The sequence below is a fragment of the Phyllobacterium myrsinacearum genome (genome assembly GCF_002980555.1).
In the GTDB taxonomy this organism is placed as follows: Bacteria; Pseudomonadota; Alphaproteobacteria; order Rhizobiales; family Rhizobiaceae; genus Phyllobacterium; species Phyllobacterium myrsinacearum.
Genome location: NZ_PVBT01000004.1, coordinates 113977 through 228590 on the forward strand (window position 1 = coordinate 113977; position 114614 = coordinate 228590).

Consider the following 114614-nt stretch of genomic DNA (forward strand, 5'->3'; position numbering starts at 1 on the left):
GTCAACCATGATGGTAGCACCTCACAAAGCTACCGTCCCCCAGAATGGATGGACCCGGTACCGTATCGCGGCAGATTGGCGTGGCGCGTGTACAGCGTGGCTCAAAACGGCAGCCGGTGGGGAAAGCGGCAATCGATGGCACAATTCCCTCGATTTCCTGCAAAGGTTTGCGCTCATCCAGCGTGCGCTGACCCAAGACCGGCAATGACGCAAGCAGGCCATGGGTGTAAGGATGAGCCGGATGGCGGAAGAGATCGGCGACCGCCCTTTCTTCAACGAGATGACCCGCATACATGATGCCAACACGCCGGCACATCTTGGCAATCACGCCCAGATCGTGACTGATCATCAGGACGGATGTGCCGCGTTGATCGCAGAGTTCCTGCATCAATTTGAGAATTTCCGCCTGAACGGTGACGTCGAGCGCCGTCGTGGGCTCGTCGGCAATCAACAGGTCGGGATGGCAGGCCAATGCAATTGCAATCATCACGCGCTGGCGCATGCCGCCTGACATCTGGTGCGGATAATTTTTGACGCGCTTGTCCGGAGCCGGCACTTGAACCTGCGCCAGTGCGGCGATCGCCTTGCGCTCTGCCTCGTGCCAGGTCGATCCCTGGTGCAAGACGAACATTTCAGCGATCTGGCGTCCGACCGTTGCCAGCGGATTGAGGGCCGTCATAGGCTCTTGAAAAATCATGGAGATTCGATTGCCGCGCAGCCTACGCAGCTCGCTGCCGTTCATCTTCAGCAGGTTCTGGCCCTTGAACAGGATTTCGCCCTGTCCAACCGAAAGCGGCCGGTTGAGGAGACCTATCAACGACAAGGCGGTTATGCTCTTGCCGCATCCGCTTTCACCGACCAGACCGAACGTTTCGCCGGCGCCGATCGAAAAAGAAACATTTTCAACGACATTCAGCCGTTCTTGTCCTGAACGCATATCAATATGCAGGTTTTTGATCTCAAGCAAAGGGGGAGCGCTCATGCCTTGCGTGTCCTCATATGCGGATCGAGGTAATCGCGCAGCCCATCTCCAAACAGGTTGAGGCCGAGCACGGTCAGAAATATCGCGATTCCGGGGAATATGGCTGCCCACGGTGCAACGGCGATCAGTTCTCGCGCGTCTGTCAACATGCTGCCCCAACTGGGGAAGGGTGGTCTGATGCCGAGTCCCAGATAGGAAAGTGCTGCTTCAGCAAGAATGGCATCACCCATGCCGAGTGTCCCGATCACGAGAATGGGGCCGATCATGTTGGGCAGGATCTGTGTGAACATGATGCGGATATCGCCATAGCCAAGCGTCTTGGCGGCTTGCACATAGCCTTGGCTCTTCAAGGATAGCGCGGATGAGCGTGCAATCCGGCAGGTCCAGGACCAGTTGGTCAGTCCCAGTGCGATCAGCAAACTGCCGAGGCCAGGACCGAGAATCGCCATGATCGCCAGGGCGAAAATCAGTGACGGGATCGACAGCATCACGTTGGTGAGCCCGCTGACGAATTCATCCCATCTGCCGCCGAAATAGCCGGCCGAGATACCAAACAACAGGCCTATACAGCTGTTTATCAGCTGCGAAACGATACCGACCGTCAGGGATATGCGGGATCCGTAAAGAACCCTGCTGAACACATCCCGGCCCTGGGAGTCGGTTCCGAACCAGAAATCGGCACTGGGAGGCAGTTCCGCGTTCATCAAATTGGCATCAAGGATCGGATCGTGATGAACGAACAACGGCGCAAACACGCCCAGCGTCAGGATGATCAGGCAAATGGCGCCGCCAAAGAGGAGATTGAACCGCAGTCGCATATTCGTCACCCGTGGCTGATACGCGGGTCAATGACCGCATAGAGAACATCGACAACCGTATTGATGATCAAGAACCACAATACGATCATGAGGATGGCACCCTGCACCACCGGTATGTCCCGCATGGAAACGCTGTCAACGAGAAGGGAGCCGAGGCCCGGCCATGAGAAAAGTTTCTCGATCACCACGGCCTGTCCCATCAAGGAGCCGAATTGCAGTCCGACCGTGGTGATGATCAAGACCAGCGCGTTGCGCATCAGGTGCCATGTGACCAGACGGTAGGCATTCATGCCTTTCGAGCGGGCGGTGCGAATGAAGTCCGCACTCATCACGTCGAGAACCGCTGCCCGTGTCGTCCGGGCAAGCAGTGCCAGGGGCGCAACGCTGAGTGTAACGGCGGGCAGGATCAGATTGCGTATTCCGCCATCGCCATAGCCGAAACTCGGCAACCAGCCCAATGTGAGCGCGAAGACGTACATGGCCAGCAGCCCCAGCCAGAATTGGGGCAGCGACAGGCCCGAGACGGCCGCGATCATCGTGGTTGTATCCAGCAGGCTGCCGGGCTTGAGCGCCGCGACGAAGCCAAGCGGCACACCAATGAGTATGGCGATCACCATGGCAGCGATGGCCAGTTTCATGGTTGGCCATGCCCGCTCCAGCAGCATGTGGGTGACGGGTTGGCGCGTGCGGAAAGACTGCCCGAGATCGAGTTGCGCGAGATTGATGATGTAGCTACCGAACCGTTGGTAGACGGGTTTGTCCAGCCCGAATTCCTTGTTCATCTGTTCGACGACTTTCGGATCATTACGGCCCTTGCCATCAGCGATCAGGCTCGATGTGAAGCTGCCCGGTATCACGCTGAAAATCACAAAGATCAACAATGAAACCGCCAGAATCGTCGGTATCATCTGCAGAACTCGCCGAATGATGAATCGAAGCAACGGATCCAGTTCCTTTCGTTCGAATGGCTGTCGCGTATCCCTTGTCCGGTGCGATGCCCTCAATACACCTCTCACCGCTTGAGGCTGGAAGATAGGGGTATGTGCACGGCGTCTTGTGCGAGAAATGAAAGGGTGGCCCGCCATCGCTGCATTGATGGCGGGCAGAGCAGTGTCGCTTCAGCGGCCGGACGGGACGCCTTCGTCTACCCAGAGTTGTTCATAGGACTGAATGGCAAGCTCCGCCGAATTTGGCTGCAAACCATGCAGCCATGGCTGATAGGCCATGACCGCCTTGTTGTAGTTGAAGAACCAAACCGGAGCCTCGTCCTGCAGCAGATTATTCGCCTGTCGCAAAAGATCATTCTTCTGCTCTTCAGTCGGTGCACTCAGCGCCGCCTCGTACAATTTGTCGAAGTCCTTGTTATTGAACTTGTAATAATTGCAGGCAGACTGCGAGGTCTTTGAATAGAAGCACTGCATCGCCGTCATTGGATCGGGGCCGCTTTCCAGGGACCACATGAAGGACTGGAAATCACCGGCTGGTACCACCTCCGACAGAACAGCCGCTTCAACCGGCTTGGCTTTGACCTTGATACCCACTTTGTCGAGCATCGGAATAATCGCTTCGACAATGGTCAATCCCCAGCTCTCGTTCTGGGTAGCGGTCAGTTCAAACTCAAATCCATCGGGATAGCCGGCCTCCTTCAACAGCGCCTTGGCTTTCTCGGGATCATAAGGATAGGGTTTGGCCGCTTTATCGAAGGCGGGCGAAGAGAGCGGCAACCAGCTCACGGCACGATAGGCCTTGTCCTTGCCGAGGCGCTTGATGATCAGATCCGAATCGATCGCATAGTTGATGGCCTGGCGAACCCGCTTATCCTGAAACGGCTTGAAATCCGTATTGAAGCCGACGAGACGGGTATAGACCTCGGCCACTTCCAGGATATTCTTCGACAGCTCCGGATCATTCTTATAGGCGACATATTGCGCCGGCCCAAGCACGGAGACATCGACCTCCTTGTTGCGGAAAGCAACATCACGCGCTGAGGCTTCACCCATGATCATGATGTTGATCTTATCGGCATGGGGCTTGTCAGCTCCGTAGAACTTGTCCCATTTTTCAACGGTCAGACGTGACCCTGGGACATATTCTGCGAATTTATAAGGTCCAAGACCGATCGGATGGCTCTTGAAACTGTCCTTGTCGGCTTCACCCGACGGATAGATCACCGTGCTCGGCTGCATGAGCTGGAATGCCGGATTGACGGGTTCGTTGAAGGTGATCTCCAGCGTGAAATCATCGATCTTCTTCAAGCCGGCAATATCCTTTGCCTTGCCGTCGGAATAGTCGCTTGCGCCCTTGATTGCACTGATATAGCGCGCGCCCGTATAGGCCTTGCCGGGGGTCATGATACGCTTGTAGCTGTCGATGATGTCATCGGCAGTCATCTTCTTGTCGTTGTGGAAGTATGCGTCCTGACGCAGCTTGTACGTGTAAGTCAGGCGATCAGGTGAAGCGCTGACCTCGGTTGCCAGATCGAGTACCGGCTTGTTGGCGTTGCCATCCCAGGCATAAAGCCGCCTATGAATGGCCTTGGTGACAAACTCGTCCTGCGTTGCCGGGCTTGCCTGATTGTCAAGCGTGCCAAAGCTTGAACCATAGGGAGCAACGAAATTAATCGTGCCGCCTTTGCGTGGTTCTTCCGCGGATGCCGACATCGCCACACCGGCAAGCAGCATGGCGGCAAGAGTTGATTGAAGCGCGAACCGTTTGTACATTCAGTGTTTCCCCCTGTTATGATTATGCACGGTATTGGCAGGCTTTAATCTCGTGTGAAGACGACTTTCCCGCCTCTCAAGGTCATGTTGCACTGGGTTTCATGCAGGATTTCCTCCGGTGTCGCAGTCAACAGATTGCGTGAGAAAACCGCGATATCGGCAACCTGTCCGGGCACCAGGCGACCCTTGACGTGTTCCTGCTTCTGAGAGAAAGCCCCATACTCGGTATAGACGCGTAGCGCCTCTTCGATGGAAACGGATTGGGCGGCATCCATCACCGTCCCTTTCCAGGTTTTGCGCGTCAGCATCGTGTAGAGATTTGGAAACGGATTGGGATGACAGACAGGGCTGTCGCTGCCCGTGGCAGGCTTGAAACCGAGATCGGCCCACGTCTTCAACGGATAGCTGGAGCGGCTGCGTTCATCGCCCAGAACCGAAATATAGGCATCACCGAAATCATAGATGAAGACCTGCTGGGGGCAGGGATAGATACCGGCATTCTGCATGCGATCATGCTGTGCAGGCGTTGAAAACCCGCAATGCTCGATCCGGTGGCGGCGGTTTGGATCAGGTGTTGCAGCGAGGGCCTTTTCGTAAGCCGTAATCAGCTGTTCTATGGCCTGATCGCCGATGGCATGGCAGGCCAGCTGATAGCCTTTGTTGTGGGTATCCGTGACAAGGTCCTGCAGCTCGGCATCCGGCAGCATCTGAATGCCGGTATTGTTATCGTCCCCGAGATAGGGTCTGGACATCCAGGCCGTGCGCCCGCCCGCCGAACCGTCGAGGAAAATCTTGACGGCGCCAATCGTCAGCATGTCATCGCCGACCCCCGAGACAAGCCCTGCGCGATAACAGTCTGGCACAATCGATTTGCCCGGATCACCCAGCAGCACCAGCCAGCTGCGGACCGGAAGCCGGTCATCGCGCCGGGCAATCTGATAGGCACGAATTTCATTAAAACCGGCGAGGTGACCCACCGCAGCATCCATGACCGACGTGATGCCATAAGAGAGCAGCATTTCGCCGGCTGTTTCGATCGCTTCGATCAATTGGTTTTCATCGGGATCCGGAATGGCGGCGCGCAGAACGTCCTGGGCATTTTCAGCGACCATGCCGGTCAGAACGCCATTTTTCTGTTCGATCAGGCCTCCCGACGGAGCGGCATAGGCTTCATCGACGCCCGCCTTGGCGAAAGCTACGGAATTGAAGATTGAAACATGACCGCAGGCCCGTGTCAGCATGACCGGATGATCGGGTGCGGCCTGATCCAGCTCTGCTTTCAAGGGATGGCGGCCCGTGTCCAGTTTGGTCTGGTCATAACCACGCGCCAGAATCCATTCGCCCTTTGGAAGACTCGCGGCTTTGGCGCGGATTGCCTCAAGAAGAGCGTCGAGTGTTGGAAGATTAGCCGGCGTCGCATCTATCCATTGGAGCGTCAGACCGGTAGAAATCAAATGCAGGTGTGCATCGTTGAAGCCCGGCGTCGCGAATGCTCCGTCGAGATCGATAAGCTTCGTATGCGCGCCCTGCAGTTTGAGTATCTCAGCAGATGAGCCTGTTGCAAGAATCTTGCCTTGCCATATGGCCAGCGCCTCAACGACGCCGTCTTCGTATCCGCACCAGATGTTACCATTGTGCAAAATGCTGTCTGCAGCGACCAGTATTGGTGGAGTCATGAAGCACGTTCCCGTCATGCTTGTGTTTTTTTAAAGACTTCCATCATCTCAAGTGGATTGCAAGCTACGGAAACCACATTATTTTTCATCGAATTGATATGCTGGCTGTTGATTTGCAAACAGATCGACGACGTGGGTGTCGATCTGCCGAAATGCCTTTTCGCCATGCAACAAAGTAAGAGATGATTGTTGTGAGTGGAGTGATTGGTTTCCCGTGTTAGATGAGCATAACGTGTTGTGGGGTAATACTGCAGTTGTGCTTCCCCAATTCAATTGTAGAGGTGTCGTATGAAAGATCTGCGTGGTCACGTCCTGATTTTGACCGGGCCTCCGGGTTCTGGAAAGAGCACGGCCGCGGCATCCCTGGTTGCGTCGTCAGGCATTCCGGCTGTGCATCTGCACTCAGATGACTTCTGGCACTATATAAAGAGCGGCTTCATCGAACCTTATCTGCCAACGGCACATAGGCAGAATACAACAGTTGTGGATGTCCTGGCCGGTGCAGCCGAAAGATATGCCAAGGGAAATTATTTTGTGGTGGTGGATGGTATTATAGGACCATGGTTTCTTGATCCATTCCGTTCGCTCTCAATACCGCTCCACTACATCGTTCTGCGGCCGGTCCTGAGCGACGCCATCGAAAGATGCCAACAGCGGGGCGGCGATACACTCACGGATCCCGGCCCTATCAGCGCATTGCACCAGCAGTTTTCGGCGCTGAACGGACTGGAGCAACATGTCATTGAAACAGCAGGGCAGAGCCGTGCCGATACGTTGGAAGCCGTCCACGCTGCCTTGGTCAAGGGCAACTTCCGTTTACAAGGGGCCGATCAATAGTTCCGGTCGGGTCACATGGATGCGGCCCCAATGCCTCCTTTGTCTATTCGGTCACCGCTATTACTGAAACACAATCTCCTGGATTGACCAGGCCAGGGAAATGACGGGCAGCAAGGATGCCCGAATGTCCGGCTTTGATCTCCGCTGGTGCTGTACCAGTGCGCCCCATGGGGTAAATGCGGGCGATAACCTGACCCGCAGCGACCGGATCGCCCAGATCGGCCATCGTTTCGATCAGGCCGGCATCTTCGGCAAACGAGAAACAGTCCGCCGAGGGCATGTCGATCCAGCGTGTTTCATGCAGATCGACGTCCCCGCTCAAAATACCCGTATGCCGCAGAAAATTGCGAACCCCGCGTTTGGCGATACGGATCGTTTCCGCTCGGGCAGTGCCGCCTCCGCCAAGCTCGGTAGTAACGAAGGTCTTGCCCAGTTCTTCCACTGTCGTGTCGTACATGCCGACAGCATCGATTTCCAGCATCCGCATCGACCAGGGCGCCGAAAACGCGCGGACGGCGTCAAACCCGCGCGCTTCCTGAGCCTTGTCAGGCAGAACATGGGCAGCGGCGAACGGCAGGAAATCAAGTGTCTTGCCGCCCGAATGGAAATCCAGAACCACATCGGCACGCGGCAACAGTTCGCGGGTGAAATAGTCGGCGATTTTCTGCGTCACCGTCCCATCGGGGCGGCCGGGGAAACTGCGGTTCATGTTGCCCTTGTCGACGGGGGATGTGCGCGTCCCGGCGCGAAAGGCCGGATAGTTCATCGCCGGGACGATGATCACCGTGCCGTTGACATCCTTCGGATCAAGCGTGCGTGCCAGATCGGAGAGGGCAATGGGTCCTTCATACTCATCGCCGTGGTTCCCGCCGGTCAAAAGCGCTGTCGGGCCATTGCCGTTGCGGATGACCGCAACGGGGATCATGACCGAACCCCACGCGGACTCGTCCCGGCTGTAGGGCAGGCGCAGGAAGCCGTGCTGTACGCCATCCCTGTCGAAATCGACGGTCGGCGTGATCGGGGATGGCGGAAGAGGATTGGCTGATGTCATGGCTGTCAATTCTTCACAAAAAGCTGCCGGGGCACGTTGGCGAGGCATTCGACGCCGGTGCCGGTGATCAGGATGCTTTCCGTGATCTCTAGTCCCATAGTTTCAAGCCAGAGACCGGTCATGAAATGGAATGTCATGCCGGGCTCGAGCACGGTCTTGTCTCCGGGGCGCAGGCTCATGGTCCGCTCGCCCCAATCCGGCGGGTAGGAGATTCCGATGGGGTAACCGGTGCGGTTGTCTTTGACGATGCCGTATTTCTTCAGCACGCCGAAAAAGGCATTGGCGATGTCTTCACAGGTATTGCCGGGTCTGGCTGCGGCAAGCCCCGCCTCCATTCCCTCAAGCGTCGCCTTTTCTGCATCGAGAAATGCCTGGGTTGGTTTGCCGAGGAAAACCGTACGGGATAAGGGCACGTGGTACCGGTTGAAGCATCCGGCGATTTCGAAGAAGGTGCCTTCGCCGCTTTTCATGGGCTGGTCGTCCCAGGTCAGATGGGGCGCGGACGCATCGGCACCGGATGGAAGCAGCGGTACGATGGCCGGATAGTCGCCGCCGAATGCATCGGTGCCGCGAATACCGGCGTCATAAATCTCTGCGACCAGATCGCATTTGCGCATGCCAACCTCGACCTTGTCGACAATACGCTGGTGCATGCGTTCGACGATGCGTGCGGCGTTGCGCATATAGTCGAGCTCAGTCGGGCTCTTGATGGCGCGCTGCCAGTTGACGAGCGCAGTTGCGTCGATGAAGCGGGCATTGGGCAAATGCTTTTGCAAGGAAGCGAAGGCTGCTGCGGAGAACCAATAATTGTCCATTTCGACACCGATGGTTTTTCTGCCCCATCCGCGCTCTTCCAGAAGTTTTGACAGAAAATCCATCGGATGACGCTCGGTGGATTGAACGTAGTGATCGGGATAGCCAACAATATTGTCGTGCCCGAGATAGGCGGTGCGCTTGGCGCCGTTGGCATCCTGTCCCCGGCCGTACCAGATGGGCTCGCCTTCGGGCGGAACGATCACCGCCTGATGCACGTAGAATGACCAGCCGTCATAGCCCGTCAGCCAGGCCATATTGGAGGGGTCGCTGCAGATGAGCAGGTCGATGCCCTTTTTCTCCATTGCCTTGCGGGTTTTTGCCAGCCGCTGCGCAAACTCGTCACGGCTGAACTTCAGGTTGGGCTCGCTCATTCTGGTTTCCTCACTTTCGGGTATCAACTTTCAAACGCCGTGCCTGCACCGGCTCTTTGAGCGCGGTCACGGGCAAGCGTGGCAATGGCTGTGTCCTGGACGCCGGTTCCGGTCAGGTCGGCCACGGTGATGGCATGGTCCGATTGCCGGCCGGTGCTGGAGCCTGCAATGATGGCGCCGAGTTCCGGAAAGGCCTGGTTCTCGGAAATGAGGCCTGCGGCAATGGCATGATGCAGTTCGCCGAGCCGCCGCGTCTGTTTCAGGCTGTCGGCCACATAAAGATCGGCAAACCGGATAATGGCCGGATCAATTTCGTTTTTGTGTTCGGCGTCGGATCCCATTGCAGTCACGTGCTGGCCGGGTTCCAGCCATTCCGCCCGAAGCAATGGCTTCTCGGATGGCGTTGTCGTGACGATGATATGGCTCCCTGCGACGGCCTTTGACGGATCGCTTTCGGCCGATACCGGAATGCCAAGCTCGGTCTGCACCTGTGCTGCCATTGCTGCGGCTTTTTGCCGGTCGCGTGCCCACAGGCGCGCTTCCCCAATGGGGCGAACGAGTGTCAGTGCCTTGAGCTGCAGTTGTGCCTGAACACCTGCACCAAAGATCGTCGCTATGCTTGCATCTTCGCGGGCGAGATATTTCGCTGCCACAGCTCCGGCAGCAGCCGTGCGGACATCCGTCAGATAGCCGTTGTCGAGCAGCAGGGCTTCGACCAGTCCCGTCTTGCTGGAGAACAGCACCATCATGCCGTTAACGCTGGGAAGGCCGATCCCGGGATTGTTGAAAAAGCCGGGACTGATCTTGATCGCAAAGGCGTCGATACCAGGCACATAGGCGGTTTTAACGTCCACCTCGCCGCGATGTTCCGGGATGTCGAGCCGCAGGATCGGCGGCATGGCAACGGCCTTTGTTGCAAGGGCTTCAAAGGCAGCTTCGACGCATGCAACCGCATCCAGATCAAGGGAAACGATGCGGCGCAGATCGGCTTCGGTGAGAATGGTCATGCGCGGCATGGCACGGTCTCTCCTGGGTGATATCCGGCAACGATGCGGCGGTGCTGCTCCATGTCGATGTTGCGACCGGACAGCAGGGCAACCACGGGTCCCTGCAACCTGATCTTGCCCGCCAGAAGGGCACCGATGCCAACTGCGGCAGCGCCTTCGATGATTTCCCGCTCGTGTGCATAGGCGTGTGCGATGCCCGCAGCGATTTCTTCTTCGGAGAGCAGCACAATCTCATCGACGAGCTCGCGCACCATGCCGAAGGTCACACGATTGTTGAGGCCGATGCCGCCGCCGAGTGAATCCGCCAGGCTTTGCTGCTCCACAACGCTCACGGGATGACCGGCCGTCAGGCTGGCGGCCATTGCCGCGCCGTTCTGCATGGAAATGCCGATGATCCTGGTCCTTGGCTTCAAGCCTTTGATTGCTGCGGCAATTCCGGCTATCAGTCCGCCGCCGGAAAGCGGGACGAGAACGGTTTCAACGTCCGGTACGTCCTCGATGATCTCAAGTCCGATCGTTCCCTGGCCGGCGACGATGGCCGCGCTGTCAAATGGCGGAATCATGGCAAGACCATCCTGTGCAACGATCTTGTCGACTTCCTCCTGGGCATCATCCTGCGATGCGCCGACAATGCGGATTTCTGCACCGAGCTTGCGGATCTCATCGACCTTGTTACCAGGCACGAGATTTGACATGCAGATGATGGAACGCATTGCTTGCAGACCGGCGGCATAGGCGAGAGCGCGGCCGTGATTGCCGGTCGACGCGGTGACGACGCCGCGCCGCCTTTCGTCTGGGGACAATCGGTTCAACGCGTTGAGGACACCGCGCAGCTTGAATGCCCCGGTGATCTGCCTATGTTCCAATTTGAGATGGACCACCAGCCCCATCCGTTCGCTCAGGCTTACCGATGGAACCGTCGGTGTGCGCAGGATGTGAGGGGCAATCACCGGTCGTGCTGCCTCGATCTCGGTCAGGGTGACGAACGTTCCAGCCATGCTGATTTACCAGGCAGCCATGGGACGGGTCATTAACTGCCCCATTTCCGGTCGCGGCTGGTTTTCACCGCACAGGCGCAATGTTGCCCATGCGGTGGCGAGATTGCTCGTAACGACAGGCTTGCCGGTTGCCGCTTCAATCTGCGGTACGGCAATGGCGGCGCGCAATGCAGTGCAGGATATGAACAGAGCGTCGCAATCGGGCGCCATTGCTTCGGTTGCTGCAGCCACAAGCGATGCTTGTGTCACCCGTGCCATTTCCCGGTCGTCTTCAAGGCCGAAACAGGTGAAGCGTGCGATATCAAAACCTTTGGTCTGGAAGTAAGCCAGCATCGGCATACTGGTCTCGACGGTATAGGGCGTCAGCACACTGATACGCCGGGCGCCGAAGGCATTGAGGCCCCGAACGGCGGCGAGCGGCGGTGTGATGACCGGTACGCCCGGTTTGGCGGTTTTGATCGCGGCCTCAACCGCATCGTCGCCGATAACCACTGATGCGGAAGTGCAGGAATAGCAGATCGCATCGAGATTTTCGTCGGGCAGGATCAAGCCGGCACCAACCGTTAGTCCGGGCTGCATGCGGCGCAGGTTTTCCGGCGTTGTCGGATTGGCATAGGGAATGCGCGCCGTGTAGAGCCCGATTTTCGGGCTGGCGACCATGCGTTGAAAGTCCGGTTCGGTCGTATGGTCCGTTGCGAGGATCACCAAGCCAACGCGCTTGGCGATGGGCCGGTCATCGAAGCCAAGCGGCGTCATCGTCTGGGTGACTTTGATCGGAATGCCCATTTTATCTCTCCTCGATCCGCCCGTAGCGGCGCTCGAGCCAGCGAAGGGCAATGACCGACACAAGGCTGATCACCAGGAAGAATGCCCCCACCAGCGTGATCGGCTCAATGTAACGGTAGTTGTAGTTGGCTATGCTGCGCGCCTGGTTCATCAGCTCGAGCACGGTGATGGCGGAGAGCAGCGGTGTTTCCTTGAACATGGCGATGAAATAGTTGGCCAGCGCCGGGATCATTGGCGGCAAGGCTTGCGGAAGAATAATCCGGGTCCAGGTCTGGAATGCGGACAAATTACAGGCACGGGCGGCTTCCCATTGGCCACGCGCCACATTGTCGATGCCGCCGCGATAGACCTCTGCCGTATAGGTGCCGTAGTGCAGGCCAAGGCCGATTACACCGGCCACCAGTGGCGAGAGGGTAATCCCCGCATCGGGCAGGACATAGAAGATGAAATAGAGCTGCACGAGCAATGGCGTGCCGCGAATGAAGTCGGCAAGAAAACCAACGGGTTTCGAGACAAAGACATTTTTCGAGCGGCGCAGGATGGCCAGACCGAGGCCGATGAGAGCCGCAAGGACCGATCCCAGAAGGGTCGCCAGAATGGTAATCTTCACGCCCTCGACGAGGGTCGGAAGAATTTCAACGACAAAGGCCCAATCCCATTCCATCCTACGACCTCACACCGTCAAGGCCGCGTGTCAGATAGCGCTCCAGGCCACGGATCGAGGCGGAGATGACCGACGACATAAGGAAATAGAGAACGAGAATGGTCAGGAACGGGATCAATGTGCTGCCTGTCTGGGCGCGCACGACCTGTGCCTGGAATGTCATGTCCGAAAGCGAGATCAGCGACACCACGGCCGAGGCTTTCAACAGCTCGATCGCATTGTTGCCAAAGGTTGGCAGCATCAGCACGAAAGCCTGTGGCAGGATGATATGGCGCAAGCTTTGCCAGCGATTGAAGTTCAGTGCGATGCAGGCCTCATATTGTTCGCGGCCGATAGACTTGATCGCACCGCGCACGACCTCGGCGCCATAGGCGCCCACATTGAGGCCGAGCGCGAGAACACCCGCCTGCAAGGGTGTCAGCGAAAAGCCAAGCAGCGGCAAGACGAAATACGCCCAGAAGAGCTGAACGAAAATGGATGTGCCGCGAAAGAATTCGATGTACGCCGTGGCCAATGCGCGCGCCGGCCAGAAGCGCGATATCCGGCCGAGACCGGCGATAAAGGCCATGATCAGCGCAAGCAGTGACCCCATCAGGGTCAGCTTGATGGTGACCAGCGCCCCTTCCAGAATCAGCTGTAAGTATCCGGCCCACTGGCCCATTGGTCATGCTCTCGTTCGTGACGGAAATTGCGGGTGGTTACTCCGGCACCAGTGCCGGAGTAACGGAGACGGAATGGCCGTCAGCCGGCGCAGAGCTTGTCGCGCGTGGTTGACATGGCGGCCTTGGCGGAGAAGCCGTAGGGTTCGACAATTTTGGCAAATTCGCCCGATGTCTTCATCTCGGCGAGGACTTTGTCGAACTCGTCGCGCAGGGCAGTCTGGTCTTTGCGGAAGGCAGCGCCATCGCAATAGACCGGCGCGTTGACGACCGGGGCAAAGACTTCGACGTTCGGATCATTGGCCTTCTTGACCAGATCGTTGATCGAAAGAACCGGCAGGGAATAGACATCGATGCGCCCGTCCTGCAGCATCTTGATGCCACTCTGGCCATCTGGGACGACGATCACGCGGTCACGCGGCACACCGGCTTCCAGCGCTAGCCGCTCTTCCGTGCCGCCGCCGGGCGCACCTATGGTTGCTTTCGCATCAACGGCGATATCCTTGTAGCTCTTGAATCCCTTTGGGTTGCCCTTCTTGACCAGAAAAGCCTCGGCATCGCACAGGATCGGTTCGGAATAGGCAACGGCCTTGCAGCGCTCCGGTTTCATGAACAGCCCCGCCGTCACCACGTCATGACGTCCTGCTTGGAGGCCCGGGATCATGGCGCCGTATTCCGAAATGGAGGCGACCACATCGGCAACGCCGAGCTTCTTGAACACGGCCCTGGCGACATCAGGACCCGCGCCGGACACGGTGCCGTCCGGCTTGACCGCAGTGAAGGGTGGTTCATTGGCGATGGCAATACGCGCAAAGCCCTGTGCTTTCAGCTTGTCGAGTGCTTCGTCAGCCTTTGCAGGCAGGGAGAGCGCCAGGGCGGAGAGTGCGATCGCTCCGATTGACGCAGTTATGGCATTAAAGTTCAACATGTTCCCAACTCCTCAGTTTTCTTGTGTTTTTAGGTGTGCATGTACCGCGCCGGTCAAACCCTGTGACCGGCGGCGATGATCTTTTTCAGGAATGCCTGCGTGCGTTCCTGCTTGGGATGGCGGAATATCTCGTCAGGCTTGCCGTCCTCGACGATCCTGCCCCTGTCAAAGAACAGGACCCGATCGGCAAATTCGTGGGCAAAACCCATCTCGTGGGTGACGAGCAGCATGGTCATGTCCGTTTCCTCGGACAGGCGCCACAGGACGTTTAGCACTTCCTCGACCAGCTCAGGATCGAGTGCCGATGTCACTTCATCAAACAGCATGATCTTGGGCTGCAGCGCCAAGGCGCGGGCGATGGCGACACGCTGTTTCTGCCCGCCGGACAGCTGCGAAGGCATGGATTTGGCCTTGCTGGCAAGCCCGACCATCTCAAGCAATTGCATGGCCTGCTCTTCGGCTTGTTTGCGCGGCGCATTTTTCGTCAGCATTGGTGCCAGCGTCACGTTATCGAGAACACATTTGTGCGGAAACAGGTTGAACAGCTGGAACACCATGCCAATCTTTGCACGCATCTTGTGCAGATGGTTTTCGTCAGCCGGTTGCAGACTGCCATTCTTCTGCATCCGGTAGAGATTTTCACCCGCAACGCGAATATCGCCGCTATCAATGCCCTCCAGAGTCATGAGAATACGCAGGATCGTGGTCTTGCCGGAGCCGGACGGGCCTATGAGTGCGAGCTTCTCACCGGGCGCGACGTTGAACGACAGCTGATCCAGAACCTTGAACGCGCCAAAACTCTTGCTGATACCGTCAATCTCGATGATCGGCGGTTGGCCCGTCATTCCTGCTTCTGCTTCGTTGATTGGCGGCATGCGTCTCTCCCTCTGGTTGAGACCGGCTATGCCTAAACGATGAGAGACTTATCAAATCATGTCAATTATAAAAATTAAATCATGACAATATAAGTTTCATTGCCATGAAATTGGGCGCTTCGGCTAAATGGCGAGCAGCAGATGTTCGGGATCACCCTGCAGTAGATTCCCGACGACAGCGAGACCGCGCAGCAATTCCACCTCGGTCGTTGAGCCTAGGGATATGCGCACGGCAGGGGTCCAGTCCTCCTGGGAAATGCGGAATGATGCGCCAGGCGCAATGGCGACATTCTGCAGGCGTGCCTGAGCCACGAATGTCTCTTCCGTCCGCCCGTCGGTCAGCGGCAGCCAGATGTGCAGGCTTTGCGGATGCGAGCGGAAGGGGATGCCCGATAGCACCTGCGATGCGATCTCGTGCCTGCGCCGCAAAGCATCGCGCTGCCATTCCACCAGTTGCATGGCCGTGCCGTCCTCGACCCAATGCGTGGCAATCTCAGCGACCATCGGCGTTGCCATCCAGTTGGAAACGAGGTGCCGGTTGGCAACGGCAGCGACGTAACGATCAGGCGCTGCGAGATAGCCGATACGCAAACCCGGTACGACCGTCTTGGTGAAACTGGTGAAATAGAGCGTCCGCTCGGGAGCCAGCGCGGCAATCGGCGGCGGGCGGTCCTGAACCAGGGGCCCAAGTATGTCGCTTTCAACGATGGCAATATCGCGCTTGCGGGCTACTTCCACAATCTGTGCGCGGCGGACGGATCCCATCACCGTCGCGCATGGATTGATTGCTGCCGGCTGCACAAACAAGGCGCGAATGCTGGATTCCCTGCACGCCGCATCCAATGCTTCGGGGATAATGCCCTGATCATCGATGGCGATCCCCTTCAGCGTCAATCCGAGATAGGAAGCGAGCGGCACCAGGGTATGGTGGCCGGTGGCCTCGGTCGCAATCGTCGAACCGACAGGCGCAACACTCATGATTGCAACCGTCATCGCAGCGGTCGCGCCGTTGGTGATGCTGACATTCGATGCAGGAACATCAAGTCCGCACTCCCGCAGCCATTTGACAGCGGTGGTGCGGTGGCGCGGAAAAACCACGTTCGGACGGAACGACAGAGCCGAACTTGCGGGCAGGGTTTCGGACAGCCAGCCAAGCGCCTTCTTCAAACGCTCATGATGCATTTTCTCGCAGACGGGCTTGAGAATCGACAGGTCGATCACTTCACCGAGCCGTTCGGGCAGATAGGGTTGATCGATTTCGCGCCGCTGCGCCTTGACGAAACTACCGCGCCCGGTTTCGCCCGAAAGCATCCCGCGGCGAATGAGTTCCTCATAGGCGCGGCTGACCGTCTGCACGGACAGGTGCAGATCCTCCGCCATCTTTCGATGGGTCGGCAGGCGGGCGCCTGCTTCCAGCGTGCCGTCACCGATGGCGCGCGCAATCTGGTCAGCCAAGGAGAGATAGGCAGGGCGGGTGAGTGAACTGATATCGGGTCGCCATAATGTCATGATTTCAGATTGATTGAAATCAGGTCAATTGACAATCAGAAAAACACAAGGCCATGATCAATCCACTCTTTGATCGGAAACAGTAATGGGTGCCCCAAGGCTTGACGCAATCGATATCCGTATTCTTGACGCCATCCAGAGGGATGGCCGGATCACCAAACTTGCCCTTGCCGAGCGGGCGGGCATCTCGCCGACGCCATGCTGGACCAGGCTTCGCCGGCTGGAAAAGGCAGGTATCATCACAGGTTATCACGCGCGCCTTGCCCTCAAACTGGTTGCGCCGGTTGCCAGTATTCTGGTGGAAGTCACCCTTGCATCGCACAGGCAGACGGATTTCGAACGGTTTGAGCGGGCGATCAAGCTTTTGCCTGAGGTCACCTCGTGCTGGTCGGTTGGCGGCGGTGTCGATTACATTCTGAAAATTGTCGCCCGGGACATCGATGCCTATCAGCGGCTGATCGATGATCTGTTGCAGCGCGAACTCGGTATCGACCGGTATTTTTCCTACATCATCACCAAGACGGTCAAAGAGGAAACGGCTTTGCCTGTGCATGACCTGATCCAGCCGGAAGGCTGACACTGCGGTCCATCTCTCCAAATCAGAGGGGTAAATCAGACAATCTCTCTCTGCTGGCGGCGCATTACAGTCACTCTCTCCTGACGGGATCGGCGAGCATCGCTGGATATTCTCAGGGAGAGCCCGATGTCTGCCCATTTCGCACGACCCGAACGCCACGATGGACTTGACCGCCTGCAGGACCGCAGGATGTTGCGCGATCTTGCCTATATTGATGGCCATTGGAGCTCAGCCAAAAGCGGGCAGACATTCGAGGTGCGTGACCCGGCATCGGAAATGCCGGTAGCATGGGTCGCCGCTCTCGGTCTGGAGGAAACGTCTCTTGCCATCGATGCGGCATCGCGCGCATTCCGTTCATGGCGTGCGTTGCTGCCGCAACAGCGTGCTGCTGTTTTACGCAAATGGCACGACCTCATTCTGGCGGCAAAGGAAGATCTCGCGCTGATCATGACGCTCGAGCAGGGCAAACCGCTGGATGAGTCGCGCGGCGAGATCGAATACGCCGCATCCTTCATCGAGTTCTATGCGGAGGAGGGGAAGCGGTTGAACGCCGAAGGCGTGACCAGCCACCTGCCCGGTGCGCAGATGATGGTCAGCCGCGAAGCGATTGGCGTCGTTGGTATCGTCACTCCGTGGAATTTTCCCTCTGCCATGCTCACCCGCAAGGCAGCTGCGGCTCTTGCGGCCGGTTGCCCCGTTGTCGCGCATCCCTCATCCGAAACGCCGCTGTCAGCCCTTGCCCTGGCGGAATTGGCGGAGCGGGCCGGGGTGCCAGCGGGCGTTTTCAATATCATCACCGGCAAGGCAGCGCCTATCGTCGAGGCGCTTTGTGCCGATCCGCGCGTGCGGGCCTTGAGTTTCACGGGCTCGACCGAGGTTGGGCGCCTGATTGCAGCACAGTGCGCACCGACGATGAAGAATCTCGTCATGGAACTGGGCGGACATGCGCCCCTGATCATCTTTGCCGACAGCGACATAGATCGCGCCGTGGACATTGCGATCGGTGCAAAATTCGCCACGTCAGGTCAGGATTGTCTCGCAGCCAACCGCATCTACGTCGAACGGCCGGTCCACGATGTTTTCGTCGCTGCCTTCGCCCGGAAAATTGCGGCGCTGAAAGTGGCATCCGGTCTGACAAGTGGGGCGGAAATCGGCCCGTTGATGCACGAAAGGGCCGTGCAGAAGGTCGAAGAGCAGGTGCAGGATGCACTCGATCGCGGTGCCAAATGCGTCGCCGGCGGCAGGCGTCATGAAGCAGGGCCGCTTTTCTTTCAACCGACCCTGCTGACCGATGTCCCCGACACCGCGCTGATCATGCGTGAGGAAACATTCGGGCCAGTGGCCGCCGTGACCGTGTTTGACGACGAAGATGAGGTCATCCGCCGTGCCAATGATACGGAATACGGTCTTGTGGCCTATGTCGTTACCCGCGATGGCCAGCGCATGCTGCGTCTGGGCCGGGCACTCGAATATGGCATGGTTGCAATCAACCGGGTGAAAATCACCGGTGCGCCGATCCCCTTTGGCGGCGTGAAGCAATCCGGTCTCGGACGGGAAGGATCGCGCCACGGCATCGAAGCCTTCACGGAACTCAAATATCTCTGCCTCGAAGCAAGTTGAGGTAAAAAGCAGGAGCAATAGACATGTTGGACCGTTCGAACGAGCTGAACGCCTGGGACCGCGACCACTTTTTTCATCCCTCCACCCATATGGGCACCCATGCGCGGGGCGAAAGCCCGACGCGCGTGATAAAGGGCGGCGAAGGCGTGCACATTTTTGATGTGAACGGCAAGAAGAGCCTTGATGCCTTCGCCGGGCTCTACTGCGTCAATGTCGGCTATGGGCGGCAGGAAATAGCAGATGCGATTGCGCAGCAGGCCAAGGAGCTTGCCTATTATCACGCCTATGTCGGGCATGGCACCGAAGTCTCAATCAAGCTGGCCAAGATGATCATCGACCGGGCGCCGGAAGGGATGAGCCGGGTTTATTTCGGTCTTTCAGGGTCCGATGCCAACGAGACCAACATCAAGCTGATCTGGTACTACAACAATGTGCTTGGACGGCCGGACAAGAAGAAGATCATTTCCCGCTGGCGCGGCTATCATGGCTCAGGCGTGATGACGGGAAGCCTGACGGGTCTCGACCTCTTTCACAATGCCTTCGACCTGCCCCGAGCACCGATCCTGCATACGGAAGCACCTTATTATTTCCGCCGGGACGACCGTTCGATGAGCGAAGAGCAGTTCTCCCAGCATTGCGCCGACAAACTGGAGGAGATGATCCTTGCGGAAGGGCCGGAGACCGTAGCGGCATTCATCGGCGAACCGATCCTTGGCACCGGAGGCATCGTGCCGCCACCTGCCCGGTACTGGGAGAAAATACAGGCCGTTCTCAACAAATATGATGTGCTTCTGGTCGCCGATGAGGTTGTAACCGGCTTTGGCCGTCTGGGCACCATGTTCGGTTCCGATCATTATAGCATCAAGCCTGATCTGATCACGATCGCCAAGGGCCTGACTTCGGCCTACGCGCCGCTCTCCGGAGTTGTCGTTGGCGACAAGGTCTGGCAGGTTCTGGTGCAGGGCTCAGACAAACTCGGATCACTCGGTCATGGCTGGACCTATTCGGCGCATCCCATCTGCGCTGCCGCCGGTGTTGCCAATCTGGAGCTGATCGACAAGCTCGATCTCGTGACCAATGCGCGGGAGACCGGAGCCTATTTCCGCAACGCCCTTACCGAAGCACTGGGGCATCATCCCATCGTCGGCGAGGTGCGTGGTGACGGCATGCTGGCCGCCGTTGAATTCGTCAAAGACCGGGACGACAGGGTGTTCTTTGACGCGCCCCAGAAGGTCGGCCCGCAAATTGCGGCAGCACTGGCGGAACGCGGTGTGATCGGACGGGCCATGCCGCAGGGCGATATCCTCGGATTTGCCCCTCCATTGTGTCTCACGCGGGACGAGGCCGATACTGTCGTCAAGGCGGCGGTTGCGGCCGTCGATGCCGTTGCAAAAACGCTCTGAGGTCCAGGATGACGGATATGGTTTCCCGAACAATGTCAGCCGTGTTACTGACCGGGCACGGTGATCTCGACAAGTTGGTGTACCGGACCGATGTTCCGGTGGCGCAACCGGCGGCAGGCGAGGTTCTGATCGAAATCTCCGCCTGCGGCATGAACAATACGGATGTATGGGTGCGCCAGGGCGCCTATGGCACCGAGAATGATGCGAATGCGGTTTCCACGTGGCGGCGGCAGGAGCCGACACTGACCTTCCCGCGCATTCAAGGCACGGATATTGTCGGCCATATCGTTGCGGTTGGAAGCGGTGTTACCTCCAGCCGAACCGGCGAACGGGTCATGGTGGATTTTTCGATCTACAACCGCGAAGACGACAGTCTTGCCGACATCGATTATATCGGTCATGGCCGTGACGGCGGATACGCGGAGTATGTGGCTGTGCCTGCGGAAAACGCCCATGTGGTCAACACTGATATGACCGATGTCGAACTGGCGACCTTTTGCTGTGCCTATCTGACCGGTGAGCAGATGCTTGAACGAGCCGGATTGAAATCCGGCGAACGGGTGCTGGTTACGGGTGCTTCGGGCGGCGTTGGCTCTGGTATCGTTCAATTGGCACGGGCACGCGGGGCCATTCCCTATGCGGTGGTCGGTGCCGGCAAGGAGCAGGCGCTGCTCGATATCGGTGCCGAGGCTGTGATCACCCGCGGTGATGGGGATCTCGTCATGGCAGTGGAGCGCGCACTGAACGGCAGGCCTGTCGATGTGGTCGCCGATCTCGTTGGCGGACCTCTGTTCAACGATCTCCTGCGGATATTGCGGCCGGAAGGCCGCTATACGACAGCCGGAGCCATCGCTGGACCTGTGGTACAACTCGACCTTCGGACCATGTATCTGAAACAGCTGCAGCTGCACGGATCGTCGCAGGGCACGCGCGCCGATTTCCGGCGTATTGTCCGTTATATCGAGGACGGCAAGATCAAACCGCTTGTCGGCGGCGTCTATCCGCTCTCGGAATTCCACCGGGCGCAGAGTGACTTCATGGCAAAGGCCTTTGTCGGTAAGCTCGTCGTCGTACCCGATGCGAAATATGAGCTGATCTGAGGATTGTTCGCAAACCTCCCTGAAGGCTACGAGGATAAGATGATGATAAGGTTATGAGGATTCTCAACGACCGAAATGGCACATCAGACCGGCGAGACTTCAGTCGTCACGGCATTGCAGCTGCGCGGTCACCGGGCCATCCACGGTGATCGTTGTCTGACTTGGCCGGTTTTCCCATCCGGGCGATCGCCCGGCAAAACAATTTCGTTCATCCTTGTCGGAATCTCCCTATCTTGGTCGTCCTTGCAGTATCAACCGCTTTAATCTCGGAGGTGCATCATGGAAAACGTCCAATCGGCCTGGCAGACGACTGCCATTCTCATTGCCCGCATTATCTTTGCCGCCGTCTTTCTGATGGCTGTCTCGTTCAAATTCATGGGTATGGGCGCGACCGCAGGTTACATCGCTGCCGCTGGCTTCCCGTTCCCGCTGTTTCTGGCCTGGTGCGCAGCGATCCTCGAAGTGCTGCTGGTCATTGCCTTTCTGACCGGCGTCTTTTTCACACCGGCGGCAGTGGTCGCGGCCGTTTATGTCATCTTCCTCGGATTTTCGTTCCACGGTCCTTCGCACTGGGCCGGCAACCAGGACGAATTCGGTTTCTTCGTTGACCATTTTACCTTTGTAGCTGGTTTGTTGTTTGCGGCCGTCCATGGACCGGGAAGCGTGCTTGCCCTCAAGGCGGGCTGGACGGGAAGGGCCTGAACTCAGCCTCCCATAGGAGGAAATACGGTGGGGCGAGTGGCATAATCCGCACTTTCGCCCGAGGGGAATGCTTTGATGCTGGCTCAGTATCTTACGGGCAGAGGATAACGGCTTTTCATGATAAGGGTCCCACCAGGGCCCTACGGCGATTTTGAATGGTCCGCGATCACCGCGGGGTTTTCGCAATGGCAATCGTCAATCCCGATTTGTACTGAGTTGCCGCCGACTGGAGTCTTACACAATGCCCATTTTGTTTTTGCTGCCGATAGCTGCATTGATTTGCGTTTGGGCGGCAATAGTCTGTAGCAGAAGCCTAAGGTACCCCTTCCTTATTGTGGGCATGGTCACAATCGCTCTCTGGCTGTGGTATCTTTTCGCTTTGGTCCAACTGGACCTGCCGGCCTGAAATTTCCTGAAATAGCAGGCTTGCCGAATTCAAGGGTAAGGCGGCTCTTCCTGCTTCTGAATCATCCCTATTGAACGCCCGTGACATCTTAGTATACAGTGTATATTCGTGACGGAAAGAGCGTCGATGAGTGTAAAACAACGTATCCTTGACTGTGCACTGAATGAACTGGCCCGTGCCGGGGCGCAGGGGTTTAGTTTGCGAGCCGTCGCGGTTGCCGCCGGCATCACCCCGATGGCCATCTATCGCTATTTTGGCAACCGGGAAGAACTTCTGTTTGCAGCAGGCGAAGCGGCTTTCGCAACATGGCTGCGACGTGTCGAAGCCATCAGGGAGCAAGGCGCGCTGGATTGGCTGCGACGAGTGGGACAGGCCTATATCGAGTTTGCGCTTGATGAACCAGCTCACTTCGATGCCTGCTTTGTCATACGGACCCGCGTGGAAAGGCTCTACCCCAAGGACTTTGAAGCAGGACTATCGCCGGTTATCGCAATGGTGACAGAGCGCATCGCCATTGCGCAGGCGGGAAGCCGATTGAGGGCGGGTAACCCCCTGGAGTTCGCGCTCTTCTATTGGGCAGAATTGCATGGGCTCGCTTTGTTGCACCGCTCGGGGCGTTTTGCCATGGAACGCCCCGCCTTTTTGGCTCTCACAAACCGGTCTGTTGATCGCATGCTCAACGATGCGGCGGCGGGCGAGGAAACACCGGCACGCTCATCATGATCAGAAAAGACCATCCATATCTTGGCATTGTCGCAGCCGCGACAACAGGATTGCTGTTTTGGGCTTCGCGCGATACGGGACCGTCTGGCCCTCTCGTGCTGATAGCGCCCATTCCATGGCTGGCTTACGCTTTGACAGCAGAGCGTGTGGTGTGGATCGCTGTCTTGTCCTTTTTGGCGGGTACACTTGGCCGGCTTGGATTGATCCTGACTTATATCACCGTGATTCCGCCGGCTGTGCTCATTCTTTGGATAATCTTCCTGCCGCTTTGGTTTATGGGCACCGTGCTGCTGACACGCTGGCTCTACCGCTCCGCTTCGCTCTGGATGGCTCTGCTGGCTTATCCGGTATTCTCCACGGCAAGCGAGTTCCTGTTCAATCTTGTCTCGCCTCACGGCAGCTTCGGATCGCTCGGTTATGCCTTGATTGATCTTCCCATCCTTGTACAGGCTGCGAGCGTCGGGGGTATTGCCGCCCTAACCTTCATGGGCTCGCTTGTGCCAATGGCCGGAACCTTATTCATCATCTCTCCGCATTCCCGCGGACATACGGCACTCCTTGCCGGGGCACCATTGATTGTCGTCTTGATATTTGGCGCAGTGCGGATGGAACATGGCTATGACCGGCAAGTGGCTGTCTCTTTGATCGCCGTTGACGCATTGCAGGATGACGACGTCAGAGACGAACCAACGGCCCTGCGGAATGCGAAGGCCTATGCGGACATGATCGATACCTCCGCCGGTACGCGCCCCGATATTATCGTCCTTCCCGAGAAAAGCCTGATCCGCAAACCCGGCTGGAGTGACACAGGCACCCTGATACGGAGCGCGGCAGAACAGTATGGCATCTCCGTCGTCGCAGGTTTCAATGAGACCCTGGCGGATGGACATCATACCAATACCGCTGAGTTCTATCAGCCAATGCAGCAAAACGGGCGCTACCTCAAGCGCAGGCTGATACCGGGTCTTGAGAGCGAGTTCGTATCTGGAACGGAGAACCTCATCATCGGGAGCACCGGCATCGCAATCTGCAAGGACATGGATTTTGCCGCTGCTATTCGGGATTATGGCCGGCGCGGCGTTCAATTGATGCTGGTTCCGGCATGGGATTTTAGGGCCGATGCGCGATTGCACGCCCGCATGGCAGTCGTGCGCGGTGTAGAAAATGGCTTTGCGGTTGTACGCGCAGCGGCCAATGGCTTGCTCACCGTCAGCGATGCATATGGCGAGATAATAGCAGAGAAAGCCACTGCTAAAGACGAGGCGGTGGTCTTGTCCGCCAAGGTTGGATTGCGGGACGGTACAACGCTCTATGCGCTGTTCGGTGATGTCTTTGGCTGGCTTACGGTTGTCGGCAGTGTGCTTTTGATCATCCGTGGATTTAGATCGATGCGAACAGCCTGACGCACACCTGAAAATATTGCGGAACCGAACCTCATGTCTTCATCCAGCTTCGCCAAGCATGCCGATGCGCGAATGCGGGGACGCAAAGAGTGGTATTCTCATTTTGAAGTTCGGGTCGCGAAAGTCGAGCGGGCGTACAACCTGACAACCTCGCAAGAGCCGCAACGGGACCCCAAGGGATAGTCACTATGCTATGCGCCGCAGAGAGGTACCGGTTGCGGTGCGACGGTGGATTGAGGCAACTGCCTCAATCCACACAGGCCAAACCGTGCATGGACAATGCCTACGGACGGGCTCGTTCGCTGCTCGCCTGTTTGGTGCCGATAGCCTCTTCACACAGAGCCACATGTTTGGCCAGCGCATCGATTGGCAGGAACGCACTGACCGTGCAAATATCGCGCTTTTGAAATTTTGGCATGCGCTGAAGTTCCTTCAGCCGTTCAAGAAGTGCAACCCGGTTCATATTCGTCTCCTTCATCCACTGGTTTGACGTTTGCCCTGACCCCTTGGCATGTATTCACTAAGCAGCCCGAACTCCGGCTTTCAATGGAATCTCGATGTCAACCTCCAGCATCGAAACCTGATCATCACTGTTCATTGTCACGCGAACTTTTTCGCGATCGATTTGTATGTGCCGCGTGACAACAGCCAGAATTTCTTCCCTTAACACAAGGACCAGATCGGAATGCCCCTGCGATGCGCGCTCATGGGCGAGCAAGATTTGCAGACGCTCACGCGCCTTGGGCGCTGAGGCTTGCTTGTTGAAGAAACGGAAAATACTCATGCTGCCCTCCGCCGGAATATTTTGCCCAACAAACCGCGCTTTTCACTGGGAATGGTAACAGGGATCGTTTCGCCGGCAAGGCGCCGCGCGGCATCCATATAGGCCAAAGCCGGTGCGCTATCCTTGTCAGCCAGGGTTACCGGCGAACCGATGTTGGATGCGCGCAAGACATCCTGGCTTTCAGGAATGATACCAAGCAGCGGAATGGATAGAATTTCGAGAACGTCTTCCACCTTCAACATATCGCCTCGTTCCGCCCGGTTTGCATCGTAGCGGGTTAAGAGGAGATGTTTCTCCATTCTCTCGCCGCGTTCGGCTTTGAGCGTCTTTGAGTCGAGAAGGCCAATGATCCGGTCAGAATCCCGAACCGAGGAGACTTCCGGGTTCGTGACCACGACTGCAATGTCGGCGTGGCGCATCGCGAGTGTCGCACCGCGTTCAATGCCGGCCGGACTGTCGCAAATGATCCAATCAAACGATTTCTTTAAATCTTCGATGACCTTCTCGACACCCTCTGCCGTGAGGTTGTCCTTGTCGCGGGTTTGGGATGCGGGCAGCAGGAAGAGCGTATCGAGCCGCTTGTCGCGAATGAGGGCCTGCGGCAGTTTGGCATCGCCCTGGATAACATTCACCAGATCAAAGACCACGCGACGCTCCGCGCCCATGACCAGATCAAGGTTCCGCAAGCCCACATCGAAATCGATGACGACCGTCCTCTCGTTGCGCTGCGCGAGTGCCGCGCCAAGCGCGGCGGTTGACGTTGTTTTACCAACACCTCCCTTGCCCGAGGTCACTACGATCACTTTTCCCATGTTTTTCCTACCTTCCGCGAGCCCTGATTCAACCAAATGCCTCTGCCAGTATGGTGTCTCCCTCGAGCCACAACTGCACAGCTTTCCCTTTCAGCCGCGGTTCCAAGTCCTCGGCTGTCTTGTAGAGGCCGTCTATGGCCAACAGTTCCGCTTCAAGCTTGCGGCAAAAAATGCGCGCCGTGGCGTTACCGGCCGATCCGGCCATGGCCCGGCCCCGCAGCGTGCCATAGACATGGATAGAACCGCCGGCGACGACTTCAGCGCCCGATGCAACCGATCCGATGATTGTCACATCACCCTCGGGGAAAATCACAGACTGTCCCGATCGCACAGGCTCTTTGATGATGATCGACGGCATCACGCGTAGCGGAGCAGCGCCGGAAGCATTTACAGAGGTTGCGGAAGGCTGGGCATTTCCGCTACGCGGTTCAATGGCTGTTTTTGCTGCCGGCGCTTGGAAATCGGTTGCTGATTTCCCACCCCTCATTGCGGGTGGCATGCCGGGCGCAAGCAGCGACGGGCGTGCGCCTTCGATGCCCATGATCGATACCCCGCGCCTGGCAAGCTCTTCGATCAAAAGCGTCAGCTGCGCACGGTCGGTCTGCAGATTCTCAATGTCGAGAACGATCGGCTTGCCGAGGAAAAAGCCTGCAGAACGCGATGCGAGGTCGTCCAATTGGACCAGCCAACGATCGATTGGTGCTTCGGGCGAAAGCACGAGGGCTAGAAACGAGCGGCCTTTAAGGCGAATTGGCTGAGAATCTGTTAGCACTTTGTTCATCTAGGTTAATTTTTCGTTCCGCGGGTATAGGCGGCTAATGGTTAACAGAAAGTTAATTTTGGCTGGTTTAACGGCACTGAAAATCGCGTGAGCAAAAAGCGTGGACACCCCGATGCGGGTTCACCGCAGTCGGCTGAGATCCACCGGACGATTGTTGATGATCGCTTCCATCGAAAAGAAGCCGGTGACCGTTGCAAGGTCGAAATTCGTGATCAATTTCTGGTAGAACGCATCGTAGCCGGACATGCCTTTTGTCACGACCTTGATCAGATAGTCCCATTCTCCGCCGATCCGATAGAAATCAATCACCTCCGGCAACCGCTCAACATGGGCACGGAAACCCTCACTCCACTCTTTGGAATGGTGGCGGGTGCGGATCATCACGAAGACGGTCAGGTCGAGCCCCAGTGCCTCGAGATCGATAACACTGTGCGATCCACATATCAGGCCGAGAGAGTGGAGGCGCTGCAGCCGCCGCCAGCAGGCATTTTGAGACAGGCCGACCTTTTCCGCCAGATCGCGCTGCGAGCGGTTCGCGTCAATCTGCATGGCGGTCAAAATTTTCATATCAAATACATCAATTTTTTTCAGATCATCGATCATTTGACACGTCTTTTGGAAAAAATGGCAGAAAATAAGTGAGTTTTTGAACGTGTAGCAGATTACAATCTGTGTCAATATCCAAGTCGAGGAGAATGATCATGGATGCCATTCGCCCAGCGATAGGACGGAGCGAAACGCCTCTTTCCAAGTTCCGCCAGAGTCTGAAAAACGTCGGCGTGACGGGTGCTCTGCGCGACGGGCTCGTCGGGGCGAACGCGAAAATCATCGGGCCTTATGGGGAAAGAGACCTGGTTTACGCCGACTATGTCGCATCCGGCCGCGCACTCCACCAGATCGAGCGCTTCATCCTGGAGGAGGTGCTCCCCTATTACGCCAACAGCCACACGGAAGCCTCCTATTGCGGTGGCTTCATGACCCGGATGCGGCGGGAAGCGCGCGCACTGATTGGTGAGTTCTGCGGAGCCAACGAAGGGCACGCCGTGATCTTCACCGGATCCGGCGCAACGGCGGGGATCAACCGTCTCGTCAAGCTGTTCGGCGTTGCTGAAGCCGCTGCGGCGGGCAAGCGCGCCCGGATCATTATCGGTCCCTACGAGCATCACTCCAACATTCTGCCCTGGCGGGAAAGCGGGGCTGAGATCGTTGAAATCGCCGAGCATCCATCCGGTGGGCCTGACCTGTCGCTTCTCCAGGCGGCGCTCCTCGACGGATCGCCGGATCTGACGATATGCACACTGTCTGCGGCATCGAACATCACGGGCATTACCAGCGATGTTGCGACGATCACCGCGATGGTGAAGGCGGCCGGTGCAAAGATGGTCTGGGATTATGCGGGCGCGGGTCCCTATGTGCCGATTGCCATGTCGCCCGCGCCGCATGCAGAGATCGACGCCATTGTTGTATCGCCGCACAAGTTCATCGGCGGTCCTGGTGCCAGCGGAATATTGATCCTTCGCCGCGACGCACTTTCGACGGAAAAGCCGTCTTGGCCGGGGGGCGGGACGGTGAAATTTGTGTCGCCGCGCACGCATGATTACAGCGATAGTCTTGAGGCCCGCGAGGAAGCAGGCACGCCGAATGTGATTGGCGACATACGGGCCGCGCTGGCATTCATCGTCAAGGATGCGATCGGGCTTGATGCGATGGTCACGCGCAACCGCGAGCTTGTACAGCGTGCATTGCGCGCCTGGGAAGGCATACCGCAACTGGAGCTCCTCGGCCTGTGCGAGCCAGATCGCCTGCCGATTTTTTCGTTCCGGGTGAAAAACGGAAAGGGCAGCTATGTCCACCAGCAGTTGATCACGCGCATGCTGAGCGACCGGTTTGGCATCCAGGCTCGCGGCGGTTGCGCCTGTGCCGGACCTTACGTGCACCGGCTGCTGTCGATCGATGATCAGGAGTCCGAGGAGATAAGACAAGCCATTCTTTCCGGTGAGGAAATCAGGAAACCCGGGTTCATCCGGCTGAATTTCAGCGTTCTGCTGCCGGATGACAAGGTACAGTTCATTCTCGACGCGGTGGCGCAGATTGCAGCCGATGCACCGGCCTTCGAGGCCGACTATGACGTCGATCCGAGCCGGGCAATATTCTTTCCACGAGTCGCAGCCAAGGAAGGTATCGCCTATGCAGAGGCCTGACGTCACTGGATTCCACGATGTGCGCACAGGCAGCATCCAATATGTCGTTGCATGCCCGAATACGCGCAACTGCGCAATCATCGATCCGGTGCTCGATTTTGACGAGAAGTCTGGCTCGACGGCAACGACAAACGCCGACAATATTCTCGATTATATCCATAGCCGCGATCTGAAGCTCGCGTGGATTCTGGATACCCATCCGCATGCGGATCATTTTTCGGCTGCACACTATCTTAAGTCACGCACGGGTGCGCCGACAGCGATCGGCGAGCATGTGAAGCAGGTGCAGCAGATCTGGCAACAGATCTATAACTGCCCGGATCTTGCCTGCGACGGTTCGCAATGGGATCGCCTGTTTTCCGATGGCGAGGCGTTCCGCATTGGCGAGCTGGAGGCGCGCGTGATGCACGCGCCAGGCCACACATTGGCATCGATCAGCTATGTCATTGGCGATGCAGCCTTCATTCACGACACGCTTTTTATGCCCGACAGCGGCTCGGCCCGCGCAGATTTTCCAGGCGGCAGTGCAGCCAAGCTATGGCAATCGATCCAGGCCATTCTGAGCTTGCCCGGCCACACCCGCCTCTTCACCGGGCATGATTATATGCCAGGAGGGCGCCCGGCGCAGTGGGAGAGTTCGATAGCGGAGCAGAAGGAGAGAAATCCGCATGTTGCCGGTCTGTCAGAGAAGGATTTCGTCTTGCTTCGAGAGGCCCGCGACAGGACGTTGCCAATGCCGAAGCTCATTTTGCATGCGCTGCAGGTCAATATCCGCGCAGGGGAACTGCCCCGGATTGAGGAAAATGGGCGGCGTTATCTGAAGATCCCGCTTGACGCGCTGCCAGGATCGACCTGGGGTTCGTGACACATTGCATAGCTCTGTCCAGCGGTTGCGGCGAGCGTATCCCTGATGGCTTCAAAGGCCGCGTTTGCCGACGCGCTGTCGAAAGCGTCATAAATGTTGCACGCCGCCCATTACTCATATAAAACACTGTAATTACAGAATTTTATGATTGATTTTTTATTTTTTTCACGGACCGCGCCGGTGCCATTTGATGCCGTCGCCCATTTTTTAAAGGTATTCATATGCAAGACAAATTCGATTTCCCGCGCGTATTCACAGCAAAAAAAGATATGGATCGACGGCAGTTCATGGAGTGCGCCTTGGTTGCGGGCGCAGGCATGCTGCTTGGCCGATCAGCTTACGCAGGCGCAGCGAATATTGGTGCACCAATCAGGGGAGGGCTTCTGAAGGCAGGGATGCAAGGCGGCCAATCGACCGATAGCCTTGATCCAGCTCTAAACTCGTCGCAGGTGCCCTTTCTGTTCTGCAAGCAGTGGGGGGAGTTTCTTGTAAGGCTGACACCGGAGGGTGGTCTTGAAAATCGGATCGCCGAAGAAATCAATCCATCCAGTGACGGGAAGACCTGGACCATCAAAGTCCGCCGTGACATTGAATTTCATAATGGAAAAACCGTTTCCGCCGGCGATGTGGCCGCTACGCTTGAGCGCCATGCCAGTGCAGGCTCTAAATCGGGAGCGTTTGGTATTCTCAAGAATATCACCGGAATCAAGGCGGCAGGCGATGATGTCATCATCTCGTTGGCGGTGTCCGACGCCGATTTCCCTTATCTGATGGCTGACTATCATCTTGTCATTCAGCCCAATGGCGGAAAGGACAATCCCGCTGAGGGCATTTCTGCAGGCCCCTACAAGATCGCGGTCAATCAGCCGGGCGTGCGGCACGGCGGCGAACGTTTTGCCAATTACTGGCGCGCCGGCAAGGCTGCGCATGCCGACCAGATCGAAATCATAGTCATCAACGACGCAACGGCAAGGCTGGCAGCGTTGCAAAGCGGCCAGGTGCATATAGTCAATCGCGTCGAGCCAAAAGTGGTCGATCTGATCAAGCGGGTACCAACCATAAAGATTGAGAACGTGTCCGGCCGGGGTTTTTATCCATTCAACATGTTTTGCGATACCGCGCCATTCGGCAACAACGATTTGCGAATGGCGCTCAAGCTGGCGATGGACCGCGAAGATTTGCTTCACAAGGTTCTGAGAGGCTATGGTTCGGTGGGAAATGATTTTCCAATCAATGAAGCCTATCCGTTGTTTTCCGAGGATATCGAACAGCGCCGGTTTGATCCGGATATGGCGGCATCCCACTATAAAAAATCCGGCCACTCCGGCCCCATCGTTTTAAGGACGTCGGACGTTGCATTTCCCGGTGCCGTTGATGCGGCGCAGTTGTATCAGCAAAGTTGCGCCAAGGCGGGTATCAAGATCGAAATCAAACGCGAGCCGGGCGATGGCTACTGGTCCGAGGTCTGGAACAAGCAGCCGTTTTCATTGTCATATTGGGGTGGCCGTCCGACACAGGACCAGATGTATTCTACTGGATATATATCGAGTGCGGATTGGAATGATACCCGGTTCAAGAACGAGGCTTTCGACAAGATGACACTCGCTGCCCGCGCCGAGCTTGACGAAGGCAAGCGCAAGCAAATTTACCGGGATATGGCGGTGTTGATCCGTAACGAAGGCGGGTTGATTGTGCCATTCTTCAATCAGATTATCGACGCCACGTCAGTCAAGGTGGGGGGATTTGTCAAAAGCAGGCAAGGAGAATTGATGGACGGATACGCGCTGAGTGAATGCTGGCTTGCGGCCTGAGGGAGACATAATGACAGTCAGGTCGAAACTCCTGCTCATCGTTCTCGATGGGGTACCCTACGAGAACTGGCGATCTCTTTTCGGCAATCTGGAGGGCTGGGTGCAGTCGGGCGAGGCGCGTGTATGGACCATGCGCTCCGTGCTGCCATCCACCTCAGCCAGTTGTTATGCCTCTATTCATACCGGCGTTCCGCCCCAGGTGCACGGCATACTCTCCAACGATATCAGGTTCAGGGTTTCCCAACCGGATATTTTCTCCGAAGTCTCGAAAGCGGGCGGGATAACCGCTGCCGTTACTCACTCCTTCTGGTCGGAATTTTTCCAGCGGCATCCGTTCGATCCGGTCAGGGATATCGAGTGTGACAATGCGGAAGGGCCAATCCATCATGGGCGCTTTCATTCCATGTCAGGCTATAATTCAGCCAATCAGATGACGCCGAGCGACGATGACCTGTTTGCAACGCTGACAATGCTGATCGAGCGTTATTCGGTGGACTATGGAATCCTGCATACCTGTACGCTGGATTCGATGGGGCATCGTTTCGGGCATGAAACACCGGAAATGGATCATGCCGCCTATTTGCTGGACGCGCAACTGGCGGCCTATCTTCCGCGCTGGCGAGCAGCCGGATACGAAGTGATCGTAACGGCGGATCACGGGCAGACCTTGCGCGGCCATCACGGGGGGAGAGACCGTCGGATGCAGGAGTTTGCCCTGTACTATTTCGGCGATGCAGAAGGGTCTGGGACCGATACGGTCCTTGACCAACTGCAGCTTGCCCCCACGATATTGGACCGGTTGGGCGTTTCTATCCCTGCGACCATGCAAGCCACACCATTCCTGTTCCCGATAGCTGAATAATTCAGATTTCAATTGATCGACACGCCGATTCAGTGCGCCAGCCTGCCCGATTCCCACCTGCATGTTCTAGAAGACATTTGAGAATGTATCTTGGCCGCCCAGTTCAACGCTCGAAAGCCAATCCTCGTTGTCTGGTAGCTGTTCGGCGGCAACAGGAAATGGAAATCGGAAAACCAGCATGACAACCACGGTATCCCTTGCTGAACCGTCGGGATCTTGAGTTTGAAGCCGGTTTATTTATCCCAACATATGATGAAAGGAGCGACGATCATATTCTGATAAAAAATTTCATACCGTTATTTGTACTCTTCTTGTTCTTTCATGGTTAAATGAAAAGGCGAAGTAAATGAATATTTTCAAGATATCAGTTTTTATTTTAACAGCCTCCACGATGTGTCTTAGCGGAACAGCGAGCGTCTGGTCCAAAGAAATGGGTTTGGCTGCATGCCGCAGACGCAACTGTCGCCCGCTATCAAACTGCCCGATCTGACGTCTGCAGGCACCAGCATGCCCGCGCCCCTCAACGAACCTAGTCCCGGCACAGCAACAGAGGAACAACCCTATTCATTCCAGCATTTCATGCTGGACCAGGCGCAGTCTCTCGTTGATACCGGCTTGCAAGATGCGGGTTACACCTATCTGAACGTCGATGAGTGGAATGGGAGGGAAAAACCTACTCAGAGGGTAAGATCGTTGCAGCTGCGTGTAACAGCGAAATAAAGGCTGAAATATCAAACAGAACGGATGCCAATAGCCCTTTCATTTACAGCAACGGTTATGGAAGTAATGTCACCAACTTTATGTGGGCCATGCCCTTAAGTGGTGAGCCGTCACCACAATAAATCTGTGCTGGGCGATTGGAGGTTTGTACCATTCCGTTTCAATGTCACGCAAATGGGATGCGGTGCAAACCTTCTGCCAATCAATAATGGCGGCGGTGTTCTGCCGGCTTTCACATGAGCCAGGCATTTTCAAAGCTCAAAGCCGCCATTTTTGACGCGTCTACCATCCATTCATGTGTGCGATGGTATCTGATGTGCAATCTCAGCCTGCGCCATCGGAAGGAAATGTTGGCAGAGCGTCCGCATGAGTTCGGTTCGCGCCATCTGCCGCATGGCAAACTGGTTACTCGTTACGATAATCGACACCTCATGCGGAAGCGCTTGAGGGTACGTGGAAGCGACGCGTGATGTTGATATTGGCGAGGAACGTTTCGTCATGGCTTATGACAAGCAGCGCTCCGTCATAAGCTCGTAGGCCCGCTTCGACGATTTCAATGGACTCGATATCGAGATGGTTGGTCGGTTCGTCAAGGATGAGCAGGGAAGGTGTCTTTGGCCCGCCCAATGTGCAGGCGAGACCAGCACGGAGCACCCGCCCGCCGCTCAAACTGGCCACGGCCTGCAATGCCGCATCGGCTCGAAACATGAAGCGTGCAAGCGCTGCCCGGCAGGAATTCTCGTCTGTGCCAGGGTTGAGGCGGCGGAAATTGTCGCGGATCGACAACGCAGGATCCAGGACGCTGACTTTCTGGTCAAGCATGGCAAAGTCGGTCATGACCCTGACTGTGCCGGAGATCGGTGGCAGTGTGCCGGAAACGAGCGCCAGAAACGTCGTCTTGCCGGAGCCATTCGGCCCGGTCACGGCGATGCGCTCCGGCCCGATGATCGCAAATGATAGGTCGCTCAGGACCAGCGGGCCCGATTCATAACCAACCCTCACGGCGTCGATCTGCAATACTGGTTTATCCGGTGCGAGGCCTGTCGGTGCGAGCTGTACAGAGAATGGCTGAAGGACTTCAATGCGTTTGCGCGCGGCCGCAGCGGCTTCCAATGCTTGCGTGCTTCGGCTTTCCACCAAACGGGCATTTCCGCCGCTCGTATTCTCGCTGCGGTTCTTCTTTTTCCCAAGAAGAATGCGCGGTGTGTCGCCTTTGGCCCGTTTCTTCCGGCCGGCACTATCCTTGCGGGCCTTCCGCTCGATCATGATCTGCGCGTCGCGGGCAATTTCGGCAATCCGCCTATCTGCCTGTGCAAGGTCACGCTGCGCCGTCTCAAGTTCACCAGCCTTGCATGCGCGATAGCAACTCCAATTGCCGCCATATCGTTTGGCGCCCAGTGAAGTCAACTCGACAATGGCGTCCATTGTTTCAAGCAACTCGCGGTCATGGCTGATTACGATTGCTCCGGTTCGCCATTTGGCGAGAAGATCGAGAACGGCACGGCGTCCCTCCCGGTCGAGATTGTTGGTCGGCTCATCCAGCAGGAGGAAATCCGGCTGGGCAAAGATCAGTGCCGCAAGACCGGCCCGCGTGCGCTGTCCGCCTGACAGAGTTGCAAGACGGGTGTCGGGTGCAGAATCCAATCCAGCGAGGTCAAGGGCCAACGTCATACGGGCTTTGAGTGTCCAATCGGCCCGGACAAGGTCGGCGGCGGTTGCCTGCCCCATCTCCGCGCGCCGGAGAATATCGAGAGCCTCGGCCACTCCGAACACGCCCGCAATTGTTTCGGTTTGGTTCACCGCAACCGTTTGACGCAGGATACCCAAAGTGCCGGTGACTGTGACCTTGCCCGATTGAGGATGCAAAGTGCTGTCGATGAGGTGCAGCAGCGAAGTTTTACCGATGCCATTGCGGCCGACAAGCCCGGTCCGTTCTGGCCCGAAATTGAGATCAAGGTTTGAAAACAGGCGGCGGCCGTCAGGCGTGGACCAGGTTATATTGGACAGTGCGATTGAAGCAGGCATGGATACGGATTTTCCCGGTGGCAAGGCTGGTGAGCTTTGTCGTCGGGTGAAAATCCATGGCTGTGCACATCCTGTGAAATTTATATACCGGCAAACTTAAGGTCAAAGTGAAGGCCGTTCAAGACCTGAATCTCACGGAACGGCGGCAGTGAATGCCAAAAGAAAGCGGGCAGGCCTTGTTCAAGGGATCGGCCGGGACGATGATCTTCCGGCCTTGATCATGGCGATCAAGGCACGCAGGCCCACCGAGACGTGGCGATGGCCAGGGTAGTAAAGGCACAGGCCAGGAAAGGGCGGACACCAATCCTCCAGGACCCGTTCAAGGCGACCATCGCGCAATGCATCCGTGACGAGGTGGTCAGGCACGAAGGCAATGCCGATACCATCAATCGCAGCATCGACCATCAGTGGCTGGTCAGTCAGGGTGAGGGGGCCCGCGACGTTAATCTTTTCGACGCTGCCGTGGCGCTCAAATTCCCAATTGTAGATCGCGCCGCTCTCAAAGCGGAAACGAATACAGTCATGGCTGTGAAGATCCTGTGGGGACGCCGGACGGCCACGGGCCGCGAGGTATGCCGGCGAGGCGACTGCCGCAAAGCGTACGCTATCAATGAGAGGAACGGCCACCATGTCCTGCGGTACGGCCTCCGCCAGCCGGATGCCGGCATCGAATCCCTCCGCGACGATGTTGCTAAGCCGTCCATCGCTGACGATTTCAAGGTGAATTTGGGGATAGGTGCGCAGGAAGCGCGCGAGAATGGGCCGCAGGATCATACGGATCGCGCCTTCGCTGGCGTTGATTCGCACGGTTCCGCTGGGAACTTGGCGCAGATCATCGACTTCTCGCATGGCTTCTTCAATGGCAGACACTGCCGGTCGCAGCTTTGCCGCGAGCCGTTCCCCCGCCTCGGTCAAGGAGACGCTGCGGGTCGTGCGATTGAACAGGCGTATGCCCAGACGCTGCTCAAGGGCCTTCACCGAATGACTGACCGCTGATGGCGTGATGTCGAGCTCGGTGGCGGCTCCACGAAAACTGCGGCGGGTTGCAATCGCCAGGAACACGGTGAAGGCGAAGAGATCGCCTCCCTTTAATTGATGAGCATTCTTCATTTGGGTATCAAACATTGATGGAATTGTTTTGATAATGGGTGTTCCATAAATTGACCGGAATAACAATCCAAAGGAATGCAGATGCCCCAAAAGATACTGATTACAGGCGCCAGCTCCGGTTTCGGTCGCGGTGCGGCAATTGAACTGGCGCGCCTTGGCCACGAGGTGGTTGCCACTGCCGAAACCTGGCCGCAGGTTCGCAGCCTGCGTGCTGACGCAGCCGAGGCGGGCGTCACCCTCGACGTGATCAAGCTGAACCTGCTCGACAGCATCGACATTGCCCACGCGGGCACGTTCGACCCCGACGTTCTCGTACTCAATGCCGGCGTCATGGAGGGTGGATCCATCGCCGACATCCCCATGCAGCGCGTGCGCGAGTCGTTCGACATCAATGTGTTCGGGCACCTGCAGCTGGTCCAGCTCATTGTGCCGAAGATGGTGGCCCGAAAGTCCGGGAAGATCGTCTGGACCTCGTCAATGGGCGGCATCCTGGTGGTCCCGTTCCTCGGCGCATACTGCGCAACCAAGCACGCGATCGAGGCGATTGCCGGGTCGATGAAGGCCGAGCTCGCGCCGTATGGTGTCAAGGTTGCCACCGTCAACCCAGGCGTCTTCGGCACCGGCTTCAACGACACCGGCGCGGAAAGTTACGTCCAGTGGTACGACGCCGATACGGCGGTCGTGCCGATGCCTGATTTCAGCGGAAGCCTGGCCGGACAGGCCGACCCGCAGGAGATGATCGACGCAATGGTGGAGATCATCCCTGCCGACAAGCATCTGTACCGCACAATGCGCCCGCGCGCGACGATTGATGCGGCCAAGCAGTGGCAGGAGACGGAGTGGACACAAGATGCCTGATCTGGCACTCGACCACGCGCATCGGATTGTGGCGCGCGGGCGCGCTGCTGCGACGGAAGCCGGGCTGAACGCGGTCTTTGCAATCCTTGATTCTGGCGCACACCTTGTCGCTTTCTCGCGCATGGATGGTGCATGGTTGGCATCGAACGAGCTGGCGATCGCCAAGGCCCGCACCTCTGTGATGTTCCAGGCACCAAGCGAGGCGTTGAATGCCCCGCTGCAGGTGGGCGAGCCGGTCCCGCATTTCGATCACATCCATGCGGGTGGGCTGCTATTGATGGGCGGAGGCCTCCCGCTGTTCGGCGAGGATGGTGTGCTGATCGGCGCGATCGGGGTGTCCGGTGGAACCCCTGAACAGGATGCGGCACTCGCGCGGGCGGCCGCCGCTTGACACTGCCGTTCAAGGGCGGAAGTGACCGCCCTTGAACATTGAGAACGCATCATGCTGGTCCTGATGCCGGAACCGGCCTTGGCGCAAGTTCAGGACCTCAGCCCATTGCGATTGGCATCGCAAATCCGGCAAAGCGCACTCTACGGAGGCGGTGCTCCAAAAAAATCTTTTGTGTCGCGATCCGTTTTCACGCTTCGGGTCGTCCTTGGTGTGTACGAAACAGAAGGAGACATGCCATGTCCGACCAATCCGTTATTTTGATCAATCTGCTGAAGGTCAAACCCGGCAAGCAGGATGCGTTGATCGCGCTTTTGAAGCAAAACACCGATGCAGTGATCCGCACGCTTCCTGGCTGGAAGACAACGCGCCTGATCGCGGCAAAGGACGGAGCCAGCGTTGTTATCTACTCCGAGTGGGAAAACCCGGCAGCCGTCGAGGCAATGCGCAGCGATCCGCGCATGACAGCCTATTTTCCGGAGATTATCGAGCTGGCGAGCTTGGACTCGGTCATGGGCTCGGCGGTGCTGAGCGAAAGCCGGTGAGGTAGACACAAGTGAGTTCGCGCCACACAGGCTGCCAAAGGAAAGTGGAAGACAGATCCTTTCCCAACCGGCTAATCTGCCGAAAACGTCTCGCCGCTGCCGGTGTGCAATCTATGGTGGGGTAGAGCGTGTAAGCGCAGGAAGTCTCGGCACATGAATACCGGCGAATTCGAGGATCGACTGAATACACTGCGGCCACGGCTTCACCGCTACTGTGCACGCATGACCGGTTCGAGCGTGGACGGCGAAGATGTACTGCAAGATACCCTGATCAAGGCCCTGCGCGCACATGCGGAGGGTACGATCGTCGAAAACCTCGAGGCCTGGTTGCTCCGTATCGCCCATAATGCGAGTCTGGATTTTCTGCGCCGGCGTTCCCGCAGCAATGTGGTTCCGCTTACCGACGATCTGGAAGCCGCGGCGATGCCTGAAACGGACATCGTCGCCGTTGGCTTTCAGACGTTTCTGCAGCTGCCCGAACTTCAGCGCTGCGCCGTGATCCTCAAGGATGTCCTTGGCCACTCGGTTGAAGAGATCGCGGCGATTGCCGGCAGTACGCCGGCCGCGGCCAAATCGGCGCTTCAGCGGGGGCGCACCGCATTGCGGCAGCTCGCGCAGGCGCCCGAAGATACCCGGCTGCCGCTGATGTCCGATGCGGACAGGCGGAAGATGACCGCTTATGTCCATCTGTTTCGCAGCGGCGATTTCGACGCAATCCGCGCTATGCTCGCCGATGACGTGAGGCTCGATCTGGTAAACCGCCTGCAATGGAAAGGGCGTGACAAGATCGGCCTTTATTTCACGCGCTATGCGGAAGAGACGAAATGGCGGTTCGTCTTTGGCGCGGTTGAAGGACAGCCCGCCATGCTTGTCTTCGACGGGACCGGCCCGATGGACAGACCTGCACATTTTGTGCTGATCGGTTGGTCGGATAGCCGGATCATGGAGATCAGGGATTTCCTGTTCGCTCCCTATGTGCTCGAAGGTATAAACTGGGTGCGGTTGGGCTAAAAGCTTATCGTCGAGTTCCAAACCCACACGGGCTGGCTACCAGCGATCCGGCCATTTGCTGCATGATCTCGTATCGGCGGGTTTACTTCAGGCTGCCCAGAAATAGCGAACGATGTGAAAGAATATGGGGGCCGCGAAAATCAGGCTGTCCGCCCGGTCAAGCATGCCGCCGTGCCCCTCGATCATTTGTCCCCAATCCTTGACGCCGCGGTCGCGCTTGATCGCCGAAGCAACGAGCCCGCCGAAGAATCCCATAATGCAGGCAAGTCCCGCCATGAGCCCGGCTTGCAGGACGGTGAACGGGGTCAACCAGGCCAGCGATGCGCCGAGCAATGATGCGCTGGCAATGCCGCCGATCAGACCCTCCCAGGTTTTGGAGGGGGAGATTTTCGGTGCAACCTTGTGTTTGCCGAAAAGCTTACCGAACACATATTGCAGCACATCGCTGCCCTGAACGGTTACGATCAGGAATGCGATCAAAAGCAATCCCTTGCCCTGAAAGCCGGGGATGGAAAGCGTGAGCAGGGCTGGAACGTGACTGATGCAGTAAACCGACAGCATGATTCCCCATTGCTGTTCGCTCACGCGTTCGAGAAAGCGCTCCGTGTCGCCCGAGATTGCAGTCAAGGCAGGCATGGCGAGGAAACAGTAGACGGGCACAAAGATGGAATAGAGCCCGTACCACTCAATCCAGAGAAGATAATACTGGATGGGAATGATGATGAGGAACATGCCGATGAGAATAAAGTGATCGCCACGCCGCGTATGGGTGAGTGTCACATATTCGCGCAGCGAGGCAAAAGAGACAAAGGCGAACAGTAAAATCACGCCAGTTTTGCCGAAGAGAAAAGCGATGGAAATGCTACCGATCATGATCCACCATGCCTTGATGCGCGCGTTGAGATTGACGAGCGTTGAAGGCAAGACCTCCGTCATGCGCCGGCTTTTCCAGCTAAGCATGGTTGCAATGGCGCTGGCGAGTGTCAGTACACCGAGCAGACCGAGAAAGAGCCAGACCGTTTCAGCCATGATTGAGCGCCTTCCGATGTTCCGGCGAAAGTTCGAGCAGAGATTGGCGCGCCCTTTGAAGAAAATCTTTCCGGTCTTCATTCGGCTCAAGTGCGACCGGTGTGCCGAAAACAACGCGGCACAGGAGAGGGACAGGCAGGAAGGTGCCTTTCGGCAAGACGCGTGACATATTTTCGATCCAGCAGGGAATAAGTTCCACGTCCGGGCGCGCCAGGGCGAGATTATAGAGACCGGAGCGGAAGCGCAGCAGTGGTTCCTCGGTCATGTTGCGCGTGCCTTCGGGAAAGACAATGAGTGAGCTTCCTTCCTGCAATGCATCGAGCATGACGACCATTGGATCCTCCGAACGCTCGACCCAATTGCGGTCAACCAGCACGGTGTTCAGCAAGTCCTTGGCGAGAATGTGCCGCAATTTATTCCGTTTCCAGTAATCGGCCCCGGCAACAGCACGTGTGCGCTGTCGCTCGCGTGGCGGCAGGCTGGAGGAAAGCAGAATGAAATCGCCATGACTGCAATGGTTCGCAAAGAAAATGCGTTGCCGGTCCGAAGGCGCGCACCCTTGCCAGATCGGGCGCACGCCGGTAATGCCGCGAGCCAATCCGGCAAGCACCATAGCGGAAATTCGCCTCAACGTGGTTCTTGTATTCATCTGCGCCCCCACAACCCATAGGTTGTAATTACAGCGAATAGAACAAGTAAAACTGCAAAAGCAAGATGCAGTTTCAACAAGAGGCGGCTTGTTGTAGCCATGACGCCATGGCCGCTACCTTGGCATGCAAATGGCGGGCGAATGCAGAGGCGCATTTACTCATGGTTGTTTCGTCTATTGAGCAAAAAGCACCATGTCTTCCGTCAAATGAATGCGCCTGCCGCCAGCTTCAATGACCCGGATTGCGTCAGCTGCGGTTTTGACATCGCCAAACTGCAAAAGCCAAACGGCAATTGCCGCCGCACTGCGCTGGAAACCCAGTGCGCAACAGACGAGAACTGGGCCTTTGCTCCGGGCAAGTTCGATGGCGTCGGCCGCATTGTGCAATTCATCGTGTTGAGGCGAAACGAGATCAAGCGTCGGGAATGACCGCCATTCAATCGTCATACCGGAAGGCTTTGCCAGTTCGGCGGTCAGGTCAATGACGGTCTTGAACTTCGGCAATTCAGATATCCGCGGCAGCCGGCCCAGATACACGTTCTTGCCAATCGCAACAGAGGGCGGGAGGTGGCGTGTCCAGATCCGGCTGTTAAGAATGGCACCAAGGCGGTAAGGGGCCAGCAGCCATGTACTGGCGAGGGAAAGCGTGCCGTCCATGCATTTTTGAAAGATGGCGGGTCCTGCACCGAAATAACCGATGGATACGATCCCGAGGGCCAGCGCCGGCCACAGGAAAAACAGGAATGCCGCCGAGGCCGGCGTTCCGATGATCGTTGCAAGCAGGAAGATCGTACCGGCCACCGCATAACAGGCGCCAATGCGCCGGGCCCTGCGATCCCCGGTCAAGCGGAATGCGGCCACGGGTGAGGGATTGTGTGCCGGGAAGAGCCAGAGAGCAAAAAGACCCAAAAGCAGGCCGGTGGGGATATCGATAAAATGATGCTGGTAGGTCGTGAGAACGGAAATACCGATCAATGCGCACCAGAGATGCCAGATCCAAAGAACAATACCCGACAGGCGAACGCGCCAATGCGTCCAGATAATCGCAAGGAGAGCGATATGAAGCGAGGGCGCCTGGTTGAAGGGCTTGTCAAAGCCACCCAACATATCGAACAGGAAGCCTGATGCGCCGCTGGTTGGCGGCTTGTGGAAGACGACGGTCAGGGGAAACGCGATGAAGCAGGTAACCGCGATGGTCTGTGCTGTCAGGTAACGCGTCGCCAGGCGATCGACCTCAGCAGTCGTATCGTTAAAGAACAAAGAAAGTCCGTAGAACAGGTTGATCGACCAATAGGGAAAAATGGTCCAGGCAATGAACGGAATGGCGTGTTCCCAGGCAAAGGTGATATTGGGAACGTTCTCCCGCTGCGAGGCAAGCCAGTTGGCTGTCCCATAGGTCGCGTAGAACAATGGTGCGAGGCAGACGAGCCAGATCAGCGCGCGCTTTGCAACGGCGCCATTCAAGCGCCATTGTCCAATCGGGGTGACGGTGTGTTCGGTCATGTCCGCTCAGCGATGGAAACCGTGAATATGCCCCACTCGTCGACAAGCTGGTCGATCTTCTTGAAACCTGCCGCTGCAACCAGCTGATCCATTTCAGCCTGTGTCCGGCGGCGCATAATCCACGCTTCGCCGCCACGATGCGAGGTGAGCGCACGTGCAATCATTTCCAGTTGCGGATGCCACGGCTGGTTTGTGTAGATCAGCAAGCTGCCGGATTGCATCGACGTTGCAAGGCCGTCAAGCGAGCGCTTGATAAGCGCGTTGTCGGGAAAGAGCTCGTAAAGACCGGATACAATCGCCAGATCAGGCGCAGGCTGGATTGCAGTCAGTTGTTCGGCATCGAAAGCATCCGCCTGATGAAAGCTCGCCATATCCTGGATGCCTCTCTCGGCGATGGATTTGCGTCCGGCATCGACATTGATCGGCGCATAGTCCTGCAGCCGGACGCTTGCCGGTTTGACGTCGGCTTTGGCAATCGCGTCGAGGATATAACGGCCATGGCCGGCAGCGATATCGAGAATATGCGTGGTGCGGCCGGCGTCCCGCAATCTTGCCAGAGCGAAGCCGATAAGCTCTTGCAGATGCAGCTTGCGCTGACGGATGCCGCGCCAGCCGATCGCATTGAGGAACTGCTTGTCGATGAGCCTGCCTCCCGGTCCCATTCCTCTCGGTTCGTTCTCATAGACGTAGTCGAGGGTGGAGCCAGAATCGAAACCGGTCTCGACGCCCGTTTTCAGCCCCTTTGAGAACAATGCACTGAAGCGGATGGACGAGCGGTAGATTGCCCAATAGAGACCTTTCAAGGAAAGCAGGTCGTGCGGGGATGACAGCCTGTCCTGTTCATCGCGGGTAAAGCCGGTTTGATGGGCGTTCGTCACGTCCAGCGGCGCCGGTTCTGCGTCGAAGCATGCGAGAATGAACCGGCGTGCATGCGCCACGGCAATGGCGCGCTCCTTCTCGCCAAGAGTGTCGTGGTAAAATCCCTTGAGCACGTGACGTTCTTTGAGGGGGTGGGCCAGATTTTCATAGAAACGATGCTGAGGCTCGTGCCGGACAACCCAGTCGCTTCCGGAGATGAGCAGCTGTGTCGGCACGATGATCGCACGGGCGTCATCAACCACCCGTTCAGCGTTTGTATAAAGATCGAGCAGTATATTCGATGCAATGGCCCGCGTGACCAGCGGGTCATTGTCGAACGACGCGATGCGCGCGGGATCATGGGTCAGAAACTTGGCTTTGACATAGGAATTGACAAAGAATTGTCCTTTCAATTTCTGCCAGAGCCAGATGCCTTCACGAGCGAACGGAACATAGAGTTTCACGCTGAATGCGGGAGAAGCAAGCACAAGTGCCCGGATACGGGGCGCGTAGTCATGGACCCAGGTCGCCGCGAGCACGGCACCAACCGACTGGGCGACAACAGCGATGTCCTCGATGGCAAAACCGCCGGTTTCACATATGTGCTTTACGAAACTGTCGAGATCGCGCACCGAGGTTGCAAAGGATGGAGAGTAGCCGCGTTCGCCCGGTGAACGGCCATGGCCTCGGGCATCCCAGGCATAGAAGGTGAAATCACCAAGGCCAAGTTCCTCGACCAGATGTGCAACGCGGCCACCATGTTCATGACCGCGATGCAGAAGAACAATTGCACCCTTCGGCTTTCCCGATCTTGCCGGCCATTGCCGATAGAAAAGTTCGGTCCCGTCATTTGTCGCAAAGGTGTCTTCCCGTGCTGCACCGGATGCCGCAGGATTGGAGGATGGGTCTGTCGACATAGGCTTGCTCCGGAAGCAGGATTGATTTTCAGGAATTGGCGCGGTGCAGGCCCGCACGAATACGGTTGAAGGCGGTGACAATGGATAGGACGGCCATGAGAGGGAAAACCCAGCTGAACCATGACGGCAAGATGATGCCGCTACCAATCAGCGCGGCAATGATGCCGAGGGCCAATGCGCGGTCGCTTTTTCCGAATGGCCCGTCATAACCGCGCCCGCCTCCGGTCATGACGCCAAGCACACCGGCATATTCGGCAATCATCGCTGTAATGGCAAAGGCAACCACTCCTGCAGCGGCAAACGGGGCAACAAGTACGAATGGAAGGATCAAGGCCACATCCGAAATGATATCGCCGACCTCATTCAGATATGCGCCGAGTTTCGATGCCTGCCCGAATTCACGAGCCATCATTCCATCAATGGCGTTGAGTGCCATGCGGACAAAAAGCACCAATGGCAACAGCCAGAAAAGCGGCGTGATTTCGGGGAAAAGCGCAATCAATGCACCCGTTGCAACCGAGATGAGCATTGCGGCTGTCGTAACCTGATTGGCGGTGGCGCCAGCGCTGACAAGACGAGAGGCCAAGGGGCGCAGCAGAGTCTGAAAAGCCGGTTTGATCGCGTAAAGTGTCGGCATGAAATCACCCCCTGGTTGTGTTCAATTTCACCGCTCAACACCTTGTAGCAGAAAATCCGCTTCAGGCTGGTTTTCCGCATGGGATAATTGTTTTTGAAGATGAAATCACTTCCTTTACCCTTAACGCGCAACGGCTTTAAATGCGTCGAGCGTTGGTGCAGGGATCATAGCAGCAACCTTCAAGCCCTAAGCTTCGTGGTCTGTGCGCGCCGCGGCAGCGTTCATGCTCATGTCGTCCTCGACGGCGATCTCGATGAAGCGAATGTTGTGGCCGGGAATATGTGCGGCTGTCCGGGCTTTCGTCAGCGCGTGATGCAAGCCGGCCTCGGGCGAAGACCATTGGGCCGGCGCGTTAACCATCGTCTCTCAAAGGGTTCACGTTCGAACCGCATCGCAGCCTTGGTGTTGGCTGCGCAGATGCGGCGCAAGCGCCGCATCTGCAATCATTGCAACCTCGCTATGGTTGCGCTCAACCCCCGCGCAGCGGCAAAGGATCAACTGCGGGGCTGCAGCAGCGCCAGCACGACTGTCGATGCGGCAAGGATGGCGGTCAGGGTCAGGGGGCCCGTGGCGCCATAGGTGTCCACGACATAGCCGCCGACCACCGCGCCAATCGTGATGGCAACCTGGAAAGAGGTGACCATCAGGCTGCCCGCTGCTTCCAGAGCGTCAGGTGCGGCACGGGACAGGTTCGTCGGCAGCACCACCGGCGCCATGCCGAAGGCGAGCCCCCACAGGGTGACGAAACCGAAGGCAACGCCAATATGCACGCCCCACAGCACCAAAGCGAGCGCTGCAAGCCCCATCAAGGCGGCGGTGGCCATGAGAGCCGTATGGATATTGGCGTCAGCCATGCGGCCGCCAACGACATTGCCGATCACGGCGGCGATACCGAACCCGAGCAGCGCCAGGGCAATCGGTCCGGTTCCAAGGTGCGTGACCTGTTCGAGGAAGGGGCGCACATAGACCGAGCCGGCAAAATGCCCCGTCATGAGCAAAAGGATGGCAAGCATGCCGAGTTGAATGCCCCGCCGCCGCATCAGCCGAAAGACATCGGCAAGACTGTTGCTTGTGGTGGCAGGCAAGGTCGGCAGACTGAGGAATTGCAGCAGCATGGCAATCGCGGCCAGCCCAGCAGTCATGGCCATGGCGCTGCGCCAGCCCACCCAGTCGCTGATCAATGCACCCATCGATGGTGCGGCAATGGTGGCGAGCGAGACGCCGAGGGTGACGATAGCCATGCCACGGCCTGTGGCGTTGGCGCCAACCAGTCTTGCTACGACGGCAACCGAAAGCGCCCAGAAAGCGCTGAGGGCGATGCCTAGTCCGGCCCGGCCCAACAATAGCAGCCAGAAATCGGTTGCGACCGCCGCAAGAATATTGGAACCGATCGCCAGGGCGCTGAGACCGACCAGCACCGTCTTGCGGTTCAACCGGCCAATGAGAACATTGCTCAGCATGGCCGTCACGGCGCCAACGGACGCGGTAGCCGTGACGACCTGTCCGGCTGTACCTTCGCTGATGCCGAGGTCGCGCGCCATTGGCGTCAACAGGCCTGCCGGCAGGAACTCGGCTGATACCAGCGCGAAGCTGGCAGCCGCCATTGAAAGGACCGCGAACCAGGTGCCCGTGCTCCACGCGGCTGGCGCATCGGCGTCGAGGTCTATCGCGGCGCCTTCAAGTTGTAATGTTGTATCTGTCATTGAAGTATCTCCAAGGTTTGGAGATATTCATAAATGAGTCCTTTCGGATGATATGTATCTTAAAATCCGAAATGCATGTCCGTTCGTCCGGAAATTGTGCGGCGCACAACGCCCGGTGAGACACTGGTGATGCGCTTGAACGCGCGAGCGAAGGACGCCTCGGACTCATAGCCCAGACGGGTAGCGACCTCTGCAACCGACATGCCGTTTTGCCCCAACAATTCGCGGGCAAGCTGCATACGCAACCGGGCGAGATAGCGTGCCGCGCCTTCCCCCAAAACAGCGCTGAAGCGCTCGGCGAAAATCGAGCGCGATTGGCCCGCCAGGACGGCGAGGCTTTCGAGGGTCCAGTTATGGCCGGGGTCCCGGTGCATGGCTGCCAGGACGCGGCCGATATGGGGGTCGCGGATGGCGGCGAGCCAACCGGTGGTGGGGGCTCCGGTGCAATTGACCCAGCAGCGGATGAGCCGCGCGGTCAGCAGGTCCGCCATCCGTGACAGAATAGTGGCGCTGCCCATCTGCGGCTGCGCGGCCTCCACCGTCATGGCCGCCAGCAAGGGACCAACGATCGGGTCATTTCCGGCCACGTCGCAGCCCTTGATGATCGGCGGCATCAACGTGATCAAGGGGTTGAGCGCGCAGGCGCCGAGGGCCATCGAGCCGCAGAAAAGCGTGCTGGTTGCACCCGTTCCTTCCCGCACCACTTCGCAGACATTGCTCCCCAACTTGGTCACATGGCAGTCATTGAGCGAGTCGCCCACAACGTCTGGCGCGCTGGCCAGCCGATGGGCGATGCCTTGCGGCAGCAGCACCAGGTCGCCATCGTGCAACTCTTGCCAGCCTTGTGCTTCGGTATGGATCCAGCACGGTCCCTGGCTGACAAAGTGAAAGCGAAGCAGCTGTTGTTGCGGAATGGCGATGCTCCATGGATGCCGGAGCTCGCAGCGGCCATAGTTGACGCCACTCAAGCGAAAATCCTGCAGGACTTCGCTCAGCGCATCCATCGGGATGTGTGGCGGTGAAGAGTGGCGGGACGAATGGTCAGGCATTTAGTGAATATACATGTCAATCGTCCGGCAGGCAAGGGGATGCGGTGACCCCGACCATCGGTGATTCCAGGGCCACAAGCCTTGCCATCTCGGTATCAGCAGCCGCAGGCGCTGAAGCGCAGCAGAACCCCCGCGTGGCTCCGCCGGCGGTATGGAGCCAGGCGACGTTGTCTGGATTCCGCCGATGATAAAACATTGGCACGGTGCGGTGGCCGATCAACCGATGGTGCATTTCGCTGTATCTGAGGCGCTCGATGGCAATACCGTAACCTGGATGGAGAAGGTTTCATCTGAAGACTACAACCGCGGCCGAGACACGGAGTGAATGACGAGAAGCCCGCAACATTTATCCGTCTGGCAAGCAACAATCTTGGCGTAGTTCCTGTTGTCGTCCTTCGGGAATGTGTAAAAGTGCATCAACACATGACCGGAGATTCCCATGCATAGCAGCACACCAAAAATCAGCACGTGGTACATCGATCCTGACGCCGAGGATGCCATGGCCGACGGGCATGCGCCGATCTGGCGGCATTTGATCGGTCTTTTGCCGGAACAGGATCTGTCCGGAAAGGCAGTGCTGGATTTTGGCTGCAATCAGGGCGGACTTCTGCGCCACCTCTATGCAATCCGGCCGTTTCGCAAGGCTCTCGGGGTCGATATCGCCGAGCAATCAATCGCCAGGGCCAATGAACTCAAGGGCAATCTGCCCATTCAGTACCAGGCCGGTGCCCATGTCGAGGGCTGGGATGGCGAGTTCGATCTGGCGATCAGCCATGAGGTAATCTATCTCATTGCCGATATCGAAGCGCATGCGCGCGATGTATGGCGGAGTCTGAAGCCTGGGGGCGTTTACTATGCGGTCACCGGTTGCCATACGGATAATCCGTTATGGCCGAAATGGCGTGACCTTGTTGCGGCGAAGACCAACACGGTCGTGCAAGATCGCTCCATTACCGACTATGCCCGGGTATTTGAGGGTGCGGGGTTCGACGTATCGGCGCGCAAACTCGAGTTTGACGGCTTCATTCCCTTCGTCGCTGATGGCTGGATGCCGGATTTTGCCGATGCGCTTACCTATTACACGCAGACCAAGGTCATTTTCCGGCTGGTGAAACCGTAAATTAGGATCGGATGAGCTCGATATCGAAATGAGGGCGGCTGCCGGGCGCGATGCGGACAAAATTGCCCTGCACGCGGAATACCTTCTCGATCAATCCGCTCTCTGCAAGCTCGTCCGGCTCGCCATCGAAGAGCAGTTGGCCCTTTTCCAACAGGGAAATGCGATCGCTGATCGAGATGGCCTGATTGATGTCGTGAATGGCCATGATGATTGTCACGCCTCTTTCGCGGCTGAGGCGGTGCACCAGATTGAGCACTTCCACCTGAAAGCCGATATCGAGGAAGGATGTAGGCTCGTCCAGCAGCAGGATCTGGGCTTCCTGGGCAAGTGCCGCCGATATCCAGGCGCGCTGCCGCTCACCCCCGGACAGTTCATGCAGGCTCCGGTCCGCCAGATTGGCCAGCCCCGTGCTTTCCAATGCCCATTCTATCGCCTGTTCATCGCGGCTGCTGTAATTGCGAAACAGACCGACATGGGGATAGCGGCCCTGCCGCACAAGTTGTTCGACGGTCATCTCATCCGGGGCTGACGGCTGCTGCGGCAAGAACGCCAGCTGTTTGGCCAAGGTCCGCCGCGGCATTTCCCTGGCGGGCTTGCCATTGATTTCGACCTGCCCCTCATGCGGCGTGATCAAACCAGCAATTGCTTGAAGTGCGGTGCTCTTGCCGGAACCGTTGGGGCCGATGAGGGCCCGTATCTCTCCGGGCTTCAAATCTAGGTTGAAGTTGTTCAACGCCTTGCGGCGGCCATAGAAAACCGACAATTGCGAGCAGGAAAGGGGCATTATGGTCCTCAAGGTATTTTGCGCAGGAGTGCGATCAATACAGGCACTCCGAACAGGGCGGTGATCACCCCGATTGGAATCTCCTCGGCCTGCCCGAGCAGCCGGCCGAGAAGATCACCCAGCGTGACGATGAATGCGCCAAGGGCAATGGTCAGCGGCAGCACGAGGGCAAAATGACGGCCCGCCAGAAAACGGGCGAGATGGGGAACAACAAGACCGACAAAAATGATGGGGCCAACGGCACCGACCGCGCTTGCCGCAAGTCCGCACGACAACAGCAGGACGATTGAGAACTGTGTGCGATAGGAGAGGCCGAAGGAGCGTGCGGCCGTGGAGTCGAACCGCAGCAGATCTATGGACCGCCGCAGAACCGGGAGCGCTGCGAGCCCGGCGATTGTGAAAGGCACAAGGAACAGGGCGTGGGTCCAGCTGCGTGCGTAAAGGCTGCCGGACAACCATTCCAGCAGGATCTCAATGCGCGCAGAGCCCCAGCCTGCAATCAGTCCAATCGCCCCGGCATGCAGCACGGCACCGATTGCAATACCGCAAAGGGTAATCCGGAGCGGCCCCAGGTCAAGCCGGAAGGCGAGGGCATAGATAAGGCCGCCCGCTGCCATGCCGCCCAGTGTGCCGATTGCGGGAAGCCATGCAAGGGGCAGCTCGGCGAGCGTGTTGGAACCCGGGTCATGGATGTAAACGGCGAAGACAAGGAAAACGGTGACGGTCAAGGTTGCGCCCTGTGAAATCCCCATGATGGACGGATCGGCAAGCGGATTGCGGGTGATGGTCTGCAGCAGGAGGCCAGCCACTGCAAAATGGATCCCGGCCAGGATGCCGGTGACAATGCGCGGCAGCCGGATATCCAGGATGATCGATCTGGCTTGATCGGAGCCATGTCCGGTCAGGACAGCTGCAACATCTCCAGGCGGAATGTCGGCAACGCCCAGAAACACTGCGGCGACAAGAACGAGCACCATCATGGCCAGGAGAGCCAATACTGGTCCAAACAGGAACGAGCGGTGAATGGGTGCGGAGGCGGTCATCGTCACTGCCCGCCATTCAGCGAAAAGCGTCGTGTCTGGACGAGATAGATAAAGAGCGGGCCACCGAGCAGCGCTGTGATAATACCCACCGGCAATTCGCGTGGTAAGGCGATGCTGCGTGCGACGACGTCTGCAGTCACAACCATCAACGCACCGATGGCCGCGGTCAGCGCAATGGACCAGCCGACGTTATGCGGTTTAAGCAGCCGGGCGATGTGCGGTGAGACAAGGCCGACAAAGGCAACCGGCCCGGCGACCGGCGCGACACCTGCAACGGGAAGCACCGCGAACAGCAGCAGGACCGGTTTCCAGAAACGCAAGTTCAGTCCCATGCCAATGGATGCGTGTTCACTCAGAGCAAGCATGCCGATGATGCGCTGGCATGCAAAGGCGCCGGCCAGGCCGCCGAGCACCCACGGCGTCATGTATAGAAGGTGCGGCCACGATCGGCCCTGAAAGCCACCGGATAGCCAGAAGAGCAGGGATGGCGCTTGTGGTCCGCTCAAGAGCAGCACATAGGTGGTTGTTGCGCCCAGGAAGAGGGAAATGCTGATCCCGCCGAGCGCAAGATGCAGCGGTCGTCCCTCGCCGCCGCGTGATACCCAAAGAGTGACGGAAGCGGCGGCCAAGCCGCCGGCCAGCCCGACAAAGGGATAATACACCGACGAAATCCATGGCAGGAATACGAAACAGAACACGATGGGTGCCACCGCGCCCGATGCAACGCCGGTAATATCGGGACCAGCTAGCGGATTGCGGGTCAGCGCCTGCAGGAGATATCCCGAGACAGCGAGACCGGCACCGGCGACCACGGCAGCAAGGCTGCGGGGCAGGCGCAGCGACCAGACAAGAATGGAATCGATCTTGCCATCCGGCGACAGGAGCACGGGCCACAATTTGGACAGTCCAAGCGGTTTGGCCCCGACGAGCAGGCCGGCAACAATCACCAGCAGGGTTGCCGCCACCATGAGTGAGGTCATGGCCAATGACCGTCCCATGCCTGCTGTTCGCTGCTGTGCCAAGGCGATATCGTTAACGGATATCGGCAGGGATCAATTTTGCCGCCTCGGCTTTGACGTCGACTTTCGGAAACGTCTCCGGATACAGATAATGTGCTGCTTCGCGCAAAACGATTTCGCGGGCGATCGGACCATTGGCTTCAACCCAATGATCGCCGACATAGAAAACGCGGCCACTCTTGACCGCCGAGAGCTGCTGCCAGATCGGATTGTTCTCGTGCGGACGATCCGGCCCGGAATCGTAGACAAAAATGACCTCCGGGTCTTTTTCAAGCATGGTCTCAAGGCTCAGCTCCACGCCGAACGGCCCGCCTTGGCGCATCGGTCCCGCAATGTTGTCACCGCCAAGTGCGGCAACGATTGAGGCCGTCGTGTTCTCCGTGTGGAAGGACCATGGCGTATCTCCGGCCCACATGATCTGAAAGCGCGGATGTACGTCTTTCGGCGCTTTCGCACTGTATTCGGCGAGGTGCTGCCGGAAAGCAGCATTGAGCTCCGTGCCACGTTCCGGCTTGCCCAGCACCTGTGCAAGCTGGGAAATCTCACGATCGCTTTCGCTCAGAAGCTCCATATTATAGGCCACATAGGGTGCGATCTTCTGCAATTGCTCGGCATTGCCAATCGTGTAGCGGCGCATGGCAATGATGATGTCAGGTTTTGCTTCCGACAGCAGTTCCAGATTGGGTTTGGCGCGCTGGCCGATCTGTTTGATCTGCTTTGTCAGACCCAGAAGAAAATCGGGCTCGCGGCCAGCTGCCATATAGGTCGTTGCGACCGGTTTGATACCAAGCGCAAACGCTACGTCGGTAGCAAAGTAGGAAATGGAGGCGATACGCTTGGGATTGGCAGGAACATCGATGGTGGCTCCACGATCATCGACAATTGACAATGTTTTTGCATTGTTGGCTGATGCCGATGCCGCGGTTAGAAGGCTGAACAAGCCGATTGCACAAAGAGACTTGAGGCCCTTACCAAACATGACGGCATCTTTCCTGACTGCGTGTGACTGCACATCGCTTTAGCCAAAAAACATGATGAACTCAATCATATTATCTTGCTGCCTGCTCAGCAGCGCTCGACATCGTCGTCGATCTGCCTCAGGGCGTTTTCTTATAGTGGCGAAAAGGGTCAACTCTTCCTCGAAGTCAAGAGTTGAGCGCCTCCCGGAACCGCTGCATCGCGGCAAAGCATGTGCTGGCCGCTTATTGCTATGGCGCCTCGTATTCGAGCCACAGCAAAACGTCGCGCGCTTGAGCGAGCCGCGCGCCATCCACGCCCTTGTCGATGGTGAGCACTGCGGCACGGGCCGCCGACCCGCCAATCGCTTGATTGAGTGGCTGGACATTCGCGGGATTGCCATCGTCAAGCGGTCCCTTGTTTGACATTGCCAAACCATCGTCAATCGTGAACGGCGTTTGCGCTACACTTCCGAATTTGAGCTTGGCACTGAAGTTTCCTCCTTGGACGCCGGGGAGCAGGACAGCAAGGTTCGTGATCATAGCGCCCGCCGGCAAAGCGAGCCTATCGAGGGAAAGCATGATTTTGGCGGCAGCGCCGCTCTTGCGCAGCGTTGCCAGTCCCGTCGCGTCGACGGCGAGCGCCGAAACGAACACCGCACGGCTGGCAGCTGCGGGCGGGGCAGCGGGAACGGCGGTGTTTGCGGCATACCCCGCCTGTACATCGAATGTGACACGAACATCAGTGACGCGGTTCAGCCCGGTCGCATTGGCGGACTTTGGCAGTTCGAGCGTCCAGCTCGTCGCAAATCCCGAGCCCTCGAACGGCAACAGCCGGTCGCCCGGCAGCCCATGCAATTCCAGGTCCCTGCGAACACGGAACTCGCTCACCGGGTATGCGTCGGCGAAGCGAACGAGCGGCACCGGAGTGCCGCCCGGCTCGCGACGGAAGCGGGAGAAGCCGCCGTTGGTGAGTATGCCGCGCAGTTGCACCGTCGTGCCCGGCGCGTCAACGAACACGTCGACCGCCCGGATGCGATGGGAGAAAGTACCCGGATGCGCAGCCGCCAGATCGTCATCATTCAACGTGAAAGTACAGCGTCCGGTAGCCTTGAGCTGGCCGAAGGCCAATGGCAGATCCTGCGCAAGAGAGTAGGTGCGAGTGAGTGGTACGGTAACCCGTGCCGCCGCGAGACGGACAGCTTCGAGCTCGGCGAGATCCAGTGACAATCGATCGACGCCGCCGACATCGCGCATCTTCGCGTCGAAGTATCCGAGCCTGATAATTCGCAGCGCCGTTCCGAGCATGTAGGCAAGCGCCCGTTCGGCAAACCATGCGGCTTGTGCGGCCAGGTCAAGATGCCGATGCAACGAGCGACGTGCCACACCGGCGAGCGCATCCCAGAAGTCGCGATTGAGGAAGCGCTCGTTTTGGTAGTTGATCAGATCGACCGCGTATGCCAGATCGGTCGCGGCAATCAGGGCCTGAAGGTTGGCGATCGTCACATTGCGTTCCTGAACCCGCACCGCCGCCGCGGCTGCGGGCCGCGCTTCATTCATAAGGGTCTTGAGTTCGCCATCACGCTTGGTGGCCGCGTCGGCCATGCCTTGCAACGTCGTGGTGCTAAGGACTGCAAAGACCGCAAATCCGCCAACCACGCCAAGCCCGCCCATTGCACTGCCGAGACCCACGGACTCCGAAGCCGCGGCCCCCGTCCCCGCGCCTGAACCTGATCCGAGCCCTAACGCGTCGCCAACGCCGCTCGTGCTCAGCGACGTCCATCCTTCCGAGGCGGATTTGCCGACATCGACCATCGATGTGACGCTGTCCTTCATGCCTTTGAAATAATCCTTGAACTGGCTGAAGATCGAGTTCGCATCGGCGATTTCCGCCTGCTTTGCGGTAATCAGTTTCTCCACATCGGCGGCAAGCTTCTTTGCGACGACGACGCCCGCTTTGGCGATCTCAATTTGCTCGGCCGCGATGCCGACCGTGGCGCGCGCCTTACGCTCTTGTGCCTTGGCGGCCAGGAGATCCAGATCGAGTTGCTCAACGCGCGAGAGATATTGCAGATAGTCGTTCTGCGCAGATTTCGCAGCGGTCGCCCACCGTCCTGCAGCGGAAATCAACGTTTCATACCTGAGGGTCGGGACGGCGGAGTCGTTGTAGCCATAGAAGTTCAGCCCGGCGGCGAGCTGCTGGAGCGCGAGGCGTGCCCGATCCTTCTGGTTGCGCACACGCGGATTCTCGACCAGCCCGAACCACGGGCCGGGTAGGAAATTGAACGGCAGATAGGCGCTCGTGCCGGGATCCTCCCCATGCAGGAACAGCACGGCCTTGTAGAGTTCGCGCGCACGCTCGAGCATTGATGCATCGTCAGTGCGGTAGAGCGCTTCGGCCCATGCAAGGATTGCATCGGCCTGAACGATACGAGCGTAGCGCTCGTCGATCGCATGCAGGATCGGAGCATCCGGCTTTAACACGTCATAGCCGCCGCGGAACTGAGGTGTGAGTGAATAGGGACCATCGAGATTGCGATCATCGTCGTACTGCAACCGCGCCGTGTACGGACGATCCCCCAACTCGTCGTTCCAGCGCAATCGGCCGGCCACGACGCGCTTCACAGCGACGATGGCGTCGGGGTGCTTCACCATTCCCGCTGGTGTTCCCAGCATGGCGGTGCCCACGTAGAAGCCGGTTACCCCTGCAAGCACATCCACGGTACCGGCGAGATCGCCGAGGCCGGCACGGATCATCGCTCGCAGCATTGGCATGACAAAGAGCTGCTGATATTTCAGCAGTCGTGTTGCCTGATCGCGCGCAATGCGGAAGTGGACGACGTCAAGCCACAGGTCAATGGGGCGGGCGAGCTGCCAGAAGCGTTCGAGACCGTCCGGCAGGTAATTCGCCTGCGTGCCGGTAAGCTCCGTGATGTTGCTGACTTTCACCCGGCGCCGCCGGGTGAAGCTGAGCGGTCGCGGAAAATTGCCGGCACTCATCGACGGTTCCCAATTCTCGCCGCTCGCCGGCATCGGTGCTGCGGCCCGGAGCAGGAGCTCGGCCTCGTCTGCAAGTCTGACCGCGGCGCCGAAGTCGCTCTTGTCGATCGCTTGAACGAGATTCAGCAGCTTGGCGTCGGCGACGCCGTAGTTGAGCAGGAACACTGCCGATCGACGGACCTCACCCATTGAATCAAAGTAGCCGTTGTACGGCGTCATGCTTGAAGTCAGGGGCAGATCTCTATGATATTCGAGAAACCGCTTGCGAGCATCATCCAGCCAAAGGCCGTGGGCCACGCTTTCGACCTGGGTGCGCAACGCAAACAGATTCTCGCCGAAGAACGGTTGCTGACGCGCGAGCCATTCATCGAAACGCAGGAAGAACGGTGCGGCACCGACCACGTCCTTCCAGAGGATGGGTTTGCCTTCCTCTCCCGGTAACTGCGGCTGGATTACGTTCTCTTGCGGCTCGACTGGGCCCTGTGCCGTATCGCTCAGCGCGCGCGACAGCGTGTGGATGTTGAGCGTTACCGGCGAATACATGGTGCTATCGGGCTCGGTCAGCGGCAGGCGATACCTGTTGGCAAACTCCAGGGTAGTGACAGGGGCTGCTGCCAATAGCGCGTCGAGGTGTTCCCTGTCGGTGTGCGTGCCCTGCACCGGCAATGCAGCCGCTGCCACGGCGAAGCCGAAACCGGATCCAGTCGGCGCAGCCAGAATCTTTGTCACGATCGGTATGAGAAGTTTGTTGAGGGAAACTTCCGTGCGATCCGTGGTACGGAAGTCCTGGAAGAACCGTTGTTGCAGCTGACGCTCGACGATCGCCGGGAAGGTTGCAGGATCGGCACCGACTCCCAACTTTTGCTGATGCGCAAAGAGCACGAACACGCCGCGCAGATAGTCGCGATAGGACTGGTCATCGGGCAGTGCCCAAGGGAGTATCTGCCAATCGAACCCGGGCTTGATGAACAGGTTCGGATCGAAGTAGGGCCGGTCCGTCATATCGAACCGATTTTTCAGATCGCGCACCGGCTGCACCTGAACATGGCCGTTGCGAAGCGCCTGGGGGTCAAGGATAAAGGCATCACCGTTGTTGGCGACCGCCCGGTCGATGTCCGCGAGCAGTCTGGCTCGGGTACCAGCAGGTAAAAGGCGCGCGATGCTGTCTTGTCCCGGACTGGCGAGGTCACTGGCCACGTCGTCGGCACGCACTCTTCGTGTAGCGACCAATTGCTCGGCCAACATCTCAAGCTGGCCGTTATCGACATGGTCCGCAGCGACAACATTGATTATCCCGTCTTCGGTGCCGTTCAGCATGCCGAGCGTCACTGCAATGCCTGGCGTTAGGTGCCCGACTGCGGCAAGGGTAAGCTCGTTGCGCCACAAGGCGGGGTCCAGCGTGAGCACCGCGATGCCGTCCGAGCCGGTTCGGGCCTCTGCGACCACCTTGAGATCATCGCGGCCGGTGTTTTGCAGTTGGATGAGCACCTCTCCGAGCGGCACGCCTCCGGCAGCGTCATGAGCGTGTACTCGGATGTGCAACGGGTCAGCTTCTGTTTTCATGGGAGCCTCCACTGGGAACATTGAGGGGCAGACCGGATATCCCGATTTTCAAGACAGCGTCATACCGCTGTTGAAAGATGCACGCCCCCGATCCGCGAGCCGGCGTTACGTTCCCATAATGCAAATCATAGCGCATCCTCCGTTTGGAGGAGACAGTCGCAATACTTCCTGTTGACTATAACTGATATGTTATATAACAATATTGTTATGAATAGTTCGATTGAAGCCACAAGACTGGATGCGGCGTTTTTAGCGCTCGCCGACCCGACCCGCCGGGCAATCCTCGCGCGCCTGGCGCACGGCGAGGAAACAGTGATGCAACTGGCAGAGCCTTTTGCGATGACGCAGCCGGCAATTTCGCGGCACTTGAAGGTGCTCGAAAACGCCGGGCTGATTGTCCGGCGGATCGAGGGTACCAAGCGGCCCTGCCGGTTATCGAATGCCGGGATCGAAGCCGTCGACCGATGGCTTGCGATGCTGAGGGAAGCGCTGGTTCAGAACTACGACAGACTCGACAGCGTCCTGGCGGACATGGTTGAAAATGGAGAGGACTTGAAATGAGCAAGCTAACGATCAAGACCGAAGGTGACCTGTATGTTGTTGTGACGAGGCAGTTCAATGCACCGCCTCAAGCCGTTTATCGTGCGCACACGGAATCAGCGCTGATCCAGAAATGGATGCTTGGACCGGATGGATGGACCATGCCTGTCTGCATCAACGAACTGCGGCCCGGTGGAAAAATCCGGTTTGAATGGAAGGGGCCCGACGGTAGCGGGTTTCATCTGACCGGCGAATATCTGGAGTTGCAGCCCTACAGCCGCATTGTTCATGTGGAACGGATGCATCTTCCGGATACGACGCCAGACAACCATGTGGAAACCCGGTTCGATCCGGATGGATCCGGTACGCTGATGATCATGCGTATGACGTTGCCTGACGCTGAAACGCGGTCAATGATGCTGGCAAGCGGCATGGAACACGGCATGGAAGCAAGCTATGTCAGGCTGGACGCATTGGCGATTGAATAGGCGTTATCGATACAAGTGCTCATCAACAGCCGGATGTATTCTTCGAAAAAACGGTCTCAACACGCATCGTCCGTGTGCCGTCTATCTGTTGATTGAATGGCCGGGGGCAAAGGGTGGCGGGCGCGGCTCAGGTCGCCGCGCTGCCTGCTCTGGAACTCTATCGGCTATTCCGCGATGGTGATAGGTTCACCCGACCATGGCGCCGACTCTCGTTACCGGAGATCACCGTTGAACAGCGAACAGGGCATTCTTCGCATATCCATAGCCGTCACAATTTTTGTCGCGGGCTTTGGCGTGATATTCGGCTTGCTCGCAGGATCCTTTTCCATCGTATTCGACGGCGTTTACATGCTGGCCGATGCCGCCATGAGCGGGCTGGCGCTCGGTGTTGCGAAGCTCATCGCCTTATCCGCCGTTCCCACCGGAAAGCTCCGGGAGCGGTTCACGATGGGCTTTTGGCATCTTGAGCCCATGGTTCTTGGCCTCAACGGCATCATGCTGTCGGGAGTTGCCATTTACGCATTGATCAATGCGATCGGCAGCCTGATGAGCGGCGGTCGCGATCTCGAATTCAGCTTCGCTATTTTCTATGCTGCGGTTGCCTTGCTTGCCTGTACGGTCATGGCAGTCGTTGAAACGAAAATGAACAGGCATTTACAGTCCGATTTCGTGGCCTTGGATGCCAAGGCCTGGATCATGTCCGGGGGCATTACCGCTGCATTGCTGGTGGCGTTTTCCGTTGGATATGCAATCGAAGGAACGCAATTCAACTGGATCACGCCCTATATCGACCCAGCCGTGCTTGCCCTCGTCTGCGTTATCATCATTCCACTTCCCATCGGCACGATCAGGCAGGCCCTGGCTGATATCTTCCTGGTAACGCCCCCGGCGCTGAAGTCGCATGTCGATATGGTCGCGCAGCGTTTCGTCGAACACTATGGTTTCGTTTCCTACCGGGCTTATGTGGCCAAGGTCGGACGCGGCAAGCAGATCGAGTTGTACTTCATCGTTCCCATGGGCTGGCCGCCAAGACGCCTTGAGGAATGGGACGCAATCCGGGATGAAATCGGTGATGCCATTGGCGATGAAAGCACAGACCGCTGGCTGACCATTGCCTTCACCACGGACCTTGAATGGGCTGTTTGACAGGAGGTTGGGCATACGGCCGGTCCGGCATCGGTTCCAGTCTTCCATCGCGGGGTTATGTACGCTCAAAAGCTCTCTTGCATTGCCCGTTACATTACTGGGCCAGAAGCCAGCTTCGGACGATTGCGACTTCCGGTTTGCGAAGGCTGGGCTCCGGCGTCATCAGCACATAGGGCTGGCGAACTGGGAGTTGAATTCCAAACGGATCCACAAGTGTTCCGTTTAAAAGCTCTCGTTCGATGAGAAAATTGGGGATCAGCGCAAAGCCCTTCCGGCCTATGGCAATGAAATCATCATAACGATCAAGTCGACCTCTCTGGCGTCAACGGTGACGGTGATGGAGCTTACGGGTGTTGCCAAGGATCTGATGAGCGAGACCTACGCCGTCATCGAGGTGTTCTGCATGGTTGAAGCGATCTACCTCGCCCTCAATGTTCTGGTGATGCTGATATTCAAACAGCTGGACAACGCATTCTCCATTGCACGGCACTGAAGCATAAACACTCTGGGCTGGCTTTAGCCGCGCATCTGTGTTTGGCGTCGGATCGGGATGGCGTCGCCTATCTGATTTACAGGGCAAAGCTTGGGGTCTAGGATCAAAGCAGCAGAGAAAATGTGACCGAGTAGCGGAGTGCAATCCATGACCGAGGTTTCATCTGTTAAAGAATCTTCCTCAGACCAGCCCTGTCTCGACACCACGCCTTATGGCGCAGGGCCTGACGATTCCATTGCAAGTGCGGCGGAGAATGCGGCCATTACCCGCCATGTGATAACGATTGGCGGCAAGCCGATTGCCTACATGGCGCGCGCCGGCCATCTGGTTACAGTCAATCCATCCAGTGCGCAGCCGGCGGCGGCGTTCTTCTACGTCAGTTTCACGGCTGACGGTGCTGATCCGTCAACGCGCCCCGTGACGTTTTTCTACAATGGCGGACCGGGGTCCTCGTCGGTGTTTTTGCTGCTTGGGTCGTTTGCGCCACGGCGCATCAAGACCAATATGCCCGATTTTACGCCGCCCGCTCCCTATACCATCGAAGACAATCCGGACAGCCTGCTGGATCGCAGCGATCTGGTGTTCATCAATCCGGTGGGCACTGGTTACTCAAGCGCAATCGCGCCAAACCGGAATCGTGATTTCTGGGGCGTGGATCAGGATGCGCGCTCGATCGCCCAATTCATCAAGCGTTATTTGACTGCCTTTGATCGATGGAATTCGCCAAAATTCCTCTTTGGTGAATCCTATGGCACGCCTCGCACCTGTGTATTGGCATGGATGCTGCATGAAGACGGTGTCGATATCAATGGCCTGACGCTGCAGTCGTCAATCCTCGATTATACACAAACCGGCAATCCGGTTGGACTGTTGCCGACATTGGCTGCCGACGCCTGGTATCATAATAAGGTCAATGCAGGCGTGCGGCCACCGCTGCCCGCCTTCATGGATACGGTGAAGGCTTTCGCGCAAGGCCCCTATGCAAAGGCTTTGACGGATTTTCCCAAGTTTGACGCGGCAACGCTGCAGACATTGAGTGATTATCTCGGCATTTCGCCCATCGTCCTGACGTCGTGGAGCCTCAACGTGGAGGCGAACAATGGCGCCAATCTCCTCTTCCTGACAACCCTCCTGCAGGATCAGGGGCTGGCGCTTGGGGCCTATGACGGAAGGGTGACGGCCATCGATACGGGAATTGCCGGTCAGATCGACCCGAATTCCGGCGGCAATGACCCGACGATGACCGCCGTGAGCGGCGTTTATACCGCCATGTGGAATACCTATCTGAACGATGAGTTGAAGTTCACTGCGTTGTCGCCCTTTTCTGATCTCAATGACCAGGCATTTCAAAATTGGGATTTCGGCCACATCGATCCAACGGGCGCGCAGAAAGGCGGCAAGGACGCCAATGGCAACCCGGTTCTCTATACGGCCGGTGATCTGGCCGCGGTGATGGCGCTCAATCCCAGCCTCAAGGTGTTTTCAGCCAACGGCTATTATGATTCCGTTACGCCATTCTTCCAGACGGCGCTGACATTGGCGGATATGCCGCTCACCAATCCGTCGGCGCGCGCCAATCTGACTATTCGCAACTATCCGTCGGGGCACATGATTTATCTTGATGGCGAGTCCCGGACTGCTTTGAAAGCCGATCTCAGTGTTTTCTACGACAGCACAAGGGCCCGTTTCATTGCCCAGGCGCTGCGCAGCGAACAGTCTGCCATTTGCAGGCCTTATTTCAAACTTCGAAAGCCCGGCGCGGCGCAGAAGGCCGGCCGAGGCCAGGCGGTACCGCCAAGCTGGGGTGTTCCTGATCTTTGCAAGGCCTATGACTGGCCGCAAAACCTTCTCGGCGGCGGTGTGATTGCCATTGTCGAGCTTGGCGGCGGCTGGGTTGCGAGCGATATGGACGCGTATTTTGCAGCGTTGGGACAGCCTGTGCCTCAGATCGTTGATGTGCCGGTTGCCGGTGCCGGGAACAATCCCAATAGGAACACTGGCCGGTCTGGTGATGCCGACGTGGAGGTTGCACTCGACATTCAAATCGCCGCCGCATCCTACTATGCAGCAACCGGCCGGCCCGCTTCGATCCGGGTCTACTGGGCGTCGCCTCAGCCCAGTGGAATCGCAGCGGCGGTGCGGGCGGCGGCAGCGGATGGCTGTGATGCCTGCTCGCTTTCGTGGGGTGCCGATGAGGCACTTTGGGTCAAGGCCGGACAGGGCACCGGCCAGGATTTGGTTTCCCAGATGCAAAGCGCAGCTGAGGCGGCCACAACAGCGGGTATGGTGGTTTTCGCTGCGGCTGGCGATAATAATTCAAGTGATGGCGGCAGTACTCCTGCCAATGTCGACATGCCTGCATCCTGCCCGAATGTGATTGGTTGCGGTGGAACCTCCAAATCAGCCGGAGGTGAAGTGGTCTGGAATGAAGATCCCGGCAATCCGGACGGCAATGGAACGGGTGGCGGCTTCTCGACATTGTTTGCGCCGCAACCATGGGAAGCGGGAGCGCCGCACGGGCCGGGCCGGATCGTGCCTGATGTTGCGGCGCATGCCGATCCGCGCAACGGCTATGAAGTTTATGTGCACGGGCAGACGATGGTCGTCGGCGGCACCAGCGCGGTGGCGCCGCTCTATGCGGGCCTGTTTGCCGCCTTTGGCCGCAAACTCGGTTTTGTCACGCCCAAACTCTGGCTGAACCACATGTGTTTCAATGACATCACTGCGGGCGACAATGGCTATTACCGGGCACGCATCGGTCCTGATCCCTGCACAGGCATCGGCTCGCCCATCGGTTCGAAACTCGCCGCCTTGTTTGCCGCCCCCGCTGCGGGGATGCTCCATCTGGAACTGGCGGCACTGCCGAGGATCGTTCCTGACGGTTGGAGCGGTTCAGTCTATCTCACCTTTGCCGAGGGGAAACTTACCGGCAAGCCGCGCATGGAACCGGCACCGGACAAACGCGGTCCGCGGGCCCGAATTGCCGGCAAACGCGCGCCGGCGAAATAGGTGTTCCCGGCACTGCCATCTGCGGTGAATTCGCTATGTGCCGGAATCCTTGGTCTGGCCCCATTCGGGCTCGACGGCCGGAATATCATCGAAGGATGAATAGTTGAGATTGTAGAGTTGCGCATAGAGTTTGCCGTTCTCCATAAGGGCGTCATGGTCTCCCATCTCGATCATCTGCCCGTTTTGCAGAACGATGATGCGATCGGCTTCTCGAATGGTGGCGAGGCGGTGGGCGATCACAAGCCCGGTGCGGTTTTCCAGCAATTTGACGAGGGCCTTCTGGATGAGCATCTCGGTGTAGCTGTCGATATTTGCCGTGGCTTCGTCAAGAACGAGGATTTTGGCATCGGCCACCAGTGCGCGGGCAAAGCTGATCAGCTGGCGCTGGCCAAGCGAAAGATTTCCGCCGCGCTCGCCAAGCTCCGTCTGATATCCTTCGGCGAGATTCATGATGAACTCGTGCGCGCCGACAGCTTTGGCGGCATCGATGACGTCGTCGAGTGATGCGCTGTCTTTGTGGTAGCGGATATTTTCGAAAACCGTTCCGGTGAACAGAAATGGCTCCTGCAGGACCATTGCGATCTGCTGACCGAGGGAATCCTGGGTCAGATTCCTTACGTCGTGGCCGCCGACGAGGACCTGCCCCTGCTGGACATCGTAGAAGCGGTGAATGAGCGCCATCGCGCTCGACTTGCCGGAACCGGTGGGGCCAACAAGCGCCACCGTCTCGCCCGGGTTGACCTTGAAGCTGACATTTTTCAGAACCGGATGCTTGGGATTATAACCGAAAACGACGTTGCGGAACTCGACCGATCCATCCGTGTCCGGCGTGAGAACGCGCGCATCCGGCGCATCGGTAATGCTGATCGGCACATCCAGCACTTCAGTCAGCCGCTGTCCCGACGCCATGGCCCGCTGCATCACCGAATATTGCAGGGTCAGGGAGCGGATTGGGTCAAAGAAGCGCTGGATGTAAAACAGGAATGCGACCATGATGCCGACGTCAAGCGCCTGATTGAGCACGCGCGCGCCGCCGACGACAATGACGAGTGCCATGGCAACGCCGGTGAGCGAATCCACGATCGGCACCATGACCTGGGCATATTTCGCTGCTCGGAGATGTGCCATCAGGTTGGCGTGAGCCTTGTCATTATAGAGCATGAAATTCACCCTCTGACGTCCCATGCTTTGAACGGCACGCACGCCATGGATGGTTTCAGCCAGCGCACCGTTGGTGACGGAATTGGTTTCGTGTGCGGCCATGAAGGCGATCCGGGCCCGGGGCAGCCAGAAAATGCGCACGACGAACAAAATGGGAAGTACGGCAAGGGTCAAAAGACCGAGACGAAAATCCAGATACAGCATGACGAAGACAATGCCGAAAAGCAGGGTGATATCGCCAACCGACAGCACGGAGGTTTCCAGGAACTCCTGCATCGAGTTCACATCGCCCTGCAGCCGCGACATCAGTCGTCCAACCTCCGTCTTGTCCATGAAGGAAAGCGAAACACGCTGGAGATGCGAGAACATCGCCCGGCGAATGTCGAACAGAACGTCTTCCGCAACACGTCCGACCACAGTTTCCTGGATATAGCTGGCCATGAAATTGACAAGTATCGCCAGAGCGAATGCAACGATCGCATAGGCAAGCGCGGCGTGATTGCGGCCCGGCGCAATGCCATGGTCGATCGCGTAGCGGATGATGAGCGGGATGATCAATTGGGTGGCTGTGAATGTCAGTACGGCGCCAACGGCAACGAGCATCTGTGTCTTGTAGGGTGCCACGAACGCCCAGATCCGTTTGACGATGTTGCCATCAAAAACCTTGCCGAACATTTCTTCTTCGATCCGGTGCGAACCGACGACGGCGCGCGGCGGACGCCGTCCATCGTCGCGAACGTCATTCCGCTCTGTCTCATTCTCGTCGCTCACGATCCCATCTCCGTTTTCTCCGTCGCGGCGAGGCCGTCGTCCGGGCGAACCTGCAGATCATAAAGAGCCTTGTAGCGGCCGCCCGCTGCAAGCAGGCTGTCATGGGTACCGCGTTCGACGATCTGGCCATCCTCAATGAACAGAATCTGATCGGCGTGCATCAATGAACTCAGGCGATGCGCGACAACGATTGTTACCCGGTCCTTGGCGTAGCGGCGCATGGCAATGCGGATGCGCTGCTCGGTGCCGGCGTCGATTGCAGCCGTTGAATCGTCAAACACCATGACCGCCGGCTTGAGCATGAGGGTGCGCGCGATCGAAAGGCGCTGCCGTTGTCCACCTGACAATGAAACACCGCGTTCACCAACGATTGTGCCATAGCCCATGGGCAGGCCAAGAACGTAATTGTGCAGCTGCGCGGACTCGCTTGCCCGCTCGATTCGAGGCTCTTCCGCCCATGGATCACCATAGGCGATGTTGTTTTCGATTGTCGTTGTGAACAGGAATGCATCCTGCTGAATGACAGCGACGGCTTGGCGCAACGATTCCAGCGTCACGCTGCGAATATCCTGTCCGTCGATGGTGATCCTGCCGCTGGTCGCATCGTAAAATCGTGGAATGAGGTGTGCCAGCGTACTTTTTCCGCTGCCTGGCTTGCCGACAATGCCAATGGTTTCACCGCGCCGGGCTTCGAAACTCAGATGCTGCAAGACCGGCCGGTTGCCGAGTTGCGGATAGGAGAAGCCAACATCCTCAAAGCGCAACAGGCCATCCGATATGGTAAGTTCCCTGGCATTTGCGGGGTCCTTGATCGCGACGTCGAGGTCAAGCAGCGCAAAGATACGTGTTCCACATGTGGAGGCACGGGCATAGGAGTTGACCATCAGGCCGAGCTGCCGCACGGGCATTTGCAGGATGGTCATGAATGTTAGGAACGATGTCAGGGTTCCCACTGTGATTTCGCCTGCAACGACCTTGTTGCCGCCAACCCACAGCACGAGCCCCATGGCCGCAAAAAAGGAAAGCGTCATCGCGCTGGTGTTTCTGACGCGGATACCGACGCGATCATGCGCAAGATCGAGTGCGGTTTGCGAAGCCTTGTCAAACTTTGCCAGCTCATGGTCCTTTGCTGCAAACGCGCGTACCACGCGAATGCCGCCGAGATTTTCCTCCATGACCCTGGTGAGCACCGACAGACGCTCTTGCAGATCGAGCCATGTCGCACGCAAGCGCAGCTGCGTGACTGACGAGCGCCATGCGACGAAGGGCACAAAGCTGAGCGCAACAAGCCCTAAAACGAAATCCGTCGACAAGAGCATATAAGCGCCGATGCCGATCAGAATAAAAAGGAGGACGGTGCGTATCAGCGCCGTCGAAAAATACATGCGCACCCCCTCAAGATCGAGCATGCCGACCGTGATGAGATCGCCTGAATGAACGCTGTCATGGAAACTGAAACTGAGCCGCTGAATTTTCTCATAGCAGGCCAGGCGCAACTCATAACCCATATGGTGACCCACGGCCTCTCCATAATAGTTCTGAATCATGGTGAAGACGCCGCGCAGAATGCTGACCGCCAGAAGAACGAAAGCGGTCACCAGCAGCGCATTCTGCGCAATCGTGCCCGCGGTTCCTCCGGCCATGGCCGTCTGGGTCTCGTCGATGGCCCGGCCCAGAAGTTTGGGGATCATTAGCTGGAGGCTTGCCGCAATCACGGTGGCTCCGATCGCAAATGTCGTCTGCCAGGGATGGCGAAGCGTCATATGCGTAATTCGGACAAGGGTGGAGAAGCCTTGACCCCACCCTGCTGCATTTGCGTGCGCCAACGAATCCGAATGACTCGCCGTCCGCTTGAACGCGTTGCTGCTCACAGTGTTTTCCAAACCATTTGATTGTATGATTACAGGCCGCTGAAACGGGGCCGTCCGATACTGTACGAACATGATTCTTTGCTGATTCCCAGACATGGTTCAAGGGCCATGTTGTTTGTACAGGCAATGAATCGGCATTTAGCCGGTATCGCAAAACCTCAAGGGGCGAAACGCTGCAGGGCGTAAGGGGCGGGGTCCGTGAACGGGGTATCGCCGGTCATCATCTCCGCCAGCAAACGGCCCGTCACCGGACCCAGCGTAAAGCCGTGATGATTGTGTCCGAAGGCAAACCAGAGGCCCTTGTGCCGCCAGCCGCGCCCAATAGCCGGACGCATGTCGGGAAGGCACGGGCGTGATCCCATCCAGGGAGCGGCCTCGATGCGGTGTGCAAGGGGAAGGATTTCCCGTGCAAGCGGTTCCGTGCGGTCAAGCTGAACGGGTGTCGGCCGGCTGTCACGCCGGGAAAATTCAATACCCGTCGTCAGACGAATACCCTGGTTCATCGGTGCAATCAGAAAGCCATTCTCGGCGTCGATCACCGGGTGGTTGAGAATAGCGTTGGCCTGGGTACCGAAATGCACGTGGTAGCCGCGCTTCATCAGGAGCGGTATCCTGTAGCCGAGCGGCCGGAACACGGTGTCAGACCATGGTCCCAGCGCCACCACGACTTCGGGTGCCTCAACGGTCCCGCTGGCGGTGGCGATGCTCCACCGGGTTTGTTCCTGCTTGAGGTTGTGCGCGTCACCGCAAAGAAACAGGCCTCCGCGCTCCGTAAAGAGCTTGGCGTAAGCTTTCACAATGCCGCCCGGATCGGGCACTGTCGCCGCATCGAGCCAATGGATGGCGCCGGTCAGCACGTTGCTGAGATGAGGTTCTCGCTGCTGCAGCGCCTTCGCATCCAGCACATCATAGTTCAGACCAAACCGATGGAGGGTTGCAGCGGTGCGGCACGCCTGTTCGAATGTCCGTTCACTCCGGTAAGCCTCAATCCAGCCGGTCTTGCGCAACAGCGGCAAGACGCCGGCCTGGGACATCAGCGTCTCGTGTTCGATCACCGAGCGTTCGATCAGCGGCCACATGTCGTTTGCCGCCCGTGCCAGCGGCTTTGGCGCGGATTCACGCCAGAAGCGCCACAGCCAGGGTGCGATACGGGGCAGATAACGCCAGTCGAAATGCACGTCCGCGGAGCGATTCAAACCATAGCGCAGCATGACTGAAAGATCGCGGGGGACACCGTAGGGTATGACGCTCGATCGCTCGATCAAGCCGGCATTGCCATAGCTTGTTTCCTCGCCGGCCCCCCGCCGGTCGACCAGCGTCACCGTCCTGCCGCGCTGCTGCAAGTGCAGCGCGATGGAGACGCCGACAATGCCGGCGCCCAGAACGATGACTTCACTTTTATTGCCTGTCTGAGACATCATGTATCCTGGCTGTTCAAATCGCCATGTCGCGGTCGAGTGGAAAGATCGGACGCGGTACATTGCGATAGGGCATCTTGCCGTAGTCCATTGTGCACAGCGCGCCGCTGTCGCAGACAATAATCTTGCCTGCAATGGGTTCGAATGCGGCCCGGAAATGCTGCATCGATTTCAGTCCCACGACACGGTGTGCGCTCGGGTCGATGCCGAAGGCACGGAACTGCTGCAGGTCGCGCATCTGCGACGGTTCGCTGACGACGAGGACGCTGATGCCGTCGATCTGGACGACCGCCGTCAGGCCGAAAGTGAACGCGAGCCCGCCCAGCTGCGGTCCGTCACCGATCAGCTTCCCGTCGCTGAGGTGCAGCAGCTTCGCATGAACCTGCAACGGGTCGCCACCAAAGCGCGAGTCTGTCTTGCCGCCCAGTGATAGTTGAACGACATTGCCAACGGTTGCACGGTGGAGCAGAAGGGCTGTTTCGGGATCAACAATCGGGCCAAAGCAGGCGTCGCCGATCCCCGCCCGGAGCAGGCCGCCAAGCAATGAGGTCGCATCGCCATAGCCGCCTGCGCCGGGATTATCGGCGTAATCGGCAATGATCAGCGGCCGGTCCCCCCGGTAGTTCAGGGCAATGTCAGCTGCCTCTTCCACGCTGTGGAACGTATTCAGCACGTCAAACCGCGATTCCCAGATCTGGTCGGCAATGCCTTCGGCAAACAGTTCGTGCGGAGTGGGATTTCCGTCATAGGTGACAAGCACCGTCGGGCCGACTTCCGGGATGTCGGCATTGGGGAAGGCGCCGTTGATACTGACCGCCAAGGCGCCAGGTGTTCTTTCATGGTCCCGTGCCTTGCTGATCCAGCCGATCATGGGGCCGACATCGGTCCGTCCGGCATTGGCTTCCTCAAGCATCGGCCGGCGGACAAGCAGCGTTTTTGGCCGGATCTCACCCGCCATTGTCCGTTGAAGCAGTTCGCCTGCGTGCCGGGCAATATCGCGCATATCAATGTGCGGATACGTTTTGAACGAGATCAGGATATCGGCATACTCGCACATTTTCGCCGTGACGTTGGCATGCGGATCGAGCGTAACGGCGATCGGCACATCTGGCCCCACCACGGCGCGCAGTCGGGCCAGAAGTTCGCCTTCGCCGTCGGGGGTGAAGTCGGTCACCATGGCGCCGTGCAGGCCAAGCAGGATACCGTCGAGATTGTCCTTTCCGGCCATGGCGGCCCGCACGATGGCGCCGCCGATCCGGTCGAACGCGTCACGTGTCACCGGACCTGCAGGTTCGGCCGATGCACTGACGACATGTTCGATCTTCCAGTCGAACTTGCGGGCGATATCCAGAAAACCTGCGATCTCCGTATTGGCTTGGCCCCGGGCGCGGATAGCCGCATCGCCGTAAAGAACACCTTCGACCTCAAAGGCGTCGTAATCGGTCTTCCGGATGTTGAAAGTGTTGGTCTCATGTGCAAATTCAGCAGTCAGGACACGAAAATTCATGGCGATCTCCTCCAAAACATTGCTTGGCGTTAAACTGGGAAATTGTTGACCGGCGGGGCGTGCAGCCGCGATACGGTTACGTTCGGCTGAACCGCATTTCGCTTACCCGCCCATCGTCACCGCGGCGAACAAGCCAATGCATCTGATAGGCATATTCGGTTGGCAGGCTGTAATGACGGATGTTCCTGTCGGGGTTTTGGCCGTGTTCCAACAGTTGCAGCGTGCTGTTGGTGCAATTCACGCCGCCGCTCGCAATCAGCTGCTGGAACCATCCATTGCCCGACCAGGCTTCCCAGGCTTCCGCCGTGAAGGCTTCAGCCGCAGGGTGGCCGGTCAGGATGGAGCGCAGCAGAATGCGGTCGTTGATCGTCGAGGCCGGATCAGTGTCCTCGATCGGCGCATAGGGTGCCAATGCCGGGTCGACAAAGCCAGCGATTGTCTGGGCGACATGAGCGATGCAAGCTTCCTGAATGTTCGCCAGCACCGCGACGGAAACACCCTGTGCCGGAAAACGTGCGATTTCAGCCCTGAATCCATCCCATGTGCCGCCATGCCTGATCTTGTGATGGCCGCGAATTTCAGTGTTTTCCCAACCGAGGGCATAATTGTTGAAGGCGGGGTAACCATTGTTCAATAGGGTTGGTTCGAACATGACCGAGAGGAGTTCCGGCGGCAGGACCCGCGGCGACTCCAGCTCGATCAGCCAATGGGCAAGGTCGCGTGGCGAGAAATAGAGCCCGCCATCTGCCGTGCGTAGCAATGTTGGCGCGGTCCAATGCCTGCTGGTCAAGGCGCCGGTTTCAATGCTGTGTCCGGCCGCGCGGTTTGGGACAATATCGAACCAGCTTGCCTCGCGGGCTGTGGCCATGCCGATTGGCTTGAACACGCGATCCTTCAACAAGGTGTAATAAGGTTCGCCGGTGATCCGCTCTATGATAATCCCAGCCAGGACGTAGCCGATATTGCTGTATTCGTAGCTTTCACCGGGCTGAAAGACGAGCGGTGACAGCGCCGCCAGTGCGACCAGCTGATCGCTGCTGTAGTCCTGCCATACATTGATCGGTACGACGCCGTCTTGAATAGGCGTTGGCGCGAAAACCTCCGCGAAGTTGCCAAGCCCGCTCGTCATCGAAAGCATCTGTCGAATGGTAATGGCGGACCAGATTGCAGGCCCCTCGGGGATATAGCGGGTGAGCGGGTGATCGAGATCGATGCGGCCATCTCTCGCCAAAAGCAGAATCGCCGTGGCGGTAAACATCTTGGCGGTCGATCCCGACTGGAAAATCGTATCCGGCGTAACCGCAACCTTGTGTTCGATATTTGCCAGGCCGTAGCCTGCAAGATGCACGATCTGACCGTGCTGGACAACGGCGACCCCAAGACCCGGAATCTGTTGTTGTTCTATTTCTGAGTTAAGATAGTCATTCAAGGCACTGGTGAAACTCACAGCACTTTCCTCCATGATATAAGCGGTAGGCGGGGTTCATTGGTGTTGCTGCCGGCCCCTAGGGAACAGCGCTCAACCGTGTATCAATCTGCTGCACGGTCTCCGGCCTTGCCTCGCCGGCCAATGGGTGGTGGCATGCCGCCTGATGACGATCGGTGAGCGGCTGAAGCGGTGGCAGCGTTGTGCGGCAAAGCCCGGATACCCGTGGGCAACGCGCGGCGAAAGCACATCCGGGCGGCGGGTTGTAACCGCTTGGAATTTCGCCCGAAAGCCGCGCAATCGTGCGGCGCTGGCGTGGATCGGGTTCAAAGGTACTGTCAAGCAATGCCCGCGTGTAGGGATGGGCCGGCAGCGCGTCGCTGGGCATGATTTCAACAATGCGGCCAAGGTACATGACAAGGATTTTGTCGCAGAAGTAACGCACCAGGCCGAGATCATGCGAGATAAAAAGATAGGTCAGTCCCAGCGACTCCCGCAGCCGGTTGAGCAGTGCGATGATCTGCGCCTGCACGGAGACATCCAGAGACGCGGTCGGCTCATCAAGCACGACCAGTGACGGGTTGAGCGCAAGGGCGCGGGCAATGCCAATGCGCTGTTTTTGCCCGCCCGACAATTGATGCGGATAGCTGTGCGTCAGCGCCGGGTTCAACCCGACCATCTCAAGAAGCGACGCCACGGTTGCGTCCGCTGATTTGAGTTTTACGCCCTGAACCTTGAATGGTTCGAGCAGTGCATCCCGCACGCGGTATCGGGGATCGATTGCGGAATAGGGGTCCTGAAAGACCAGTTGCATGCGTTGCCGCAAACGGCGCAAATCTGCGCGCGACAGGGACGCCATGTCTATGCCATCGAACCAGACCGATCCCTCGCTGGGTTGGATCAGCCGCAGGATCAGACGTGCCAATGTGGATTTACCGCAGCCGGATTCACCGACAACGCCAAGGATCTGGCCGCGGGCAAGGGTGAACGAGACATCGCTGACGGCATGAAATACCTGGCGTTTTTGAAACAGGCCCGCATTCGTGAAGCGGCGGCTGAGGTGGTCGACAGAAAGAAGATCGCTCATGCTGCGTCCGCCCTATGACAGGCGACGCCGTGATCGCTGATACCGGTCCGCAGGACCGGAGTTTCCTCACGGCATTGATCAGACACGCGCGGGCAACGGGGATGGAAGCGGCAACCGGCGGGATGGGCGGCCGCCGTCGGCACCATGCCGGGAATAGGTTGCATGCTGCCGCGCAGCATATCGCGGCGGGGAATGCAGCGGATCAATGCCTGGGTGTAGGGATGACGCGCGTCCTCGAAGATTGCATTGACCTGCGCGCGTTCGACGACCCGGCCGCAATACATGACCGCGACCCGGTCGCACGTCTGGGCAACGACACCCATGTCATGCGTGATGAGGATCATGGCCAATCCCCGCCGTTTGACCAGCTCGACGAGAATCTGAACTATTTGCGCCTGAACCGTGACATCGAGCGCAGTCGTCGGCTCATCGGCAACGAGAAGTTCGGGATCTCCTGCCAGGGCCATAGCGATCACGATGCGCTGTTTCATGCCGCCGGAGAGCTGATGCGGGTAAAGGGCATAGACCCTGGCCGGGTCCGGAATCCGGAGGTCGGCCATCAGCTCCAGGCTGCGCGCACGGGCAGCGCTGCGATCAAGTCCGAGATGCAGTCGTGCCGCCTGGTCGATCTGCGGCCCGACTGGCATCATTGCATCGAGGGATGTCATCGGATTTTGTGTGATGAGAGCGATGCGCCCGCCGCGCAAGCGGCGCAACTGCCGTTCAGCCAGGCCAACAAGGTCAGTGCCGTCAAAGCAGATCCGGCCCGCCATGACCCGGCCGCCGACGCGCGGCAGAAGCCCCATGATGGCGGTCGCGGTCAGCGACTTGCCGGATCCGGATTCCCCGACAATGCCAAGGATTTCACCCCGGTCGATGCTGAAGGCGACATCGTCGACCGGAGAGAATGCTCCGAAACCGATCTGCAGCCCGTCTACAGTCAAAAGCATGACTAGGCCTCCCTGAGTTTTGTGCGGATATCCAGCGCAGCGATAATCGCGTCGCCGAACAGGTTGAGGAAGATCACCGTGAGTGCCACCGCCAGACCGGGGAGCAGTATCACCCAGGGCGCGATGAAGAGCTGAGCGGTGCCGGAACTCATCATTGCGCCCCAGCTGGGTGTCGGCGGCTGTGCCCCCAAACCGAAGAATCCGAGTGTCGCCTCGAGGATAATGGCATCGCCCGTTGCCAGCATTGCCGCCACGAGGACCGGCGCCAATACATTCGGCAACAGATGGGCAAACAGGATGTGGGTGTGGCCGGCCCCGAGATTGACGGTGGCCTCGACAAAGGTTTCGCCTTTCAAAACCATGACCTGGGTGCGCGTCAGCCGGGTGAACTGAGCGAGATAGGCGATGGCGATGGCAAGCACGACCCCCTGTAATCCCGGCCCGATGATCGCGACAAGCATCAGCGCAATCAGGATTTCCGGGAATGACCAGGTCAAGTCGACCGCGATCATGACGACACGGTCAAAGGTACCGCCGAAGTAGCCGCACACTGCACCGAGAATGAGGCCCGAGAGTACGGAGACGCTGATCGCGGTGACACTGACGGAGAGCGAGGTGCGGGCACCGGTGATCAGGCGCGACAACACATCACGTCCGAATTCATCGGTGCCCATGAGATGGGTCATTGATGGCGGCTGGTTCATGATCGTCAGATCCTGCTGGTCATATGGATAGGGCGACAACCAGGGAGCAAAGACTGCTCCGACGATCAGAAGGAGAAGGTAGGCGGCGGCTATGCTGCCTTTGACCGATGCAAGAGTCTTGATGACGGGCAGTGCATGCAGAGCTTTCATGACCGCACCTCGCGCTGGCGTGGGTCCATTGCTGCCTGGATGATGTCACCGAGCAGTGTGCCAAGAATGACTGCCATGGCCAGCATGAGAAGGCAGGCCTGCACCAGAGGGTAATCGCGCTGGTTCAGCGCCCGAATGAGCAACGATCCCAGGCCTGGACGGGCAAAGACATACTCAATCGTCACGGTGCCGCCGAGGATCCAGCCGATCCGCAGAGCAAGGATGGTCACGACCGGGACCAACGCATGGCGCAAGACGTGGCGCACCTGGATTATTGCAGGCGAAAGCCCCTTGGCGTGCAGCAGCATCACGAAGTCCTGTCTTGCTGTCTCGATCATGGCGATGCGGGTCACCCTTGCCACCAGTGCAATGCCGCCAATACCCGTCGCGATGACCGGGAGGATCAGTGACGTCCAGCCGCGTGCGCCTGAGATCGGCACCCAGCCAAGCCATACGGCAAAAACCAGGATGAGCAGCAGGCCGAGCCAGAAGCTCGGCACCGTAGAGCCGAGCAAGATGAGGCCGCTGATGCCATCATCAAGCTTTGTGCCGTGAAAGCTGGCAGCCAGAACGCCGGCGGCAATACCGGTGAGGGCAGAGAAGAGCAGGGCTGCCCCGCCCAGTTGCAGGCTGTAGGGCAGGTTCTGGGCGATAAGCGCGCCAACTGGGCGGCCTTGGATGATCGATGTGCCGAGATCGCCTGATACCAGCCGCCTCATCCATACGAAATACTGCTCGGCAAGACTGCGGTCGAGGCCGTATTTCGCAGCAATCTGCACCCGCTGCGCCGTGGACGATCCTGCACGCAGGAGATTGTCGATCGGGTCACCCGGAACGAGGTGAATGATGAGGAACACCACCACGGAAACCACGAAGAAGACGGGTACAAGCAAAACGAGCCGCTTCACGATGAACAGAAACATATCACGCCCTCGCTTGGCACCGCTATTGCACGGCTTTCATGTCGACAATGGTTGACTGGCCCAATTGGGGTCCGCGGATTCTCTCGGGGACTTCAAGCAGATCCTTGTTGTAGGCGGTGTTCTGTGCCGGTTCGTGCAGCGGCGCGAACGCATACTGGCTGAGGAGATGCTCCTGGTATTTTTTGAAGTTCGCCACCCGTTCATCCCAATTCTTCGAATGGAGCATGGCAATGTCGTGCAATTCTTCCGACTTGGCGTCGTTCCACATTGCCGAATTTGGCGCAGGGATGTTCTTGGCGCTGAAACACCAGTCAAGGATGTCGGCATTGTTCCAATCGTAGTGGCTTACGACCAATTGGTGTTCGCCCTTGCGAAGCTGGTCACGCAAGGTCGTGTTGTCGAAAGTGACGATCTCGGTTTCCATACCCACCGCCTTGAGCTGGGCTTGAACCACCTCGGCTATGCGTTTGAATTCCGTTTCGGATCTCGTCCAGAATTTGATGCGCAGGCGCTTGTTGTCCTTTGTGCGGATACCGTCGCCGCCCACGGTCCAGCCAGCCGCATCGAGCAGTTTCCTGGCCTTATCCGGATCGTGGCGAATTTCGAATTGAGGATCGACTTTCGATTCCGCCAGGGAACTGATGAGGAATTGATGGGCCTCCCGGCCGACGCCGCTGTAAACACTCTTGAGAACGGCGTTCTGGTCGACGGCCAGCGCTGTTGCCTGACGCATTGTGATGTCGGAGAAAGGTTCGGACCGGCTGTTGAAGATCAGATAGGTAACACCCATTCCCGGCAGGTCGCGAAAGCTCACCTGCTTTTCCTTCTGCAATTGCGGCAGGAATTCATCGGGAACGCTGGAGAGCATGCCGACACCGCCCGTTTTCAGTTCCAGAAAGGCTGTCGATGAGTCGGGAATTTCACGGAGTGTCAGCCGCTTGATGTGCGGTGCTCCCTGGTTTTCCGAGAGCGCGGTGCCCCAGGCATAATCTTCATTGGCAACAAGCACGATCTCCTGGCCAACGACGAAGCTCTCCAGCTTGTATGGGCCCGTACCGATTGCTTCGGTCACCCCGTAGCTGTCGCCAGCCGCCTCGTAGGATTTCGGCGAGGGGATGCCCATGAACACGGCAGCCAGGTTGAAAATCAGGTTGGGTTCGGGACGCTTCATTACAAAACGGACCGTGTGGTCATCAACGGCCTCGACGCGGTCGATCGCAGCTGTCATGTATTCGTTGACGCTGCCTTTATATTTGCCGATCCACCAGACAACCGCGGCAGCATTGAACGGTTCGCCGTCGTGGAATGTAACACCCTGGCGCAACTTGAAGGTCCAGTTCATGCCATCCGCGTCCGTTTCCCAGGATTCGGCGAGGTGCGGATGATAGGACTGATCATCATCCTGCTCGACCAGGCGGTCATAAATCAGATTGGATGCGAGGCTGAGCAGGGAAGCGCGGATCGGATCCTGGTTCGGCGCTCCGGCCTCTGCGCTGCCAAGCACGATGACCGCCTCCGATTCCGCCGCGTAAGCTGGCAGGCCGGATGTCAGGCCGAGGCCGATACCCAAGGTGACGACCGATGCTGATGTAAGGAATTCACGCCGGTTCATGCTATTTCCCCTTTATTGTTTTTCCTTCCCAGTCCCGCCGCATCCGTTACGATTGCGCGGCATGAACAGGGCTTCGCTGATGAAATCGGATTTGATATCGGCCGTTCGCGACAAGCCCGTCGTTTCTTGTGATGATATGTATGGCTGTGCCCGGAGATGCGTTGCGGCACCCATTCTTCATCATGCCTCCCAACATGGTAGAGCGAAGCTAGAATGAAAGAAAACAAACGTCAATTGCTATAATGTTAGAAATCTGTCAATTTATTCGACGGAACGCTGTGAGGAAGAGAATGACTGAATCAGTTCGGGCCAGATTGAGCGAAAGCCTTGCCACTGCCACCAATGCAGAAAAGGCAATCGCCAACTACATGCTGGCAAACCTGAACGGCTTGCCGTTCGAAACATCCGCGACCCTGGCTGCCAAGGTGGGCGTCAGCGAACCCACTGTTGGCCGCTTTTGCCGGTCGCTTGGCTATGCGCGTTTCAAGGATTTGAAGGCGGATCTTCGTGACAACATCGGCGACCGGCCATGGCTCGTCGGCGATCGTCTCAAGGAATTCCGTGAACGTAATCTTGAGGGCGATGGGCTTGCGCGCAGTCTGGATCTCGAAATTGCTGCGCTGGTGCGGATATACGAAGTTGCGCATACGAAAGAATGGAAACGCACGATAAAGCGCCTGGCCGCCATGCCGCGGGTTTTCGTGGCCGGCTTCCAGACCGAGCGCGGCATGGCGCAGTATTTTGCCAACCAGCTGCAGTACCTTCGCCCGGACGTGTTCCTGGCCGATGTCGCGGGCGGCAATTTTCATGAAATTCTCATGGCGCCGCCCAAATCGGCCTGTCTTGTTCTCTTTGAAGCGCGCCGCTATTCGCAACTGGCATTGTCATTGGCCCGCGAGGCACGAAAGGCAAAAATCCCCATCACGTTGATTACCGATGCCTTCTGCGATTGGGGGCACGATCTGGCCGATGAAATGTTCGTCGTTCCGACGGAATTCGATATGTTCTGGGAATCCACGGCGCAGATGGCCAGTCTCGGCAATTTGCTTCTGAACGGTGTTTTCAATGAATTGGGCATTTCCGTCGAAAAGCGCATGAACAATGTTTCGGAACTGCACGGCCGGTTCACGGGCTATGTCGGCGAGTGAGCAATTGAACGGCGGCGCCGACATGGCCTTTGATATGATCGGGTAAAGATCGAACTCTGGCAAAACGAGGTTGATGGGCGTATATTGGACAAGGGTTCAGGTTCGATCCGGTAGCCCTGCCAATGCCAGGTATATCGGTGCATCGTTGCCGCCCATAACTGAATTGGGAGAACTGGTCATGGCGCAATTTCATGTGATTGCTGGTGCAAGCGAGGTTCCTGTCTACCCCCAAGTCCGCCGAATTGGCGTATCCGATATCGTTGCGGCTCTCCGCGAAGGGCTGGATGATTTTTGGGACAAACCGTCCCATTATGTTTTTCTCTGCCTGATCTATCCGATTGTCGGTGTGGTCCTCATGCGGTGGTCCTCGGGTGCCAACACATTGCCGCTCATCTTCCCGCTGATGTCTGGTTTTGCGCTGATCGGTCCCCTCGCGGCTCTGGGTCTCTACGAAATCAGCCGCAGGCGCGAACTCAATCTCGATACCTCCTGGCGTCACGCGTTTGAGGTCCGGCATTCGCCGGCCATTCCTTCCATCATTGCCGTCGGCGTCATGCTGTTTGCAATCTTCATCGCCTGGCTGCTGACGGCTCAATCTCTTTACACGAGCCTTTTCGGTTCCGAAGCACCGGTCTCCATGCGCGCATTCCTCGATCAGGTTTTCAACACGCCGGAAGGCCAGCGAATGATCCTTCTTGGCAATGCGATCGGCTTTGTCTTTGCCGTGGTTGTGCTGTGCACAAGCGTCGTGACATTCCCGCTCCTGCTTGACCGGGATGTCGGCGCATTTGCTGCCGTTCTGACCTCGATAAAGGCGGTCGCCGTCAACCCCGTGACGATGGCATTGTGGGGATTGATCGTTGCGGCACTGCTGGTGGTCGGCTTTTTGACCCTCTTTGTTGGTTTGGCGATCATCATTCCGGTGCTTGGCCATGCCACCTGGCACCTCTACCGCAAGGTGGTGGAACCCCAGCCCATCCTGGCAGAGGCGAAGAAACGTCCGGTCCGCCGGTAAGTTTTCTTGCGGCATCGTGAAGCGCGATGCACCCACGCGAACCGCGTTCTATTGCGCAGTGCCAAAGAACGTCATGCGCGTGAACAAGGTGTAGTGCGCTTCCGAAGTCATCAGGGCAACAAAGACAAGCACCAATACGGGTGGAAGGATCACGGCATAAACCAGGGCCAGTCTTTCCCACGCCATGTGCATGAAGATGGCGACGATCAATCCGGCTTTCAAAACCATGAAGAGCAGGATCAGACCCCATCGCAGGTAGTGCTGAAACCCGAGATAGTCGACCATGTATGAGCAGACGCTCAAAACAAACAACAACCCCCAGACCACCAGATAAAGCTTGATGGGATGCTGTTGATGATCGGTGTGCGTCAGCGCCTGTGTTTCCGAATGTGTCACCGGTTGTTCCATGATCCTCACCACAAATAGAAAAATGCGAAGATGAAAACCCAGACGAGGTCGACGAAGTGCCAGTACAGGCCCATGATTTCGACGATCTCGTAATTGCCTTTGCGGCTGGTGAAAAAGCCGCGTTTTTCCGTATCAAAATCGCCGCGCCAGACCTTGCGCGCTATGATGACAAGGAAAATGACGCCGATGCTGACATGCGTGCCGTGAAAGCCGGTGATCATGAAAAACGTTGAACCGAATTGTGCCGCACCCCACGGATTTCCCCATGGGCGAACACCCTCGGTGATCAGCTTGGTCCACTCGAAAGCCTGCATGCCGACAAAGATCGCGCCGAACAATGCCGTGGTCAGCATGAGGATGGCGGCTTTGCGGCGATCACGCCGGTACCCATAATTGACGGCCATGGCCATCGTCCCTGAACTGCTGATGAGGACAAAGGTCATGATGGCGATCAGGATCAGCGGAATTTCCTTGCCGCCGATGCTGAGCGCGAAGACAGTGCTGGGATTGGGCCAGGCAATGGCAGTGGACACGCGTGCCGTCATGTAAGCGACCAGAAAACATCCGAAGATGAACGTGTCGCTGAGCAGGAAGATCCACATCATGGCCTTGCCCCAGGAAACGTTCTTGAATGCGCGCTGATCGGAAGCCCAGTCGGAAGCGAAGCCGCGCAGGCCGGCCGGCCGGGGAAGGGCGATCTCGGGTTTTGCTTGTGCGGATTGAGACATGGGTCATAGATCCTAGTTGAGCACTTGCCGGCAGATGGCGACGAAATCATTGGCCCAGCCCGCAAACAGGGCAAACAGAACCAGCCATACCACCAGCATGAAATGCCAGTAGATGGTGCACAGCTCGGTACTCAGCCGCACCTTTGCGAGCGCGGCACCCTCCCATACCCTGGACGTTGTGCGGCTGAGGACGAAAAGCCCGCCAAGAATATGCAGGCCGTGCATTCCTGTAATCAGGTAGAAAAAACTGTTCGCAGGATTATCAGCGATGACATAGCCGGCAGTGACAAGCTCCTTCCATGCGAACAGTTGCCCGATGAGAAATCCGGTGGTAGCGGCAAGAGCGGTCACGAGGGCAAGCTTCAAGGCATTGCCGTTGTTTCGTACCACTTCCATCTTCGCCCAATGCAGCGCGGCGCTGCCAATTACCAGCATACCGGTGTTGAGCCATAGAATGCGCGGAAGCGGGATGGCCCACCAGTCCTGCAACCCCATCCGCATGAAGTAGGCGCTGATAAACAGGGTGAACAAGGCGCCGACGATGGCCAGAAAGACGCCCAGACCGATTTTCTCGGTGGCAACGGCAGACCGGGTTAAAACGGGAATGTCATGGATACCATTTGCTTCAAGCCAGGGTTTGGATGACAGGCGCTGCTGCGCCATCCACCACGTGATGATGACGGCAAGGCCGGCCAGGAAAACCAGAATGGTGCTCATGATGCGGGCTCCCTGGAAATCCGGTCGCCATTGGGCTGGTTCTGCGGAATGAAATCCTGCGCGGCGCCTGGAACACTGTAATCATAGGCCCAGCGATAGACCACGGGCAGTTCCTTGCCCCAATTGCCATGGGCTGGCGGCGTCTGCGGCGTCTGCCATTCGAGCGTCGTTGCCCGCCAGGGGTTGCCTCCAGCTTCCTTGCCCCGCCGCAGGCTCCAGGCCAGGTTGAACAGGAAGAGTATCTGTGCGGCCCCGACGATCAGCGCCATGATCGTGATAAATTCATTGAGTGCCTGCACGGATGGCGGAATGAACGCCGTATCGCCCAGTTCGGAATAGCGGCGCGGTACGCCCAGCAGTCCGAGATAATGCATCGGAAAGAAGATGGCGTAGGCACCCACGAAGGTGACGAAAAAGTGCACCCTGCCCAGTGTTTCGTCCAGCATTCGGCCGGTGACCTTGGGATACCAATGGCAGATCGCCCCGAAGACCACCATGATGGGGGCAACGCCCATCACCATGTGAAAATGCGCAACGACAAACAGCGTTTTGGCCAAGGGAACGTCGACCACGACATTGCCAAGAAAGAGCCCCGTCAATCCGCCATTGACGAATGTGACCATGAATCCGAGAGCGAACAGCATCGGCAAGGTCAGATGGATGTCACCCCGCCATAGAGTAAGCACCCAATTATAGACCTTGATCGCGGTCGGTACTGCGATGATCAGCGTGGTTGTGGCGAAGAAGAAACCGAATTTGGGATTCATCCCGCTGACATACATGTGGTGTGCCCAAACCACGAAACTCAGCGCGCCGATCCCCACGATCGCCCACACCATCATGCGGTAGCCAAATATATTCTTGCGCGCATGGGTGCTGATGAGGTCCGAGACAATGCCGAAGGCCGGCAGAGCGACGATATAGACTTCCGGGTGGCCGAAGAACCAGAACAGGTGCTGGAAGAGAATGGGGCTGCCGCCGCCATTCTTCAAATGCTCGCCCATCTCGACAATGGTCGGCATGAAGAAGCTGGTCCCAAGAACGCGGTCGAACAACATCATGACCGAGGCAACGAAGAGGGCAGGGAACGCCAGCAAGGCCATCACGGTCGCCGTGAATATACCCCATATTGTCAGCGGCATGCGCATCAGGGTCATGCCTCTTGTTCGTCCCTGCAAGACCGTAACCACATAATTCAGCCCGCCCATCGTGAAGCCGATGATGAAGAGGATGAGCGAGGTCAGCATCAGGATGATGCCCCAGTCCTTTCCGCCGGGGGTGCCGGAAAGAATGGATTGGGGCGGATAGAGGGTCCACCCCGCGCCCGTTGGTCCACCGGGTACAAAGAAGCCGGCTACAAGCACCAGCACAGCGAGCAGATAAAGCCAGTAGCTCAACATGTTCGCATAGGGGAACACCATATCCCGGGCGCCCAGCATCAGCGGGATGAGGTAATTGCCGAAGCCGCCAAGAAACAAGGCGGTCAACAGATAGATCACCATGATCATGCCGTGCATGGTGATGAACTGGTAGTAGTGTTCCGCATCGATGAAGGAAAGCGCGCCTGGAAAGGCAAGCTGTATGCGCATCAGCCATGACAGGACCAGGGCCACAAAACCGATCGATATGGCGGTCAGTGAGTACTGGATGGCGATGACCTTGGCGTCCTGACTGAACACATAGGTCGTCCACCAGCTCTTCGGGTGGTAAAGTTCGACGTCGGCGACTTCCGCTAACGGAACCGTGTCATCAATACCAGCTGGAATATTGGCCATTCCCTGTTCTCCCGACCTCTAGCGTCCCTTCTCCCCGACAGCGGCCATTCTCATTTTGCCGCCTGAATCTCTCCTGCCGATGCCACCATCTGGGAAAAAGTTTGCTGCTGTTGCAGCCACGTCTGATAGTCTGCCTCGGTGTCAACGACGACCGTCCCGCGCATCTGCGGATGACCAACGCCACAGAGTTCCGCACATAGAACCTCGAACGTTCCCGTTCGCGTCGGGATAAACCAGTAATAGCTGACCGATCCCGGGATCATATCCATCTTGGCCCGGAACTCGGGGACATAAAAATCGTGCACGACATCGAGGGACCGCAGCAGCATCTTGACGGGTTTGCCGACGGGCAAATGCAGTTCACCGCCCTGTATGATGATATCATCAAGGCTGGCGGGATCCTTCTTATTGATTCCCAACGGGTTATCCGAGCTGACATCGCTGGTTTCAGCAGTTCCCAGCCGGCCATCTTTCCCCGGGAGACGAAAGCTCCACAGCCACTGCTGCCCAACCACTTCCACTTCCGTGGCGTCATTCGGGACCGTGATGAATTGGTTCCAGACAAACAGGCCCGGCGCGAGCATGGCAGCGACACCGATGGCAGTTACGGTCGCCAGCCAGAACTCCAGTACCCTGTTTTCTGGCTCATATGCGGCGCGTTTGCCGGGATTGTGCCGGAAGCGGTAGACGCAAAACGCGATGAACAGGACCACGGCGACGAAAACGACCCCGGTGATCCAGAACGTTATAATAATGGTGTTGTCGATATAGTCCCAGTTCGACGCGATAGGCGTCCACCACCACGGGCTCAGCAGGTGAAATAATACCGAGCCGACAGCGATGACGATCAGAATTACCACGACTGCCATTTTCTGCCCTCCCGGCCTTTACTGGGTGTGGACATGGGTCGCATCTTGGGAAAGACAAATCTATTATCTCATGAACGGATAAGACAGGCAATCAGGCCGAAAGAAACGCATGTATAGGCCGTATTCCCACATCTATTCTCCGGACATACTGACTTTATTCACGCTCATTCATTCTCAGCGGGCGGAAGAATTACTTGGAAAACTGTTTCAGATAGGCAATCAGATTGGTGATATCGCCATCATCCTTCAGTCCGGGGAAAGCCATTTTCGTGCCTTTCACCTTGGCTTTGGGATCATGCAGATAGTCACGCAGCGAGGTCTCATTCCACACAAGACCAGCTTTGCCCGCATCCACCATCGATGGTGAATAACTGAAGCTCGCATGTGTTCCTGCTGTTCTGCCAAACAGGCCGTTCAACGAGGGACCTACCTTGTTCGTGTCCGTTTCCGCCACGTGGCAGATGCCGCATTTCTTGAAAACAGCTGCGCCCGCCGTAGCATCTCCCTCCTGGGAGTGCGCTCCGCCAGCGGAAAGGACTGCAACCGACAAGCCGATAAGAAGGATACAATATTTCATGAAACCCCCTCCTGACTGAAATTGTCATCCTGCACACCGGATAAGTCAATCAGCCCAGCAAAGAATTTCCTGCTGATGGCAGCTTTCAAGTATCGGTTCGCTAAAGCTCTTTCATTTGAATGCGCACAACTCCGAATGGATTGAACTTGTACTCGTCTTCCTCATAGCGGGTGTCGTTGGACAGGGCGGCACGGCGATCCGCTACCGCGATTTCAACGCCGTCACGGGCCATCTCGTCGGCGATAGCATCAATGAGAGCAGCAATCTTGAGCTGTTCGGCACTGGTTGATGGCCTTTGATCGTCCGGCCGAACGGTGGTTACAAGCACATCGGGCAGGCCAACCAAATGAAATCCGACGCTGGCCATGCCGTCGATGTCGTCGCCAATAGGCCGGCGCGCAAAGGCCAAACGGCAGGTTCTTGCAAGTGCCATGCCATCCCCGGCCGCCGATGCACTGCGGGCCTGTTCAGCCAGCTCTTTCCATCGGCGTGCGCCATGGGCCACCCCTGCACTCTCGCCTTTTGCGGCAATGGCACCGTGATCAAGCATGTATTGTACAAGCTGCAGGGCTTTTGCCGATGTTGTTACACTTGTTTCCGCTGTCATTGACGGGCCGAGCACGTAGAGGACAGACCCGTGCCCGGCGACCGCTTTTTCGTCGGTGTCCTGATAGCTTTCCGGATCAACGCGATCCCAGCAGACGCTGAACGATCGCTCCATGCGGTCATCGGGTTCATTGCGGGACCCATCTTCATCGGCGGTAAAGCCATCCGCCAGTTTCTGTATGGCGGCGCGGGCATTTTCGACCAGGGCCGGAAGACCGTGCTCACCGCCAAGAAAACAAAGCACATGGCGCGGCGTGTAGCTGGAACGCAGTGCAGCATATGCCGGAAGCCTGTTGGACGCAGTGCTGAGAGAAGGCTTGCCGATGAGGAGACCACCCAAAAAAGCCAGCACACCGCGACGCATTGAATTCATTTCAGTGTCCCTACGTTTGCCAATCAGTGAGCGTGGGCGTTTTAGCAGCACCACGTCCGAAACGCGAACCATAACGCGGACGGTCTGTCCGTTTGCAACTTGATTTTTAACCCCAGTCAATGAACACGATAAGAACGGCGGATATAGCGATCAAAAGACAGAAGGCAGTTGTGACAATTCGGATAAGTCCATGATGCCGGCGAAGCGGAAAATATGCGAGCCAGCATGCCGCAACGAGCAGCATGCATACCAACAACATCCCGACCATCAAGGCGCCAACGTCCATCCTGCTCACCGCAGGGTTGGAGAGTGCTGCAAGATATACTACCGATAACCCAATGGTCATCAAGATCGCGAACACGAGGCTGGAGGCAAAATAGGTAATCCGCGACGCCAGGCTCAGCGGCTTTTGTTCAATCATGGTACCCCCGGACATCCCGCGCTCACTAAACGCCATTCCCACATGTCTAAGCCCGCTGATTTTGCGAAATTTGCGCACCGGTCATGGGATAGAGCCGATCGATGGAGGGCAGACATTGCGCGCCTTTGCGGTTGAGAAAGTCCTGGAAAGCCCGCATTGCCGGCGACAATGTCCGGTCTGTCCGCATGACTGAAAACCACTGACGGCGAATGGGCATACCAGTGACATCCAGCATCACGAGCCTGCCGACTTCCAGTTCGAGCGCGATCGTGTGGGCTGAAATGAAGGCTATGCCCAGCCCCGCCATGACAGCCTGTTTGATTGTTTCGTTCGAGGACATTTCGGTGCCGAGATCATCGATACGTCCCGGCAGTTCGCTCAGGAAGATCTCCAGCGAAATGCGGGTGCCGGACCCGGGCTCGCGGATCAGAAAATGCTCCTGCGCGATACGCTCTTTCGTTATGTCGCGGCATTTGGCCAGGGGGTGATCCGGTGCGGCGATCATTACGAGTGGATGATCGCCAAAAACCGCCGAACGCAGCGGGATATCCTTTGGCGGCCGCCCCATCAGAGCAAGGTCTACTGCATGGCTTTTCAAACTGTCGATGATTTCCGCGCGGTTGCCGATTGCCAGTTTGACGATAATGTCGGGATGGTCCTTTGCGAAAATCGCCATGAGCTGCGGCGCAAAGTACTTGGCTGTCGACACCACGCCCAAGGACAGGGTGCCTACCCGCAAACCCTTGATGGCATCGATTTCGTCGTGAAGGAGCCGTAGTCTTTCCTCGATCATCTGCGCGGCATCCAGAAATGCAAGACCTGCAACGGTGGGGCGAAGTCCCTCATTGGTGCGATCGAACAGGATAATATTCGCATCTTCCTCTGCCAGCTTGAGCTGAATGGTCACGGCAGGCGGCGTCAGTCCCAACGCGTTGGCAGCGGCGACGATTGTTCCATGCTTCTTGATTGCCTGTATCGCCCGTAGCTGTTTGAGATTCAGATTGCGCATTGTGCGAAGTTAATAAATTTTATCTAATACGTAAATATATTAAATTTTACTTAGGTGTCCATCAATGGTCCCTTAGCACCGAAGTCTGACGCAGAACGACGATCAGGCACGGGAGGACGGCCATGACTACGGCGACATTAGACGCCTTTCTTGGATCCTATGCGGAATGTGGCGATCCCTTGCGCGCATCGGTATCCGCGCTGCTGCGCCAACTGGCTTTGACCGCAGTCAAGATTCGCAGCATTGTCAATCAGGGAGCCCTTGGAAAGGCCTTTTCCGGGGGAACCGGTAACAGGAATGCCGACGGTGACCCGCAAAAGGCGCTCGACGTATTTGCCGACGATATGTTTCTCGAAGCGGCACGGCAGTCTCCTGTCGCCCTCTACGGCTCGGAAGAGCTGACGTATCCGGCAGTGCTGAATCCGCGTGCGCCGCTGGCACTTGCAATCGATCCGCTCGACGGCTCGTCCAATATCGACACCAATGTTTCGATCGGAACCATCTTCTCCGTCCTCCCGGTGGCCGGTGACCCGAGCAGCGAGCCTGGCGCATCGTTCTTTCAAAAGGGCGACTGCCAGCTCGCTGCCGGTTTTTTCATTTACGGTCCGCAGCTGGCTCTTGTGGTGACACTTGGCAGCGGTACACACGTTTTTGTCTTTTCAAGCCGGCTTGGAACCTTCGTGCAGGCCTATGAAAGTATCGTCATAGCAAGCCAGGCACATGAGTTTGCCATCAACACAGCCAATTATCGGCATTGGGACGAGGCAGTACAGCTCTATGTCGATGATTGCCTGAAGGGCAGCGAGGGGCCGCGCGAGCGCGATTTCAACATGCGATGGATCGCGTCGCTGGTCGCCGAGACGTACCGCATTCTCATGCGCAGCGGCGTGTTTCTCTATCCCGGTGACAAGCGCAAAGGCTACGGCGAGGGCCGGATACGGCTGATCTACGAGGCGAACCCCATTGCTTTTCTCATCGAGCAAGCGGGCGGAGGTGCGACGGATACGGCGAACCGCATTCTTGATCTGGTACCCCATACCATGCATCAGCGGGTTCCGTTCGTGTTTGGTTCAGCACGGGAAGTGGCCCGGATCGGCCGCTACCATGCCGAACCCAGCAATATTGGCGAGCGAGCACCGCTCTTCAGCAACCGTGGCCTGTTCAGGGCTTGAGGGGAGGGAGATCAATCATGTCAGCAAAGCATCCGATCATCTCCATCACCGGTTCGTCTGGTGCCGGCACCACGTCGGTCAAGCGCATCTTCGAACAGATTTTTCGCCGTGAGCACATCGAAGCCGCCTTCATCGAAGGCGATGCCTTTCACAAATATGACCGCAACACCATGAAGGTGAAGGTTGCGGAAGAAGACAAGAAGGGCAATCCCAACTTTACGCATTTCCACGTGGACGCCAATGAACTCGCCAAGCTCGACGCGGTGTTTGAAGAATATGGTCGCAAGGGAACTGGTCAGACGCGGACCTACATCCATGATGATGCCGAGGCCGAGCAGTACAATACGCCAGCCGGTACATTTACCGAATGGCGTGATTTTCCGCCCAGCACCCTTCTCTTCTATGAGGGACTGCACGGCTGCGCCGTCACGGAAGGCATCAATCTTGCTCGCCATGCGGATCTCAAGATCGGCGTGGTGCCCGTTATCAATCTCGAGTGGATACAGAAAATTCATCGCGACCGCTCGACCCGCGGCTACTCCACCGAAGCGGTGATGGATGTCATCCTGCGCCGCATGCCGGACTATGTCCGTTATATCACGCCGCAATTTACGCTGACGGATATCAACTTCCAGCGCGTACCCATTGTCGACACGTCCAATCCGTTCATCGCCAGATGGATACCGACGCCTGACGAGTCAATGCTGGTGATCCGGTTTGCCCGGCCGCGCGGGATTGATTTTCCGTACCTGCTTTCGATGATCCACGACTCGTTCATGTCGCGCGCCAATTCGATCGTGGTACCCGGCAATAAACTCGACCTGGCGATGCAACTCATCCTGACGCCGCTGATCATGCAGTTGATTGAGCGCAAAAACCGAGCCTCGTGAGGAGAAGACGATGAACACGCAAGCTCTGCTTCAAGACAAGCCGGATACCGAAATCCTTTCAGAACGGGACATGGCGAATGCAATCCGCGCTCTGGTCATGGATAGCGTCCAGAAGGCGAATTCCGGACATCCAGGCATGCCGATGGGAATGGCGGATGTCGCAACCGTGCTGTTCAGGCGTTTCATCAAACTTGATCCGCTGCACCCGCAGTGGCCTGACCGTGACCGGTTTGTCCTGTCGGCAGGGCATGGCTCCATGCTGCAATATGCGCTGCATTATCTTGTCGGCTATCCGGATATGCCCATTGAGGAACTGCAGCGTTTTCGCCAGATCGGTGCAAAAACCGCGGGTCATCCGGAATACGGTCATGCACAGGGCATCGAGATGACCACCGGTCCGCTTGGGCAGGGTATTGCCACTGCGGTCGGCATGGCGCTGGCCGAGCGCATGCAGGCGGCGCGATTTGGGGCGGATATCGTTGATCATCATACCTATGTCATGGCCGGAGATGGCTGCCTGCAGGAAGGTATCAGCCAGGAGGCGATTGATCTTGCAGGTCATTTGAACCTGTCAAAGCTTATCGTGTTCTGGGACAACAATGCCATCTCCATCGACGGGCCAACATCGCTCTCGACGTCTACGGATCAGCTGGCGCGTTTCAAGGCCGCGGGCTTCGACGTGCAGGACATCGACGGTCATGACTTCGATGAAATTGCTGGGGCGATTGCCCATGCCAAGGCCTCTGGACGGCCTTCGCTGATCTCGTGCCGCACCATCATCGGAAAAGGGGCGCCCAATCTGCAGGGCACTGAGAAGACCCATGGTGCGCCACTGGGTGTTGCGGAAATTGCTGCTGCGCGCCTGGCATTGGACTGGCCGCATGAGCCATTCACCGTCCCGGAGCACATCCTTGAGACATGGCGGGATGTTGCCCGCCGGGGTGCGGATGAACGGCGCGACTGGTCGGTGCGGGTATCAAAATCGCCGCTTGGTGAGGACTTCAAGCTGGCGGCGCAGAAACAGGTGCCGGCAACAGTGTTTGAAGAACTTGCCGCGTTTCGCCGCGACCATATCGAGAAGGCCACCAAGGTCGCGACGCGCAAGGCTTCCGAAATGGTGCTTGGTATCGTCAACACCGCTACCGATCTCACGATCGGCGGATCCGCTGATCTTACGCATTCGAACCTCACCGTAACGCCCGGTATGCGCGCTGTTGCATCCGGTGATTTTTCCGGCCGGTACATTCACTATGGGATCCGCGAGCATGGCATGGCCGCCGCGATGAATGGCCTCGCGCTGCATGGAGGTTTCATCCCATATGGCGGTACGTTCCTGGCTTTCGCCGATTACGCACGGGGAGCCATACGCCTTTCCGCCCTGATGGGGCAGCAGGTCGTCTATGTCATGACCCATGACTCGATCGGTCTTGGTGAGGACGGTCCGACGCATCAGCCGATTGAACACCTTGCCATGCTGCGTGCCACACCGGGTATCAACGTATTCCGGCCGGCGGATATTATCGAGACGGCGGAATGCTGGGAACTGGCGTTGAAACACAGTGATCGTCCGAGCGTCATCGTATTGTCCCGCCAGAACCTTGCGATGCTGCGCCCTGGTTATACCGACGAAAACCGGTCGGCTCGCGGCGCTTACGTGCTGCGTGAAACAGCTGAACCGCGTGCGGTCACTCTGTTGGCCACGGGCTCGGAGGTCGAGATTGCCTGTACCGCTGCCGATATGCTGCGGGCGCAACACAAGATCGCAGCGGCTGTTGTTTCCATGCCCTCCTGGGAACTGTTTGAGGCACAGACCCCGGCCTATCGCCGGTCGGTTCTGGCTGCGGCGCCGCGCATCGCTATCGAGGCGGCCGCACGTCTCGGCTGGGACCGCTGGATCGGTGACAAGGGCGCATTCATCGGCATGCACGGCTTTGGCGCCAGCGCGCCGGCGTCGGACCTCTATCGTCATTTCGGCATCACGCCCGAAAAGATCGTTGCCACTGCACGCAAGCTCATCAGCGAGAAGGAGTATTGATGATGGCCCGTATTACACTGCGACAACTGCTCGATCACGCGGCTGAGCATGGCTACGGCGTTCCTGCCTTCAACATCAACAATATGGAGCAGGGGCTTGCCGTCATGGAAGCCGCTGCAGCCTGCGAGGCGCCGGTTATTCTGCAGGCATCCCGTGGCGCGCGCTCCTATGCCAAGGATGTCATGCTGGCGCGGATGATCGACGCGCTGGTGGAATTGTACCCAGCCATTCCTGTCTGCCTGCATCAGGATCACGGCAATGACGAAGCCACCTGCATGACGGCGATCCGGCATGGGTTCACGTCGGTGATGATGGACGGTTCGCTCGAAGCGGATGCGGCGACCCCTGCATCCTACGAATACAATGTCGGGATCACCAAGCGGGTCACATCCATTGCCCATTGGCTTGGCGTTTCTGTGGAAGGTGAACTCGGTGTGCTGGGATCGCTGGAAAGCGGCGAGGCGGAGGCCGAGGACGGGCACGGCGCAAGCGGTGTACTGAGCCATGATCAATTGCTGACAGATCCGGACCAGGCGGTCGATTTTGTGCTGCGTACAAAAGTGGATGCACTCGCAATAGCCTGCGGCACTTCGCATGGCGCCTACAAGTTCACCCGTGCGCCTGACGGTGACATTCTGGCGATGGGCGTGATCGAGGAGATCCACCGCAAACTGCCGAACACGCATCTGGTCATGCATGGTTCGTCATCCGTCCCGCAACCCTTGCAGGACATCATCAACCGGTATGGCGGCGAGATGCCGCAAACCTATGGCGTGCCCGTGGAGGAAATCGAGCGGGGCATTCGCCACGGTGTGCGCAAGGTGAACATCGATACGGATTGCCGGATGGCGATGAGCGGACAATTCCGCAAGATAGCCGCCGAAAATCCGGCTGAGTTTGACCCGCGCAAGTTCCTGAAACCCGCCATGGATGCAATGCGTGATCTCTGCCGGGACCGCTTCGAGCGGTTCGGCACGGCAGGCCATGCCTTGAAAATCAAGGTCGTCGGTCTCGATGACATGGCCAAACGCTATGCAGCTGGCAAGCTCGATCCACAAATCGCCGCAGCGCAGGCTGCTTGAGTCCCGAATGAAACGGAAAGGACCTTATCATGTCAAACAAGTCGGAAACGGTCACGGGAAAGGACCGCTACAGGTCCGGTGTCATGGAATACAAGAAGATGGGCTATTGGGAGCCCGATTATGAACCGAAAGACACCGATATCATCGCGCTTTTTCGCATTACGCCGCAGGATGGCGTTGATCCGATTGAGGCTGCCGCCGCCGTTGCCGGCGAATCATCGACTGCAACCTGGACGGTGGTGTGGACAGATCGGCTGACGGCAACCGAAAAATATCGCGCCAAGGCCTATCGCGTTGATCCTGTCCCCAATGGCGAAGGTCAATATTTCGCTTACATCGCCTATGATCTGGATCTGTTCGAACCGGGTTCCATCTCCAACCTGACGGCGTCGATCATCGGCAATGTCTTCGGATTCAAGCCGCTCAAGGCTTTGCGGCTGGAGGACATGCGACTGCCGGTTGCCTATGTCAAAACCTTCCAGGGGCCGCCGACAGGCATTGTTGTCGAGCGCGAACGCCTTGACAAGTTCGGTCGGCCGCTGCTTGGCGCGACCGTCAAGCCAAAGCTTGGATTGTCCGGCCGCAACTACGGGCGTGTCGTGTATGAAGCGCTGAAAGGCGGTCTGGATTTCACCAAGGATGACGAGAACATCAACTCGCAACCCTTCATGCATTGGCGCGAACGGTTCCTTTACTGCATGGAGGCCGTCAACAAGGCCCAGGCTGCCACCGGCGAAATCAAGGGCAGTTACCTCAACGTCACGGCGGCGACGATGGAGGACATGTACGAGCGTGCCGATTTCGCCAAAGAACTGGGCTCCAACATCGTCATGATCGATCTCGTCATCGGCTATACGGCAATCCAATCAATGGCCAAATGGGCGCGTCGCAATGACATGATCCTGCATCTGCATCGCGCCGGCCATTCCACCTATACACGGCAGAAGTCACACGGTGTCTCGTTCCGTGTGATCGCCAAGTGGATGCGTCTCGCCGGTGTGGATCATATTCACGCCGGAACGGTGGTCGGCAAACTCGAAGGTGACCCTGCAACCACGCGCGGCTACTACGACATTTGCCGTGAAGATTTCAACCCGATGCGGCTTGAAAACGGCGTGTTCTTCGATCAGCACTGGGCTTCTCTCAACAAGATGATGCCGGTTGCGTCTGGCGGTATCCATGCCGGTCAAATGCATCAGCTGCTGGATCTTCTCGGCGAAGATGTCGTTCTGCAGTTCGGCGGCGGTACGATCGGTCACCCCCTCGGCATCGCGGCCGGAGCCACTGCCAACCGTGTTGCTCTCGAATGCATGGTGCTCGCCCGCAATGAAGGCCGGGATATCCTGCGCGAGGGACCGGACATCCTGCGGATGGCGGCCCGCAGCTGTCAGCCGTTGCAGCAGGCGCTGGAAGTCTGGAAGGACGTTTCTTTCAACTATACCTCAACCGACTCGCCGGACTTCGTTCCGACGGCAACAGCAGCCGAATAGGAGAAACGACATGCGTATTACCCAAGGAGCATTCTCGTTCCTGCCCGACCTGACAGACGAGCAGATCGCCCGGCAAACGCAGTATTGCATCGACAATGGCTGGGCTGTCAGTCTTGAATTCACCGATGATCCGCATCCGCGCAATACCTATTGGGAGATGTGGGGGCATCCGATGTTCGACAATCCGGATGCCGCGGCCTTGATCATGGAATTGAAGGAATGCCGCAAGGTCTACGGCGATGGCTATATTCGCTTCGTTGCGTTCGACAATTCGCATGGCTGGGAGTCGGTGAAATTGTCCTTCCTCGTCAATCGACCGCGGGAAGAGCCCGGCTTCCATCTTGCGCGTCAGGAAGGCGAAGGCCGTGTCGTCCGGTACACGACGAGATCCTACGCAACGGACAAGCCGGCGGGGCAACGTTATGGCTGACATCGGGATCGAAGAGCTCGCGCGTGCCAGCGAGGACATTCCAGCTGCAATTGATCTGCGCGCTGAATATGTTGAATCCGGTGTGAAAGACGTGCTCGATGAACTCGACCGTGATTTGATCGGCCTGAAGCCGGTTAAGCTGCGGATCAAGGAGACTGCCGCTCTGCTGCTGGTGGAACGGGCGCGCCGGCGGATGGGGCTTGCCCATGAGACGCCGACGCTGCACATGAGTTTCAGTGGTAATCCGGGCACAGGCAAGACCACGGTGGCGCTGCGTATGGCCGATCTTCTGCACCGGCTTGGCTATATCCGCAAAGGTCACCTCGTTTCGGTGACGCGTGACGATCTGGTCGGGCAGTATATCGGCCACACCGCGCCGAAGACCAAGGAGATATTGAAAAAAGCCTTGGGCGGCGTGCTGTTCATCGATGAAGCCTATTATCTGCACCGGCAGGAGAACGAGCGTGATTATGGTCAGGAAGCCATTGAGATACTGCTTCAGGTGATGGAAAATCAGCGCGAAGATCTTGTGGTTATCCTGGCCGGTTATACGGATCGCATGGACAAGTTCTTCGAAAGCAATCCGGGTTTTCGCTCGCGTATTGCTCATCATATCGATTTTCCGGATTACAGCTCCGACGAATTGCTTCGCATTGCAGAGACAATGTTGGCGAAGCAGAATTATGGCTTCGATGCGGAAGGCCGTGCAATCATGGCTGACTATATTGAGCGGCGCCGGCAACAACCGCATTTTGCCAATGCCCGTTCCATCCGTAACGCACTCGATCGGGCACGTCTGCGGCAGGCCAATCGCTTGTTTGAGACATCAAAGGGGTTGCTGGACGCAGACGCCTTGTCGACAATTACTGCAGCCGATATCGGCAATAGCCGTGTCTTTTCAATGCCGCCTGCGGAGGGGCAAATGCCATGAACCGCAAGACGCTCATCGCGCCGTCCGTTCTGTCCGCGGATTTTTCCAGGCTGGGTGAAGAGGTGGAGGATATCATCGAGGCTGGAGCAGATTGGGTGCACCTTGATGTGATGGATGGGCATTTCGTTCCCAACATCACCTTCGGTCCTCAAGTCATAAAGTCGATCCGCGGCCGGACCGCAGCGGTGTTCGATTGCCATCTCATGATCGCACCGGCAGATGCCTATCTCGCGGCCTTTGCCGACGCCGGGTGCGACTTCATCACCGTTCATGCGGAAGCGGGGCCGCATCTGGACCGCTCGCTGCAGACCATTCGCAATCTCGGCAGGAAAGCAGGTGTGTCCCTCAACCCGTCTACGCCTGAAACGGCAATAGAATATGTGCTGGACCGCCTCGACCTCGTATTGTTGATGACGGTCAATCCGGGGTTCGGCGGACAGGCATTCATCCCGTCGGTTATCGAAAAGACACGGCGCTTGAAAGCTCTTATCGGCGATCGTCCGATCCATATCGAAATCGATGGCGGTGTCACGCCGGAGACCGCCCCTCTGGTGGCGGCTGCCGGCGCCGATGTTCTTGTTGCCGGATCGGCGATTTTCAAGGGAGGCAGCAAGGCTGCTTACGCCGCCAATATCGCCGCCATCCGCCATGCTGCCGATGACGCCAGGCACCAGAAGGCAGCCTGAGAGGAGGAAACATCAATGGCGGCAGTCCCACCCCTTTGTGATTTCGGCTGGCGAGCTGTCGATGCAAGCTTGATCGGGACCGGCGGCCAACGGCACTCTCTCCTGGCTCAGGCTGGACGGCATGGACTTGTCGTCGCGTTCATCTGCAATCACTGTCCCTATGTGAAGGCCGTCATCGGGCGTATCGTGCGTGACGCGCATGATCTTGCAGCACTGGATGTTGGCTTTGTTGCCATCAATGCCAATGATGCTGCAGCTTACCCCGCCGATTCCTATGAAAACATGCAGCGGTTTTCCCGGGAGAATGCGTTTCCCTTTCCCTATTTGCACGATGCGGACCAGGCGGTTGCGCGTGCCTATGGTGCTGTCTGCACGCCGGATTTCTTCGGGTTCAACGCAAGGGGTGAATTGCAATACCGGGGGCGGCTCGACGGCTCGCGCAAACAGGAAGCGATCGCAGACCTGCGCCGGGATTTGTTCGAGGCAATGCGCCAGATTGCGCAATCGGGCACCGGACCACGCGAACAGATTGCCTCAGTTGGCTGCTCCATCAAATGGCGCGATTCGCCCTGACAGAGTGATGCCGCCGGCGATCCGACCGGCGGCAATCCGTTACTTCGAGTATTGTTTGAGATAGGCCTCGAGGTTGGTAATTTCCGTCTCATCTTTCAGGCCGGGAAAGGCCATCTTGGTGCCTGGAACCTTGGCCTTCGGATCATGCAAATAGTCACGCAAGCTGGCAATGTCCCACACCAGCCCGCCCGCACCGGCTGCCTTCATCGCAGGAGAATAGCCGAATCCCGGATGTGTACCGGCTGTTCGCCCAAACAGTCCGAACAGAGATGGCCCGACCTTGTTCTTGTCGGTGTCTGCCACGTGGCAGGCCATACATTTCTTGAAAACTGTTGCACCTGCAGTTGCATCACCCGCATCTTGAGCGCGGGCACCGGCAACTGACAGAACTACAACTGACATACCAATCAGTAGTACAGGGTATCGCATGGCATTTCCTCATTTTCGCCAAGGGTGCCCTAGACGAAGACTGGCACCAATTTCCATGCATTGGCACCACCATTTTGCTTGATCTTTTTGTTGTAGAACGACTGATCATAGCGTTCCAAAACGTTACCCGCGACATTGCATAAGTCAATCGCCGGGTTGCGGAAATAACGCCGCAGCATCACGATTGCGTTTTCCGCGGAACGCATGATTGACGGCAGCAGGCGGTAACCGTAACTTGGATGCAACGATATTTCTCATCGGGCACCTTGAGGAATCCGTCGAATGGCTTCTGATCCAGTCAATCCACCTTGTGTATTCGAGGCATTGGCGGGGAGGGGTAGCGGATTGAAGGTGCTGAATGGACGTTATCGATCTTATCCTGACAGTCTGTCTTATATCCAACCCGTCAAGCTGCCGGGAGGAACGCCTGCACTTTGAGAACAAGGGCAATCTTCTCAATTGTATGTTCCTCGCTCCCGCTGAAATTGCAAAGTGGGCTGGAGAACATCCAAAACTGCGTGTTGCGCGCTGGAAGTGCGCCTATCCAACCAACGAGTTGACTTTATGAGCGGATAATCCGGCAGCGATCTGTCAGGGAGGTTTTGTGACGGGCAAATATCAATATCGATTTTTCTTGGCGTTGCTGTTCACATTGTCGATTGTGTGCAGCGGCACGGCGAGTGGTCTGGCATCGGAAACGGTTCGTGTCGGTGTTCTCAAATTCGGCACGGTGAATTGGGAACTCGACACGATCAAGCACAACAAGCTTGATGAGAAATATGGTGTGCATGTCGATGTCCGGTTCTTTGCCGGCGAGGAGGCGACCAATGTCGCGATGTTGGCTGGGGATGTTGATATAATCGTCAGCGATTGGCTTTGGGTATCGCGTCAACGCGCCTCGGGCGAAGACCTGGCTTTCGTGCCCTATTCCAGTTCTGTCGGCGCACTCATGGTGCGAGATGGCTCGCCGATCAAAAGTCTCACGGATCTCAAAGGCAAGAAAATCGGCATTGCCGGCGGACCTCTCGACAAGAGCTGGCTGCTCATTCAGGGGCTTGCCAAACGTCAGTCGCTCGATCTGGCGGCGCAAAACGACATTGTCTTCGGCGCTCCGCCATTGCTTGCGGAGAAAGCGCAACAGAATGAGCTCGATGCCGTTCTGAATTTCTGGAATTTTTGTGCGCGGCTGGAGGCCAACGGCTTTCGCAGGGTGATCAGCACGAGCGATGCCGCCAAGGCGCTCGGCGCCACGGGTGCCGCATCAGCTCTTGGCTACATATTTCACGACAAATGGGCAAACGCCCATCCCGTGACCATTGCGGGATTCATCAAGGCCAGCCGAGACGCCAAGGCGCTTCTTGCCAGCTCCGATGCGGAATGGCAGCGGCTCGCGCCGGTGGTGAAGGCCGAAGGGCGCGAACTCGATATACTGCGGGATCGCTATCGCGAAGGCATTCCCTCCCGATCCGTCGACGCCGAACAGGCCGACGCAGAAAAGCTCTATGCGCTTCTCGCGGAACTGGGTGGCCCCCGGCTGGTCGGTCCGGCGGTCACGCTGGCTCCCGGCACGTTCTGGAGGGCCCAATAGATGTCTGTGGTCTCTACCGAACGGCGAGGAGCACGTGAGGTAGCGCCGTTACCGGGGTCACGGCGCTGGACCTCATCCGTCATGGTTTTGCTGTCTTTTGCAGTCCTCATGATCCTCTGGCATATCGGGGCTACGTTTTGGCCGAGCCGATCCTTTCCGGCGCCGCTGCTCGTTCTGCAAAAGTTCACAAGCGAAACCGCGAGCGGCGACTTACCCTATCATTTGGCAATCACGCTATGGCGTGTGGCAGCCTCGTTCTTCCTTGCTATGATCATCGGATCCGTGATCGGCGTTTTCTTGGGCACCCACCGGCGAGCCGACCAGTTCTTCAATCCCTGGCTCATTCTCTTCCTGAACATCCCGGCGCTCGTCATCATCGTCCTGGCCTATATCTGGTTTGGCCTGAACGAAGCGACAGCGATTGGTGCGGTTGCCCTGAACAAGATCCCCAATGTGATCGTGACAATGCGCGAGGGGACCCGGGCGCTCGACGGGCGTTATGCGGAGATGGCGCGGGTTTACCGGTTCAGCGCAATCGACCGTTTGCGGCATATCCTGTTACCGCAGCTGCAACCCTACATCGCTGCAACGTCACGTTCCGGCGTTTCGCTGATCTGGAAGATTGTGCTTGTTGTCGAACTCATGGGCCGGTCGAACGGCATCGGCTTCCAGATCAACCTGTTTTTTCAACTCTTCGATGTTGCTGCAATTCTCGCCTACACTCTGGCGTTCATTGCCGTGATGCTTTTCATCGAACTTGTATTGGTACAGCCCCTTGAACACACATCAACGCGTTGGCGTCGCCCGGCTTAAGGTCGATATCCAGGAAAAATCGTTTCGTTCATCCAATGGCGAAGCGATCGATGTTCTGCGCGATCTGCATTTCGAAGTGGAGCAGAACGAATTTGCCTGCATTCTTGGTCCTTCCGGATGCGGCAAGACGACAACACTCCGCATATTGCTCGGGCTTGAAGGGAGTTATGACGGCTCCGTCGAGTTGCCGGGGCTGGCCGAACCGCGTGTCGGGGCCGTGTTTCAAGAACCGATCTTGTTGCCGTGGTGTTCAGTCGAGCAAAACGTGCGCCTTGCATTGCCGAAACGGTCGAGGGGGGCGAATCTCGATGCCCTGTTCCGCATCTTGGGGCTGGCCGCAATGCGGACGTTCTATCCCGGTGAGTTGTCTCTCGGCCTTGCGCGGCGCGCGGCAATCGCGCGGGCATTGGCAATCGAACCAGACATTCTTCTGCTGGATGAACCCTTTGTCTCACTGGATGAAGCAACGGCGGATCAGTTGCGTCACCTGCTCCTGTCGGTCTGGTCCGAACGTCCGACGACGGCGCTCATGGTGACCCACAATGTGCAGGAGGCAATCATGCTATCGGACCGGATCATCGTTTTCTCGGATCGTCCTGCCCATGTCGTCGGAACTTTCGACATCAGGGTGCCGCGACACAGCCGCAATGCACAGGTCAGGGCGGATCTCTTGCGTTCGTTCCACGCAAAATTCTCGGACGGAGGTGCCGGTCCATGAGCGGCACGACCCGACGCGGTGTTCTTAAAACAGCTCTGGTCTTTGCCTGTTGCGGCATGTCGCATGCGCGTCTGGCGCTGGCTCAGTCACGGCCAGGTGATCCGTTGCCGGTGAAACAGATTGCCGACGGGGTGTTTGCCTTTGCAGGCATCCCTGCGATGATGAACGATCAGAATGATGGCGAGATCTGCAATGTCGGTTTCATCATCGGTGACGAGGCGGTCGCTGTCATCGACAGTGGCGGCAGCGTGGTTGAAGGCAAGGCCTTGATCGGGGCCATTCGCGCCAGAACCGACAGGCCGATCCGCTATCTGATCAACACCCATATGCACCCGGACCACATCTTCGGCAATGCTGCGTTCGATTCTACCGGCGCAATCATCGTCGGTCACCGCAACTTGCCGCGCGCTTTGGAAAGCCGCGGGGCTTATTATCTGCAGAGTTACAGGGACGCGATGGGCGGTGATCTGATGGCAGACATCAGGATCGTTCCGCCGACCAAGCTCATAAGCGATGAGGAAGAGCTCGATCTTGGCAACCGTAAACTCACCTTGAAGGCATGGAAGCCAGCGCATACGGACAATGATCTTTCCGTTTTTGACCACAAAACCGATACTTTTTTTACCGGCGATCTCTGCTTTATCGGCCATCTGCCAACGATGGACGGATCGCTGCTTGGATGGATTGCGCAACTGGATATTCTGAACGGGATCAAGGCGAAATCTGCTGTTCCCGGGCATGGACCCATACCATCCCCATGGCCGCAGGCACTGGAAGCGGAGCGTCGTTACTTCGATGTGCTTGCGAGCGATATGCGCAAAGCCATTGCCGATGGTGTGCCGATGTCGGATGCCGTCAAGTCAGCGGCGCAACGCGAACGCGCGAACTGGAAGCTTTTTGACGAATACAATCAGCGCAACGCAACTGCTGCTTTCGCTGAACTTGAGTGGGAATGATTGGGCGCTCTTGGCATTTGCCAGACCGCTCGGATGGGTGATATAGATAACAGAGCCGGGCACCGCCAAATTATCCTTGGTGGAGGCAGAACACGATGCTTGCGATATTACAGCCGCGCAACCGGATGGTTGCCATTGCGCTTCTTGTGTTGGTTGGTGCGGTTATTTCATTTCCCGTATGGGCTCAAAATGCTGGGCCTCCCGAAAGCGCGACCTGGAACGGTTTGAAGGGCGATGTCTTTGGACAGAAGACCATTGAGCCGGCAAACGGCATTGTGAGCATTGATGCGCCGAAACGCGCCGAAGATGCTGCGATTGTGCCGGTTGATCTGCATTTCAAAACCGATGCCGGGACTGGCCGCGTCAAGACCGTGACCTTGATCGTGGATGAAAATCCATCGCCGGTTGCTGCTGTGTTCAAGTTCGGTCCCGATGCCGGGGTGACCCATCTGGCAACGCGATTGCGTGTGAATGCCTATTCCTATGTAAGAGCCATCGCGGAAACCGAGGACGGCAAACTTCATATGACGGAGACCTTCGTCAAGGCATCGGGAGGATGCTCGGCACCGGCCATGAAGAACACCGATGAAGCACTCGCCAATCTGGGCAAAATGAAACTGCGCGTGTTCTCGTCGAAAACATCCGGCATGGAGCCAATGACCCGTGCGACGGAAATGCAGCTGATGATCCGCCATCCTAACAATTCCGGGCTGCAGATGGACCAGATAACCCGATACTACATCCCCGCGCACTTCATTCAGGGTTTGACGGTGTCACAGGGCAATCGGCTGATCATGTCGATGGAAGGCGGAATTTCGATTTCGGAAGATCCGAACTTCCGCTTCGAATTTGATGCGAAGCCGGGAGAGGATATCAAGGTTGAAGCGGCCGACACGGAAGGCAAGCAATTCAAGGATGAGTGGCCGCTTGAATCATCAAGTTTGTGATGAAGGGAACTGAGGATTTAGAAGCAGCGTATGTCGGCTTCGGCCTGGGCGCGTTTCAGTTCGGTGATGGAAGCTTTCGCCGGAGCGCTTTCGCGAAAGAGCGCGCCGTTTTCGCCGGGAACCATTCCCATTGATTTGTATGTTTCAGCGGCAACATAGTGATCATAGGAGATGACAGAGGCAATGACATCGATCGAACAGGAACAGCGTTGCAGCGAATCCCGGTTTTCTCCGTTGGCCTTCATGCAGCCGTAAACGTACTCGGCAAGGGCTGGCGTGGGGTAATCCGCGGCCGATTTTGCCGGCGAAGAATATGCAATTGCTGCGGTTGCTAACAGGCATAATTGCAGGGCTTTTGATATTGCCATCGGACCGTTGCCTTCGCGCTGGTGAGGTGCCGCATTTTTCAAATGGATAACAAATAGTAATATTGATTGGCAAGAATTGTCCAGTATTAAAGTATCAAATCATGATGATCCTATAGATTGTAGAATAAAATGGGGAATCGCGATATATGCTGCGCTGCAAGATATGTATATTGCAACGCAGAAAATATAAATTGATAAACATGCTTGCCTAATGCAAATCTTTCTCCTATCGTCACCTTGTTTCCGGCTTCAAGGACGTTACCGTCAAGGGAGTGGTGACAGTCTTCGTAGGCCAAGCGGGGTGGGCAGTAACGGTGCCCTCTGCGCGCCTGGCTTAGGTCGTGACACGCTGCCGGAAATACTTCCCCATTTGCGTGAGCTAATGGAGCGGACCGCTGTGATAAACGGCTCCGCCCGATGGTTCATAAATGTGAACTTAGGGAGGACTCATAATGCGTGTACACAAGAATTTAATGCGAGCGTTGGCCACCTTTACTCTGTCGTTTTCATTGGCGGGAGGAGCTTTAGCCAATGACGATCTGCAAGCCTTGATTTCCAATTCGAAGGACTGGGCGATCCAGACCGGCGATTATGCCAACACCCGATATTCAAAACTCAATAAGATCAACAAGGACAACGTCAAGAACCTTCAGGTCGCCTGGACGTTTTCGACAGGCGTGCTGCGTGGTCACGAAGGTGGCCCGCTCATCATAGGGGATGTCATGTATGTCCATGCGCCCTATCCGAATACAGTCTATGCGCTTGACCTGAACAATGACGGCAAGATCCTGTGGAAATATGAACCCAAACAGGACCCTAATGTTATTCCAATCATGTGCTGCGATACCGTTAATCGCGGCGTAGCTTATGGCGATGGCAAGATTTTCCTGTACCAGGCCGATACAACCCTCGTGGCTCTCGATGCAAAAACCGGCAAGCCCGAATGGTCTGTGAAGAATGGTGAAGCTGCCGATGGCAGTAAAGGCGAATCCGGCACATCGGCTCCGATGGTCGTTAAGGACAAAGTCATCGTCGGTATTTCCGGTGGTGAGTTCGGCGTTCGCGGTGCTTTGACTGCCTATAACATCAAAGACGGCAAGCAGGCCTGGCGGGCATGGTCAATTGGTTCGGACAAGGACACATTGATTGATCCGGAAAAGACGACCCAACTCGGTAAGCCGGTTGGCGCAGATTCCAGCACCAAGACATGGGAAGGCGACCAGTGGAAGATCGGTGGCGGAACAACATGGGGTTGGTATTCGTATGATCCCAAATTGAACCTCATCTATTATGGCACGGGTAACCCATCCACATGGAATCCCAGCCAGCGTCCTGGTGACAACAAATGGTCCATGACAATCATGGCCCGTGATGCCGACACTGGTATGGCGAAATGGCTGTATCAGATGACCCCGCATGACGAGTGGGATTATGACGGCGTCAATGAGATGATCCTTGCAGATGGTATCAAAATTGACGGCAAGGATCGCAATGTGCTGGTGCATTTTGATCGCAACGGCTTTGCCTACACTCTGGACCGTGCAACCGGTGAACTCCTGGTCGCCAAGAAATACGATCCGGCTGTGAACTGGGCAACAGAAGTTGTGATGGACAAGAACAGCAAGGACTACGGCCGTCCTGTCGTCGTTGACAAATATTCGACGGCAAAACAGGGTGAAGACGTCAACACGACCGGTATTTGCCCTGCTGCACTTGGTACCAAGGATCAGCAGCCTGCCAGCTATTCACCGAAGACGAAACTCTTCTACGTCCCGACAAACCATGTCTGCATGGATTACGAGCCCTACAAGGTCAGCTATACCGCCGGTCAGCCATATATCGGTGCAACGCTTTCCATGTATCCTGCTCCGAACAGCCATGGCGGTATGGGCAACTTCATTGCCTGGGATGCGGCAAAGGGTGAAATCGTCTGGTCCAAACCCGAGCAGTTCTCGGTCTGGTCCGGTGCGCTTGCAACCGATGGCGACGTGGTGTTCTACGGTACGCTTGAAGGTTACCTGAAGGCAGTCGATAAGAACGGCAAGGAACTGTACAAGTTCAAGACTCCTTCCGGCATTATCGGCAATGTCACCACCTACGAACACAAGGGCAAGCAATATATTGCCGTTCTGTCCGGTGTTGGCGGCTGGGCAGGCATTGGCCTTGCTGCCGGTCTGACAAAGGGTACGGATGGTCTGGGTGCGGTCGGCGGTTATGCCGGTCTCTCCGACTATACGGCTTTGGGCGGTCAGCTGACCGTTTTCGCCGTCCCCGAATAAACCGGGGCGAGCAGACACTTGAACAGGGCGCCCGGTTTCAATCAGGCCGGGCCCCTCGTGTCACCTGACCGATACCTGATGATCAATCATAACCGTTGAGCTGGCGCCAACAGGTGTTGCCCGACGCGCGAATGCGAGGTTACCGAATGCCGATTCGAACAATCCTTCTGGCCGTCACTGCCACTCTTGCTCTCCTGATAGGGCAGGGCAGCAGCCGTGCCGATGACAAGGCCGCAGCAGCGGTTGCTTCCGACGACAATGGCAAATACGCCGACAAGGACGGAAATCCGACATTCAAGATACAACCGGATGGAACTGTTGATTGGCATACCTATAGTGGTTACCGGCGGTTCAATTCGGAATGCAATGTCTGCCATGGAGCAGACGGTGCGGGGTCGTCCTTCGCGCCGGTTCTCGCCGAATCGCTCAAGACAATGTCCTACGCCGATTTCCTGTCGACAGTGGCGGGAGGCCGGAAGAATCTGTCGAACGGCAACGACAAGGTGATGCCGGCCTTCGGCGACAACAAGAACGTTTATTGCTACATGGACGATCTCTATGTCTATCTGCGGGCACGTGCCGTCGGGGATCTTCCGCGTGGGCGTCCTGCAAAGCATGAAGACAAGTCAGCGGCCGCCAAACAGGCGGAAGATTCATGCATGGGTGGATGAGATGATGCAGCGCGCGAACTTCCGCCAATACCGGATCGCAGCCTTCATTGCGGCGATGCTCGCTATGCCGTCGGCTGCCCTGGCGCAGAGCGCCGGCTTGGGAGCTGCCGGTGAGCTTGTTGATCCGGATATACTGCGCGTGTGCGCAGACCCGTCGAATATGCCGTTTTCCGACCAAAGCGGCAAAGGATTTGAAAACAAGCTGGCGGAATTGGTTGCAGCCAAAACCGGACGGAAGTCGGTGGCCTACACCTGGTATCCCATGGCGACCGGCTTCGTTCGCAATACACTGCGGTCCAACCATTGCGATATCATCATGGGATATGCCCAAGGCGATGATCTGGTGCAGAATACCAATGCCTATTATCGCTCCACCTATGTCATGGTCTACAGGAAGGGAGCCGGTCTCGACGATGTGGTGTCGATCGAGGACAAGACGTTGGCAGGCAAGAAGATCGGTGTGGTCGCGGGAACGCCGCCGGCTGCCAATCTTGCCAAGGCCGGGTACATGCGCAGCGTTGTTCCCTATCCTTTGATGGTGGACACACGCCTCGCACCGTCCATGGCTGACGTCATGATCAAGGACCTTATGAAGGGCACGATAGATGTGGCAATCCTTTGGGGACCGATGGCGGGCTATTATGCGCATGAGATCAATCCGGATCTGGCGGTTGTGTCGCTGGCAAAGGAAAAGTCCGGACATATGGCTTACCGGATCACCATGGGTGTGCGTCCGTCCGATCAGGAATGGAAGCGGACATTGAACAAGGTCATCAAGGAGAACCAGCCGGAGATCAATCGGATTCTGGGCGAATACCATGTGCCGCTGATAGACGAAAATGACAAGCCGATCACCCAATGACCTGTGGAGCGCCGCAGCGCCGATCTGTTTTGTCGCTGCAGTCCTTTTGATGAACACGGGTGTCAATCTGGCCGGTGCGGAAGGAAATGCGCCTGAACCTGTGGGATACCGGACAGAGATGTACCGGGCTCCAGTTCCGGCCACGCTGAAGGGAGCAAGAGTGGTAACGACGGATGAGGCCATCGCTCTGTGGAAAGACAAGGAAACCGTTTTTGTCGACGTGCTCCCGCATGATCCCAAACCGGCAAATCTTCCGGCCGGAACCATATGGCGAGACAAGACGCGGGAGGACATTCCCGGGAGCATCTGGCTCGCAAACACGGGATACGGAATTTTGAACACGGAGACGGAAGCCTATTTTCGCAAGGGACTGGAATCGCGTCTCGGGCGTGAGAAAAATCGAAGGGTATTGTTCTATTGTATGGAGAATTGCTGGATGTCGTGGAATGCCGCCAAAAGAGCAGTCGAATGGGGATATCGTTCCGTATTCTGGTACCCGCTCGGCACGGACGGCTGGATCGCGGCAGAGCAAGCCACACAAAAAAATGAACCCTACTAATTTAGATCCTGCGCCATGATGGCGTATGGTGGCGGAGAAAGATCACTGCGGTGATCTTTGGATAGAAGGAGGCTAGCATGAAGAAAACTTGGACAAAGCCGACCATGTGTCAGGTTGCTGCTGGTATGGAACTGACGCGTTACATGCCTGCTGAACTGAAGACAAAGAAGTAATCTCCAGTCTTCGCCCTGCGTGAGCCAATCACGCGGGGCGGATTCCGGCCTGTTGGGGTATTGCGCGCAATGCGATTGAAAATAATCGGCTCGGCGGCTGGCGGCGGGTTTCCCCAATGGAATTGCAATTATCAATTGAGCCGCCGCGCATGGAACGGCGATGAAAACGTGCGTTCCCGCACGCAGTCCAGTCTTGCCGCCAGCTCGAATGGAACGGACTGGGTTCTCTTCAATGCGTCGCCTGATATTCGTCAGCAGATCGCGGCAACACCGGAACTTCAGCCACAGGAGAACGGGCGCTTGCGCTCGACGCCGATACGCGCAGTGGTCCTGACCAATGCCGATGTCGATCACATTGCCGGATTGCTCAGCTTGCGCGAGCGCGAGCCATTCGTGATTTATGCGACGCGTCGTGTTCTCGATGTGCTTGAGGCCAATTCCATTTTCAACGTGCTTGATCGGGCGCTTGTTGACCGGCGCGAACTGACGGCCGGCGGACGAACCGATATTCTTGACGTCGCAAAAATCCCAACAGGAATTTCGGTTGAAGCCTTTGCTGTACCCGGCAAGGTGGCACTGTTTCTTGAGGATCACAGCAAAGCGGGTGAAGGTTTCGGTACGCAGGAGGGCGACACGATCGGCCTTTGCATTTCCTCAAGGGGCAGCGAACGGGCAGCATTCTACGTTCCGGGTTGTGCCCGCATCGATGCGGTACTCACGTCGAGATTGCAGCGGGCCGATTGCCTGCTCTTTGATGGCACTCTGTACACCGACGACGAAATGGTTGCGGCAGGCGTCGGTGCAAAGACCGGCGCGCGGATGGGGCATGTTTCCATTTCAGGTGAAAACGGGTCGCTGGCTGCTCTGGCAGAACTTGGCATCGGCAACAGGATTTACGTTCACATCAACAACACCAATCCCGTCCTTGACGCCGCATCGGCCGAGCACGCCGCGGTTGTCGCGGCCGGCTGGGAAATAGCATTCGATGGCATGGAGGTCAGACTTTGAGCGAATTTGGCGATGCGGCACGTGGTGGGTTATCTCCGGCCCAGCTTGAAAACGTTCTGCGTGACGTGGGTGCTGCGCGCTATCACAACCGGCATCCGTTCCACCACCAGATGACGAGTGGCGCTCTGAGCAAGGGCCAGATGCAGGCCTGGGCTCTCAATCGTTATGCATACCAATCGGTCATTCCACGCAAGGATGCTGCCATCATCATGCGGTCGGACGATCCCGCGTTCCGCGCCGAATGGCGCAAACGGATTGAAGACCATGATGGCGGCGACGGCTGGAGCGGCGGTATTGCACGCTGGCTGAAGCTCGCAACGGGTCTCGGACTTGATGCCGGTATGGTCAAAAGTGAGAAATTCGTGCTGCCGGGTACACGTTTTGCCGTGGGTGCCTATCTGTCATACTGCACAAACCGGACAATGCTCGAAGCCGTCGCGTCATCGCTGACGGAGCTGTTCTCGCCCGTCATCATTGGCGAGCGCGTTCCGGCGATGCTGGCGAAATATGACTATATCACCGCGGACATTCTCGCCTATTTCGACAAACGTCCGGCGCTTGCATCGCGCGATTCCGATTTTGCACTCGCCTATGTGATGAAACATGCCGACAATGCCGAGAAGCAGCAGTCGGTGATCGACGCGCTTGTCTTCAAATGCGATGTCCTCTGGGCGATGCTGGATGCGTTGGCGCATGCTTATGGTGAGAAGGGCAATATCCCGCCCGGTGCTTTTGTTCCGGAGGCAATATGACAGCAACTGTCCGCTCCCGCGCTATCGTATCGATGCAGTCGCGGCCTGTTTTGCAGCGTCATGTGCGGCTGCAATATGATGGTGTGCGCGAAGCTTGGGCGCTGCTGTCGCCCGAAAAAATATTCTGGCCGAACGAAGTCAGTCTCGACATTTTGCGACTGTGCAATGGCCGGCACAATGTGGCACAGATGATTGCGCTTCTTGCCGATCAGTACGCCGCGGAGCAGGAAGAAATCGCACCTGACATCAGCGCCTTCCTGCAGGAGTGGTCCGACAAGTTCCTGGTGTCGCTATGATGAGCCCTGTGCTTCCTCCGATTGGCATGCTGGCGGAGCTGACCCACCGCTGCCCCTTGCAATGTGCCTACTGCTCCAACCCGGTTGAATTGCTCAAGGCCAACCGCGAGATGGATACGGCCGGCTGGCTTGCCCTGTTCGACCAGGCAGCGGATCTCGGAGTCCTCCAGGTGCATCTGTCTGGCGGCGAACCGACGCTGCGCACCGATCTTGCCGAACTCGTCGCCGGTCTGGCCAAACGCGGTGTTTACACCAATCTGATCACGGCTGGGGTCGGGATTGCCGAGGGGCGTATCGAGGCCCTCGCTGATGCCGGGCTCGATCATATCCAACTGAGTTTTCAGGGCGCCTTTGCTGCCACGACCGAGAAGATCGGCAACGCTCGCGGCGCGCACGAAAAGAAGCTCGAAACGGCCCGTCGCGTTCGCGCTGCCGGTCTTCCACTGACCATCAATGCCCCCATACACCGCCATAACATGGAAGAGGTGCCGGATTTCATTGACCTGGCGCTTGAGCTTGGCGCGGAACGGCTCGAGATTGCCAACGTGCAATATGCGGGCTGGGCACTTGTCAATCGCAAGGTTCTGATGCCCGAGCGTGAAGCTGTCGAACGGCAGGTGCAGATCGTTGAGGAAGCACAGGAGCGGCTTCGCGGTATCATGACGATTGACTTCGTCACACCCGATTATTTCGCTGTATATCCCAAGCCATGCATGGGGGGATGGGCGCGGGATGCCTTCATGGTTGCACCGGATGGAACCGTATTGCCTTGCCACGCGGCCGCATCGATCAAATCGCTGCATTTCGAACGCTTCGGCGCGTGGAGCCTCAGTCGCATCTGGCATGAATCCCCGGCGTTCAATGCGTTTCGCGGGACAGACTGGATGCAGGAGCCGTGCCGCAGCTGCGAACGGCAGGAAATAGATTGGGGCGGCTGCCGCTGTCAGGCTATGGCAATCGCGGGGGATGCCGCCGCGACTGACCCCGCCTGCATCAAATCACCGTTGCACGCGCGGATGGCCGCGCTGATCGATGAAGCCGTGACAGCAAAATCCCCTGACGCGGCGTCGGATGGCTTCATCTATCGCCGTATTGGCAAGACTGCCGGGCCTGTTGCCTGAAGGCTATTGCTTGAGCATGGATTGGCTGATGGTCTTGGACAGGCTGTAAAGCCTCTGTTCGATGATTGTCGGCACCTCACAGACATAGGTCAGGGACTGCACGCGTTCTTGGAATATCCGCGTTTCCCAGGTCAACCGCTCATTAGCCCGGTCCAGATCATCCGGGTCTGTATCAGGTTTGCCTCGCATGGCATCGACCCTGGCAGCTTCCGTGCGCAGATCATTTGCCATTTCGCGCTGTTTGCCGGCATAGCGTGAAATACCGGAGATGACCTGTATCCGCTCGCGGTTCAGGGTGTCAAACAGACCCTGGAACAGCAGCAACATCTTGTCATTCACCTGGTCCCTCGGCAGGCCATTGGCAAATTCGACGATTCTGGTCTGAGCTGTATCGAGCGGATTGCGGCGCGCCGCCAAATCATCGACCAGAGCATGGATTGCGGCATCGTTGTCCCAGCCCTTCGCGGAGTCGGGAATATCGGGGCCATTCCAAACCTGACCAACAGACAATTCGGGCACCTTGCGCTGCACGCAGGGCCAGCTCGGATCATTCTGCGCCGCGCCAAAAGACCCTCCGGCCGAAGCGGTGCAGATGAGAAGACTGGTTGCGATAATGCGACAGTGTCTCAATTGTTTCCTCCCTCTTGTTTCTTGATGACGAGGCCTCTCGAGGGGTCATAGGCGATGATGGCGCCGGCAATGAACACGAGAGTGAATCCGCAGACGACGGCAAGAGATATCCATTCGATCTTCCCATAGAAGGCGAACCGCACCAGTTCGACGGCATAGGTAAAGGGATTGAGCAGGCATATCTTGTAAAGCAGGGGACTGGCCTCCTGCACGCGCCAGAGCGGATAAAGCGCGGAGGAGGCGAAATACATCGGAAAGATCACGAAGTTCATGATCCCCGCAAAGTTTTCCAACTGTTTGATCATGGATGAGAGCAGCATGCCGAGCGCACCCAGCATCATACCTGCGATGAAGAGCGCCGGCAGCGTCAAGATGTAGCCGGACGCCGGCGCCTTGACGCCCCAGAACCAGGCGATGAACAGGAACGCATAGACTTGCACAATCGAGACCGCGACACCGGCGAGCAGCTTGGACATGAGCAGGAACCAGCGGGGAAACGGGCTGACCAGCAGGGTGCGCATATTGCCCATCTCCCTGTCATAGACCATGGACAGCGAGGACTGCATGCCGCTGAACAGCAGGATCATCCCACATAGGCCCGGCGTGATATAGACCTCATAAAGTACGTAGGTTTGATAAGGCGGGATGATTGAGACGCCGAGAACCTGACGGAAGCCTGCTGCAAAAATGAACAGCCAGAGCAGGGGCCGGACAAGCGATGAAATGAAGCGCTCGCGTTGATGCAGATAGCGAAGTCCTTCCCGCACGAGAATACCCTTGAGGCACACCAGATATTGCACGGGGCCAAAGCGGTTGTGTCCACTGCTCCTGATGGAAATGTTGCCGGGGATATCGGTCATAGACGGCCTCCGGCATTCAAAGAGATGATACCGGTGAGGCGTGAGAACGCTTCGTTCATGGTGTCGGCGCCCGTATCCTTGATGACATCCTGCGTCGTGCCATTGGCGACCAGCTTACCCTGATTGAGGACAATGATCTGATCGGCGTGGCTGACCTCGTCGATGAGATGGGTGGCCCACAGGACGCTGATACTCTTTTCCGTTACCAGCCTGCGAATATCGGCAAGGATTGTCGCCCGCGATTTGATATCAAGTCCGACGGTTGCCTCGTCCAGCAGCAACAGGGATGGCTGATGCAACAAGGCGCGAATGATTTCGACACGTCTGATCTGGCCGCCGGAAAGGCTGCGGGCTTTTTCATGCAACCGGTCGCTCATGTCGATTGATTGCATGAGCTCATGAATGCGCCGGTCCGTTTCGCGCGACCCGATCCCATGCAGAGAAGCGTGATAGGCCAGATTCTGGTGTATCGTCAGGTCGAGATCGAGTGTGCGGGCCTGAAAGACAATTCCCAGACGCCGCAATGCTTCGCCGGATCTGCGATCGATGTCGTTGCCGAAGACGTGGATGCGGCCATTGCGGGTGGCAAACAGATGGCTGATCAGGGAAAACAGCGTCGTCTTGCCCGCACCGTTCAAACCCAGGAGCACGGCAAAACGACCGGGCGCAATTGAGAACGAGATATTGTCCAGCGCCTGTCGCCTGCCATAGGCATAACTGACTGCGGCAAGTTCCAGCGCCGGCACACTCGCATCCGTTGCCGGCTTGTCATGAACAGTTTTCAACTCAACATCCGGACCCATCAAGCTCCACCCTTGGTTACCCGCTGCAGTTGCCGCGCTCGCTGATGTTAGCGCTTATTTGATGGTAATTGTCCCCTTCATTCCCTTCTCAGCAAGATCAGGCACCGACCAGGTGTATTTGCCTGGACGTACTGTGGTGAATTGAACACTTATTGTACCCGGCGAGTCGAATTCAAGCCAGGCGGGAGCGCCGTTCATATGCACTTCGAGGTTGTTGATGACGATTTGATTCATCCAGACATTGCGGAAAAGGTCGGTGACGAATTTATACTCCAGGCCTGCGGCCGACGTAATCTTCCAGCGGTAGCCCTGTCCGGCCACCAGCTCAAAATCCTTTTGGTTGACCGTGAAGTCGCTGTCTTTGGAGCCAAGGATGAGTTCCGGCAGGTTCTTGCTGGAGCGGGTGACCGCAGGTGTCTTGGCTTCGGTCGCGGCCTTTGGCTCAGCTGCTGCTTTGTCGTCGTCGTCATCTGCTTGTGCCAAGGCGAAGGATGGGGCAAGCGCCAGTCCAAGAAATCCCGCCAGTGCAAATCTTTTGAAAGTCGACATATGGTTCCTCCCTTTGGTCAATGATCTTGTCTAGTTGGGCGCGACCGCAACACCCCAAGGCAACTGGCCCACGGTGACCGACTTGATCGGCTCATCCGTCGCGGTGTCGATGAATGTAATATCGTTGGACAGGCCGTTGGTGCTGATGATGGTTTTGCCGTCCGGCATGAAAGCAAGCTGCCAGACCCGCTGCCCCACCAGAACATATTTTTCCACCTCGTAAGTCTCGGCATTAATGACGGCAACCCGGTTGGCGGGGCCAAGTGCCACATAGGCTTTCTTGCCGTCTGCGCTGATGCGTATACCGACCGGCTGGATCTGTTCTGAGCGCAACCCCTGAATGTCGAAGGTAATCTTGTGCTTTACCGCGCGTGTCTTGTTGTCAATGACAGAGACGGTGCCGCCAATCTCTGCCGATACCCACACTTCCGAACCGTCTGGCTTGAATTGGGCGTAACGCGGGCGTGAATCGACAAGCACGTTATCGGTGATCTCGTGCGTGGAGGTGTCGATGAAATGCGCCATGTTGGTCGTTTCCGACGTATTGACGATGGTCTTGCCATCGGGGCTTACGCCCATGCCCTCCGGCTCCACGCCAACGGGGATTTCCGCAACGACTGCCCGTGTTTCCACATTGATGACGGTGACGAGATTATCGTTCTCATTGGCCACATAAAGCGTCTTGCCATCAGGGGACAGGATGAAAAGTTCGGGATCCGGACCGGAAGGCAAAGTACCGACAATCTTGCCGGTGCTCGTATCAATCATTTGCACGGTGTCGTCGTCACTGGCACAGACATAGACTATTTTCCCGTCCGGCGAGATCGTGATGCCGCGCGGGCGTTGCCCGACTTCGATGGTCTTCACCACTTCCATTGATGTGGAATCGACGACGGTAATCGAATTGCCCTTCTCATTGGAAACATAAACCATGTTTGCCCAGCCGGGTTGCGCAAGAAACGGCAGCGCTGCGGCCGCAGCAAGTAGGCACATGTGATGTCGCATCCAGTCCTCCCATCGGTTTATCGTTTATTTGAGCCTGCATTTGGTTTCTGGCCTGTCGACACCTAGCGTATCCAGCTCCGAGAACTGGTGCAGGAATCCCGCTTGCGGTGATGTCGAAACGACGCCGTGTCCGTCGCCAATCAGGATCGGCTGCCGCAATTGCCAGTTCCAATTGCGGAACGTGAGCTTCTGGCCCTTGAAAGCCGCGATGGAGAATTCATCGGATTTGATGTAATCCTCGACCTGTTTGGTCTCGGCGCTCTTCGTCCGGGTGATTGCTTCGCCTAGGATGCGCACGGCGGTCCATGCCTGCATGTCTTTCGACAGCATGCGCCGTCCGGCCATCTTGACGAAACGGCTCTGGATCTGAACGCCGCCCCATTGTTCGCTTGCGGGATGCCAGCTCGAGGCTACGAGGCCAGCGGTTCCCACCACCGGCCGTGGCGTCCATGTCCTGTAGGGAACATAGCTGCCAAAGACTTCACTTTCATCAGCAACAATGACGACGTCATGTTCGGGCAGGTTTTGTGTGAAAACCGGCATCTGCTGCTGCACAAGGACGACGCCACTGTCGGTCCTGCGTGCCGTGCCCCGGTCTTCGTACAGGCGTTCTTCAACAATTGTTGCGCCAAAGCGGCTCGCAGCACGCCGGATGGCGTCAGCATAAAGCTTGTCATTCTCGTGGGAGCCGTAGAGCAGTACCCATTTGCGCCATTGTTTCCAGACAAGATATTGCGCCAGCCCGTCTGCAAGCATGCTGCGGGTCGGTGCCGTATGAAAGACATTCGGACGGCATTCCTCCTCGCGCAAAATGTCATCGGTCGCGCCAATGTTGAAAAGCAGCACACCTGCATCCTTTGCGATATCCGCTATGGACAACAATTGCTTGGCGGAAACATCCGCAAGGACGAAGCGATCGCCGCGCGCAACCATCTCCTTGAAAGCCGGAATCACATCGGCGTTAAATTTTGTTTCCGTGACATCGAGCGTGAATTGCTGGCCGAGAAATTTGCCTGTCGTGTTGTTGTCGCTAATCGCGACGTTCGCACCGGCGACACCTTCATCGCGCGGCGGTATATCCAGAACCGAAAGGGCCAATTGAGGTTCGTAGGCGCGAAGATAGCCGATGCGTGCGTCTACCCCAGGCTTTGCTGATTGATTTGCTGCCGGCTGCTGCGCCGATAACTCAGACACGTTGACGAACAGCAAAAAAAAGCCGAATAAAAACGTGAGAGTAATTGGCACCGTACTCTTCATGACCAAACCATTCATACTGCCGCCATTCAAGTAATGGCGGTGGGTTAAGAACAGAGGTGCCCATAGTGTTTTTAAACAACCCCACCACAATCTCAACCCTTCAGGTCAGCTTTTCTTGCATGCGAGGCAAAGTTTCTCGTTTTCATGCGGGGGCAAGCCAATGACGAAGATGTTGGCCAGTGTGCAGAACCGTCAGGAAGCCGAAATTGTCTTTGAAAGCGGAGCAGATATCATCGATATGAAAGATCCGGGCAACGGTGCACTTGGCGCGGTTGACCTGAGCAAGGTCCTGGAAGTGAAGGGCTTTTTATCAGGCAGGCGGCCCATCAGTGCAGCGTGCGGCGACCTTCCCATGCATCCGGAAACGATCAGGCGGACAGTGAAAGAGTTTGCGGCAGCGGGTCTCGACTATATCAAGATAGGTTTGTTTCCGTCCGGGCAGTTTGATGCTTGCGTGACGGCGCTGCGGCCTCTCGCTTTACACAATAAATTGATTGCCGTTGTCTTTGCCGACAACTGGAGCGATTACGGTGAAAACCTGTTTG

The 114614-nt window shown here is 57.5% G+C and carries 113 protein-coding genes (2 of these 113 only partly in view); 49 read left to right on the forward strand and 64 right to left on the reverse strand.

Annotation, left to right across the window (positions count from 1 at the left end; translation table 11 throughout):
* The 6 genes from C5750_RS15155 to C5750_RS15180 form a co-directional block, all read right to left on the reverse strand.
* On the reverse strand, nt 1–9 hold the start of the coding sequence (locus tag C5750_RS15155; protein ID WP_105734749.1) for an ABC transporter ATP-binding protein. It extends 954 nt beyond the left edge of the window; only the first 9 of its 963 coding nucleotides appear in the window; the start codon lies at nt 7–9; the stop codon falls past the left edge of the window.
* Entirely contained in the window at nt 2–982 is a 981-nt protein-coding gene (locus C5750_RS15160) for an ABC transporter ATP-binding protein (protein WP_105734750.1), read from the reverse strand. Before C5750_RS15160 ends, C5750_RS15155 begins: the two co-directional genes overlap by 8 nt.
* On the reverse strand, nt 979–1800 hold the full coding sequence (locus C5750_RS15165; protein WP_105734751.1) for an ABC transporter permease: 822 nt from the start codon (nt 1798–1800) through the stop codon (nt 979–981). Before C5750_RS15165 ends, C5750_RS15160 begins: the two co-directional genes overlap by 4 nt.
* A 5-nt stretch (nt 1801–1805) precedes the next feature.
* Nucleotides 1806–2741: an ABC transporter permease gene (locus tag C5750_RS15170; RefSeq protein ID WP_105734752.1), complete on the reverse strand. Its 936-nt coding sequence runs from the start codon at nt 2739–2741 to the stop codon at nt 1806–1808.
* 177 nt (nt 2742–2918) lie between these two features.
* Entirely contained in the window at nt 2919–4520 is a 1602-nt protein-coding gene (locus tag C5750_RS15175; protein WP_105734753.1) for an ABC transporter substrate-binding protein, read from the reverse strand.
* Nucleotides 4521–4564: 44 nt separating this feature from the next.
* Nucleotides 4565–6196, reverse strand: coding sequence for an amidohydrolase (locus C5750_RS15180; protein ID WP_105734754.1), 1632 nt, complete (start codon nt 6194–6196; stop codon nt 4565–4567).
* A 288-nt stretch (nt 6197–6484) separates the two neighbouring features.
* Between C5750_RS15180 and C5750_RS15185 the strand changes: the two genes are divergently transcribed.
* Nucleotides 6485–7033, forward strand: coding sequence for an AAA family ATPase (locus C5750_RS15185; RefSeq protein ID WP_105734755.1), 549 nt, complete (start codon nt 6485–6487; stop codon nt 7031–7033).
* A 43-nt stretch (nt 7034–7076) separates the two neighbouring features.
* On the opposite strand, the gene doeB is transcribed toward C5750_RS15185, so the two are convergent.
* The 10 genes from doeB to ehuR form a co-directional block, all read right to left on the reverse strand.
* Nucleotides 7077–8084 carry a N(2)-acetyl-L-2,4-diaminobutanoate deacetylase DoeB gene (gene doeB, locus C5750_RS15190; RefSeq protein ID WP_105734756.1) on the reverse strand — a complete coding sequence of 336 codons (1008 nt, stop codon included), beginning with the start codon at nt 8082–8084 and terminating at the stop codon, nt 7077–7079.
* Between the two features lie 5 nt (nt 8085–8089).
* Nucleotides 8090–9271, reverse strand: a complete 1182-nt coding sequence (doeA, locus tag C5750_RS15195) for an ectoine hydrolase DoeA (RefSeq protein WP_105734757.1) — start codon at nt 9269–9271, stop codon at nt 8090–8092.
* A 23-nt stretch (nt 9272–9294) separates the two neighbouring features.
* Nucleotides 9295–10287: an ectoine utilization protein EutC gene (gene eutC, locus C5750_RS15200; RefSeq protein WP_105734758.1), complete on the reverse strand. Its 993-nt coding sequence runs from the start codon at nt 10285–10287 to the stop codon at nt 9295–9297.
* Nucleotides 10275–11276 carry a hydroxyectoine utilization dehydratase EutB gene (gene eutB, locus C5750_RS15205; RefSeq protein ID WP_105734759.1) on the reverse strand — a complete coding sequence of 334 codons (1002 nt, stop codon included), beginning with the start codon at nt 11274–11276 and terminating at the stop codon, nt 10275–10277. Before eutB ends, eutC begins: the two co-directional genes overlap by 13 nt.
* A 6-nt stretch (nt 11277–11282) precedes the next feature.
* Complete coding sequence (eutA, locus tag C5750_RS15210) at nt 11283–12062, reverse strand: ectoine utilization protein EutA (protein ID WP_105734760.1); 780 nt, start codon at nt 12060–12062, stop codon at nt 11283–11285.
* 1 nt (nt 12063) lies between these two features.
* Nucleotides 12064–12726, reverse strand: coding sequence for an ectoine/hydroxyectoine ABC transporter permease subunit EhuD (gene ehuD, locus C5750_RS15215; RefSeq protein ID WP_105734761.1), 663 nt, complete (start codon nt 12724–12726; stop codon nt 12064–12066).
* Nucleotide 12727: 1 nt separating this feature from the next.
* Nucleotides 12728–13387 carry an ectoine/hydroxyectoine ABC transporter permease subunit EhuC gene (gene ehuC, locus C5750_RS15220; protein WP_105734762.1) on the reverse strand — a complete coding sequence of 220 codons (660 nt, stop codon included), beginning with the start codon at nt 13385–13387 and terminating at the stop codon, nt 12728–12730.
* A gap of 80 nt (nt 13388–13467) precedes the next feature.
* Entirely contained in the window at nt 13468–14313 is an 846-nt protein-coding gene (gene ehuB / locus C5750_RS15225; protein ID WP_105734763.1) for an ectoine/hydroxyectoine ABC transporter substrate-binding protein EhuB, read from the reverse strand.
* 53 nt (nt 14314–14366) lie between these two features.
* On the reverse strand, nt 14367–15158 hold the full coding sequence (ehuA, locus tag C5750_RS15230) for an ectoine/hydroxyectoine ABC transporter ATP-binding protein EhuA (RefSeq protein WP_105735022.1): 792 nt from the start codon (nt 15156–15158) through the stop codon (nt 14367–14369).
* A 153-nt stretch (nt 15159–15311) separates the two neighbouring features.
* On the reverse strand, nt 15312–16697 hold the full coding sequence (gene ehuR, locus C5750_RS15235; RefSeq protein ID WP_105734764.1) for a MocR-like ectoine utilization transcription factor EhuR: 1386 nt from the start codon (nt 16695–16697) through the stop codon (nt 15312–15314).
* Between the two features lie 85 nt (nt 16698–16782).
* Here ehuR and C5750_RS15240 point away from each other — a divergent pair, with 85 nt between their 5' ends.
* From C5750_RS15240 to C5750_RS15270, 7 genes are all read left to right on the forward strand, one after another.
* A complete protein-coding gene (locus C5750_RS15240; protein ID WP_105734765.1) occupies nt 16783–17274 on the forward strand; it encodes an Lrp/AsnC family transcriptional regulator in 492 nt (163 codons plus the stop codon).
* A gap of 126 nt (nt 17275–17400) precedes the next feature.
* Nucleotides 17401–18894 (forward strand): NAD-dependent succinate-semialdehyde dehydrogenase, encoded by a 1494-nt coding sequence (locus C5750_RS15245; protein ID WP_105734766.1) that lies wholly within the window; start codon nt 17401–17403, stop codon nt 18892–18894.
* Between the two features lie 23 nt (nt 18895–18917).
* Nucleotides 18918–20297, forward strand: coding sequence for an aspartate aminotransferase family protein (locus C5750_RS15250; protein ID WP_105734767.1), 1380 nt, complete (start codon nt 18918–18920; stop codon nt 20295–20297).
* Nucleotides 20298–20314: 17 nt separating this feature from the next.
* On the forward strand, nt 20315–21397 hold the full coding sequence (locus tag C5750_RS15255; RefSeq protein ID WP_425350466.1) for an alcohol dehydrogenase family protein: 1083 nt from the start codon (nt 20315–20317) through the stop codon (nt 21395–21397).
* Between the two features lie 279 nt (nt 21398–21676).
* Nucleotides 21677–22099 carry a DoxX family protein gene (locus tag C5750_RS15260; RefSeq protein ID WP_105734769.1) on the forward strand — a complete coding sequence of 141 codons (423 nt, stop codon included), beginning with the start codon at nt 21677–21679 and terminating at the stop codon, nt 22097–22099.
* Between the two features lie 532 nt (nt 22100–22631).
* Nucleotides 22632–23228: a TetR/AcrR family transcriptional regulator gene (locus C5750_RS15265; RefSeq protein WP_105734770.1), complete on the forward strand. Its 597-nt coding sequence runs from the start codon at nt 22632–22634 to the stop codon at nt 23226–23228.
* Nucleotides 23225–24631 (forward strand): nitrilase-related carbon-nitrogen hydrolase, encoded by a 1407-nt coding sequence (locus C5750_RS15270; RefSeq protein WP_105734771.1) that lies wholly within the window; start codon nt 23225–23227, stop codon nt 24629–24631. Before C5750_RS15265 ends, C5750_RS15270 begins: the two co-directional genes overlap by 4 nt.
* A gap of 283 nt (nt 24632–24914) precedes the next feature.
* Here the strand turns inward: C5750_RS15270 and C5750_RS15275 are convergent, their stop codons facing one another.
* The 5 genes from C5750_RS15275 to C5750_RS15295 all read right to left on the reverse strand — a co-directional run bounded on the left by C5750_RS15275 (nt 24915) and on the right by C5750_RS15295 (nt 27611).
* The gene (locus C5750_RS15275) at nt 24915–25094 is read right to left on the reverse strand and encodes a hypothetical protein (protein ID WP_105735023.1); all 180 of its coding nucleotides are present in this window, start codon (nt 25092–25094) and stop codon (nt 24915–24917) included.
* A 57-nt stretch (nt 25095–25151) separates the two neighbouring features.
* A complete protein-coding gene (gene minE, locus C5750_RS15280) occupies nt 25152–25415 on the reverse strand; it encodes a cell division topological specificity factor MinE (RefSeq protein WP_105734772.1) in 264 nt (87 codons plus the stop codon).
* Nucleotides 25412–26227: a septum site-determining protein MinD gene (gene minD / locus C5750_RS15285; protein WP_105734773.1), complete on the reverse strand. Its 816-nt coding sequence runs from the start codon at nt 26225–26227 to the stop codon at nt 25412–25414. Before minD ends, minE begins: the two co-directional genes overlap by 4 nt.
* Before the next feature lie 28 nt (nt 26228–26255).
* Nucleotides 26256–27008, reverse strand: a complete 753-nt coding sequence (minC, locus tag C5750_RS15290; RefSeq protein ID WP_105734774.1) for a septum site-determining protein MinC — start codon at nt 27006–27008, stop codon at nt 26256–26258.
* Nucleotides 27009–27128: 120 nt separating this feature from the next.
* Entirely contained in the window at nt 27129–27611 is a 483-nt protein-coding gene (locus tag C5750_RS15295; protein WP_105734775.1) for an Lrp/AsnC family transcriptional regulator, read from the reverse strand.
* 98 nt (nt 27612–27709) lie between these two features.
* Between C5750_RS15295 and C5750_RS15300 the strand changes: the two genes are divergently transcribed.
* From C5750_RS15300 to C5750_RS15320, 5 genes are all read left to right on the forward strand, one after another.
* A complete protein-coding gene (locus tag C5750_RS15300; RefSeq protein ID WP_105734776.1) occupies nt 27710–29209 on the forward strand; it encodes an aminotransferase class V-fold PLP-dependent enzyme in 1500 nt (499 codons plus the stop codon).
* Nucleotides 29196–30074, forward strand: coding sequence for an MBL fold metallo-hydrolase (locus C5750_RS15305; RefSeq protein ID WP_105734777.1), 879 nt, complete (start codon nt 29196–29198; stop codon nt 30072–30074). The genes C5750_RS15300 and C5750_RS15305 overlap by 14 nt, the downstream gene beginning before the upstream one ends.
* 221 nt (nt 30075–30295) lie before the next feature.
* Entirely contained in the window at nt 30296–31885 is a 1590-nt protein-coding gene (locus C5750_RS15310; protein ID WP_245421126.1) for an ABC transporter substrate-binding protein, read from the forward strand.
* Between the two features lie 10 nt (nt 31886–31895).
* Nucleotides 31896–32747 (forward strand): alkaline phosphatase family protein, encoded by an 852-nt coding sequence (locus C5750_RS15315; protein WP_105735024.1) that lies wholly within the window; start codon nt 31896–31898, stop codon nt 32745–32747.
* A 444-nt stretch (nt 32748–33191) separates the two neighbouring features.
* Nucleotides 33192–33467, forward strand: a complete 276-nt coding sequence (locus C5750_RS15320; RefSeq protein WP_105734779.1) for a hypothetical protein — start codon at nt 33192–33194, stop codon at nt 33465–33467.
* A gap of 429 nt (nt 33468–33896) precedes the next feature.
* Here C5750_RS15320 and C5750_RS15325 read toward each other — a convergent pair whose 3' ends face one another.
* On the reverse strand, nt 33897–35492 hold the full coding sequence (locus tag C5750_RS15325) for an ABC-F family ATP-binding cassette domain-containing protein (RefSeq protein ID WP_105734780.1): 1596 nt from the start codon (nt 35490–35492) through the stop codon (nt 33897–33899).
* 180 nt (nt 35493–35672) lie between these two features.
* Nucleotides 35673–36602, reverse strand: coding sequence for a LysR substrate-binding domain-containing protein (locus C5750_RS15330; RefSeq protein WP_105735025.1), 930 nt, complete (start codon nt 36600–36602; stop codon nt 35673–35675).
* A gap of 81 nt (nt 36603–36683) precedes the next feature.
* On the opposite strand from C5750_RS15330, the gene C5750_RS15335 reads away from it, so the two are divergent.
* From C5750_RS15335 to C5750_RS15350, 4 genes are all read left to right on the forward strand, one after another.
* Nucleotides 36684–37460, forward strand: a complete 777-nt coding sequence (locus C5750_RS15335; RefSeq protein ID WP_105735026.1) for an SDR family oxidoreductase — start codon at nt 36684–36686, stop codon at nt 37458–37460.
* Nucleotides 37453–37851, forward strand: coding sequence for a GlcG/HbpS family heme-binding protein (locus C5750_RS15340; RefSeq protein ID WP_105734781.1), 399 nt, complete (start codon nt 37453–37455; stop codon nt 37849–37851). The genes C5750_RS15335 and C5750_RS15340 overlap by 8 nt, the downstream gene beginning before the upstream one ends.
* Nucleotides 37852–38087: 236 nt before the next feature.
* Nucleotides 38088–38393, forward strand: coding sequence for a putative quinol monooxygenase (locus C5750_RS15345; RefSeq protein ID WP_105734782.1), 306 nt, complete (start codon nt 38088–38090; stop codon nt 38391–38393).
* Between the two features lie 153 nt (nt 38394–38546).
* Nucleotides 38547–39404, forward strand: coding sequence for a sigma-70 family RNA polymerase sigma factor (locus C5750_RS15350; protein ID WP_105734783.1), 858 nt, complete (start codon nt 38547–38549; stop codon nt 39402–39404).
* Between the two features lie 87 nt (nt 39405–39491).
* Here C5750_RS15350 and C5750_RS15355 read toward each other — a convergent pair whose 3' ends face one another.
* The 8 genes from C5750_RS15355 to C5750_RS15385 form a co-directional block, all read right to left on the reverse strand.
* A complete protein-coding gene (locus C5750_RS15355; protein ID WP_105734784.1) occupies nt 39492–40433 on the reverse strand; it encodes a phosphatidate cytidylyltransferase in 942 nt (313 codons plus the stop codon).
* A complete protein-coding gene (locus C5750_RS15360) occupies nt 40426–41082 on the reverse strand; it encodes a lysophospholipid acyltransferase family protein (protein WP_105734785.1) in 657 nt (218 codons plus the stop codon). Before C5750_RS15360 ends, C5750_RS15355 begins: the two co-directional genes overlap by 8 nt.
* A gap of 174 nt (nt 41083–41256) precedes the next feature.
* Complete coding sequence (locus C5750_RS15365) at nt 41257–42585, reverse strand: phosphatase PAP2 family protein (protein ID WP_105734786.1); 1329 nt, start codon at nt 42583–42585, stop codon at nt 41257–41259.
* Nucleotides 42582–44360 carry a bifunctional alpha/beta hydrolase/class I SAM-dependent methyltransferase gene (locus C5750_RS15370; RefSeq protein WP_105734787.1) on the reverse strand — a complete coding sequence of 593 codons (1779 nt, stop codon included), beginning with the start codon at nt 44358–44360 and terminating at the stop codon, nt 42582–42584. Before C5750_RS15370 ends, C5750_RS15365 begins: the two co-directional genes overlap by 4 nt.
* A 28-nt stretch (nt 44361–44388) precedes the next feature.
* Complete coding sequence (locus C5750_RS15375) at nt 44389–44997, reverse strand: CDP-alcohol phosphatidyltransferase family protein (protein WP_105734788.1); 609 nt, start codon at nt 44995–44997, stop codon at nt 44389–44391.
* A gap of 186 nt (nt 44998–45183) precedes the next feature.
* Nucleotides 45184–45357 carry a hypothetical protein gene (locus C5750_RS26585; RefSeq protein WP_158531277.1) on the reverse strand — a complete coding sequence of 58 codons (174 nt, stop codon included), beginning with the start codon at nt 45355–45357 and terminating at the stop codon, nt 45184–45186.
* 134 nt (nt 45358–45491) lie between these two features.
* Nucleotides 45492–46700 carry an MFS transporter gene (locus C5750_RS15380; RefSeq protein WP_105734789.1) on the reverse strand — a complete coding sequence of 403 codons (1209 nt, stop codon included), beginning with the start codon at nt 46698–46700 and terminating at the stop codon, nt 45492–45494.
* Between the two features lie 59 nt (nt 46701–46759).
* Nucleotides 46760–47749, reverse strand: a complete 990-nt coding sequence (locus C5750_RS15385; protein ID WP_105734790.1) for an AraC family transcriptional regulator — start codon at nt 47747–47749, stop codon at nt 46760–46762.
* 439 nt (nt 47750–48188) lie between these two features.
* On the opposite strand from C5750_RS15385, the gene C5750_RS15395 reads away from it, so the two are divergent.
* Complete coding sequence (locus C5750_RS15395; protein WP_105734791.1) at nt 48189–48869, forward strand: class I SAM-dependent methyltransferase; 681 nt, start codon at nt 48189–48191, stop codon at nt 48867–48869.
* 1 nt (nt 48870) lies between these two features.
* Here the strand turns inward: C5750_RS15395 and C5750_RS15400 are convergent, their stop codons facing one another.
* The 5 genes from C5750_RS15400 to C5750_RS15420 all read right to left on the reverse strand — a co-directional run bounded on the left by C5750_RS15400 (nt 48871) and on the right by C5750_RS15420 (nt 57234).
* Nucleotides 48871–49653: an ABC transporter ATP-binding protein gene (locus C5750_RS15400; RefSeq protein WP_105734792.1), complete on the reverse strand. Its 783-nt coding sequence runs from the start codon at nt 49651–49653 to the stop codon at nt 48871–48873.
* A gap of 8 nt (nt 49654–49661) precedes the next feature.
* Entirely contained in the window at nt 49662–50633 is a 972-nt protein-coding gene (locus C5750_RS15405) for a FecCD family ABC transporter permease (protein WP_425350470.1), read from the reverse strand.
* A 65-nt stretch (nt 50634–50698) separates the two neighbouring features.
* Nucleotides 50699–51676 carry a FecCD family ABC transporter permease gene (locus C5750_RS15410; RefSeq protein ID WP_105734794.1) on the reverse strand — a complete coding sequence of 326 codons (978 nt, stop codon included), beginning with the start codon at nt 51674–51676 and terminating at the stop codon, nt 50699–50701.
* A gap of 52 nt (nt 51677–51728) precedes the next feature.
* Nucleotides 51729–52694, reverse strand: coding sequence for an ABC transporter substrate-binding protein (locus C5750_RS15415; protein ID WP_105734795.1), 966 nt, complete (start codon nt 52692–52694; stop codon nt 51729–51731).
* 229 nt (nt 52695–52923) lie between these two features.
* Nucleotides 52924–57234, reverse strand: a complete 4311-nt coding sequence (locus C5750_RS15420) for a Tc toxin subunit A-related protein (RefSeq protein ID WP_130502110.1) — start codon at nt 57232–57234, stop codon at nt 52924–52926.
* A 207-nt stretch (nt 57235–57441) separates the two neighbouring features.
* Between C5750_RS15420 and C5750_RS15425 the strand changes: the two genes are divergently transcribed.
* The 5 genes from C5750_RS15425 to C5750_RS15440 all read left to right on the forward strand — a co-directional run bounded on the left by C5750_RS15425 (nt 57442) and on the right by C5750_RS15440 (nt 62910).
* Nucleotides 57442–57795, forward strand: coding sequence for an ArsR/SmtB family transcription factor (locus C5750_RS15425; protein ID WP_105735027.1), 354 nt, complete (start codon nt 57442–57444; stop codon nt 57793–57795).
* On the forward strand, nt 57792–58262 hold the full coding sequence (locus tag C5750_RS15430) for an SRPBCC domain-containing protein (protein ID WP_105734797.1): 471 nt from the start codon (nt 57792–57794) through the stop codon (nt 58260–58262). The genes C5750_RS15425 and C5750_RS15430 overlap by 4 nt, the downstream gene beginning before the upstream one ends.
* A 228-nt stretch (nt 58263–58490) precedes the next feature.
* Entirely contained in the window at nt 58491–59408 is a 918-nt protein-coding gene (locus tag C5750_RS15435; RefSeq protein WP_105734798.1) for a cation diffusion facilitator family transporter, read from the forward strand.
* 337 nt (nt 59409–59745) lie between these two features.
* The gene (locus tag C5750_RS26590; protein WP_158531276.1) at nt 59746–59901 is read left to right on the forward strand and encodes a hypothetical protein; all 156 of its coding nucleotides are present in this window, start codon (nt 59746–59748) and stop codon (nt 59899–59901) included.
* A gap of 147 nt (nt 59902–60048) precedes the next feature.
* Nucleotides 60049–62910, forward strand: a complete 2862-nt coding sequence (locus C5750_RS15440; RefSeq protein WP_105734799.1) for a S10 family serine carboxypeptidase-like protein — start codon at nt 60049–60051, stop codon at nt 62908–62910.
* 33 nt (nt 62911–62943) lie between these two features.
* Here C5750_RS15440 and C5750_RS15445 read toward each other — a convergent pair whose 3' ends face one another.
* From C5750_RS15445 to C5750_RS15490, 10 genes are all read right to left on the reverse strand, one after another.
* Nucleotides 62944–64842: an ABC transporter ATP-binding protein gene (locus tag C5750_RS15445; RefSeq protein WP_105734800.1), complete on the reverse strand. Its 1899-nt coding sequence runs from the start codon at nt 64840–64842 to the stop codon at nt 62944–62946.
* Nucleotides 64839–66713 (reverse strand): ABC transporter ATP-binding protein, encoded by a 1875-nt coding sequence (locus C5750_RS15450; protein WP_199538000.1) that lies wholly within the window; start codon nt 66711–66713, stop codon nt 64839–64841. Before C5750_RS15450 ends, C5750_RS15445 begins: the two co-directional genes overlap by 4 nt.
* A 158-nt stretch (nt 66714–66871) precedes the next feature.
* Nucleotides 66872–68134 carry an NAD(P)/FAD-dependent oxidoreductase gene (locus tag C5750_RS15455; RefSeq protein ID WP_425350467.1) on the reverse strand — a complete coding sequence of 421 codons (1263 nt, stop codon included), beginning with the start codon at nt 68132–68134 and terminating at the stop codon, nt 66872–66874.
* Between the two features lie 13 nt (nt 68135–68147).
* Nucleotides 68148–69638: a M81 family metallopeptidase gene (locus tag C5750_RS15460; RefSeq protein WP_105734802.1), complete on the reverse strand. Its 1491-nt coding sequence runs from the start codon at nt 69636–69638 to the stop codon at nt 68148–68150.
* A gap of 76 nt (nt 69639–69714) precedes the next feature.
* Entirely contained in the window at nt 69715–71085 is a 1371-nt protein-coding gene (locus C5750_RS15465) for a serine hydrolase domain-containing protein (protein ID WP_245421127.1), read from the reverse strand.
* 58 nt (nt 71086–71143) lie between these two features.
* Nucleotides 71144–72151, reverse strand: a complete 1008-nt coding sequence (locus C5750_RS15470) for an ABC transporter ATP-binding protein (RefSeq protein ID WP_105734804.1) — start codon at nt 72149–72151, stop codon at nt 71144–71146.
* Complete coding sequence (locus C5750_RS15475; RefSeq protein ID WP_105734805.1) at nt 72148–73101, reverse strand: ABC transporter ATP-binding protein; 954 nt, start codon at nt 73099–73101, stop codon at nt 72148–72150. Before C5750_RS15475 ends, C5750_RS15470 begins: the two co-directional genes overlap by 4 nt.
* 2 nt (nt 73102–73103) lie before the next feature.
* On the reverse strand, nt 73104–73955 hold the full coding sequence (locus C5750_RS15480; protein ID WP_105734806.1) for an ABC transporter permease: 852 nt from the start codon (nt 73953–73955) through the stop codon (nt 73104–73106).
* Nucleotides 73952–74878: an ABC transporter permease gene (locus tag C5750_RS15485; protein ID WP_105734807.1), complete on the reverse strand. Its 927-nt coding sequence runs from the start codon at nt 74876–74878 to the stop codon at nt 73952–73954. Before C5750_RS15485 ends, C5750_RS15480 begins: the two co-directional genes overlap by 4 nt.
* A 22-nt stretch (nt 74879–74900) precedes the next feature.
* Nucleotides 74901–76490, reverse strand: a complete 1590-nt coding sequence (locus C5750_RS15490; protein WP_105734808.1) for an ABC transporter substrate-binding protein — start codon at nt 76488–76490, stop codon at nt 74901–74903.
* 290 nt (nt 76491–76780) lie between these two features.
* Here C5750_RS15490 and C5750_RS15495 point away from each other — a divergent pair, with 290 nt between their 5' ends.
* Together C5750_RS15495 and C5750_RS15500 are read left to right on the forward strand one after the other, a co-directional pair.
* Nucleotides 76781–77638 carry a MurR/RpiR family transcriptional regulator gene (locus tag C5750_RS15495; RefSeq protein WP_105734809.1) on the forward strand — a complete coding sequence of 286 codons (858 nt, stop codon included), beginning with the start codon at nt 76781–76783 and terminating at the stop codon, nt 77636–77638.
* Between the two features lie 178 nt (nt 77639–77816).
* Nucleotides 77817–78653, forward strand: coding sequence for a DUF2189 domain-containing protein (locus C5750_RS15500; RefSeq protein ID WP_105734810.1), 837 nt, complete (start codon nt 77817–77819; stop codon nt 78651–78653).
* Between the two features lie 48 nt (nt 78654–78701).
* On the opposite strand, the gene C5750_RS15505 is transcribed toward C5750_RS15500, so the two are convergent.
* From C5750_RS15505 to C5750_RS15545, 9 genes are all read right to left on the reverse strand, one after another.
* A complete protein-coding gene (locus C5750_RS15505) occupies nt 78702–79061 on the reverse strand; it encodes a cytochrome C oxidase subunit IV family protein (RefSeq protein ID WP_105734811.1) in 360 nt (119 codons plus the stop codon).
* Between the two features lie 5 nt (nt 79062–79066).
* Nucleotides 79067–79789, reverse strand: coding sequence for a heme-copper oxidase subunit III family protein (locus tag C5750_RS15510; RefSeq protein WP_105734812.1), 723 nt, complete (start codon nt 79787–79789; stop codon nt 79067–79069).
* Nucleotides 79790–79801: 12 nt separating this feature from the next.
* Nucleotides 79802–80506 carry a cytochrome c oxidase subunit 3 gene (locus C5750_RS15515; protein ID WP_105734813.1) on the reverse strand — a complete coding sequence of 235 codons (705 nt, stop codon included), beginning with the start codon at nt 80504–80506 and terminating at the stop codon, nt 79802–79804.
* Complete coding sequence (locus tag C5750_RS15520; RefSeq protein ID WP_105734814.1) at nt 80503–82281, reverse strand: cbb3-type cytochrome c oxidase subunit I; 1779 nt, start codon at nt 82279–82281, stop codon at nt 80503–80505. Before C5750_RS15520 ends, C5750_RS15515 begins: the two co-directional genes overlap by 4 nt.
* A 50-nt stretch (nt 82282–82331) precedes the next feature.
* Complete coding sequence (locus tag C5750_RS15525) at nt 82332–83150, reverse strand: cytochrome c oxidase subunit II (protein ID WP_105734815.1); 819 nt, start codon at nt 83148–83150, stop codon at nt 82332–82334.
* 190 nt (nt 83151–83340) lie between these two features.
* Nucleotides 83341–83727 (reverse strand): c-type cytochrome, encoded by a 387-nt coding sequence (locus C5750_RS15530; protein ID WP_105734816.1) that lies wholly within the window; start codon nt 83725–83727, stop codon nt 83341–83343.
* A 100-nt stretch (nt 83728–83827) separates the two neighbouring features.
* The gene (locus tag C5750_RS15535; RefSeq protein ID WP_105734817.1) at nt 83828–84706 is read right to left on the reverse strand and encodes a hypothetical protein; all 879 of its coding nucleotides are present in this window, start codon (nt 84704–84706) and stop codon (nt 83828–83830) included.
* Nucleotides 84707–84812: 106 nt separating this feature from the next.
* Complete coding sequence (locus C5750_RS15540; RefSeq protein WP_130502111.1) at nt 84813–85127, reverse strand: hypothetical protein; 315 nt, start codon at nt 85125–85127, stop codon at nt 84813–84815.
* 46 nt (nt 85128–85173) lie between these two features.
* Entirely contained in the window at nt 85174–86136 is a 963-nt protein-coding gene (locus C5750_RS15545) for a LysR family transcriptional regulator (protein WP_105734819.1), read from the reverse strand.
* Nucleotides 86137–86258: 122 nt separating this feature from the next.
* Between C5750_RS15545 and C5750_RS15550 the strand changes: the two genes are divergently transcribed.
* Genes C5750_RS15550 through C5750_RS15590 form a run of 9 tightly spaced genes read left to right on the forward strand, consistent with a single transcriptional unit; the run spans nt 86259 to nt 95425 of the window.
* Nucleotides 86259–87308: a class 1 fructose-bisphosphatase gene (locus tag C5750_RS15550; RefSeq protein WP_105734820.1), complete on the forward strand. Its 1050-nt coding sequence runs from the start codon at nt 86259–86261 to the stop codon at nt 87306–87308.
* Between the two features lie 17 nt (nt 87309–87325).
* On the forward strand, nt 87326–88198 hold the full coding sequence (locus C5750_RS15555) for a phosphoribulokinase (protein ID WP_105734821.1): 873 nt from the start codon (nt 87326–87328) through the stop codon (nt 88196–88198).
* 10 nt (nt 88199–88208) lie between these two features.
* On the forward strand, nt 88209–90233 hold the full coding sequence (tkt, locus tag C5750_RS15560) for a transketolase (protein WP_105734822.1): 2025 nt from the start codon (nt 88209–88211) through the stop codon (nt 90231–90233).
* A gap of 2 nt (nt 90234–90235) precedes the next feature.
* A complete protein-coding gene (fba, locus tag C5750_RS15565) occupies nt 90236–91315 on the forward strand; it encodes a class II fructose-bisphosphate aldolase (protein ID WP_105734823.1) in 1080 nt (359 codons plus the stop codon).
* A 29-nt stretch (nt 91316–91344) separates the two neighbouring features.
* Nucleotides 91345–92805, forward strand: coding sequence for a form I ribulose bisphosphate carboxylase large subunit (locus tag C5750_RS15570; protein ID WP_105734824.1), 1461 nt, complete (start codon nt 91345–91347; stop codon nt 92803–92805).
* Nucleotides 92806–92815: 10 nt separating this feature from the next.
* Nucleotides 92816–93235 carry a ribulose bisphosphate carboxylase small subunit gene (locus C5750_RS15575; protein WP_105734825.1) on the forward strand — a complete coding sequence of 140 codons (420 nt, stop codon included), beginning with the start codon at nt 92816–92818 and terminating at the stop codon, nt 93233–93235.
* Nucleotides 93228–94166, forward strand: coding sequence for a CbbX protein (cbbX, locus tag C5750_RS15580; protein ID WP_105734826.1), 939 nt, complete (start codon nt 93228–93230; stop codon nt 94164–94166). The genes C5750_RS15575 and cbbX overlap by 8 nt, the downstream gene beginning before the upstream one ends.
* The gene (gene rpe, locus C5750_RS15585; RefSeq protein WP_105734827.1) at nt 94163–94852 is read left to right on the forward strand and encodes a ribulose-phosphate 3-epimerase; all 690 of its coding nucleotides are present in this window, start codon (nt 94163–94165) and stop codon (nt 94850–94852) included. Before cbbX ends, rpe begins: the two co-directional genes overlap by 4 nt.
* A 15-nt stretch (nt 94853–94867) precedes the next feature.
* Nucleotides 94868–95425 carry a thioredoxin family protein gene (locus tag C5750_RS15590; RefSeq protein ID WP_105734828.1) on the forward strand — a complete coding sequence of 186 codons (558 nt, stop codon included), beginning with the start codon at nt 94868–94870 and terminating at the stop codon, nt 95423–95425.
* 39 nt (nt 95426–95464) lie between these two features.
* Here the strand turns inward: C5750_RS15590 and C5750_RS15595 are convergent, their stop codons facing one another.
* Complete coding sequence (locus tag C5750_RS15595; RefSeq protein WP_105734829.1) at nt 95465–95854, reverse strand: c-type cytochrome; 390 nt, start codon at nt 95852–95854, stop codon at nt 95465–95467.
* 29 nt (nt 95855–95883) lie between these two features.
* A complete protein-coding gene (locus tag C5750_RS15600; protein WP_105734830.1) occupies nt 95884–96099 on the reverse strand; it encodes a hypothetical protein in 216 nt (71 codons plus the stop codon).
* A gap of 113 nt (nt 96100–96212) precedes the next feature.
* Between C5750_RS15600 and C5750_RS15605 the strand changes: the two genes are divergently transcribed.
* From C5750_RS15605 to C5750_RS15630, 6 genes are all read left to right on the forward strand, one after another.
* Entirely contained in the window at nt 96213–96422 is a 210-nt protein-coding gene (locus C5750_RS15605) for a hypothetical protein (protein WP_105734831.1), read from the forward strand.
* Nucleotides 96423–96488: 66 nt separating this feature from the next.
* Nucleotides 96489–97442, forward strand: a complete 954-nt coding sequence (locus C5750_RS15610) for an ABC transporter substrate-binding protein (RefSeq protein WP_105734832.1) — start codon at nt 96489–96491, stop codon at nt 97440–97442.
* An 81-nt stretch (nt 97443–97523) separates the two neighbouring features.
* Nucleotides 97524–98255: an ABC transporter permease gene (locus C5750_RS15615; RefSeq protein ID WP_162800166.1), complete on the forward strand. Its 732-nt coding sequence runs from the start codon at nt 97524–97526 to the stop codon at nt 98253–98255.
* Nucleotides 98218–98973 carry an ABC transporter ATP-binding protein gene (locus C5750_RS15620; RefSeq protein ID WP_105734834.1) on the forward strand — a complete coding sequence of 252 codons (756 nt, stop codon included), beginning with the start codon at nt 98218–98220 and terminating at the stop codon, nt 98971–98973. The genes C5750_RS15615 and C5750_RS15620 overlap by 38 nt, the downstream gene beginning before the upstream one ends.
* On the forward strand, nt 98970–99929 hold the full coding sequence (locus C5750_RS15625; protein ID WP_105734835.1) for a quinoprotein relay system zinc metallohydrolase 2: 960 nt from the start codon (nt 98970–98972) through the stop codon (nt 99927–99929). Before C5750_RS15620 ends, C5750_RS15625 begins: the two co-directional genes overlap by 4 nt.
* Before the next feature lie 95 nt (nt 99930–100024).
* Complete coding sequence (locus C5750_RS15630; RefSeq protein ID WP_245421128.1) at nt 100025–100876, forward strand: quinoprotein dehydrogenase-associated SoxYZ-like carrier; 852 nt, start codon at nt 100025–100027, stop codon at nt 100874–100876.
* A gap of 17 nt (nt 100877–100893) precedes the next feature.
* Here the strand turns inward: C5750_RS15630 and C5750_RS15635 are convergent, their stop codons facing one another.
* Nucleotides 100894–101244, reverse strand: a complete 351-nt coding sequence (locus C5750_RS15635; RefSeq protein WP_105735030.1) for a hypothetical protein — start codon at nt 101242–101244, stop codon at nt 100894–100896.
* A 473-nt stretch (nt 101245–101717) separates the two neighbouring features.
* On the opposite strand from C5750_RS15635, the gene xoxF5 reads away from it, so the two are divergent.
* From xoxF5 to pqqE, 8 genes are all read left to right on the forward strand, one after another.
* Nucleotides 101718–103523 (forward strand): lanthanide-dependent methanol dehydrogenase XoxF5, encoded by a 1806-nt coding sequence (gene xoxF5, locus C5750_RS15640; RefSeq protein ID WP_105734836.1) that lies wholly within the window; start codon nt 101718–101720, stop codon nt 103521–103523.
* A gap of 146 nt (nt 103524–103669) precedes the next feature.
* Nucleotides 103670–104194, forward strand: a complete 525-nt coding sequence (locus tag C5750_RS15645) for a c-type cytochrome, methanol metabolism-related (protein WP_105734837.1) — start codon at nt 103670–103672, stop codon at nt 104192–104194.
* Between the two features lies 1 nt (nt 104195).
* Complete coding sequence (locus C5750_RS15650) at nt 104196–105056, forward strand: substrate-binding domain-containing protein (protein ID WP_105734838.1); 861 nt, start codon at nt 104196–104198, stop codon at nt 105054–105056.
* Nucleotides 105034–105615 (forward strand): PQQ-dependent catabolism-associated CXXCW motif protein, encoded by a 582-nt coding sequence (locus C5750_RS15655; RefSeq protein WP_342588467.1) that lies wholly within the window; start codon nt 105034–105036, stop codon nt 105613–105615. Before C5750_RS15650 ends, C5750_RS15655 begins: the two co-directional genes overlap by 23 nt.
* 242 nt (nt 105616–105857) lie before the next feature.
* Entirely contained in the window at nt 105858–106796 is a 939-nt protein-coding gene (pqqB, locus tag C5750_RS15665; protein ID WP_105734840.1) for a pyrroloquinoline quinone biosynthesis protein PqqB, read from the forward strand.
* The gene (gene pqqC, locus C5750_RS15670; RefSeq protein ID WP_105734841.1) at nt 106793–107548 is read left to right on the forward strand and encodes a pyrroloquinoline-quinone synthase PqqC; all 756 of its coding nucleotides are present in this window, start codon (nt 106793–106795) and stop codon (nt 107546–107548) included. The genes pqqB and pqqC overlap by 4 nt, the downstream gene beginning before the upstream one ends.
* Nucleotides 107545–107844 (forward strand): pyrroloquinoline quinone biosynthesis peptide chaperone PqqD, encoded by a 300-nt coding sequence (gene pqqD / locus C5750_RS15675; RefSeq protein WP_105734842.1) that lies wholly within the window; start codon nt 107545–107547, stop codon nt 107842–107844. Before pqqC ends, pqqD begins: the two co-directional genes overlap by 4 nt.
* Complete coding sequence (pqqE, locus tag C5750_RS15680) at nt 107841–108965, forward strand: pyrroloquinoline quinone biosynthesis protein PqqE (protein WP_105734843.1); 1125 nt, start codon at nt 107841–107843, stop codon at nt 108963–108965. Before pqqD ends, pqqE begins: the two co-directional genes overlap by 4 nt.
* Before the next feature lie 3 nt (nt 108966–108968).
* Here the strand turns inward: pqqE and C5750_RS15685 are convergent, their stop codons facing one another.
* From C5750_RS15685 to C5750_RS15710, 6 genes are read right to left on the reverse strand one after another with little or no spacing between them, the layout of a single operon-like run.
* A complete protein-coding gene (locus C5750_RS15685) occupies nt 108969–109595 on the reverse strand; it encodes a hypothetical protein (RefSeq protein ID WP_105734844.1) in 627 nt (208 codons plus the stop codon).
* Nucleotides 109592–110455, reverse strand: coding sequence for an ABC transporter permease (locus C5750_RS15690; protein WP_105734845.1), 864 nt, complete (start codon nt 110453–110455; stop codon nt 109592–109594). The genes C5750_RS15685 and C5750_RS15690 overlap by 4 nt, the downstream gene beginning before the upstream one ends.
* Nucleotides 110452–111258 (reverse strand): ATP-binding cassette domain-containing protein, encoded by an 807-nt coding sequence (locus C5750_RS15695; RefSeq protein WP_105734846.1) that lies wholly within the window; start codon nt 111256–111258, stop codon nt 110452–110454. Before C5750_RS15695 ends, C5750_RS15690 begins: the two co-directional genes overlap by 4 nt.
* Nucleotides 111259–111312: 54 nt before the next feature.
* Complete coding sequence (locus C5750_RS15700) at nt 111313–111807, reverse strand: cupredoxin domain-containing protein (RefSeq protein WP_105734847.1); 495 nt, start codon at nt 111805–111807, stop codon at nt 111313–111315.
* 30 nt (nt 111808–111837) lie between these two features.
* Nucleotides 111838–112800, reverse strand: coding sequence for a YVTN family beta-propeller repeat protein (locus C5750_RS15705; protein ID WP_105734848.1), 963 nt, complete (start codon nt 112798–112800; stop codon nt 111838–111840).
* A gap of 36 nt (nt 112801–112836) precedes the next feature.
* Entirely contained in the window at nt 112837–114069 is a 1233-nt protein-coding gene (locus C5750_RS15710; RefSeq protein WP_105735032.1) for an ABC transporter substrate-binding protein, read from the reverse strand.
* Between the two features lie 115 nt (nt 114070–114184).
* Here C5750_RS15710 and C5750_RS15715 point away from each other — a divergent pair, with 115 nt between their 5' ends.
* Nucleotides 114185–114614: the start of a (5-formylfuran-3-yl)methyl phosphate synthase gene (locus tag C5750_RS15715; protein ID WP_245421130.1), read on the forward strand. The gene runs 785 nt beyond the window's last position; 430 of the gene's 1215 nt are visible here — the first part of the coding sequence; it begins with the start codon at nt 114185–114187; its stop codon lies beyond the right edge, outside the window.

Coding starts and splice junctions, on each gene's coding strand:
- C5750_RS15160 (WP_105734750.1), bottom strand. CDS start 982: ATGAGCGCTCCCCCTTTGCTTGAGATCAAAAACCTGCATATTGATATG.
- C5750_RS15165 (WP_105734751.1), bottom strand. CDS start 1,800: ATGCGACTGCGGTTCAATCTCCTCTTTGGCGGCGCCATTTGCCTGATC.
- C5750_RS15175 (WP_105734753.1), bottom strand. CDS start 4,520: ATGTACAAACGGTTCGCGCTTCAATCAACTCTTGCCGCCATGCTGCTT.
- C5750_RS15180 (WP_105734754.1), bottom strand. CDS start 6,196: ATGACTCCACCAATACTGGTCGCTGCAGACAGCATTTTGCACAATGGT.
- C5750_RS15185 (WP_105734755.1), top strand. CDS start 6,485: ATGAAAGATCTGCGTGGTCACGTCCTGATTTTGACCGGGCCTCCGGGT.
- doeB (WP_105734756.1), bottom strand. CDS start 8,084: ATGACATCAGCCAATCCTCTTCCGCCATCCCCGATCACGCCGACCGTC.
- doeA (WP_105734757.1), bottom strand. CDS start 9,271: ATGAGCGAGCCCAACCTGAAGTTCAGCCGTGACGAGTTTGCGCAGCGG.
- eutC (WP_105734758.1), bottom strand. CDS start 10,287: ATGCCGCGCATGACCATTCTCACCGAAGCCGATCTGCGCCGCATCGTT.
- eutB (WP_105734759.1), bottom strand. CDS start 11,276: ATGGCTGGAACGTTCGTCACCCTGACCGAGATCGAGGCAGCACGACCG.
- eutA (WP_105734760.1), bottom strand. CDS start 12,062: ATGGGCATTCCGATCAAAGTCACCCAGACGATGACGCCGCTTGGCTTC.
- ehuD (WP_105734761.1), bottom strand. CDS start 12,726: ATGGAATGGGATTGGGCCTTTGTCGTTGAAATTCTTCCGACCCTCGTC.
- ehuC (WP_105734762.1), bottom strand. CDS start 13,387: ATGGGCCAGTGGGCCGGATACTTACAGCTGATTCTGGAAGGGGCGCTG.
- ehuB (WP_105734763.1), bottom strand. CDS start 14,313: ATGTTGAACTTTAATGCCATAACTGCGTCAATCGGAGCGATCGCACTC.
- ehuA (WP_105735022.1), bottom strand. CDS start 15,158: ATGACGGGCCAACCGCCGATCATCGAGATTGACGGTATCAGCAAGAGT.
- ehuR (WP_105734764.1), bottom strand. CDS start 16,697: ATGACATTATGGCGACCCGATATCAGTTCACTCACCCGCCCTGCCTAT.
- C5750_RS15240 (WP_105734765.1), top strand. CDS start 16,783: ATGGGTGCCCCAAGGCTTGACGCAATCGATATCCGTATTCTTGACGCC.
- C5750_RS15245 (WP_105734766.1), top strand. CDS start 17,401: ATGTCTGCCCATTTCGCACGACCCGAACGCCACGATGGACTTGACCGC.
- C5750_RS15250 (WP_105734767.1), top strand. CDS start 18,918: ATGTTGGACCGTTCGAACGAGCTGAACGCCTGGGACCGCGACCACTTT.
- C5750_RS15255 (WP_425350466.1), top strand. CDS start 20,315: ATGGTTTCCCGAACAATGTCAGCCGTGTTACTGACCGGGCACGGTGAT.
- C5750_RS15260 (WP_105734769.1), top strand. CDS start 21,677: ATGGAAAACGTCCAATCGGCCTGGCAGACGACTGCCATTCTCATTGCC.
- C5750_RS15265 (WP_105734770.1), top strand. CDS start 22,632: ATGAGTGTAAAACAACGTATCCTTGACTGTGCACTGAATGAACTGGCC.
- C5750_RS15270 (WP_105734771.1), top strand. CDS start 23,225: ATGATCAGAAAAGACCATCCATATCTTGGCATTGTCGCAGCCGCGACA.
- C5750_RS15275 (WP_105735023.1), bottom strand. CDS start 25,094: ATGAACCGGGTTGCACTTCTTGAACGGCTGAAGGAACTTCAGCGCATG.
- minE (WP_105734772.1), bottom strand. CDS start 25,415: ATGAGTATTTTCCGTTTCTTCAACAAGCAAGCCTCAGCGCCCAAGGCG.
- minD (WP_105734773.1), bottom strand. CDS start 26,227: ATGGGAAAAGTGATCGTAGTGACCTCGGGCAAGGGAGGTGTTGGTAAA.
- minC (WP_105734774.1), bottom strand. CDS start 27,008: ATGAACAAAGTGCTAACAGATTCTCAGCCAATTCGCCTTAAAGGCCGC.
- C5750_RS15295 (WP_105734775.1), bottom strand. CDS start 27,611: ATGATCGATGATCTGAAAAAAATTGATGTATTTGATATGAAAATTTTG.
- C5750_RS15300 (WP_105734776.1), top strand. CDS start 27,710: ATGGATGCCATTCGCCCAGCGATAGGACGGAGCGAAACGCCTCTTTCC.
- C5750_RS15305 (WP_105734777.1), top strand. CDS start 29,196: ATGCAGAGGCCTGACGTCACTGGATTCCACGATGTGCGCACAGGCAGC.
- C5750_RS15310 (WP_245421126.1), top strand. CDS start 30,296: ATGCAAGACAAATTCGATTTCCCGCGCGTATTCACAGCAAAAAAAGAT.
- C5750_RS15315 (WP_105735024.1), top strand. CDS start 31,896: ATGACAGTCAGGTCGAAACTCCTGCTCATCGTTCTCGATGGGGTACCC.
- C5750_RS15320 (WP_105734779.1), top strand. CDS start 33,192: ATGCCGCAGACGCAACTGTCGCCCGCTATCAAACTGCCCGATCTGACG.
- C5750_RS15325 (WP_105734780.1), bottom strand. CDS start 35,492: ATGCCTGCTTCAATCGCACTGTCCAATATAACCTGGTCCACGCCTGAC.
- C5750_RS15330 (WP_105735025.1), bottom strand. CDS start 36,602: ATGAAGAATGCTCATCAATTAAAGGGAGGCGATCTCTTCGCCTTCACC.
- C5750_RS15335 (WP_105735026.1), top strand. CDS start 36,684: ATGCCCCAAAAGATACTGATTACAGGCGCCAGCTCCGGTTTCGGTCGC.
- C5750_RS15340 (WP_105734781.1), top strand. CDS start 37,453: ATGCCTGATCTGGCACTCGACCACGCGCATCGGATTGTGGCGCGCGGG.
- C5750_RS15345 (WP_105734782.1), top strand. CDS start 38,088: ATGTCCGACCAATCCGTTATTTTGATCAATCTGCTGAAGGTCAAACCC.
- C5750_RS15350 (WP_105734783.1), top strand. CDS start 38,547: ATGAATACCGGCGAATTCGAGGATCGACTGAATACACTGCGGCCACGG.
- C5750_RS15355 (WP_105734784.1), bottom strand. CDS start 40,433: ATGGCTGAAACGGTCTGGCTCTTTCTCGGTCTGCTCGGTGTACTGACA.
- C5750_RS15360 (WP_105734785.1), bottom strand. CDS start 41,082: ATGAATACAAGAACCACGTTGAGGCGAATTTCCGCTATGGTGCTTGCC.
- C5750_RS15365 (WP_105734786.1), bottom strand. CDS start 42,585: ATGACCGAACACACCGTCACCCCGATTGGACAATGGCGCTTGAATGGC.
- C5750_RS15370 (WP_105734787.1), bottom strand. CDS start 44,360: ATGTCGACAGACCCATCCTCCAATCCTGCGGCATCCGGTGCAGCACGG.
- C5750_RS15375 (WP_105734788.1), bottom strand. CDS start 44,997: ATGCCGACACTTTACGCGATCAAACCGGCTTTTCAGACTCTGCTGCGC.
- C5750_RS26585 (WP_158531277.1), bottom strand. CDS start 45,357: ATGGTTAACGCGCCGGCCCAATGGTCTTCGCCCGAGGCCGGCTTGCAT.
- C5750_RS15380 (WP_105734789.1), bottom strand. CDS start 46,700: ATGACAGATACAACATTACAACTTGAAGGCGCCGCGATAGACCTCGAC.
- C5750_RS15385 (WP_105734790.1), bottom strand. CDS start 47,749: ATGCCTGACCATTCGTCCCGCCACTCTTCACCGCCACACATCCCGATG.
- C5750_RS15395 (WP_105734791.1), top strand. CDS start 48,189: ATGCATAGCAGCACACCAAAAATCAGCACGTGGTACATCGATCCTGAC.
- C5750_RS15400 (WP_105734792.1), bottom strand. CDS start 49,653: ATGCCCCTTTCCTGCTCGCAATTGTCGGTTTTCTATGGCCGCCGCAAG.
- C5750_RS15405 (WP_425350470.1), bottom strand. CDS start 50,633: ATGATGGTGCTCGTTCTTGTCGCCGCAGTGTTTCTGGGCGTTGCCGAC.
- C5750_RS15410 (WP_105734794.1), bottom strand. CDS start 51,676: ATGACCTCACTCATGGTGGCGGCAACCCTGCTGGTGATTGTTGCCGGC.
- C5750_RS15415 (WP_105734795.1), bottom strand. CDS start 52,694: ATGTTTGGTAAGGGCCTCAAGTCTCTTTGTGCAATCGGCTTGTTCAGC.
- C5750_RS15420 (WP_130502110.1), bottom strand. CDS start 57,234: ATGAAAACAGAAGCTGACCCGTTGCACATCCGAGTACACGCTCATGAC.
- C5750_RS15425 (WP_105735027.1), top strand. CDS start 57,442: ATGAATAGTTCGATTGAAGCCACAAGACTGGATGCGGCGTTTTTAGCG.
- C5750_RS15430 (WP_105734797.1), top strand. CDS start 57,792: ATGAGCAAGCTAACGATCAAGACCGAAGGTGACCTGTATGTTGTTGTG.
- C5750_RS26590 (WP_158531276.1), top strand. CDS start 59,746: ATGGAGCTTACGGGTGTTGCCAAGGATCTGATGAGCGAGACCTACGCC.
- C5750_RS15440 (WP_105734799.1), top strand. CDS start 60,049: ATGACCGAGGTTTCATCTGTTAAAGAATCTTCCTCAGACCAGCCCTGT.
- C5750_RS15455 (WP_425350467.1), bottom strand. CDS start 68,134: ATGATGTCTCAGACAGGCAATAAAAGTGAAGTCATCGTTCTGGGCGCC.
- C5750_RS15460 (WP_105734802.1), bottom strand. CDS start 69,638: ATGAATTTTCGTGTCCTGACTGCTGAATTTGCACATGAGACCAACACT.
- C5750_RS15470 (WP_105734804.1), bottom strand. CDS start 72,151: ATGAGCGATCTTCTTTCTGTCGACCACCTCAGCCGCCGCTTCACGAAT.
- C5750_RS15475 (WP_105734805.1), bottom strand. CDS start 73,101: ATGCTTTTGACTGTAGACGGGCTGCAGATCGGTTTCGGAGCATTCTCT.
- C5750_RS15480 (WP_105734806.1), bottom strand. CDS start 73,955: ATGAAAGCTCTGCATGCACTGCCCGTCATCAAGACTCTTGCATCGGTC.
- C5750_RS15485 (WP_105734807.1), bottom strand. CDS start 74,878: ATGTTTCTGTTCATCGTGAAGCGGCTCGTTTTGCTTGTACCCGTCTTC.
- C5750_RS15490 (WP_105734808.1), bottom strand. CDS start 76,490: ATGAACCGGCGTGAATTCCTTACATCAGCATCGGTCGTCACCTTGGGT.
- C5750_RS15495 (WP_105734809.1), top strand. CDS start 76,781: ATGACTGAATCAGTTCGGGCCAGATTGAGCGAAAGCCTTGCCACTGCC.
- C5750_RS15500 (WP_105734810.1), top strand. CDS start 77,817: ATGGCGCAATTTCATGTGATTGCTGGTGCAAGCGAGGTTCCTGTCTAC.
- C5750_RS15505 (WP_105734811.1), bottom strand. CDS start 79,061: ATGGAACAACCGGTGACACATTCGGAAACACAGGCGCTGACGCACACC.
- C5750_RS15510 (WP_105734812.1), bottom strand. CDS start 79,789: ATGTCTCAATCCGCACAAGCAAAACCCGAGATCGCCCTTCCCCGGCCG.
- C5750_RS15515 (WP_105734813.1), bottom strand. CDS start 80,506: ATGAGCACCATTCTGGTTTTCCTGGCCGGCCTTGCCGTCATCATCACG.
- C5750_RS15520 (WP_105734814.1), bottom strand. CDS start 82,281: ATGGCCAATATTCCAGCTGGTATTGATGACACGGTTCCGTTAGCGGAA.
- C5750_RS15525 (WP_105734815.1), bottom strand. CDS start 83,150: ATGGCAGTCGTGGTAATTCTGATCGTCATCGCTGTCGGCTCGGTATTA.
- C5750_RS15530 (WP_105734816.1), bottom strand. CDS start 83,727: ATGAAATATTGTATCCTTCTTATCGGCTTGTCGGTTGCAGTCCTTTCC.
- C5750_RS15535 (WP_105734817.1), bottom strand. CDS start 84,706: ATGAATTCAATGCGTCGCGGTGTGCTGGCTTTTTTGGGTGGTCTCCTC.
- C5750_RS15540 (WP_130502111.1), bottom strand. CDS start 85,127: ATGATTGAACAAAAGCCGCTGAGCCTGGCGTCGCGGATTACCTATTTT.
- C5750_RS15545 (WP_105734819.1), bottom strand. CDS start 86,136: ATGCGCAATCTGAATCTCAAACAGCTACGGGCGATACAGGCAATCAAG.
- C5750_RS15550 (WP_105734820.1), top strand. CDS start 86,259: ATGACTACGGCGACATTAGACGCCTTTCTTGGATCCTATGCGGAATGT.
- C5750_RS15555 (WP_105734821.1), top strand. CDS start 87,326: ATGTCAGCAAAGCATCCGATCATCTCCATCACCGGTTCGTCTGGTGCC.
- tkt (WP_105734822.1), top strand. CDS start 88,209: ATGAACACGCAAGCTCTGCTTCAAGACAAGCCGGATACCGAAATCCTT.
- fba (WP_105734823.1), top strand. CDS start 90,236: ATGGCCCGTATTACACTGCGACAACTGCTCGATCACGCGGCTGAGCAT.
- C5750_RS15570 (WP_105734824.1), top strand. CDS start 91,345: ATGTCAAACAAGTCGGAAACGGTCACGGGAAAGGACCGCTACAGGTCC.
- C5750_RS15575 (WP_105734825.1), top strand. CDS start 92,816: ATGCGTATTACCCAAGGAGCATTCTCGTTCCTGCCCGACCTGACAGAC.
- cbbX (WP_105734826.1), top strand. CDS start 93,228: ATGGCTGACATCGGGATCGAAGAGCTCGCGCGTGCCAGCGAGGACATT.
- rpe (WP_105734827.1), top strand. CDS start 94,163: ATGAACCGCAAGACGCTCATCGCGCCGTCCGTTCTGTCCGCGGATTTT.
- C5750_RS15590 (WP_105734828.1), top strand. CDS start 94,868: ATGGCGGCAGTCCCACCCCTTTGTGATTTCGGCTGGCGAGCTGTCGAT.
- C5750_RS15595 (WP_105734829.1), bottom strand. CDS start 95,854: ATGCGATACCCTGTACTACTGATTGGTATGTCAGTTGTAGTTCTGTCA.
- C5750_RS15605 (WP_105734831.1), top strand. CDS start 96,213: ATGGACGTTATCGATCTTATCCTGACAGTCTGTCTTATATCCAACCCG.
- C5750_RS15615 (WP_162800166.1), top strand. CDS start 97,524: ATGGTTTTGCTGTCTTTTGCAGTCCTCATGATCCTCTGGCATATCGGG.
- C5750_RS15625 (WP_105734835.1), top strand. CDS start 98,970: ATGAGCGGCACGACCCGACGCGGTGTTCTTAAAACAGCTCTGGTCTTT.
- C5750_RS15630 (WP_245421128.1), top strand. CDS start 100,025: ATGCTTGCGATATTACAGCCGCGCAACCGGATGGTTGCCATTGCGCTT.
- C5750_RS15635 (WP_105735030.1), bottom strand. CDS start 101,244: ATGGCAATATCAAAAGCCCTGCAATTATGCCTGTTAGCAACCGCAGCA.
- xoxF5 (WP_105734836.1), top strand. CDS start 101,718: ATGCGAGCGTTGGCCACCTTTACTCTGTCGTTTTCATTGGCGGGAGGA.
- C5750_RS15645 (WP_105734837.1), top strand. CDS start 103,670: ATGCCGATTCGAACAATCCTTCTGGCCGTCACTGCCACTCTTGCTCTC.
- C5750_RS15650 (WP_105734838.1), top strand. CDS start 104,196: ATGATGCAGCGCGCGAACTTCCGCCAATACCGGATCGCAGCCTTCATT.
- C5750_RS15655 (WP_342588467.1), top strand. CDS start 105,034: ATGACAAGCCGATCACCCAATGACCTGTGGAGCGCCGCAGCGCCGATC.
- pqqB (WP_105734840.1), top strand. CDS start 105,858: ATGCGATTGAAAATAATCGGCTCGGCGGCTGGCGGCGGGTTTCCCCAA.
- pqqD (WP_105734842.1), top strand. CDS start 107,545: ATGACAGCAACTGTCCGCTCCCGCGCTATCGTATCGATGCAGTCGCGG.
- pqqE (WP_105734843.1), top strand. CDS start 107,841: ATGATGAGCCCTGTGCTTCCTCCGATTGGCATGCTGGCGGAGCTGACC.
- C5750_RS15690 (WP_105734845.1), bottom strand. CDS start 110,455: ATGACCGATATCCCCGGCAACATTTCCATCAGGAGCAGTGGACACAAC.
- C5750_RS15695 (WP_105734846.1), bottom strand. CDS start 111,258: ATGGGTCCGGATGTTGAGTTGAAAACTGTTCATGACAAGCCGGCAACG.
- C5750_RS15700 (WP_105734847.1), bottom strand. CDS start 111,807: ATGTCGACTTTCAAAAGATTTGCACTGGCGGGATTTCTTGGACTGGCG.
- C5750_RS15705 (WP_105734848.1), bottom strand. CDS start 112,800: ATGTGCCTACTTGCTGCGGCCGCAGCGCTGCCGTTTCTTGCGCAACCC.
- C5750_RS15710 (WP_105735032.1), bottom strand. CDS start 114,069: ATGAAGAGTACGGTGCCAATTACTCTCACGTTTTTATTCGGCTTTTTT.